This is a genomic window from Pseudarthrobacter sp. NPDC059871 (assembly GCF_042731175.1).
Lineage (GTDB): Bacteria > Actinomycetota > Actinomycetes > Actinomycetales > Micrococcaceae > Arthrobacter.
On sequence record NZ_JBHWJV010000013.1, the window covers coordinates 56,135 to 163,358 of the forward strand.

The window sequence follows — 107,224 nt, forward strand, 5'->3', positions numbered from 1 at the left end:
AAACAGTGGACCCGGATTCTGCCGACTGCCAGCTGACCCCGGCGGCCGCGGCCGGGCTCCAGCCCAACGACACCGTCACGTCCTTCGACGGAAAACAAGTCACCAGCTGGGACCAGCTGACCGAATGGATCCGCGCCTCTGCGGGCAGGGAAGTGGCCATCACGGTTGAGCGCGGCGGGTCTTCGGTGTCCACCTCTGTCACCCCCGTCCTCTCCGCCCGGCCCATCATCGGCGTCGACGGCCGGCAGGAAACCGATGCGTCGGGCACCCTGCGCTACCAGGACGTGGGCTTCCTCGGCATCGGTTCGCAGACCGAACTGGTCCCGCAGCCGGCGTCGTCCGTCCTGCCCATGGCGGGGGAGAACATCCGGCAGGTGGCAGGAGTGATCTTCAACCTCCCGGCCCGCGTGGTGGGCGTGGCGAAGGCAGCCTTCAGCGAGGAACCGCGCGATCCCAACGGACCCATCAGCGTGGTGGGCGTGGGGCGGGTAGCCGGCGAGGTAGCCGCCATGGAAGAGATTCCGCTGCAGTCCCGCGTGGCCACCCTGGTGGGGCTGCTCGCCGGACTGAACTTCGCCCTGGCCGTCTTCAACCTGGTTCCGCTGCTGCCGCTCGACGGCGGCCATGTGGCCGGTGCGCTGTACGAGGGTGCACGGCGCCAGGTGGCGAAACTCTTCGGGAAGCCGGATCCCGGCGCCTTCGACATCGCCAAGCTGCTCCCGGTGACGTACGTGGTGGCCGCCCTGCTGATGGGCATGAGTGCGCTGTTGATCTACGCCGACATCGTCAAACCCGTGAACCTCTTCGGCTGACGGACATGCCTGGAAGAATCTGTAGCTTCCAGTGGTTGACTGGCGATAATCAGCTAAATATAGCTGATATTGAATAATCAGCTTTTTATGATTGATTATTGGGTATCACCCGCATATGGTTGAGGCATGTACGTACTCACCATCGACCAGCGGGGCAGCACCTCGGACGTTGACCGCGTGCCCCACCTGATCGCGGAACTGCACAGCCTGACCGGTGCGCACTTCGAACGCTCCGTCGGCGACGAACTCCAGGGCACCGTGGGCGACGCCCGGGACGTGGTGGACATTGCACTGCACGCCTTGCGGAGCGGGCACTGGTACGTCGGTATTGGCATCGGCGACGTCCGTCTCGAGCCTGGCCGGAGCCCGCGCGAAGGCACCGGAAGCGGCTTCGTGGCGGCCCGCGCCGCAGTGGAAATCGCCAAGGGTGCGGCCGGCCACGTTCCGTTGTCGGTGGTGGCGGGCACCATGGGCAGTGTCAAAGGCGCACCCCGGAATTCCCGGGAAGAGCCCACCGGCACGAACAACGGAGCCACTGCTGGAACGAACGCCGAACCGACTGCCGCAACCGATGCAGCGAATGCAGCCATGAACGCCGCAGCGAATGCCCAGGCCGTCCTGCGCCTCATAGGACGGCTGGTCCAACAGCGGACGGAAGCGCAGTGGCGGGTGGTCGACCGGCTGCGGGCAGCGGGCGGAGGGGGCAGGCATGGCAGCCAGAAGCCCGTGGCCCGGGAACTGGGAATTACGGAGCAGTCGGTGAGCCGTGCCGTCCTTCGTTCCGGGTGGCAGGAAGAATGGGCTGCCAGGCCGGCAGCGGCAATGCTCCTGGATTACGCCCTTGCCCATACCAAAGGAGACCGGTGACCGCATTGTGGATCGCTGCCGCACTGTTGGCGGCAGGTTTTGGCGGCTGGCCCGTCACCGCCCTCGTTTTCCGGCTGGCCCGGACGATTGACGACAAAGCGGACGCGGCAGCCAAGGGACGTGACACTGCAGAGGACCCCTCGGCAGATGTCACGGTGGACGTCCCGGGCCGGGCCCCGAACGAACCCGGCCAGGCTGTCAACGGTGAGCTGACGGCGCACACTGGCCTGCCGGCGTCGGACGTTCCCGCCGCACCCGTCCAGCGGATCCTCCGCGGCGGTGCCATCATCGGCGTCCTGGAGCGGCTCGGCGTCTGCCTGGCCATCCTGGCGGGCCAGCCCGTTGCCATCGCGTACATCGTCGCCATCAAGGGGCTGGGCCGGTTCGCCGAACTCAAGGAAACCCCGGTGGCTGCGGAGCGCTTCATCATCGGCACCCTGGCGTCCATGCTGTGGGCCGCAGGGATAGCGGCCGCCGTGAAGGTGATTTTCCTGGCCTAGGCCGGCGGAGCGATAGGGTAGCGCTATGACAGTTTTTGCCGTTGAGTACGTTTACGCCGCCGATTCCACCGAAGCACGCAACGAGGCACGGCCCGCCCACCGCGAATGGACCGGCGGCCTGGCCGGGGACGGCGTGATCCTGGCCAGCGGACCCTATGGAGACGGCGCCGGAGCGCTGCTGATCTTCAAAGCGGACAACGAAGCATCCCTGAACTCGGTCCTCAAGCAGGATCCGTTCGCCGCTGCCGGGGTTATTGCCGGCATCCGCGTCACCGAATGGTCACCCGTGACCGGCATGCTCGCCGGCCTCGCAGCCTAAGCCGTTTCCCCCTTCACCTCTAGGAGTCCACGTGACCTCGGTCAGCCTGGGAATGCCCGCAGCACCGCCGCCCGTCCTTGCCCCGCGCCGCAAGACGCGCCAGATCAAAGTCGGTTCGGTGGGAGTCGGCTCGGATTCCCCCATCAGCGTGCAGTCGATGACCACCACGCCCACCACCGACATCAACGCCACACTGCAACAGATCGCGGAACTGACCGCCTCCGGCTGTGACATCGTGCGCGTTGCATGCCCGTCGGCCGATGATGCCGAAGCATTGCCCATCATTGCCCGCAAGTCCCAGATTCCGGTCATCGCGGACATCCACTTCCAGCCCAAGTACGTCTTCGCCGCCATCGAAGCCGGTTGCGCAGCGGTCCGGGTCAACCCCGGCAACATCCGCAAGTTTGATGACCAGGTCAAGGAAATTGCCGCGGCCGCCCGGGACCACGGAACCTCCATCCGCATCGGCGTCAATGCCGGCTCGCTGGAACCGGGAATTCTCAAAAAGTACGGCAAGGCCACCCCCGAGGCCCTGGTTGAATCCGCCGTCTGGGAAGCCTCCCTCTTCGAAGAGCACGGCTTCCACGACTTCAAGATCTCGGTCAAGCACAACGACCCCGTGATCATGGTGGCCGCCTACGAAATGCTCGCTGAAAAGGGTGACTGGCCCCTCCACCTCGGCGTGACCGAGGCCGGTCCGGCATTCCAGGGAACCATCAAGTCCGCCACCGCCTTCGGCGCACTGCTCTCCCGTGGCATCGGCGACACCATCCGCGTCTCCCTCTCGGCCCCGCCCGTTGAGGAAATCAAGGTGGGCAACCAAATCCTGCAGTCGCTGAACCTGCGGCCCCGCAAGCTTGAAATCGTGTCCTGCCCGTCCTGCGGACGCGCGCAGGTGGACGTCTACACACTCGCGGAACAGGTCACGGCCGGCCTGGAAGGCATGGAGATCCCGCTGCGCGTCGCCGTCATGGGCTGCGTGGTCAACGGGCCGGGCGAAGCACGCGAAGCCGACCTCGGCGTCGCTTCCGGCAACGGCAAGGGACAGATCTTTGTGAAGGGTGAAGTCATCAAGACTGTGCCGGAGAGCCAGATTGTTGAGACACTGATCGAAGAGGCCATGCGTATCGCGGAAGAGATGGGGGAGGCCGATGGCGAAGATGCTGTCAAAGGTGGCCCCGTGGTTAGCGTCTCGTAAGGACGAGCCGGACCCGCCGGGGATATCTGTCCGCACCCTGGACGGCGGTGACACCGCCGCGCTCAGGCACCTGGCTGAGCAGGACCGCGTGGCCAACGTGTTCATCCTCGCGCATTTACGCACTGCCGGTACTGCCGCTCCCACCAGCGGTGGTGCCGGCATCGTTGGAGTATTCGACGACGGCACCCTGGTAGGTGCCTGCTGGGCGGGCGCCAACCTGGTCCCCATCCAGCTCGACCCGGCCTTCGCGCCGTTGGTGGCCGAAGCCGCCAACCGGTCGGGCCGGCGTTACGCGTCCGCTTTCGGGCCCGCGGATGCGGTGCTGGCGCTTCACGGGGAACTCGCTGAACTGGGCCACCGCGCCCACGAAATCCGGCCGGACCAGCCCCTCATGGTGATCGACGGGCCGGCCGATGTTCCGCCCAACCCGGGCTTGGGACTGGGAGACCTGGCAGACTTCGAACGCATCCTGCCTGCCTGCGCCGCCATGTTCGAAGAAGAAGTGGGCTACTCCCCGTTCCTGGGCGGCCGGGAGTTCTACAGCCGCCGGGTCGAAGGGCTGATCCGGCACGGCTATTCGCTGGTCCACCTCAACGAGGCCAAGGAAGTGGTCTTCAAAGCCGAGCTCGGCGCCGTCACCGCCGAGGTCACCCAGGTCCAGGGGGTCTGGATGAATCCGCTGTACCGCGGGAAGGGCCTGAGCTCCGGCTACATGTCCGCCGTCGTGGAGCAGGCGCAGAAGGTCGCGCCGCTGACCAGCCTTTACGTCAACGGCTTCAACGTCAGGGCCAGATCCACCTATGAACGTGTCGGCTTCCGCCAGGTGGGCACGTTCGCTACAGTTCTCTTCTAGCGGCCCGACGCGGGGCCGCATCTTGACTTGGGGGAAAATTGAAGACTTCTGTGCTGGGTACGTTCGCGGCTTCTGCGGTTCTCGTCATTGGTGTTTCAGCCTGCGGGGGCACCTCGGCGCCCGGGGGAGACGCTGCGTCGTCGGGGAGCTCCGCCTCAGCCGGACCATCGGCGGAAACCACCACGCCTTCGCCCACCCCTACGCCGGACAAGGCGTACACCAGCGAGGAGCTGGCCGGAGTTGTCCGCGAGGTGCGGGACTCGGCAGACCGCCGGCTGACACCGGTTCCCGGCGACGAGTTGGCCAGTACGGTGCAGCAGTCCAAGGACATGATGTCCTCCATCGACGTTGAGCCGGCGGCATGCAAGGAACTTGCGGCCTCCAGCACGGTACCGTCCATGGATGGAGCGGCAATTGCCATGGGACTCAGCACGGACGCCTCCTCCGGCATGGTCACCGCTCTCTCCCTGATGTCGGGACTGGACCAGGCCGCGCTGGCGAAGTTTTCCGACTCCTCTGAGCACCTGGAGAAGTGCTCGAACATGGTCATGACGGTGGCGGGCGTCAAGGTGGCCGTTGCCATCACCCGCATCGACGGCGGCGTCAGCGGGGTTGAGGGAACCACCGCCTTCCGAACAGAAACGACGCTGCCCAACGGCCAGGTACAGTCGGTGACCACGGCCCAGGCTGTCCACCACGGTGTGGTGCTGACCGCCGTCGCATCCGGCGGAACAGACGGTGCGGGTGCCCAGGAGCAGGCAGGTTCGCTCCTGGATTCCGCGGCAGCCCTCATCAAGTAGGCCACCCGCATCATGCAGGCACCCCGGTCAGGACAGCGTCCCGGTCAGGTACCGCTGCACATTCGGGGCGACTGACCGGACCACGTCTTCGGGGGCAGCGGAGGCCAGCGGCTCCAGCCGGACCACGTACCGCACCATCATCAGGCCAACCATCTGCGTTGCCACCAGGCTCCCGCGCAGGGCCACCTCATCGGCTGTACCCGGGACGCCGGCCATCGCCCGGCTGATGATGGTGCGCGCCACCACGTCACGCAGCATGGCCGTCTTCGCCTTTGACCCCAGGGACCCCCGCAGGAAGGCCAGCAGGCCGGGTTGGGCAGGGCCTTCCCAGAGGCGGAGCACTGCGCGGACCAGCAATTCTCCGCGTTGCCCCGGATCGCCGTCCGCGACGCCGGCAAGCACCTTTGCGGGGTCCGCGGGGAGTTCCACGCAGAGGGCAAAGAGTTCGTCCTTTCCGCTGAAGAAGTGGTGCACCATGGCGGGGTCCACGCCCGCGGCCCGCGCAACCTGGCGGAGGCTTGTTCCCTCGAAGCCGTGCTCGGCGAACGTCCGGCGTGCAGCTTTTAGGATGTGTTCCCGGGATGCCGTGGTGCCGCCACGGCGGCCCCGCCGCAGCGGAGCCGGAGAGTCCCGTGCCGGTGAAGGCTCCACCCACTCCTGCGGAGCCGCGCCGTGTTCCGGCGGCGTCCTGCCACGCCCTGGCGGCTTCATGCCCTGACGCGGCGGGTCATGCGCTGCGCCTGCGCAAGGTGAGGGCGGCCAGCAGCAGGACGTCGAGGACTATGCCAGCCATGACTGCGGTGTCCTGCCAGAGTTGGCCCGTCGCTTCGCTGTTGGAGGCGATTTCCTGGAGTGCATCCACCGAGAAGGTCAGCGGCAGCACGTTGGAGATCGCTTCCAATGCACCGTTCATCCGGTCCCTCGCAACAAAAAGGCCGCAGAGCAGGATCTGGGGGACCACCACCACGGGCATGAACTGCACGGCCTGGAATTCGGTCTTGGCGAAGGCGGAACACAGCAGGCCCAGTGCCACGCCCAGGACGGCGTTGATCACCGCTATCAGCACCACCAGCCCTGGCGGGCCTTCGATGTCGAGGCCGAAGACCCAGTAGGCCACCGCGGTGGCCACCAGGGACTGCAGCGCGGCCATGATGGAGAAGGCCAGACCGTAGCCGAAGAGCAGGTCCGCCTTGTGGACCGGTGTGGTGAGCAGCCGCTCAAGGGTGCCGGACGTGCGTTCGCGGAGCATGGTGATGGACGTGACCAGGAACATCACCACGAAGGGAAAGATCGCGAGCATCATCAGGCCCACGCGGTCGAACGTTCGGGGTGCCCCCGGCGGGAGCGACTCGTTCTCGTAAAGGTAGTAGACCGCCGTCAGCAGCAGGGCGGGCACCACCAGGATCATGGCGATGCTCCGGTGGTCATGGCGGAGTTGGCCCAGGACCCTCCGGGTGGTGGCCAACAGCATCCAGGCATCCATTACCGCATCCTCCTGCCGTACCGCCCGGGCGAGGGCGCGCTGCGCACCGGCATCCCGCCGTCGTGGTCTTCCTGTTCCGTGATGATGGTGAGGAACGCCTGCTCCAGGTCGTTGCTGCGCCCGCGTTCTGCCAGTTCTGAGGGCGTCAGTTGTGCCAGGAGCATGCCCCCGCGCAGCAACAGCAGGCTGTGGCAGTGGCTGGCTTCCTCCATGACGTGGCTGGATACCAGGAGCGTGGTGCCGGCCTCCGCGAGGGACCGGAAACGGTTCCACAGGTCCGCCCTCAGCACGGGGTCAAGGCCCACGGTGGGCTCGTCCAGGACCAGTAATTGCGGGTGCGCCACCAGGGCGCAGGCCAGGGACACGCGGCTGAGCTGGCCGCCGGACAGGTCCGCGGCCTTCTGCCTTGCCTGGGGCCCAAGGCCGACGGCGGCAATTGCCTCCGCCACCTCGGCTTTGCCTTTGCGGTGCATGGCGCCGAAGTACCGCACGTTGGCTTCGACCGTCAGGTCCGGATAAACGCTGGGGGACTGGGTCACGTACCCCACCAGGTGGCGCAGCATCGGATGGCCCGCGGGGCGGCCCAGCACCTGCACGGAACCGGACGCCGCCTGGACGCCCACGATGGTGCGCATCAGGGTGGTTTTGCCACTCCCGGACGGGCCCAGCAGGCCGGTGATCCGGCCGGCCGGAATGGAGAAGCCAACGTCTTGGAGCGCAGGGCTCCGGCCCCGCCGTACCGTCAGTCCGGAGACGGACACTGCAGCACCCGCCGCGGGGTTGGGCCTGTCCGGGACAGGGCTGCTGCCTGCGGATCCCGGAGTGGGAAGGGTCATGGCTGCCTCCGCGCTGGAGCAGGCGTCGCGGGCTGAAGGCCCGGAATTCATCACCTGGTGAATTCAAGGTAAGTCCGGCCTTCCTCCCGGTCAATAGCCCTCCACGGAAGAAAATACTTGTCAACGTGCCCGCCATCACATAGGTTCGATCTAGCTGCGCTGAGTGGAGTGGGCGGTCTCACCAGTCCTCACCTGTAATAAGGCGATAACGGCGTTGAGCCACGCCCGGATGCAATGACCAGCCCTATTGGGGGGCCAGGGGCTTTGCAATCGGGCGTGGCTCTACTGTTTCCGGGCGAGTGGTGCTGTGCCGGTAGATTAGTATGCAGACGAATTTGTCCGGCCCTGCTGATCCAGCACTTTTCCAGAAACGGATACCCCCCGTGGTCCTTAGAATGTCCCAGCTTTTCCTGCGCACCCTGCGTGAAGATCCCGTCGACGCGGAGGTGGCCAGCCACAAACTGCTGGTCCGCGCCGGCTACATCCGCCGTGCGGCTCCCGGGATCTACACCTGGCTGCCGCTGGGCCTGAGCGTACTCCGCAAGGTGGAGCAGGTCATCCGCGAGGAAATGGCCGCCATCGGTGCCCAGGAAGTCCACTTCCCGGCCCTGCTGCCGCGTGAACCCTATGAGGCGACCAACCGCTGGACCGAATACGGCGAGGGGCTGTTCCGGCTCCAGGACCGCAAGGGCGCCGACTACCTCCTGGCCCCCACGCACGAGGAAATGTTCACCCTCCTCGTGAAGGACCTGTATTCCTCCTACAAGGACCTGCCCCTCAGCCTGTACCAGATCCAGAACAAGTACCGCGACGAGGCACGTCCCCGGGCAGGCCTCCTCCGCGGCCGCGAGTTCATCATGAAGGATTCCTACTCCTTCGACGTGGACGACGCCGGCCTGGACGCCAGCTACGCTGCCCACCGGTCCGCGTACCTGAAGATCTTCGCGCGGCTGGGCCTCGATGTTGTCCCTGTGGCAGCCACCGCCGGCGCCATGGGCGGCTCCCGGAGCGAGGAGTTCCTGTTCCCCACGGAAATCGGCGAAGACACCTTCGTCCGGTCTGCCGCAGGCTACGCAGCCAACGTCGAAGCCGTCACGACTGTGGTGCCCGGCGACATCGACTTCACGGGTGCGCCTGCCGCGCAGGTCCTGCCCACCCCGGATACACCCACCATCGAGACACTGGTCAACGCATCCAACCAGATTGCGCCCCGGGCAGAGGCCGACGGCGGCGCCTGGACCGCCGCTGACACGCTGAAGAACGTCGTCCTCGCCGTCACGCTGCCCACCGGTGAACGCCAACTGGTGGTCATCGGCCTTCCCGGCGACCGCGGCGTGGACCTGAAGCGCGTCGAGGCCAACATCGGCGCATTCCTGCCGATAGCGGGCGAGATCGGACTCGAGCAGGCCGGCGAAGAGGACCTCAAGAAGCAGCCCCTGATCGTCAAGGGTTACCTGGGCCCCGGCCTGTCGCTGGACGCCCCGCTCCTGGGTGCCGAAGGAACCACCAAGCTGCTGTACCTGGTGGATCCGCGGGTGGTCAGCGGCACCAGCTGGATCACCGGCGCCAACGAGGCCGGCAAGCATGTCTTCGGCCTCGTTGCCGGCCGCGACTTCACCTGGGACGGCGTCATCGAGTGCACCGAGGTCCGCGCCGGCGACCCCGCACCGGACGGTTCCGGCCCCCTGGAAACCGCACGGGGCATCGAAATGGGCCACATCTTCCAGCTGGGCCGCAAGTACGCCGCAGCCCTGGACCTCAAGGTGCTGGACCAGAACGGCAAGCAGGTCACGGTCACCATGGGTTCCTACGGCGTTGGCGTCACCCGTGCGGTGGCTGCCCTGGCCGAGGCCAACCACGATTCCAAGGGCCTCACCTGGCCCCGCGCTGTGGCACCTGCCGACGTCCACGTCGTGGCGGTGGGCAAGGGCGAGGACATTTTCGCCGCCGCTGAGCAGCTGTCCGAGGGCCTTGAGGCCGCCGGGCTCGACGTCATTTACGACGACCGCTTCAAGGTGTCCCCGGGCGTAAAGTTCGGTGACGCCGAACTGTTGGGCGTGCCCACTATCCTGGCGGTGGGCCGCGGGCTGGTGGACGGCGTCGTGGAGATCAAGGACCGCCGCACCGGGGAAGCCGAGAACGTCGCGGTGGACAAGGCCGTTGACTACGTGGTCAACGCCGTCCGCAACAGCTGATCCCGGGCGTGGACTTCGGTCTTGAGCACCTCCAGCTGACCACCCTCATCCTCATCGTCCTGGCCGGTTTCGGTGCCGGCTGGGTCGATGCGGTGGTGGGCGGAGGTGGGCTGATCCAGTTGCCCGCGCTGCTGCTGGTCCCGGGCATCACTCCGGTGCAGGCGCTGGCCACCAATAAACTGGGTTCGATCTTCGGAACAACCACCAGCGCGGTCACCTACTACCGCCGGGTGGGGCCGGACCTGAAGACGGCGCTGCCCATGGCGGTGATTGCCCTCGCGGGGAGCTTTGGCGGCGCGATCCTGGCGGCTAACCTGCCCGCCAGCGTTTTCAAGCCGATCATCGTGGCCGCGCTGGTCGCCGTCGCCCTTTTCACGGCCCTCAAGCCCAACGTCGGGGACATCACGGCGCTGCGGCACGACGGCCACAAGCACTACGTGGTGGCCTGCCTGATCGGTGCGGTCATCGGGTTCTATGATGGCCTGATCGGTCCGGGCACCGGCTCATTCCTGGTCATCGCGTTGGTATCGGCCATGGGCTACGCGTTCCTGGAGGCCAGTGCCAAGGCCAAGATCGTGAATATGGCAACCAATGCCGGTGCCCTCATGTTCTTCCTGCCGCACGGCTCGATCCTGTGGGGCCTCGGCCTCCTGCTGGGCGTTGCCAACATGGCCGGCGGCTACCTTGGGGCGCGGACCGCGGTCAAGCAGGGAAGCCGGTTCGTCAGGGTGGTTTTCCTGGTGGTGGTGGCCGCCCTGATCGTCAAACTCGGATTTGACGTGTGGCAGGAAAACTTCGCCTGACCGGCCCTGCCCCGGCATGGTCCCGACCCCGCGGCGGCACCCCTCGTCGCCGCCCGGGACAGCGCGTAGCATGCAGGTATGTCACACGGCGACGACGCCTACGGGCCAGCCCTGGAAGCGGCCGCCAGGCACGCCACGGCCTGGCTGGACAGCCTTCCCGGCCGGCGAGTGGGCCCGGCCGTCGAGGCGCATGACCTCACGGACGTGTTTGGCGGCAGCCTCCCGGACCAGGGCCTTCCTGCGGATGACGTGGTGGATTTCCTGGCGCGGGCTGCCGAACCCGGTCTTATGGCGATGCCCTCTGGCCGCTTCTTTGGCTGGGTCATCGGCGGAACCCTGCCCGCGGCGCTGGCCACGGACTGGCTGGTCAGCGCCTGGGACCAGAATGCCGGGCTTCGCTACGCCACCCCCGCCATGGCTGCCATCGAGGAAGCCGCCGGGACGTGGCTTTTGGACCTGCTGGGATTGCCGGCGGCCTCCGACGTCGGGTTCGTCACCGGCGCCACGATGGCAAACTTCACCGGCATGGCTGCGGGGCGGTGGCGGCTCCTTGCCGACGCCGGCTGGGACCTGGACGGCGATGGCCTGGCGGGGGCGCCCCGGATCCGCTGCTTCGTGGGCCGTGAGCGGCACGACACAGTGGACCTGGGACTGCGGTACCTGGGGCTGGGCCGACCGGCAGTGGTCGAGGCGGACAGCCAGGGGCGGATGGTTCCTGCCGCCCTGGACGCGGCACTGGGAGCCGGCAGCGGCCCGGCGCTCGTCTGCCTGCAGGCCGGGAACCTTCATTCCGGTGCATTTGACCCCTTCACCGAGGCCATCACGGTGGCCAGGAAACACGGCGCCTGGGTGCACGTCGACGGTGCCTTCGGGCTGTGGGCAGCGGCGTCGCCCGAACTCCGCCACCTGACGGACGGATACGACGGCGCCGATTCGTGGGGGACTGATGCCCACAAGACCCTGAACGTCCCCTACGACTGCGGCATCGCCATAGTCCGTGACGCGCCGGCGCTGCGTGCAGCCATGGGGCTGCACGCGAGCTATCTGGTGCATGACGCCGAGGGGCCGGGCGACCCGTTCGAGAAAGTGCCGGAACTGTCCCGGCGGGCCCGGGGCGTCCCGGTGTGGGCGGCGCTCAGGAGCCTGGGCAGGGACGGTGTTGCGGCACAGGTCAACGGGCTGGCCAGTGCAGCCGCACGGATCGCTGCCGGGCTGCGCGATATCGACGGGGTGGAAGTACTCAACGATGTGCAGTACACCCAGGTCAGCCTGGCTTTCGGCGACAACGACACCACCCGGGCCGTGACCGCCCGCATCATTGCGGACGGCAGGGTGTGGATGTCCGGCTCCCGGTGGCGGGACAGGGACATCCTTCGAGTGTCCGTCAGCAACTGGCGGACCGGTGCCTACGACGTTGAAACTGCGGTGGACGCTGTCAGGTCCGCCCTGGCGGCCGTGCGGGCGCGCTAGCGCGCTGCCTGCACCCCGGCAAACTAACCGGCCACTCAGCGGAGCGTTCCGGACCCACGGTCCTGTCCCGGTTCAGGCAGCGACCAGGCCGGCGGCAGCCCGGGAAGCGTCCGTCCCGCCAGCGTACTGGCCACCCAGAGCGACCGGGCAAGGTCGCCCTGATGGTGGGGTTCGGCCGCGTACCAGAGAGCATTCGCCACCTCCCGGGCGACTGCCCACTGCCGGGCTGCCTCCGGGTCCAGTCCTGCCGCGGTACTGAAGTCCGCGCAACGGCGCCGCAGCGCCGCCTCCGGACCGTCCGCCGGCAGGTCGTACAGCCGGTTCCACAGGAGGGGAGCCACGGCGAACTCGGCCTCGCCGATCAGCGGCTGCGGGTCGATCGCAACGTACCGCCCGCAGGGCTGTGAGTTTCCGGACCTCCCGGTGCCAGGACGGGCCAGGATGTTCAGGAAGTGCAGGTCCGCATGGACCAGGACATCACGGGCGGAGCGGCGGCCCACGGCGCCGCGGGTCTGGCAGACCTCAAGGGCAGCCTCGAGCAGCCACCGCGGAAAAGGCCGGCCCAGCTGGTCCCAGTCCGCGGGAAATTCATCGCTCCACTGCTCGGCGCGGGCCGCGATGTGTTCGAAGGCGCTCCACTCCGGCCGTGCGTCGGGCACCAGGCTGAGCTGCCGGACCAGGCCGCCCCAAACGGCTGCCGCCTCATCCAGCGGCACGCCGTTGAGGGAGGCGCCCGCCTCCAGCCGTTCCAAGAGCATGGAGCACGTTTGACCATCCCGCTCCAGCAGGCCCACGGCGCCGCGACCGGCCCACAGCGCCAGGGCGTGGGGCTCGCCGAGGGCTTCGTCATGGGGGTAGGCGACCTTGAGGGCGGCCGGCGTGCCGTCCTCCCTCAGCACGGGCACCACCACAGCGCCATGGCCGCTCCATGGCACGGCGCCCGGAAGCAGGCCGGACGCCAGGTTCCATTGCTCCATCCGGCCGGCAATCAGTCCCGGCAGCGAGGCAAGCCAGGCCCGCCCGGAACTGCTGCGCCGGTACCTGGCGTCGAGTTCGGACGGGATGGGCACGCTCGTTGCTGGAGTCATCGGCATCAGCCTAGTGTCTGCAGGGCGGGCTAACCGCCGGCCGGCAGCTCGGGCAACATGGCGCTATCCAGGACGATGCCGGGCACCGGGCCTGGGTCGGCGCCCCAATGGGCGGTCCGGGTAACAGCGGATTCAAGCATCGAGAGGGCCCATGTCCTGTCCGTGCCCTCGGTCATGGCAACCAGGTCGCCGTAAACGGGCAAAGCGGCTGCCTCGAGCGTGCCCAGCCGGGTGGCCGGCGCGCTGAGGAAATCTGCGTCCAGGGCGTATCCCGCCGCTTGCGGCCGGGGTGCCTGGCACACCAGCCGGAGACGGTTTTCAGTTTCCTCCGCGGCCGCCCGCTGCTGCAGGAGGAATTCCGACGCCGGCCGGGCATCCCCCGGGGCCAGGCGCGGCATGGCTGCCTGGTAGCCGTAGGCCGCCTTCTGCTGAGCCTGCAGGACGGCCGCCAGCGCGGCGCCGGCGGTTCCCGCCCCGGGAGTTTTTCCGGCGGCGCTCTCCGCGGAAAGGCTGCCGCCTCCGGGCGACGCTCCTCCTTGTGTAGGGCCCAGGGGCGCGGCGGTGGTGTCAGGTGCCGGGAACGGGCAATCCGGCGGAGATGTGGTGGGGGCGGAGCCACCCTGCGGGCCGGGACTTGCGGTCCCGTCCGCGGCAGCCCCTGTGACTGCGCCGGGCTCGCCGGCGGCTGCGGCCAATTGCCGGGCAGCCAGCAGCTGTGCTGTCCCCGCGCCCGCGAGCAGGCGCGCCATGCCGCCGTCGGCCTCCTGGGCGTCCTTGAGCCGGCGGGAACCGCTGGCGGCAATGGCCTTGGCCAAATCCACTTCACTGGGAGCGGCAGCAGGCGCCGGGGACGCTGACGCCGTTGGGTCGGATGTCGCGGCCGGGCCGGGCGGCGTGGACGGGCTGGCCGCCGGTGAGGCGGGCGAACCCGCGGGCAGGAAGGCGCGGGCCTGGAGAGTCAGCAACGTCACAACCGCCTGCGCGGGATGTCCAGCAGCGCTGTCAGCTGCCGCCGTGGCGGCAAGGTCCAGCCCTGCGGCCCGCAGTGCGAGGGCGTCCTCCAGGGCAGCGGAACGGGCCTGATCTGTGAACGTCGGCGGGGCCGGAGCTGGCTGCTCGCCCGGAATGACGGCAAATCCGAGGCTGAGGACCAACAGGGCTGCCAGCGAAATGACGGCGTACCGGGCGTAGCGCATCCGCGGTTTTCTTTCCTGCCTGTCGTCTTCCACAACAGACCATGGTGTCACGGCGGAGGGGGATCCCGGTGCACCACTGGACCGGTAAAATGGCTACGCTAGTACACACCACATCATCTATAAGGGAGGCGGCCGGCATCGTGAGCAAAGCAGAAGCCCAGGCTTCATCAGACCACACCGCACCGGGGAAGGCTGATTCCGCGCCGGCCCTCAACCCGGAAGCCGACCGGCTCCGGGCCCTCCTTGAACCGTCCGTCCTGGCCAACCGGCTGTACCTCGAGGACGTCGCCATCAACGTTGCCGGCTCCCACCGGGTGCTCCACGTCGTGGTGGACCTGCCGCAGGAAGAAACCGGCGGCGTCAGCCTCGATGTCATCGCTGACATCTCGAAGGTACTCTCGGATGTCCTGGATAACGATCCCGGCGCCGACACCCGCCCGTACGACCTCGAAGTCTCGTCACCCGGCGTCGGACGTCCCCTGACGGAACCGCGCCATTGGCACCGCGCCAAGGGCCGGATTGCCAGCGTCAAGGTCATCCAGGGTGACAACATCACCGGACGCATCCAGTCGGTGGATGACGGGGGAGTCACCCTGGTGCCCGAAATTGCCGTCAAGAAGGGCATGAAGCCCAAGCAGGGCGATCCCGTAAAACTTCCTTTCGACAGGATCCGTAACGGAAAAGTCGAGATCGAATTCAGCCACCTTTCGGAAGATGGCCTGGAACCAGAACACAATGGACCTTCCGAGGAGGCCTGATGGATATTGACATGAGCGCACTGAGACTTTTGGAGCGTGAGCGTGAAATTCCGCTGGACCTCCTGATTCCCACCATCGAGCAGGCTCTGCTGGTGGCCTATCACAAGTCGCCCGGCGCCTTCGAAAAAGCCCGCGCTGAGCTTGACCGCAAGAGCGGCCACGTCACCATCTGGGCTGTTGAAATTGACGACGACGGCGCACCGATCGGCGAATTCGAAGACACCCCCGCGGGCTTCGGCCGCATCGCTGCCAGCACCGCCCGCCAGATCATTTTGCAGCGCCTGCGCGACGTTGAGGATGACAACGTGCTGGGCGAGTTCAAGGGCCGCGAAGGCGAGCTGGTGTCCGGCACCATCCAGCAGGGCAACAACCCGCACATGATCCAGGTGAACCTCGGTTCGCTGGAAGCGCTCCTGCCGCCGCCCGAGCAGGTGCCGGGGGAGAAGTACATCCATGGCAACAGGCTCCGCGCCCTCGTCATCGACGTCCACCGCGGCACCAAGGGTCCGTCCGTCACGCTGTCCCGCTCCCACCCGGGCCTCGTCCGCAAGCTGTTTGAACTGGAGGTCCCGGAAATCGCGGACCACTCAGTGGAAATTGTGGCACTGGCCCGCGAAGCAGGGCACCGGACCAAGATCGCCGTGAAGGCCAACGCATCCGGCATCAACGCCAAGGGCGCCTGCATCGGTGAGATGGGGTCCCGCGTCCGCGCCGTCATGACGGAGCTCAACGACGAAAAGATCGACATCGTGGACTTCAGCGAGAACCCGGCGACGTTCATCGCCAGCGCCCTCTCGCCGTCGCGCGTGAATTCCGTCACCATCACCGACGAAGCAACCCGCTCCGCGCGGGTGGTGGTCCCCGACTACCAGCTGTCCCTGGCGATCGGCAAGGAAGGCCAGAACGCCCGCCTCGCCGCCAAGCTGACCGGTTGGCGTATCGACATCGTTTCCGACGCCGCCGCGCCGAAGGAAAACTGAAGCACTTTCAGTGCCCCGTTCCAGGTGGCCTGCCACACCGTGGCAGGCCACGGGTTCGGGCAGAACGGCCCGAAGGGGCTAGAATAGATAGGTCCGCGCCTAACGGCCGGCAGTAGTGCGCCTTCGCGTGCCCGCTCCGCAACAGCGGCACGGGACCTGCGGGGGCCAGCAGATATGAACGTCAGGACGATCACCGTGGCAGCAACACCTACCAGCGGAAATCGGCCGGAACGTACCTGCATCGGCTGCCGGAAGAAAGGTCCGCAGACTGAGTTACTCCGGCTCGTCGCCGGGGACAGCGGTTCATCCGCTGTCCTGGTGGATGAACAACGCCGGATGGCTGGCCGGGGTGCATGGCTGCATCCCAGCGAATCGTGCCTGGCCCTGGCGCTCAAACGGCGGGCATTCGGGCGGGCCCTGCGGGGCGCGACCGAAACCGCCGACGTCGAACGCCGGATCAAGCCAGGCCCGACCACCGCAGGCGCCCCGGTGGCTGCAGCACCAACCGTCCAACCTGAAAGCGGGTCAGAAGTCTGATGGAAACCCGATGAGTTCCCAGCGATGAGTGCGTAACGATGACAACTTTGTTGCGCTCTGCAATGGGCCCTTCCGCACCAACCGCGGCCAGGGTCCGCATTAAGAAGTAGACGGTTCGTACCTGGCTCGGTGCGGACCGAGACAGGAGAAATGTGGCCAAGGTCCGCGTACACGAGCTCGCCAAAGAGCTCGGTATCACTTCCAAAGATGCAGTAACAAAACTGCAGGAACTGGGCGAATTCGTTCGCTCCGCCTCTTCCACCATTGAGGCCCCCGTCGTGCGGAAGCTGCGTAACGCCTTCCCCGACGCCGCCAACAAGGCTGCGGCACCTGCCGCCCCCAAGGCGCCCGCCCCCGCGGCAGAATCACGCCCGGCAGCTCCGGCTCCCGGCCCCGCCGCGCCCAAGGCTCCGGCCCCCAAGGTCGAGGCACCAGCACCCGCTGCTCCGGCAGCTCCGGCAGCTTCCGCTCCGGCGGCACCCCAGGCGTCGTCTGCGGCACCCGCAGCTCCGTCCACGGGCGCCAAGCCCGGTGCCCGTCCCGGCCCCAAGGCTGAGACCCCCGCCCCGGCACCCCGCCAGGGCGGATCCTCACAGAGTTCCTCGGCACCCCGTCCCGGCGGCCCCCGTCCGGGCAACAACCCGTTCGCCACGTCGCAGGGCATGCCCCGCGGCCGTGGCGGCGACGGCGACCGTGCACCCCGCCCGGGCAACAACCCCTTCGCAACTTCCCAGGGCATGCCCCGTCCCGGCCGCAGCGACGGAGAACGCCCCGGCGGTCCCCGTCCCGCGGCTGGCGCCGGTGGCCCCCGTCCCGGTGGTCCGCGTCCCGCTGCCGGTGCAGGTGGGCCCCGTCCCGCAGCAGGAGCCGGTGGCCCCCGTCCCGGCGCACCGCGTCCCGGTGGTCCCCGTCCCACTCCGGGCATGATGCCCAACCGCACTGAGCGTCCCGCACCCGCCGGTGCAGGACGTCCGGGCGCCGGCGGACGCGGTCCGGGACGCCCCGGCGCACCCGGCACCGGTGGCCCCGGTGGCGGCGGCGGTGCTCCCGCCGGCGGTGGGTTCGGCAAGGGCGGCCGCGGTCGCGGCGGTACCCAGGGTGCCTTCGGTAAGGGCGGCGCAGGCCGCGGCAAGCAGCGCAAGTCGAAGCGCGCAAAGCGCCAGGAACTTGAGCAGATGAGCGCACCGTCGCTGGGTGGCGTGAGCGTACCCCGCGGCGATGGCAACACTGTGATCCGCCTGCGCCGTGGCTCGTCCATCACGGACTTCGCCGACAAGATCGAGGCGAACCCCGCCGCGCTGGTGACCGTGCTGTTCCACCTCGGTGAAATGGCCACTGCCACGCAGTCGCTGGACGAAGACACCTTCGCGCTGCTCGGCGAAGAACTGGGCTACAAGCTCCAGGTCGTTTCCCCCGAGGACGAAGAGCGCGAACTGCTCTCCACGTTCGATATCGACGTCGAGGCCGAGCTTGAGGCCGAAGGCGACGAAGAACTCGAACCGCGTGCTCCCGTGGTTACCGTCATGGGCCACGTTGACCACGGTAAGACCCGGCTCCTGGACGCCATCCGCAACTCGGATGTCGTGGCCGGCGAACACGGTGGCATCACCCAGCACATCGGTGCCTACCAGATCAGCCACGAACACGAAGGCGTCGAGCGCGACATCACCTTCATCGATACCCCGGGCCACGAGGCGTTCACCGCCATGCGTGCCCGTGGTGCGAAGGTCACCGACATCGCCATCCTCGTGGTGGCAGCCGATGACGGTGTCATGCCTCAGACCGTTGAAGCACTCAACCACGCCCAGGCGGCCAACGTGCCGATCGTCGTGGCAGTGAACAAGATCGACAAGGAAGGCGCCAACCCGGACAAGGTCAAGGGCCAGCTGACCGAGTACGGCCTGGTTCCCGAAGAATACGGTGGCGACACCATGTTCGTTGAGGTCTCTGCCCGCCAGAACCTCAACATCAACGAACTGATCGACGCTGTGCTGCTGACCGCAGACGCCGCACTGGACCTCCGGGCCAACCCGGACAAGGCCGCCCGCGGTATCGCGATCGAAGCGAACCTGGACAAGGGCCGCGGTGCGGTTGCCACCGTCCTGGTGCAGTCCGGAACGCTGGCAGTCGGCGACACGATCGTGGCAGGCACGGCCCACGGCCGCGTCCGCGCCATGTTCGACGAAGACGGCGAAGCACTCGACGTGGCACTGCCGTCCCGCCCCGTCCAGGTCCTCGGCCTGTCCAACGTGCCGCGCGCCGGTGACACCTTCCTGGTGACCTCCGACGAGCGGACCGCCCGCCAGATCGCCGAAAAGCGTGAAGCAGCTGACCGCAACGCCCAGCTCGCCAAGCGCCGCAAGCGCATCAGCCTCGAAGACTTCGACCAGGCAGTGGCCGACGGCAAGATCGACACCCTCAACCTCATCCTCAAGGGTGACGTGTCCGGTGCCGTGGAAGCCCTCGAAGACGCCCTGCTCAAGATCGACGTCGGCGAAGGCGTGCAGCTGCGCGTCATCCACCGCGGTGTGGGTGCCATCACGCAGAACGACGTCAACCTGGCAACAGTGGACAGCGCCGTCATCATCGGCTTCAACGTCAAGCCCGCCGAGCGGGTTGCCGACCTGGCAGACCGCGAAGGCGTCGACATGCGCTTCTACTCCGTCATCTACGCAGCAATCGATGACATCGAAGCAGCGCTCAAGGGCATGCTCAAGCCGGAATACGAAGAATTCCAGCTTGGCACCGCCGAGGTCCGCGAAGTGTTCCGCTCCTCCAAGTTCGGAAACATCGCCGGCTCGATCGTCCGCTCCGGCATCATCCGCCGCAACACCAAGGCACGGATCAGCCGCGACGGCAAGATCATCGGCGACAACCTCACCATCGAGACGCTCAAGCGCTTCAAGGACGACGCCACCGAGGTCCGCACGGACTTCGAATGTGGTATCGGTCTTGGCTCGTACAACGACATCACCGAAGGTGACATCATCGAGACCTTCGAGATGCGCGAGAAGCCGCGCGTCTAGTCTGGCTCTGCCTCCGGGCAACTCAGCAGTGCGAAGGTGCGGGGCCGTTGGATTTTTCCGGCGGCCCCGCCTTTTTCCGCCGACAAGGGGGCCCCGCCCCTACGACGGACGGCCTGCGATCTTCGATCGATGGCCGTCCGTCTCCGGCAGGCCCGAAGCCACTCCCGGGCCCCCTCGTCGGCTCCAAAAAGGGCCGCCGGAAAAATCCAATGGCAGTCCGTCATAGACTCGCCTCAGCGAGTGGTATCAAAACCCAACGTGTGTACGTCAGCCGTTCCGGCGCCGTCGTACATCCAAAATTTTTAGGAGTGGAAATGGCTGATCCGGCACGTGCTGCCAAGTTGGCGCAGCGGATTAAGGTTGTTGTTGCTGAGGCTCTTGGCCGCAGGGTCAAGGATCCGCGGCTTGAGGGCGTCACCGTGACCGATGCCCGCGTGACGAACGACCTGCAGCACGCCACGGTGTACTACACGGTCTTCGGGGACGAGACCGCCCAGGCCGAGGCGGCCAAGGGGCTGGAGAAGGCCAAGGGCGTTCTACGCCAGGAAGTCGGCCGCAACATCACCGTCCGGCTGACGCCGACCCTGGAATTTGTCGCCGACCAGATCCCCGTGGTGGCTTCCAACCTCGAGGAACTGCTGCGGGAAGCCAAGAAGCGCGACGCCGAGGTGGCCGCCCTGGCCGCAACCGCCAAGCACGCAGGCGAAACTGATCCCTACAAGAGCGATGCACCGGAGGATGTTGACATCGACGAGGACGACTTCGACGAAGAGGACCTTGACCTCACCGGCGGCGACGACATCGATGAAGACGCCAACAAGGACGCGGACAGCACCAAGTAAGGCATGACCGCGGCAGCAGGCCCGTACTGACAACCAGCGTCAGTCCGGGCCTGCTGCGTTTTCAGGAACCCTGTTGCCTGCTTAGCGGATGCTGGCCTTGATGAGCTTGCCGGTGGGCGGCGGGGGACCGGCAGGGGGCTCAGGCCCCAGCATTGCCGGCAGCACGTCCGTGGTGGCGTACAGCGTCCGCCCCTGGATCTCAACATCGGCCGGCTGGTTGACCGTGAGGAACTCCGAACGCTCGCCCTTCCAGCCGCTGAACTTCAGGATCTTCCCGCCGAACAGCGAAGCCACATAGACGTCACCGTTGTTCGCAATGGCCAAACCAGTGGGGCTCAGGATTTCGTCCGCCCACACCTTCGTCCTGCCGTTCCAGGGGTTGATCCGGAAGATCGCACCGCGGTCCCCAAGGGCCGGGCTTTCCGGACCGCCGGGCAGCGAGGTCACGTACAGCCAGCCATCCTGGCCAATCTCCACATCGGTGGGAACCGGCTCGAAGGCGTACTCGTGTCCCGCCACGCAGGCCGGCACGCCGAGGCCGCCCTCCGCCTCCGGACGGGCAGCAGTTTCAGGAATGACCGCCGGCCGCGGGGGCAGGACGGCCAGGGTGGAAATCTCACCCGACCGCAGGTTGACGGTGAGGATGGCGTTCATCCCGGCGTCAGCCACGTAGGCGGTATTGCCCTGTACAGCCAGTGCGTAGGGATGCGAGTCGACGGTGCCCGTATAGCGGGCAGGAGCCGGGGACTCCTTGGGCCACTGCTGCAGGCACGCGTCACTGACATCGTCACCGAAGCCGTACTCCTGGTCGCCGTCGGGATTGTTCTCCCGCTCGTAGTCGGCGAAGTTGGCGATGGTCCTGACGTCCCCGTTCGGGCTGATGGCCTTCAGGTAGCCCTCAAGGTTCTCCGGCTTGCCCAGCCCGGCCCCTGTGCTTTCCAGGAAGAACGTTGTGGCCCCACGGGTGTCCACCCCCGCAACGTCCCACCCGGGCTTGGGACTGGTGTAGACATCTTCGACGGTGCCGTCCCGGTTGACCCGGCTCAGCTTTCCGGCAAAGTCCTGGCTCACGTAGATGGATTTCGCTGTCCCGAGGGCCAAGTGCAACGGCGTGGCAAGGCCGGTGGCAACTTCTTCCGGCTTGGCGCCGTCACCGCCCTTATCCGACGCTGTCGACGGGCTGGCTGGGGCAAGAACCACCACAGCCGCCACCAAACCAATAATGGTGATCTTTTTCTTCATTGTGGGTACTCCGGGTGCGTGCCCTTAGCGGGCCGGATAGGAAGCCTCCCAAGAGGCAAAAAATGCGGACCCCCGCGGGCAAGGATATGCCTGCAGCGCCAGGATGTCATCGGTACTTTCCCCCTAAAACCGACCCCATTTGCATCCCCGCAACGGCCGGGCACATGGCTAGGATCTAGCTATGACCACGGCGCCTGAGCAGAACAGCCCTTCCCGCTACCTTCAGCAGGCCGTGGGCCTGGCAACGGAGAACGTTGCCAGCGGCGGTGGCCCCTTTGGCGCAGTGGTGGTGACGGCGGACGGGCGGGTCTTCGAAGGCGTCAACCGGGTCACCCGCGACAACGACCCCACCGCCCACGCCGAAGTAGTGGCCATCCGTGCCGCAGCTGCCGGTACGGCGAACTTCAACCTGCAGGGCGCGGTCCTCTACGCGAGCTGCGAGCCTTGCCCGCTGTGCCTCGCGTCCGCCCTCTGGGCCCGGATCGGGCGCGTCTACTTCGCAGCAGACCGCCACGGCGCGGCTGCGGCCGGCTTCGACGACGCCCTGTTCTACGAGTACTTTGACGGGTCCCGCACGGACCTCATGCCTGTCACCCGTGGTGACCTCCCGGCGTCGGACGCCCCCTTCAAGGCGTGGGGCGCCAACCAGGAACGGACGGAGTACTGACGTGGAAACCTCACTCATGGCCTGTCCGGCATGCGGCAAGACCAACAGGATTCCGGCGCAGGCGGCCGGCAGGCCCCGCTGTGGCAACTGCAAGGCCGGGCTGCCCTGGATCGTGGACGCGGGAGACACCGATTTCGGCAGCGTCGCCGAAGCGTCACCGGTGCCCGTACTCGTGGACTTCTGGGCCGAATGGTGCGGCCCGTGCCGCATGGTCAGCCCTGTCCTGGACAAGCTCGCACGGGAGCGGCCAGGCGCGATCAAGCTCGTCAAGGTGGACGTGGACAAATCGCCTGTACTGTCCCGCCGGTTCGACGTGCAGGCCATCCCCACACTAATGGTCCTGGTGGACGGCAAGGTGGCCGCGCGCCAGGCCGGGGCCGCTCCCGCCGATGCTCTGCGGTCCTGGCTGGACAAGGCCCTTTCCGGTGCGGGCCGCTAGCTGGCCGCCGCACCGTCAGCAGCACGCGCCGGGAGCCTGGACAGACCTTCCAGCAGATCCTGCTGCCTGCCGCAGAGCGCTATCCGGACCCACCCTTCGCCGATGGAACCGAACGCAGTGCCGGGCGCCAGCGCAACACCGGAATCGGCCAGGAACCGGCGGACCCACTGCCGGACGTCCCCGCCGGTGACGTGGGACATGTCCGCCCACAGGTAGAACGCACCCTGCGCCCGCAGGTACGGGATGTTCTTGCCGTCGAGGACTGCGGAGGCGGCGTCCCTGTTGTTCCGGTAATGCCGGTGGGCGTGCTGCACATAGTCCTGCGGCCCGGTCAGCGCCGCCAGCGCCGCGTACTGGGAGGGCGCGGCGACGCAGGACACGATCGATTCCATGACGTTGTCCATCTGCTGCTGCAGCCCGGGCGGGCAGATCAGGGCGCCAATCCGAAGGCCTGTCAGGCCATACGTCTTGGACAGTGTCAGGGAGGTGAAGACGCGCGCCTCACCGTGCGTGCCGGCGTCGTACCGTGCCGGACTGACGTGCTGCACATCGTAGGTGAACGCCTCGTAGCATTCGTCCGAAATGACCCACAGGTCGTGGCGGCGGGCGAGATCCATCAGTTCCCGGACCGAGTCCTTACTGAGGACGGCACCGAGGGGGTTGGAGGGGGAGTTCAGGACCAGCACCCTTGTCTTGGCCGTGATGAGGGCCTCGATGTCCGCCGTGCGGGGCTGGAAGCCGTGGTCCGGGTACAGCGGATATCCCACCGGAACAGCGCTGAGGAGCCGGCTGGTCATCGCAAAGGTGGGGTATCCCGGGTTGGGTATCAGGATTTCATCGCCGGGGGACAGCAACAGGCTCATGGCAAAGTGCAGGCCCTGCTGGGCCCCCGAGACCACATAGACCCTGTCGGCGCCGACGTCGACGCCCTGCTCTTCGCGGAACCTCGCCGCGAACGCCTCCCTGAGGGCGGGAAGCCCGGCGTTCGGCGTGTAGTTCGTCTCATCCCGGTCCAGGCAGGCCATCCCGGCGTCCAGGACATGGCGGGGGAGCGCGAACCCGGGCTCGCCGATGCTGAGCACCAGCGCGCCGGGGGTGCGCCACGCGGCCTCGGTGATTTCCCGGATCTGGTTGACGGGCACGTCGCGGACATGGGCGGCAAGCTCAGGCATGCCAGCCATCCTAGCGCTGCCACCGGGCCGGGCAGGGCGTGCGCTGTGGCCCCAACCAGCGCCGATATACTGGTAGGCGTGCTTTCTGGACTGGTGATAGTGGACAAGCCGCAGGGATGGACCAGCCATGATGTGGTTGGCCGGATGCGGCGCATCGCGGGGACCCGGAAAGTGGGCCACGCCGGCACGCTTGATCCCATGGCCACGGGGGTGCTGGTGGTCGGCATCAACAAGGCCACCCGCCTGCTCACCTACATCGTGGGAACGTCCAAGACCTACACGGCCACCATCCGCCTGGGCCAGTCCACGGTGACGGACGACGCCGAAGGGGACGTGGTTGCCTCGGCCAGCACGTCCGCGGTGGCAGAGCAAGCCATCCACGACGGCGTCGCGGCGCTCACCGGCGGCATCCAGCAGGTGCCCAGCAGCGTCAGCGCCATCAAGGTCAACGGGGAACGCGCCTACGCCCGGGTCCGCTCCGGTGAGGACGTGAAGCTCGCCGCCAGGCCCGTCACCATCCACAGGTTCGAAGTCCACGGTATCCGGCGCGACACCGGTGCCGATGTCATCGACATCGATGTCACCGTCGAGTGCTCCTCGGGAACCTACATCCGCGCCCTCGCCCGGGACCTTGGCAACGGCTTGGGGGTGGGAGGTCACCTCACGGCCCTCCGCCGGACCCACGTCGGCCCGTACTCCCTGGACCAGGCGCGCACGCTGGAACAGCTCGCCGAAGAGCTGGACGTGCTGGAAATGTCGCAGGCTGCCCGGGCCCTCATGCCCAACCGCGAGCTGAGTGCCGAGGAAACCACGGAGATTTCCTACGGCCGCCGGATTGCCGCCGGGGCGGCCCCGGGAAACCCTGGCGCAGCGACCGCCGACCACCCGGCAGCCGCCTTCGCTCCCGACGGGAGCCTGGTGGCCCTGCTGGCGGACAGCGGCAACTACGCCAAGCCGGTCCTGGTGTTCGCACCGGGCAACGGCAACGCGGCCGGAGGGGAGGCCTGAGTGGACGCGTATTTCTACATCATCCTGGCCGTTGGGCTCCTCTCCACTGTCATCTGCCTGGCCGCGGGCATCATGAAGAAGGCACCCAACGACGCCACCATCCTGTCCGTCGCGGCAGTGGAGGTGGCACTGGTGGTCTACCTGGTGGGGTCGATCGTCAGGGTCATCGCCGGCGAAACGATTGCCGGCGAGGCATGGGAGTTCTGGGGCTACCTGGTGACTGCCATGCTGCTGCCACCGGCCGCCGTCTACTGGTCCATCCTGGAACGGACCCGGTGGAGCAATTTTGTCCTTGCCGCCGTCGGCGTGACCGCCCTGGTGATGGCCGCCCGAATGAACCAGATCTGGTACTGAAGTGGAAGAAGCGCACAACGTGAATGACCAGCAACCCCAGTCTGCCGACGCAACGGCGGGGGACCCCGGCAGCACGAACACGTCGCGAACCGGCGCCGGCGGCAACACCCGCAATACCGGCCCGGGCCGGCTGCTGATTGCGGTGTACGCCGTCTTTGCCATCTCGGCCACAGCCCGCGCCGGCTACCAGATCCTCACCAAGTTTTCGGACGCCCCCGTGGCCTACCTGCTGTCCGCCTTCGCAGCCCTGGTGTACGCCGTGGCCACGGTGTCGCTGGCCAAAGCGGGCAGCGTTTGGTTCAAAATCTCCGTGGCGGCGGTCCTGGTCGAGCTGGTGGGTGTTGTGGTGGTGGGTTCCCTCAGCATCTTCGATTCGGTGGCGTTCCCGCACGAAACCGTCTGGTCCCTGTTTGGCCGTGGCTACGGGTTCATCCCGCTGATACTTCCAGTCCTGGGCCTGGTATGGCTGTACCGGCGCCGGCCCTCGCTGGGAAAAGCAGGCCGCTGAATGCGGGTAACCTTGAAGAATTCCGCGGCCGGATGGCCGCGGATCATTGATGCTGCAGGCAGTTTAAGGCGAGGGTGATGGTCTACATCTGGAACGATCCGTCCGAGGTCCCGGCGGACTTTGGCCCATCCGTTGTCACCTTTGGCAACTTTGACGGCGTTCACCGCGGGCACCAGCAGGTCCTGTCCCAACTGATCCGGTCCGCCAGGCTGACGCACTCCAAAGCCGTTGCCGTCACGTTCGATCCCCACCCGGCCGTCATCCACCGCCCGGAGAGCGCCCCCCGCCTGATTATGGGACTGGAAGACAAGCTCGAAGCCCTCGGCGAGCTGGGCCTGGACGCCATCCTGGTGGTCAACTATTCACTCGACCTCGCCAGCCTCACGGCAGAGGAATTCGTGGAGCAGTACCTGGTGGACTGCCTGCACGCCAGCCACGTGGTCATCGGCCACGATGCCCGGTTCGGCCGCGGCAATTCCGGGGACCTGGAGACCATGAAGGCCCTGGGCGAAAAGTTCGGCTTCGAGGTTCAGGTCATCAGCGAATTCGGCTCCGAGGGATACCCGCTGCACGACGACGACGGCACAGACCGCCGCTGCTCGTCCACCTGGGTGCGCGAAGCACTGCAGGAAGGCGACGTTGCCACGGCAGCGGAGGTGCTCGGCAGGCCGCACCGGATGCGCGGTGAAGTGGTCCACGGTGCAGCCCGCGGCCGCGCCCTCGGCTTCCCCACGGCGAACCTTGCCAGTAACTCCACCGGCCTGATTCCGGCAGACGGCATCTACGCCGGCTGGCTGGTGGACGAGGCCGGCAAACGCTGGCCGGCAGCCATTTCCGTGGGCTCGAACCCCACGTTCGACGGCGTCAGCCGGCAGGTGGAGGCGCACGTCATCGACCGGCCCCGGGAAGCCGTGGAGGACTTCGATCTGTACGGCCAGACAGTGATCGTGGAATTCGTGGCGCGCCTGCGCGGCATGGTGGCCTACCGTGGTCCCGAAGCCCTGGTGGACCAGATGAAACTGGACGTGGTGCAGGCGCACCAGCTGCTGGCACGGAACTAGGGACCATCCACGAAGCACGCGAAAGGCTGTACGTGTCCGTCGAGAAGAACACCCGCAAGCTGGACAAGGGAATCGTCCGCGACTTCAGCTCCCGGATGAGTTACGGCTCGTACCTGCAGCTGCCCACACTGCTGAGTGCCCAACAGCCGGTCAGCGAACCCGAACACCACGATGAGCTGCTGTTCATCATCCAGCACCAGACCACTGAGCTGTGGCTGAAGCTGGTCCTGCATGAACTGCGCAGCGCCGCGGCGTGGCTGCGGGCCGATGATCTCGGCTCGGCGCTGAAGGGCATCGCCCGCGTCAAGCACATCCAGAAGACCCTCACCGAGCAGTGGTCCGTCCTCGCCACGCTCACGCCCACCGAGTACTCCCAGTTCCGTGCGTTCCTGGGGAACTCCTCGGGGTTCCAGTCGGCCCAGTACCGTGCGGTGGAGTTCGTGCTCGGCAACAAGAACCGCAAGATGCTCCCGGTCTTCGAATCCGATCCCGAAGCGCACGCCATGCTGGAGGAACTGCTCGCAGCTCCCAGCATCTACGACGAATTCCTGGCCTACCTTTCCCGCCAGGGCTTCGAGGTGCCCGGTTCCGTCCTCACCCGGGACGTCACCCGCGCCCACGAATTCACGCCCGAACTGGTTCCGCTGTTCAAGTACATCTACGAGCACGCGGGGGATAACTGGGGCGCCTACGAGGCCTGCGAGGAACTCGTGGACCTCGAAGACAACTTCCAGCTCTGGCGCTTCCGGCACCTGCGCACGGTGCAGCGCACCATCGGCATGAAGACCGGCACCGGAGGCTCCAGCGGGGTGACGTTCCTGCAGAAGGCCCTGGAGTTGACGTTCTTCCCGGAACTTTTCGCCGTCAGGACGGAGATCGGACAATGAGCATCCACCAGCAAGGGACCGGGCACGCCGCGGTCCCGGCGGACGAGGTACTCCGGCAGCGCGCCGCCGAACTCGACCGGGAAGACCCGCTGGCGCACTACCGGGAACTGTTTATCGGAACGGACACGCCGCTGTCCTACCTGGACGGCAATTCCCTGGGACGGCCACTGAAGCGCACTGCCGGGGACATCGCGGCCTTCATCAGCGACGAATGGGGCGGCCGCCTCATCCGCGGCTGGGACGAGAAGTGGCTGGCCCTGCCGCAGGCCATTGGTGACCAGCTGGGCCGTGCCGTCCTCGGTGCGGCCCCGGGCCAGACCATCATTGCCGACTCCACCACCGTGGTCCTCTACAAACTGATCCGGGCCGCCCTGGCAGCCGTGGACAACCCGGACCGGAACGAGCTCGTCCTCGACACCGGAAACTTCCCCACGGACAGGTACCTTGTCGAGGGCATCGCCCTGGAAGAGGGCCTCAGCCTGCGCTGGATCGAAACGGACCCCGCGGCGGGGGCGACCGTTGACCAGGTGCGCCAGGCCACCGGGCCGCGCACCGCCGTCGTACTCCTCAGCCAGATCGCCTACCGCTCGGGGCACCTCGCGGACCTTCCGGCGATTACCAAAGCAGTGCACGACGCCGGCGCGCTGGTGGTGTGGGACCTTTGCCATTCCGCGGGTTCGGTGGAGATCGGCCTGGACAGTGCCGGCGTGGACTTTGCCGCCGGCTGCACGTACAAATACCTCAACGGCGGTCCGGGATCGCCGGCCTTCGCCTACGTCAACGGGCGCCACCTGCCATCACTCAACCAGCCCATTTGGGGGTGGATGGGCCGCAAGGACGCCTTCGAGATGGCTGCCGGGTATGAGCCTGCACCGGGCATCCGCGGCTTCCTGAGCGGAACGCCGGCAGTCTTCGGCATGCTCGCCATGAAGGGTACCCTCGACCTCATTGAGGAAGCGTCAATGGCAGCCATCCGGGCCAAGTCGGAGAAACTCACGGCGTTCGCCGTCGAGATCTTCGAAGCCCTGCTGGCGCCGCTTGGTGCCGAGCTGGCATCACCGCGTGATCCGGCGGAACGCGGCAGCCACATCACGGTGGACCACGCCGACTTCACCAAGGCCACCGTAGAGGCACTGTGGGACGGGGACGTGATCCCGGACTTCCGGGCACCCCGCGGGCTCCGGGTGGGACTGTCCCCGCTCAGCACCAGTTTCGCGGAAGTCCTGCACGGCATGGCTGCCATCAGGGTCAGGCTCGCGACCTGACCGGTTCCGGCGCTGAGCGGACGCCAGGCCGCCGCCGGCCCTGTTTCGACAACATTGGGCCGCGGCCGGTAAACTGGACGATGGATCCGGCTGCAGTCCGTGGCGGCTGGGTCCTGCTGTGTACGGCCGCACCCGGTTTGACCGGTTGGCCGCCGCGGCAGACCCGGCAGTGAATTACTGATCCGGGCCCTCACGGCACATTTCCAAGGAGTTATTGTGGCACTTGACGCCGCTGTAAAGCAGTCCATCATCAAGGAATACGCAACCGGCGAAGGCGACACCGGTTCGCCCGAGGTCCAGGTTGCAGTCCTGACCCAGCGGATCAAGGATCTGACTGAGCACATGAAGGAGCACAAGCACGATTACCACACCCAGCGCGGTCTGCTGGGCATGGTTGGTCGTCGCAAGCGCATGCTTGGCTACCTCAAGAAGACTGACATCAACCGCTACCGTGCGCTCATCGAGCGCCTCGGCCTGCGCCGCTAGTCGGACTTCCGGGCGGCCCTGTCCCATTCGGGACCGGGCTGCCCCGCTCCACCTAAAAAACTAAACAGGAGGATCAACCGCATCACGCATTCGCGGTCCTCGGTAGTGATCCCCGGGAACGGCAGCATCGAATGGCTGCCCCGGCCCGTGGGTCTCGATCGACGACCGGGTGCAGGGCCAGTCGACATATGCTGGCCTGGGTTGATGTGGCTGGACTTCCGTAAAACAGAAACGGAGGTGACTCTCTATGGAGGGTCCCGAAATCCAGTTCTCAGAAGCCGTCATTGACAATGGCCGCTTCGGCAAGCGTGTAATCCGCTTCGAAACAGGCCGCCTCGCAAAGCAGGCAGCCGGCGCAGCCATGGTGTACATCGACGAAGACACCGCGCTGCTCTCCGCCACCACCGCAGGCAAGCACCCGCGCGAAGGCTTCGACTTCTTCCCCCTGACGGTGGATGTCGAAGAGCGCATGTACGCTGCCGGCCGCATCCCGGGCTCGTTCTTCCGCCGCGAAGGCCGCCCCTCCACCGAAGCCATCCTGGCCTGCCGCCTCATGGACCGTCCGCTGCGTCCCGCCTTCATCAAGGGCCTGCGCAACGAAGTCCAGATCGTGGTGACCGTCCTGGCCATCAACCCTGACGAGCTCTACGACGTGGTGGCCATCAACGCCTCCTCCATGTCCACGCAGCTTTCGGGCCTGCCGTTCTCCGGCCCCATCGGCGGCGTCCGCGTAGCCCTGGTCGCCGACGAGCACGGTTCGCAGTGGGTTGCTTTCCCCAAGCACTCCCAGCTGGAAAACTCCGTCTTCAACATGGTCGTAGCCGGCCGCATCGCCGGTGACGACGTCGCCATCATGATGGTGGAAGCCGAAGCGACCGACAACTCCTGGAACCTCATCAAGGAACAGGGTGCCACCGCCCCCACCGAAGAGGTTGTCTCCGAGGGCCTCGAGGCTGCCAAGCCGTTCATCAAGGCACTCTGCGACGCGCAGGCGGACCTCGCCGGCCGCGCCGCGAAGCCCACCGTCGAGTTCCCGGTCTTCCTGGACTACCAGGACGACGTGTACTCCGCTGTTGAAGCAGCTGCTGCCGACAAGCTGGCCGCTGTCTTCCAGATCGCCGACAAGCAGGAGCGCGACGTTGCTTCTGACGCCCTGAAGGACGAGACCGTTGCCTCCCTGGCCGGCCAGTTCGAAGGCCGCGAGAAGGAACTGTCCGCGGCGTTCCGCTCCGTCACCAAGCAGGTTGTGCGCCAGCGCATCCTGAAGGACCAGATCCGCATCGACGGCCGCGGCCTGACGGACATCCGCCAGCTCACCGCCGAGGTTGAGGTCCTGCCCCGCGTGCACGGCTCAGCCATCTTCGAACGTGGCGAAACCCAGATCATGGGCGTCACCACGCTGAACATGCTGAAGATGGAACAGCAGATCGACTCGCTGTCGCCCGTTACGCGCAAGCGCTACATGCACAACTACAACTTCCCGCCGTACTCCACCGGTGAAACCGGCCGCGTGGGTTCGCCCAAGCGCCGCGAAATCGGCCACGGTGCCCTGGCAGAACGCGCCCTGGTGCCCGTACTGCCGTCCCGCGAGGAATTCCCCTACGCCATCCGCCAGGTGTCTGAGGCCCTCAGCTCCAACGGTTCGACGTCGATGGGTTCCGTCTGCGCCTCTACCCTGTCCATGCTGAACGCCGGTGTGCCCCTGAAGGCAGCCGTCGCCGGCATCGCCATGGGCCTGGTGTCCGACCAGGTTGACGGCCAGACGCGCTACGCCGCGCTGACCGACATCCTCGGCGCCGAAGACGCCTTCGGTGACATGGACTTCAAGGTTGCAGGTACCTCCGAGTTCGTCACGGCCATCCAGCTGGACACCAAGCTCGACGGCATCCCCGCCTCGGTCCTGGCAGCGGCACTGAAGCAGGCCCGTGAAGCCCGCCTCCACATCCTCGAGGTCATCAACTCGGCCATCGACACCCCGGACGAACTCTCGGAGTTCGCACCGCGCGTCATCGCCGTGAAGATCCCCGTGGACAAGATCGGCGAGGTCATCGGCCCCAAGGGCAAGATGATCAACCAGATCCAGGAAGACACCGGCGCCGACATCTCCATCGAGGACGACGGCACCGTCTACATTGGCGCCACCAACGGTCCGTCTGCTGACGCAGCACGCTCCGCCATCAACGCCATCGCGAACCCGCAGGTTCCGGAAATCGGCGAGCGCTACCTGGGTACGGTCGTCAAGACCACCACCTTCGGTGCCTTCGTGTCGCTGACCCCGGGCAAGGACGGCCTCCTGCACATCTCCGAGCTCCGCAAGCTGGCCAACGGCAAGCGCGTGGACAACGTTGATGACGTCGTTTCCGTGGGCCAGAAGGTCCAGGTGGAAATCACCAAGATCGACGACCGTGGAAAGCTGTCGCTCTCCCCGGTCGTAGCCGAGGAAGAAGGCGCGGAAGGCACCGAACGCGCCCACGCCACGGAGCCTGCTGAAGGCGTCGAGATCTAGCCGTTCCCTGACAGGAACTCCAGTATGAAACGGCGGGGCCGGTGGGATGATCCACCGGCCCCGCCGCTGTTACGATGACAGCCAGATCCGGCTGCACCACCTGAAAGGCCTCAATGACTGTTGTACCCCTGCCCCTTGAGCAGAACCACCTCGGCGACACCCTGGTCCACGGCTCCGACGGCGGCTCCGAAGTCCGCCGCTCAGTGCTGCCCGGCGGTGTGCGGGTTCTGACCGAAGCGATGCCCGGCCAAAGGTCGGCCACCATCGGTTTCTGGGTAGGCGTGGGGTCCCGCGACGAGGCCCACGGACAACACGGCTCCACCCACTTCCTTGAGCACCTGCTCTTCAAGGGCACCAAACGGCGCACCGCGCTGGAGATCGCCTCGGCTTTTGACGAGGTGGGCGGCGAATCGAACGCCGCAACGGCAAAGGAAAGCACCTGCTACTTCGCCCGGGTCCTGGACACAGACCTGCCCATGGCCATCGATGTCATTGCAGACATGATCACCGGCGCCGTCCTCGACCCGGACGAGATGGAGCAGGAACGGGACGTCATCCTTGAGGAAATCGCCATGGATAGCGACGACCCCACGGATGTTGCCCACGAGCACTTCGTTGCCTCGGTTCTCGGCAGCCACCCCCTGGGGCGCCCCATCGGCGGAACCCCGGACGCCATCCGCGCCGTTGCCCGCGATTCCGTCTGGGAGCACTACCGGCGCTACTACCGTCCAGACGAACTGGTCATCACAGCTGCCGGCGGCCTGGAGCACGACGTCGTCTGCGGCCTCGTGGTGGATGCCCTTGAGTCTGCAGGCTGGTCGCTTGAGACCAACGCGGCACCGGTCGACCGCCGGTCCACCGAACGGGCGCTGATCACCGGAACCGCCGGTCTCCAGGTGGTGAAACGTGCCGTTGAGCAGGCCAACATCATCATGGGCTGCCCCACCATTGTTGCCACGGACGGGCGCCGCTACGTCATGAGTGTCCTCAACGCCGTGCTCGGCGGAGGCATGTCCTCCCGGCTGTTCCAGGAGATCCGGGAAAAGCGCGGCCTGGTGTACTCGACCTACTCCTTCGCGTCGTCCTACGCTGACGCCGGATACTTCGGCATGTATGCAGGCTGCACGCCCTCCAAGGTGCGGCAAGTCCTTGAACTGCTGGGCATCGAGCTGGACAAACTCGCCGAGCACGGCATCTCCGAAGACGAACTGCGCAAGGCCGTGGGGCAGCTGTGCGGCGGGATTGTGCTGGCCCTGGAAGATACCGGCTCCCGGATGTCACGCCTGGGCCGGGCCGAACTGGTGTCCGGCGAGTACCAGGACATCGACGAGACCCTGCGGCTGATTAAGTCCGTCACGGCCGAACAGGTGCAGGAACTGGCCGCCGAACTGGCCGCCGCGCCCCGCACCGTCACCGTGGTGGGTCCGTTCGATGAAACCGAGACCTTCGGACTCTAAAGGGCCGATCCCCTCGCGGGGCGCAGGCTGCAGGACTACGATGAGGCCATCCGACGTCGCCGTGCTGGTGAGGAGTGGATGGTGTGAACGTACTCCGGCTGGGCCATGACGGCGCCGCGGATGCGCCGCGACCGGGTGTCCCTGCCGGTATTCATCCGGCGCTGGCTGGCCTCCTCGGCGCCTGGCGGGGGAGTACAGAGCTGGCCGCCGGGCCCTGGGGGCCGCGGCGGACGGTGGACGCCGAGGTGGCATACCGCCGGGCAGCCGGGGGATTCGCGGTGGTCCAGAGCTACCGGCACGTGGAGGCCGACGGTTCTCACTTTGAGGGCCACGGAGTCTTCACCCTTGATCCTGACCACCATGATGTGTTCTGGTACTACGTCGACAGCACCGGCGGGCCTCCCGGCAGTCCGTCCCGGTGCACATGGCATGACGGCGTCCTCCGCGTGGAGCGGCGCGCAGGCACGGGTTGGACACGGCACAGCATCATCCTCACTGGCCCCGCAGACTTCGAGACGGGGAGCGCGGTGCTCGTCCACATAACCGAGCTGCGGACCGGGCTGGAACCGCATGCGGTGGACGAAACGAAAGCGAGTGCAAACGGCAAACGCCCCGCTTTCACGCCCTTCATGACCTCCACCTTCCGGCGCACCTGACGGTCCACAGGCCGGGCGGCGGAAGAACAGGGCTACCCTCCCGCGAACGGCGGCAGGACGTCCACAACGTCATCGGCGCCCACAACAGTGGAACGGTCCCGCACTGCCACCTCGTTCAACAGGAAGCTGCTTCGCGAAAGGATGCGTGCAAGCGGCGGCGTCCCGGCCGGGGGCTCCTCCCTCGGCATGGCGAGGACGGCGTCCAGCAGGTCCGCCACGGTTGCCCCGGCAGGGAGGTCGAACTTCTCCTCCTCGAACCCGGCAGCGGCGCGTGCGGCAGCGAAATAACGTACATGCATTCCTGTCAGCCTCCGATGGCGCTCATGCTGCGGTCCGGCTGGACGAAGTCCGGAGCGTCGAGTCCCACGTGGTCCATGCCGTGGGCTTTTGGCTTAATCCACATTGCGTCCTGCCACCGGCGTGCCAGGGCGTCGTCGTCGGCACCGGAGCGCAGCTGGCCCAGGAGGTCGTACTCTTCACGCGAGAAGAGGCAGCTCATGATCTTGCCCTCGGCGGTGATCCTTGTCCGGCGGCAATCCGAGCAGAATGGCTCGGTGACTGAGGCGATGACTCCCACCGTTCCCACGACGGGCCCGTGCGCGGAAGGGTCACCGGCGGCATCCAGCCCGGCCACCCGGCGTCGTACTTCAAACCTCTCGGCGGGCGCCCCGTCGCGTTCCCGCGGATCGGCGCTCAGGACGTACTCGGCGGACAGGATGTCGCGGATCTCGGCGGCGGTGATCATGTTCCGGCGCGTCCAGCCGTGGTCGGCGTCCAGCGGCATCTGTTCGATGAAGCGCAACTCATAACCCCGGTCCAAGGCCCAACCCAGCAGGGCAGGGGATTCGGCGTCGTTGATCCCGCGCATCAGGACGGCGTTCAGTTTGACCGGACCAAGTCCGGCCGCCCATGCGGCGTCCACGCCCGCCAGCACCTGGTCAAGGAAGGGGCGGCGGGTGAGCTTGGTAAACGTCTCTTCGTGCAGGGAATCGAGCGAGACATTGATCCGCGTCAGGCCCGCGGCCTTGAGTGGGGCGGCTTTCTTTGCCAGCCCCACGGCGTTGGTGGTCATCGAGATGGGGAGGTCCGGATGGTTGCTGCGCAGCGCGGAAATGATGTCCACCAGGTCATGCCGTACCAGGGGTTCTCCGCCGGTGAGCCGCAGCTCGCGGACGCCGAGCTGTTCCACGCCGATCCGGACAATCCGGACGATCTCCTCCGCCGTCATGACGGCCTGCTTCGCCAGCCATTCCAGCCCTTCGGCGGGCATGCAGTAAGTGCAGCGAAGGTTGCATTTATCGGTCAGGGACAGCCGCATGTCGCTGGCCCGGCGCCCGTACCGGTCCACCAGGCCCGCAGGCGCGTCAGCCGGACGCGCAGCCGGGACGGACGGCAGCGCCGGGCCCGCTTCTTCGCGGGGCTGGGGCATGCCTAGCTGGACACTCATGAATTCAGGCTACGCCACGATGGGCTCCACATCACACCCGTGACGGGTGCTGCCCGGGCACGGCATGAATCGGCGCCTGGCAACCACCGGAATGGGCGCGCGAACCTATGCTTGAAGGGTGAACAGCGCCCGGCACCAGGCCACGCATGACGACGGTACCCGCCACGCCGGTTCGGCCGAAGCCACCGAGCGGGAACAGCGGGAACGGCGACGCTTGGGCGGGCACGCTGCGGCCGCCGGCGTGGTGTCCGTGGGCGGCGGGGTGGTGCTCGGAGAGTTGCTGGCCGGCGTGTGGAGCCCGTCGGTGTCGCCGCTGACGGCGGTGGGCGGAGCGGTCATTGATGCCGTCCCGCCGGCAGTAAAGGACTGGGCAGTCTCGCTCTTTGGCACAGCGGACAAGGCGGCCCTCCTGGTCAGCATGGCCCTGGTTATCGTGGGCTTCGCGGCCCTGGCCGGCGTCGTGGAACGGCGGCGGCGTTTCGCGGGGCTTGCCGTGATCGCCGTGTTTGGACTCGCGGGAGTGGCCGCTGTTGCCGGCCGGGCCCAGGCCACACCGGTGGCCCTGGCACTTCCCGTGGCTGCGGCGGCCGCCGCTGCCTTGATCCTCCGGCTGCTGATGGGCAAGCTGAAGGCCTGGGAAGCGGCCCTTGACGGCGGGCAGGCAACGGCACGCCGAACGTTCCTCCGGAACCTCGCCGCGGGTGCCGTCCTGACGGCGGTGGGCGGAGTCCTGGGGGGAGCCTGGCGCGGGACCGTACTGAAGGTGAACGATGCCAGGGCCCGGGTGGCGATACCCCGGGCAGCGGTACCGGCGCCGCCCATCCCTGCCGGAGCGGAGGCAGGCGTTGAGGGCATGCACCCCCTCGTCACCCCCGTCAACGACTTCTACCGGATCGACACGGCCCTGGTGGTACCCGCCGTCGACCCCGATACCTGGGTTCTCAGGGTCACGGGCATGGTGCAGCGCGAGGTGGAACTGACCCTCGCCGAACTCCTTGCCAAGCCGCTGACCGAACGCCACATCACCATTGCCTGCGTGTCCAACCCGGTAGGCGGGGACCTCATCGGCAACGCGCGGTGGCTCGGCTGGCCGGTCCGCGAACTCCTGGCCTTGGCCGGACCGGCCAGGGGTGCGGACATGGTGCTGTCCCGGAGCGCTGACGGATGGACTGCCGGCACCCCGCTGGAAGTGCTCACGGACAGCCGGGATGCCCTCCTGGCCGTGGGGATGAACGGCGGCCCGCTGCCGCTGGAACACGGATTCCCCGTCCGGCTGGTGGTGCCGGGCCTGTACGGCTACGTTTCCGCCACGAAATGGGTTACCGAGCTGAAGGTCACCACCTACGCGGCGGACACCGCCTACTGGACCACTAGGGGCTGGTCCGACCATGGCCCCATCAAGCTGTCCTCCCGCATCGACGTCCCCCGCAGCGGCAGGCCCGTCAACGCCGGAACGGTCACCTTTGGCGGCATTGCCTGGGCCCAGCACACCGGCATCAGCGCTGTTGAGCTCAGGGTCAACCGCGGTTCGTGGCAGCCCGCTGAGCTGTCATCCGGGATTTCCACGGACACCTGGTACCAGTGGAAGCTCAGCATGGACCTGACACCCGGGCAGTACGAGGTCCAGGTCCGGGCCACGGACCTCGCGGGCACCGTCCAGGACGAGGCATCCCGGCCAGTGGTCCCGGACGGCGCCACCGGATTCCACACGGTTAGAGTGGACGTGAAATCCTGACGGCCCACACTGAAGGCGCATCCATGACCAGCCCGCACCGCCACGCCCCTGCGGGCACGCCCCACCAGGCCCGCTCCGTTGCCGACCATGTCGCCGCCGTTGCCCACCTGCTGGCCCCCTTGCGGTCAGAATCCCGCACCGAAACCGTTCCACTGCCGAAGGCCCTCGGCAGGGCACTGGTGCACGGATTCCTGGCACCCGTCAGCCTGCCGCCCTTCGCCAACTCCCAGATGGACGGGTACGCCGTCAATTCCGCGGACATGCACGACGACGGCACGGAGTTCGCCGTGGCGGCACCTGTCCCGGCAGGGATGCGTCCGCCCGTGTTGGCCCGCGGGACAGCGGCGCCCATCATGACGGGCGCCATGCTCCCGGACGGAGCTGACGCCGTCGTACCCATTGAACGTGCGGTGCCGGACAGCTTTCCCGCACCCGGCACTGACGCGCGGGTCACGCTGCCGGCAACGTCGGCGGGGACCTACGTCCGCACGGTGGGCAGCGACGTTGCCGCCGGTGAGCGCGCCCTGGCCGGCGGAACCTGCCTGGGCCCCGCCCAGCTGGGGCTGCTTGCAGCGCTGGGCATCCCGGCTGTGGAGGTCTACCGCGCCGTCCGGGTCCTGCTCGTCACCACCGGCGACGAGGTGGTGGAACCGGGTCAGGACCTGCCCGCCGGCAAGATCTACGACGCCAACGGCACCCTCCTCGAAGCCGCCATGGCGCAGGCAGGCCTGGACGTGCGGCGGGCCGGTATCTCCACCGACGATCCCGCGGAGCTGCAGAAGCTGCTCCGGAGCCAGGGCGCGGACGCCGATGTCATTGTCACCACCGGCGGCGTCAGCAAAGGCGCCTACGAGGTTGTGCGGCAGGCCATGGAAGGCCAGCCGGTGGAATTCCTGCACGTGGCCATGCAGCCGGGCGGGCCGCAGGGAATCGGCATGTTCGACGGCGTCCCCTTCCTGGGATTCCCCGGGAACCCCGTCAGCTGCCTGGTGTCCTTCGAAATGTTCCTGCGGCCGGCCCTCGCAGCAGTGCTCGGGGCTCCGGCCCTCCGCCTTCCTGTCCGCGCCAGGCTCAGCCACCCGCTGACGTCCCCGCAGCACAAACACCAGGTCCGGCGCGGCAACCTGCAGCCCGACGGCACAGTACGGCTCGAGGGCGGCGAGAGCTCCCACCTGGTCCGTGCGCTGGCCGGTTCCAACGCCCTGGTCCACGTCCCTGCCGGCGTAACGGAACTCGCGGCCGGGGACGAGGTGGAAGTATGGATGCTGTGAATGCAGAACAGACCCCCGCCGCCCTGACGCACCTGCGCCGGGACGGCAGCGCACAGATGGTGGACGTGTCCGCCAAGGCCGAAACCACCCGCGAAGCCACAGCAACAGCCACGGTCCGCACCACGGCGGAGGTGATGGGCCTGCTCGGTTCAGGCGGCCTTCCCAAGGGGGACGCGCTGGCGGTCGCCCGGGTGGCGGGCATCATGGCCGCCAAGAAAACGCCCGAGCTGATCCCGCTGTGCCACCCCCTGCCGCTGTCCAAGGTCACCGTTGACTTCGGGCTCGATGCGGAGTCCGTTGAGGTGGTGGCTACGGTAAAGACCTGCGGCGTGACCGGCGTGGAAATGGAAGCCCTTACGGCGGCATCCGTGGCAGCGCTCAGTGTTTACGACATGATCAAGGCCGTGGACAAGCATGCCGTCCTGACCGATATTAAGGTGCTGGCCAAAAGCGGCGGCAAGAGCGGGGACTGGACCTTATGAACCACGATGACAGCTTCGGCGGAGCCGGCGCAGCACCGTCCCACGCAGCACCGTCCCACGCCGCCGAGCCGCACCGGCACGGCGACGTCCAGGGCCGGAAGGCCGGCGTGGTGATCGCGTCCACGCGGGCAGCGGCAGGTATCTACGACGACGAGACCGGGCCGGTGATAACGGACTGGCTTACCGAACACGGCTTCGAGGTCTTCCCGGCGATGGTGGTCCCCGACGGCGAGCCGGTCGGCGCCGCGATCAGGGCCCTCCTGACCCAGCGTCCCGCCGTCGTGATCACCAGCGGCGGCACCGGGCTGAGCCCGGACGACCGGACACCCGACGTCACCCGGCCCCTGCTGGACCGCGAAATCCCCGGCATCATGGAGGCGATCCGGCATGCCGGCGCCGCCAAGACGCCGCTGGCGGCGCTCAGCCGCGGCTACGCGGGCGCGGCTGGGAAGTCCTTCATTGTTAATCTGCCCGGCTCACCGAAAGGCGTCATGGACGGACTCACCGTCCTGGACCCGCTGATCGGGCACCTCTGCGACCAGTTGGAAGGCAACCATGGGCAATGAAGCATTTGAGGTGGTATCCGCGGTCCTCAGCGCGGAGCCAATCTCCGTAGACCAGGCCATCGCGGCCGTTGAAGGGGACACCGCAGGTGCGGTGGTCAGCTTCAGCGGCGTGGTACGCAACCACGACGGCGGCAAGGCCGTTGACCGCCTCAGCTACAGCGCGCACCCCACGGCGCACCAGGTGATGGCCGACGTCGTCGCCCAACTGGTTGCCGAGCAAAACGCCGGCGGGGGTGCGGGGGAGGACGGCGGAAAGCCGGTCCGCATCTGGGCGGCCCACCGGATCGGCATGCTGCAGATCGGCGACCCCGCACTGGTCTGCGCCGTGTCCGCAGCACACCGGGGGCAGGCATTCGCCGTGTGCTCCGAACTGGTAGACCGGATTAAGGAGCAGGTGCCCATCTGGAAGGAACAGTTCTTCTCCGACGGCACTGTTGAATGGGTAGGCGCCGGCGGCTGACCGCCGGCCGTTCCCGGACTCTTCGGGCGGTGCCGCGGCGTCCTGCGAGGTAACGCACACCGTCCGGTTCCTTCGGCGCCCGGGGGCCGACGGTAGGGTTAACGGCATGACCGAACAACACTCCGAAGCCAAGCGCGTCGCCATCCTGGGCGCCAACGGCCGCATGGGCGCCGAAGCCGTCAAAGCCGTTGAAGCCGCACCCGACATGGAACTTGTCGCTGCGCTGGGACGGGGCGCTTCCCTGGACCAGGTCACCGCCGCCGGAGCGCAGTACCTTGTGGACCTGACAGTTCCCGAAAGCACCGAAGCCAACGTCCGCTTCGCCGTCGAAAACAACATCCACGCCGTTGTGGGGACCACCGGCTGGGATGCCGGACGCCTGTCCGCGCTCGAAGACCTGCTGGCAGCGCACCCGGAAACCGGCGTGCTGATCGCCCCCAACTTTGCCGTGGGATCGGTCCTGGCTTCGGCCTTCGCCGCCAAGGCATCCAAGTACTTTGAGTCGGTGGAGATCATTGAGCTGCACCACCCGGACAAGGTGGACGCCCCTTCCGGAACCGCCGTCCGCACCGCCCAGCTCATCGCCGCGGAACGCGAGGCCGCCCAGGTGCCTGCAAGCCCCGACGCCACGACCAGTGAACTGGCCGGCGCCCGCGGCTGCGACGTTGACGGCGTACGCGTCCACAGCGTCAGGCTCCGCGGGCTGGTGGCGCACCAGGAAGTCCTCCTCGGCAGCGCCGGTGAGCAACTGACGCTGCGCCACGACTCGTTCGACCGCGCGTCCTTCATGCCCGGCGTCCTGCTCGGCGTCCGCAACGTGGCCGCCCACCCCGGGCTTACCGTGGGGCTGGACGGCTACCTGGACCTGGGTTTCTAGGCGATGGACGGCTTCCTGGCAGGCTTCCGCAAGAACCGCACCAAGATCTGGGTGGGGCTCGTTACGCTGCTCCTGGTGTTCTACCTGGTGGTGTCCCTCCAGCGTTCCATCCTGCTCCTCACAGACAGCAACCTCACGGCGCAGGCCATCGGGGCCGCCTACCTGGTCCTGCCGATCGTGGGCGCATGGGCGCTGATCCGCGAGCTGATGTTCGGTGCCCGGACGGAGCAGATGGCCAAGGTCCTCGAAGCCGAGGGCGGCCTCCCCGTGGATGAACTGCCAAGGACACCTGCCGGGCGGATCATCCGGGAAGCGGCCGATGCAGAGTTCGAAAAGTACAAGGCTGAAGCGGAAGCCGCACCCGACGACTGGCGGTCCTGGTTCCGGCTCAGCTGCGCCTACGATGCCGCCGGCGACAGGAAGAGGGCCCGAGCGTCCATGCGCGACGCCGGCAGGCTCTTCCGCGGGAAGGTCTCCGCCTAGCTCCTACCGCGGGAGTTTAAGCTGCCCTCGGCCCAGCTGGCTGGCCGCATGGCCCACCCACTCCAGGGGCCCCCGCCACTTCAGCAGGACGAAGGCCATGCCCACCACCACAGCTGCGGCTGCCTGGGCAAAGTACATGCCGTCCTCGGTCCAGCCGGTGGGCAGCGGCTTGAGGTAGAAGCCTGACACCACCCACACATGGGCCGTGTACAGGGTGAGTGTCATGGCGCCGGCACCGCGCAGCGGAAGCAGCAGGTCCAGGTCCACCCACTCCGCCAACCGGCCCAGGAGCAGGCAGGCTCCGATGACCGCCGCTGCCACTCCGGAGGTGTGCAGCAGGTCCAGGGAGGTGCCGGAATGCGGGGCGGCGGACGCCAGCCACCACCATGACCCCTCCTGCCTGATGCCGGTCAGGTTCACCTGCAGGACGCTGTCCAGCGGATACCCCGGCGCATTGAGGACCTTCTCCAGCGCGGCACGCCCGCCCCAGTCCTCCATTGCCGTCACGCCCAGCACCTTCGCGGCGATCGCAACAACTGTCCCGCCGGCCAGCAGCGCCACCGGGACCAGGGCCTTGCTGAGCACAAGCCGCCCGATGGCGAGCCCCACGAGGAGGTATGACATCCACTGGAACACCGGGTAGTAGCCGGTGAGGAACACATCGGCGACCAGCCGGGCGGGTGTTGCCAGGTCCTCCCAGCCTGGATTGTGGCCAAGCTGCAGGGGCGGCTCCGCCGTGAGCAGCCAGGGGCGCAGGAGGTACGCCAGGACAGGGGAGCCGACGATCCATCCGGCTGCCCAGGCACAGAGCTGCTTCAGGCCCATGCCCAGGAACGGCAGGATGCACAGGAACAGGACCGCGTAGTGGACCAGGATGACGGCCAGGTTGACTTCGAGGCCGCCGAGGCCGAGTCCGATGGCGGCGATCACCAGGGCCCGGAGCGCGACGCCGCGGCGCGCGGCCGACAGTTCACCAGCCGCGAGCGGCCTGTTCTTACCGGTGGACAGGGCCAGCCCGACGCCGGCCAGTACCGCGAACAGGGCAGCAGCCCGCCCGGAAAATGCCAGTCCGATCCAGGTGGGGGTAAGGCTGGCGTTGGACTCAAAGGTGGGGAGCAGATGGGTGGCCATCATGCCCAGCAGGGCAATCCCGCGCGCAGCATCGATGCCGTAGAGCCGTCCCGGAGCCTGGCCGGTTGCCGTTTTCCGGGGTGCCCTGGCCGGGTTGCGGGAAGTCATGAACCGAATCGTCTCACACGGCCGGCGCGGCCTGCTGTCACGCAGGGGAGTCCTCCCTGGCAGCCGCGCGGACTGAGCGGCAACCCTTGTGTTCGAATATATGTTCGAATACGATGGAGCGCATGCAGACGCCAACGCCGGAGATTCCCGCCTACGGACCAGGCCGCCACGAGTCCACTGGCCGTACCGCCGGACGCGGGCCGGAAGGCCCCGAACCGGGAACGGGCCTCCTGAAGGCCATGAGCCCCGGGGTAGTCGACTTCCTCTTCCGCCAACTCGTGGCCGGAAAGCCCTCGGAGGATGTCCAGTGGGAGCGGGAGGGCGTCAGCCTCGCCGCGCAGCCCGAAGGTGCCGAGCTTGCCCGCCGCCTGGCCGAAACGGACCTGGACGCCCTGACGCCGCTGGAGCTCTTCCACTATGTCCGGGCCGCCCAGCGTCTTTCGGACTGGGCCGAGGAACTCCGCCGGGCGGCCGTGGGCCGGTACTGCGGCACCCCATGACCCCGGGAAGCCCCAATTTGACGTTCATCACGCCCGCGGCATTGTCCTAACCAGCGGGGGACAGGGTAACGTTTTTCCCATGGCTGACTCTTCCGCGCACATCCCTGCCCTCGGTACGCTCCTGACCGCTATGGTCACGCCGTTCACCAAGGACGGCGCCGTGGATTACGACCAGGCAGCGGCCCTGGCCAGCAAGCTCGTGGACGACGGCTGCGACGGCCTGGTAGTCACCGGCACCACTGGCGAGACATCCACCCTGACGGACGAAGAGAACCTTGGCATGTTCCGGGCGGTCAAAGACGCCGTGGGCGGCCGCGCCGCCATCATCGCAGGTACCGGAACCAATGACACTGCGCACTCGGTCCACCTTTCCCAGCAGGCTGCAGCCCTCGGCGTCGACGGCCTCCTGCTGGTGACGCCCTACTACAACAAGCCCAGCCAGGCAGGCGTCCAGGCCCACTTCGAGACCGTCGCCTCGGCAGTGGACGTCCCCGTCATGCTCTACGACATTCCCGGCCGGTCCTCCATCGCCATTGAACCCGAGACCATGATCCGGCTGGCGCAGCACCCCAACATCGTTGCCGTCAAGGACGCCAAGGCGGACATGGTGGCCGCCGCCCGCGTCATGGCCGAGACGGACCTCCACTTCTACTCCGGCGACGACGGACTGACCCTGCCCTGGATGGCACTGGGTGCCGTAGGCCTCGTCGGCGTCACCACCCATGTGGCCACCCGCCGGTTCCGTGAGCTCATTGACGCAGTCAACGCCAATGACCTCGGCACCGCCCGGAAGATCAACTTCGAACTCCTGCCCGTGGTGCGCGCCACCATGAGCAGGGTCCAGGGCGCGGTGGCCGCCAAGCAGATTCTTAAATGGCAGGGAGTCCTGCCCAACTCGATCGTCCGTTTGCCCCTCGTGGAGCCGGACGAAGCCGAGATCGAAACCATCCGCGGGGATTTGGCGGAAGCGGGGCTGGTCTACTCCTGAGGACGATGACCGGCACCCTTCCGCCTGGAAAGTAGTGCAATATGACCCAAACCGCCCTTACCGGCCTTGTCACACCTCCGCGCCTGCCGCAGGACACGCTCCGCATCGTCCCGCTCGGCGGGCTGGGGGAGATCGGCCGGAACATGACCGTGTTCGAAATCGGCGGCAAGCTGCTGATTGTCGACTGCGGCGTCCTCTTCCCGGAGGAAACACAGCCCGGCGTTGACCTGATCCTGCCTGATTTCTCGTACATCGAGGACCGGATGGCAGACATCGTGGCCGTTGTCCTTACCCACGGCCACGAGGACCACATCGGTGCTGTCCCGTACCTGCTGCGGCTCCGCAACGACATTCCGCTGGTGGGTTCACAGCTGACCCTCGCACTGATCGAAGCCAAGCTGCAGGAGCACCGCATCCGGCCGTACACGCTCACGGTCGAAGAGGGCCAGGTGGAGAAGTTCGGCCCGTTCGAATGCGAATTCGTCGCCGTGAACCACTCCATCCCGGACGCCCTGGCCGTGTTCCTGCGCACCGCCGGGGGAACCGTGCTGCACACGGGCGACTTCAAGATGGACCAGCTGCCCCTGGACGGACGCATCACGGACCTGCGGCACTTCGCCAAGCTCGGCGAAGAGGGCGTGGACCTGTTCATGTCCGACTCCACCAACGCTGACGTCCCCGGCTTCACCACCGCCGAAAAGGAGATCGGCCCCACGCTGGAACGCCTGTTCGGCCAGGCCACCAAGCGCATCATCGTGGCCTCCTTCTCCTCCCACGTCCACCGCGTGCAGCAGGTCCTGGACGCCGCAGCCAAGCACAACCGCAAGGTGGCGTTCGTTGGCCGCTCCATGGTCCGCAACATGGCCATCGCCGAAAAACTGGGCTACCTCGACGTGCCGGCCGGGCTCATCGTGGACATCAAGAACATCGACAACCTTCCGGATAACCGCGTGGTCCTGATGTCCACCGGTTCCCAGGGCGAACCCATGGCAGCGCTCTCGCGCATGGCCAACGGTGACCACCGCGTGGTGGTGGGTGACGGCGATACCGTCATCCTGGCCTCAAGCCTCATCCCCGGCAACGAGAACGCGGTGTTCAGGATCATCAACGGCCTGCTCAAGCTGGGTGCCGACGTGATCCACAAGGGCAACGCCAAGGTCCACGTCTCCGGCCACGCCGCCGCCGGTGAACTGCTGTACTGCTACAACATCCTCGAGCCGCTCAATGCCATGCCGGTGCACGGTGAGACCCGCCACCTGCTGGCCAACGGCAAGATCGCCATCGAGTCCGGGGTCCCCGAGGCAAGCGTGATCCTCTCGGACAACGGAACCGTCATTGACCTGCACGATCACCGCGCGGACGTGGTGGGCCAGGTGGAAGTTGGCTTCGTGTACGTGGACGGCTCCAGCGTCGGCGAGATCACCGACGCCGACCTCAAGGACCGGCGCATCCTGGGCGACGAAGGCTTCATCTCGATCATCACCGTCATCCACCGCGCCACTGGCAAGGTGGTCTCCGGACCTGAGATCCACGCCCGCGGCGTCGCCGAAGACGATTCCGTCTTCGACGACATCATCCCCAAGATCAACGCTGCGCTGGAGGAAGCGGTCCTCAACAACAAGGACCACACCAGCCACCAGCTCCAGCAGGTGGTCCGCCGGGTAGTGGGCACCTGGGTGAACCGCAAGCTGCGCCGCAAGCCGATGATCATCCCCGTGGTGCTCGAGGCCTGACCGCCGCAGCAGTTCCAACCCCACCCCGTGGGAGGCAAAGGGCCCGGTTCCACTGGAACCGGGCCCTTTGCCTATCCGGTGCCCACCTGGATTGCGGGGGCGGGCGGCCCGATATCCCCGGATTACGGTGGTAGTTCCGGTAGCGTGATCAGCATGGCCACACGTACTACTTCCGCGCCCAAAGGTACCGGCAGGGGCGGTTCCGGCAGCAAAGCCGGCAGCTCCACAGGCCGCGGAACCGGCTCATCAGCAGGCAAGACCCCCCGCGGCGGCTCGTCCAGCACCGCGCGCACCCGCCAGCTCCCCGCCGTCGAACACCACCAGCCCTGGCTGGCGAGGGTGGTAGGCGGTGCCTGGCTGGGGCTGGGGCACATGGTGGGCGGCGGGGTCCGGCGCATCGGCCATGACGTCAGCGACATCCCCGCCGAGGAACGCCGCGACGGCGCCGCACTGTTCAACCTCGCCCTGGGCGTCTTCATCGCCACCTTTGCGTGGTGGGGCCTGACCGGGTGGTTCCCGGACGCTGTCTACGCGGTGGTGAACGGCACCTTCGGCTGGATCTCCCTGCTGCTGCCCCTCATGCTCTTCGTGTGTGCCTTCCGGCTTTTCCGGGTGCCATCGGACGGCCGGGGCAACAACCGGGTAGGCATCGGGTTCCTGGTGATGACGTTCGCAGGCTCCGGCCTGGCGCATATTTTGGGCGGCCAGCCCACTGTCGCCGACGGTTTCGACGGCCTCCGCCAGGCAGGCGGCATGCTGGGCTTCCTTGTTGCAACCCCCCTGGCAGCCATCCACCCCGCCGTGCCGACGGTCCTCTACGGAGTCCTGGCGTTCATCTCCTTGCTCATCATCACCGCCACGCCGTTCACGGCCATCCCGCGCCGCCTGCGCGGAGCCTACGAACACCTCATGGGCATCGACCTGATGGAGCAGGATCAGGCTGACGTCCACGACCGCAGCTACCTGGACCGGCCGGAGCCGGCCGCGCCCAAGAAGAAAAAGCGGCGCCTCTTCGGCAAGGACGAAGAACCCGACGCCGGCCTCGAGGGCTACGTGGGCGACGAAGCCTTTGAACACGCGGTCATCGACGACGACGAGCCACAGCCGCCGCGGCCCGCGCCCGGCGTCCGGCGGCCCACCCAGGCGGAGATCGCCGTCGAAAAGATCAAGGCGGCACAAGGCCTGGGCACGGGTCAGCAGGCGGCGCCGCCGGAGAACGCCACCGTGGCCATTCCGCTGGTCATCCCCGGCGCAGCCGCTCCCGGGAAACCGGCTGCCGCACCTACGGTGCCCGCCAACCCGGTTGCGCCTGCACCGCCGCCCGTGCCCATCCCGCAGCGGACCGAGCAGCTCTCCCTCGCCGGGGACGTGACCTACACGCTCCCTGCCTCGGACTTCCTCACCCCGGGATCCATCCCGAAGGAGCGTACCGAGGCCAACGACGCCGTCGTCGCCGCCCTCACGGATACCCTGACGCAGTTCAACGTCGACGCCACCGTGACGGGATTCAGCCGGGGCCCCACTGTGACCCGCTACGAGATCGAACTTTCGCCGGGCACCAAGGTGGAACGCGTTACGGCACTGTCGAAGAACATCTCCTACGCCGTGGCCTCCAGCGACGTCCGCATCCTCAGCCCCATCCCGGGCAAATCGGCCATCGGCATCGAGATCCCCAACACTGACCGTGAAACTGTCTCCCTGGGTGACGTGCTGCGCAGCCAGAACGCCCGCAGGACGGACCACCCGATGGTCATGGGCGTGGGCAAGGACGTCGAGGGCGGCTACGTGGTGGCCAACCTCGCCAAGATGCCCCACCTCCTGGTGGCTGGTGCCACCGGTGCCGGTAAGTCGTCGTTCGTGAACTCGATGATCACCTCCATCCTGATGCGCTCCACCCCGGACGAGGTGCGCATGGTGATGGTTGACCCCAAGCGCGTGGAACTGACCGCCTACGAAGGCGTTCCGCACCTCATCACGCCCATCATCACCAACCCGAAGAAGGCCGCCGAGGCCCTCCAGTGGGTGGTCCGCGAAATGGACGCCCGCTACGACGACCTCGCCAACTACGGCTTCAAGCACATCGACGACTTCAACAAGGCCGTCCGTGCCGGCAAGGTCCAGCCGCCGGTGGACTCCAAGCGCGTCATCCGTCCCTACCCGTACCTGCTGGTGATCGTGGACGAACTCGCCGACCTCATGATGGTGGCCCCGCGCGACGTCGAAGACTCGATCGTCCGCATCACCCAGTTGGCCCGTGCGGCCGGCATCCACCTGGTGCTGGCCACCCAGCGGCCCTCCGTGGACGTGGTCACCGGCCTGATCAAAGCCAACGTGCCCTCGCGCATGGCCTTTGCCACGTCTTCCGTCACGGACTCCCGCGTTGTCCTGGACCAGCCCGGCGCCGAGAAGCTGATCGGCCAGGGCGACGCGCTCTTCCTGCCCATGGGCGCCTCGAAAGCCATGCGCGTCCAGGGCGCCTGGGTCACCGAGTCCGAAATCCACAAGGTGGTGGAACACGTCAAGGGACAACTGCAGGCCGTCTACCGCGACGACGTCGCCCCCGAAGCGGAAAAGAAACAGATCGACGACGACATCGGGGACGACCTCGAGGTGCTGCTGCAGGCCACCGAACTGGTGGTCACCACCCAGTTCGGCTCCACGTCCATGCTGCAGCGCAAGCTGCGGGTGGGCTTCGCCAAGGCCGGCCGCCTGATGGACCTCCTCGAGTCCAGGGGCGTGGTGGGACCGTCCGAAGGCTCAAAGGCCCGTGACGTCCTGGTCAAGCCGGACGACCTTGCGCCCGTCCTGGCAGCCATGAAGGGCCAGGAAGCACCCGCGGCACCGGATGCGCAGACTGCTGCCCTGAGCGATAACGCCAACGCCAACATCGCCCAGGGGGGATACGCCGAGGACCTGGTGGCGGCCGACCTGGACCAGCGGAAGCAGAACGTCGAATATTACGACGGCTCCGATTCCGCGCCAGGCGGCTACGGGGACGACGACGAGGGGTCCGAGGACGCCTGGTCACTGACCGGTCGATAGCCCGGGGACTGTAGCCTAGAAACGTGACTAGCACTGATGCAACCGCCGCCGGCAAGGGCCGTGCCGGGGTCTGGAACCTACCCAACGTCCTGACCATGATCCGCATCGCGCTGGTGCCCTTCTTCGTCTGGTTCCTGATCGCCGACGCCCCGGGGCTGCACAGCGAATCCGGGATCTGGCGCTGGGCCGCAGTGGTGGCCTTCGCCGTCGCGATCTATACGGACAAGCTCGACGGCGACATCGCCAGGAGCCGGAACCTCGTCACGGACTTCGGCAAGATCGCCGATCCCATTGCCGACAAGCTGCTCATCGGCTCCGCACTGGTGATGTTGTCCGTGCTGGGCGAACTGCCCTGGTGGATGACGCTGGTGATCCTGGTCCGTGAATGGGGAATAACCGGCCTGAGGTTCTTCGTGATCCGCTACGGCGTAATCCCGGCCTCCCGGGGCGGCAAGCTCAAGACCGTGGTCCAGACCGCCGCGATCTTCCTCTACCTCCTGCCGCTGGGGGCAGTGGCGCCCTGGCTCACGTGGGTGGCGTTTGCGGTGATGCTCGCCGCGGTGCTGATCACGGTCTGGACCGGCGTCGAATACGTCATCGAGGCTCTAAGGCTCCGGGCCAGGGGCAAGCTGCAGGCACGCGACAGCCAGGGCCAGGAACAGTCATGACCAACCTTCACCACCTGGCCGGCGAGGCAGTCCGGCAGGCGCTGGAGGCCGGGCAGACGGTGGCCACCGCAGAGTCGCTGACCGCGGGGATGGTTTCAGCCGTCCTGGCTGACACCCCGGGAGCCTCGGGCATGCTTCAGGGCGGGGTGGTGGCCTACCAGAATTCGGTCAAGGAAGCCGTGTTGAAGGTCGCCGGCGACCTCCTCGCCAAGGTGGGGTCCGTGGACAGCGGTGTGGCAAGTGCCATGGCCGCCGGCGCCCGGACTGCCCTGGGCGCCGACATCGGCGTCAGCACCACCGGCGTCGCCGGCCCCGAGGCGCATGACGGCAAACCCGTTGGCACTGTCTATATCGGCGTTGCCACCGCCGCAGGAGCGGCAGCCTACGAGTACCACTTCGTGGGGACGCGCCCCGAAATCCGGGGGCAGGCCTGCGGAGCGGCCCTGGACCGGCTCATCGAAGCCCTTTCGCCTGATCAGGCCCGGCAGGAGCCGAGCTGGCGGCGCCCCTTGTTACCGGGAGTAAAGTTGCCGGGAACAAAAGCCGGTACCGATTAGTTATTACATTGTGTCGCTTCCGAAGAGCGGAGGCGCCTAGGATGAAATGACCACGACGGTCCGCTTGGCGGCGGACCTGACTTATGAGGGAGCAAGGCGATACAGATGGTAAAGCAGCCCGTATCCGTAAACGGCGTTGTCCGCTGGAAGGATGTGGGCCTCGCCGATCAGGCTAAGAGCGAACAAAAGGAGCGCAAGATGGTTGTACTTCGTCACGAAATTGGTGATGTCCTGCGCGATGTCCGCCAGCGTCAGGGGCGCACGCTCCGTGAAGTCTCGCACAGCGCCCGGGTCTCCCTTGGTTACCTCAGCGAAGTTGAGCGTGGACAGAAGGAAGCATCGTCTGAGCTGCTGTCCTCGATTTGCTCGGCCCTGGATGTTCCGTTGTCCAGCATGCTCCGCGAGGTCAGCGACCGGGTGGCAGTCGCCGAAGGCGTCGCCGTACCGGACACCGTTCCGCAGGAATTCTCCCAGCGCTACGGCCGCGACCTGAACACGGAACTCAACGACGAACTGTCTACCGGCCTCCTCTCCGGCGCCCGCTAAGGGTTGCCCGCCCGGTAACGGGTCCTTTGAGCACACGAAACCCCCGGCCACCGGCCGGGGGTTTCGTCGTTTTTTGGTTCCGAACCGGTTCCTTAGGCCCGAGGGTCTTCGGAATCGCTGTCCTGGGGAAAACCGTCGCGTTCGTACGTGGCATTGAGCTTCGCCATATACCGTGCCAGCTCCTGGAGGTCGCCAAGCGGCCATTCGCCGAGCCGTTCCCGGAATACCTGCCGGCGGGCGTCCTGCACTTCGTGCATCTTCTCCTCGCCCTTCGGCGTCAGCCTGATGGACTGCGCCCGGCCGTCCAGGGGATCGGCTTGCTTCGACACCAGGCCGAGGCCTTCCAGGAAGGCGATCTGGCGGCTGACCGACGGCTTGCCCACGCCGATGTTGATGGCGAGATCCGTGAGCCGGATGGTGCCCTCTTTCCGGATGACGGAAAGCAGCCCGTAGGCGGCCGGTTCCATGTCCGGGTGGACCTCACGGGACAATTGGTTGGAGATTGCCCGGGCCCGCCGCCAGAACAGGCTGATCTGGTGTTCCACGTTCTGCAGCGCGGAGTCCACGGTGTTTTCGGTCGGAGTGCTGCCCGGCAGGGCGTCGGGGGAGTTGCTCATGGCAACAATTCTAGGGTCCGGCGCATGAGAGAATCTTCCGATGCGATTGAGCGACTACTGGCGGCTGATGGATGACGAGTTCGGTGCGGGCTATTCCCGCGTCCTGAGCAGCACGCTGGTCCTGTCCGGCGTGGGCGGCAGGACCGCAGACCAGGCCCTGGCCGCCGGCGTGGAGCCCCGCAGGGTGTGGCTCGCCCTGTGCGACGTCCAGGACGTGCCCGCGGAGCGGCGGCTCGGCAGGGACGTTAAACCGCGCCGCGACTAGCAGCCGTGCCCGGTTTTTCGGCTGACACGCCGGGAAGCTGTTCGAATACCTGTTCGGATATGGCTATGATTTTTACAGCGGGTTATCCACATAGCCGTTGTCATCCGGCCGGAATGTCAGTGGGTCCCCTTAGCGTCAGAGATGACCAATAAACGGCCGCGAAGGCCACCATCGAGAAAGCATTAGAGGTGTCAACCATGGCGGCAGCCCCGGATCGTGCAAAAGCGCTGGAAGCAGCACTGGCCCAGATTGACAAGCAGTTCGGCAAGGGCTCTGTCATGCGCCTGGGCGACGAAGTCCGTGCCCCTATCGAAGTCATTCCCACAGGCTCCATCGCCCTGGACGTCGCCCTGGGAATTGGCGGACTTCCCCGCGGCCGTGTCATCGAAATCTACGGTCCGGAATCGTCCGGTAAGACCACCGTCGCCCTGCACGCCGTGGCCAGCGCCCAGCGTGCCGGCGGCATCGCTGCCTTCATCGACGCTGAGCACGCCCTGGACCCGGACTACGCGGCCAAGCTTGGCGTGGACACGGACGCCCTCCTCGTATCGCAGCCGGATACCGGCGAGCAGGCGCTGGAGATCATGGACATGCTGGTCGGCTCAGGCTCGCTGGACATCGTGGTTATCGACTCCGTGGCAGCCCTGGTGCCCCGGGCCGAAATCGAAGGCGACATGGGAGACAGCCACGTCGGCCTGCAGGCCCGCCTGATGAGCCAGGCGCTGCGTAAGATCACCGGCCGCCTGAGCCAGACCAAAACCACCGCCATCTTCATTAACCAGCTGCGTGAAAAGATCGGTGTCTTCTTCGGTTCTCCCGAAACCACCACCGGTGGTAAGGCCTTGAAGTTCTACGCGTCGGTCCGCATCGACGTCCGCCGGATCCAGACCCTCAAAGAGGGTGCCGATTCCGTGGGTAACCGGACCAAGGCGAAGATCGTCAAGAACAAGATGGCTCCGCCCTTCAAGATTGCCGAGTTCGACATCATCTACGGCCAGGGCATCTCCCGCGAAGGCGGAATCATCGACATGGGCGTGGAGCACGGCATCATCAAGAAGTCCGGCTCCTGGTTCACCTATGACGGTGACCAGCTGGGCCAGGGCATGGAAAACTCCCGCCGTTTCCTGCGCGACAACCCCGAACTTGCGGCTGAGCTGGAACGGCTGATCAAGGAAAAGCTGGGCGTTGGAGTCAAGCCCGCTGACGCGGAATCCAAAGAGGATTCCCCGAAACTGAAGGCCGTCGACGGGTTCTAGCAGTTGATTGGCTTTGAAAAACGCCGGGGCGGGTCCGCAGGGGCCCGCCGCCGGCGAACCGGTGCCTCCTCGGCCGGCCCGCAGGAAACGGAACGCTCCGCCGATCCCGATTCACCGGGATTCGGCGATCGGGAGCCTGACCCGGTTACCGTGGCGCAGACCATCGTCTACCGGCAGCTCACAGTGTCGGCCAAGAGCAGGCTCCAGCTGGCCCGGAAGCTCGCCGAACGGAATATCCCGGAGGACGTCGCCGAATCGGTGTTGGACAAATTCGAGGATGCCCGGCTGATCGATGACGCTGAGTTCGCCAACATGTGGGTCCGCAGCCGCTCGCAATCACGCAAGCTGGCGAAGGGTGCCCTGCGCCGGGAACTGGCAGAGAAGGGTATCGACGAGGAATCCGCGGCCGCGGCACTGGAACAGCTCTCTGACCAGGATGAGGAGGAGGCCGCCCGGGCCCTCGTCGAACGCAAGCTTCGCCCCGGTACTGACCTCGAAGACCGTGCAGAGCGGGACAAGACCACCAGGCGGCTGGCGTCGATGCTGGCCCGCAAGGGCTACCAGCCGTCCCAGGCTTTCCGCATCGTCGGTGAGGTCCTGGACTCCCGGTCCGGCCAGCCCGGCGAAGACTGACGGGCCGCACCACAAACCAGCTGCCATGGCCCTGATAGCGGGCCCCCGCAAGACCCGGGACTCCTGGAGCCAGCCCCAACCTTGCACAGCCGGTACCCTTAACAGGTGAGTTTGACCATTCCTTCCCCCTTTTCCGGCGCCCCCACCGAAGAACCGGTGTCAGGCCTGCCACGCGAAGCCACGCCCCGTACCTACCAGGTGCGGACCTTCGGCTGCCAGATGAACGTCCACGACTCCGAGCGGATGGCCGGGATGCTCGAGGACGCCGGTTATGTCCCCGCGGACGGTGACCGGGCCGACGTCGTGGTCTTCAACACGTGCGCCGTGCGCGAGAACGCGGACAACAAACTCTACGGAAACCTTGGAATCCTGGCGCCCGTCAAGGCCGCGAACCCGGGGATGCAGATCGCAGTGGGCGGCTGCCTGGCGCAGAAGGACCGCGAAACCATCCTGAAAAAGGCCCCGTGGGTGGATGCCGTTTTTGGTACCCACAACGTCGGTGCACTCCCTGCGCTGCTGGAACGGGCCCGGCACAACAACGAAGCCCAGCTGGAAATCCTGGAATCCCTGGATGTGTTCCCCTCCACACTCCCCACCAAGCGTGACTCCGTCTACGCCGGCTGGGTCTCCATCTCCGTCGGCTGCAACAACACCTGCACGTTCTGCATCGTGCCGGCGCTGCGTGGCAAGGAAAAGGACCGCAGGCCGGGGGACATCCTCGCTGAAATCCAGGCACTTGTGGACGACGGCGCCATTGAGGTCACGCTCCTGGGCCAGAACGTGAACTCGTACGGCGTGGAATTCGGGGACCGCCAGGCGTTCTCAAAGCTCTTGAGGGCCTGTGGCGACATCGGGGGCCTGGAGCGTGTCCGCTTCACCAGCCCGCATCCCGCAGCCTTCACGGACGACGTCATCGACGCCATGGCAGAGACTCCCAACGTCATGCCGCAGCTGCACATGCCCCTGCAGTCCGGATCCGACAGCATCCTGAAGGCCATGAAGCGGTCCTACCGGTCCACGAAGTTCCTGGGCATCCTGGACAAGGTCCGGGAGAAGATCCCGCACGCAGCCATCTCCACCGACATCATCGTCGGGTTCCCCGGCGAAACCGAAGAGGACTTCCAGGCCACGCTGGATGTCGTGGAAAAGTCCCGTTTCGCCACCGCCTTCACCTTCCAGTACTCCAAGCGTCCCGGCACCCCGGCCGCGGACCTGCCGGACCAGCTGCCCAAGGCAGTGGTGCAGGAACGTTTCGAACGCCTGACGGCCCTGCAGGACAGGATCGCCGCGGAAGAGAACAGAAAGCAGCTGGGCCGCCGCGTTGAGGTCATGGTCACCGCGCAGTCAGGGCGGAAGGCAGAAGAAACCCACCGCCTGTCCGGACGTTCACGGGACCAGCGGCTGGTGCACTTCTCCGTCCCGGCCGGCGCTCCGGCACCCCGGCCCGGCGACCTTGTCACCGTCACCATTACGGAGGCCGGCGCCTTCCACCTCATCGCGGATCCCGCGCTGGGGGAGTACAGCCTTCGCCGCTCCCGCGCGGGTGACGCCTGGGACAGGTCCCAGGCGGAATCCTGCGGTGTCCCCGCACCGGGCACCGCAGACGGGCGCAAGGGCGTTTCGCTCGGCATGCCCTCACTGCCCGTGCGCACTTCCTGATCCGTGGGCACCCTGCCCGTCATCGCCGTCGTCGGTCCCACCGGGTCCGGAAAATCCGATCTTGCCGTCAACCTGGCACTCGAGCTGGACGGCGAGGTCATTAACGCCGATGCCATGCAGTTCTATCGCGGCATGGACATCGGAACCGCCAAGATCACCCCGGCCGAGCGCCGGGGCATACCGCACCATCTCCTGGACATCCTCGACGTCACGCAGGAGGCCAGCGTCTCGGACTTCCAGCAGCAGGCACGGCAGCTTGTCGGGGACATCCACGCCCGCGGGAAACGGGCCATCCTGGTGGGCGGCTCCGGCCTTTACGTCCGCGCCGCCCTCGACGTCCTCGAATTTCCCGGGACCGATCCGGAACTGCGCCGCACCCTGGAAGCAGACCTGGCCGCGCACGGTACAGCAGCCCTGCGGGCCCGCCTCCAGGACGTGGACCCGGCTTCGGCCGAACGTTTGAACGATGACCGGCGCATCATCCGCGCCCTGGAAGTCCATCAGCTCACCGGCCGGCCCTTCAGTTCCTTCATGCCCCGGCGGGACTACTTCCAGCCTGCCGTCCAGATCGGCTTGTCCGTTGACCGCGCGGCGCTGCATGATCGGCTGGCCGCCAGGGTGCATGCCATGGTGGACACCGGCTTGCTGGCTGAAGTCCGCCGGCTTGATGGACTGGGACTGCGCACCGGGAAGACCGCCCGCCGTGCCTTGGGCTACTCGCAGTTCCTGCAGGTCCTCGACGGCTCCGCCACGGTAGCCGAGGCTGTTGAAAGCACCGTCGTCGCCACCAGGCAGTTCGCACGCCGCCAGCTGACCTGGTTCCGCGCCGACCCCAGGATCACGTGGATCGACTGGCAGGACCCGGATTTGCAGGCCCGGGCCGCAGGCCTTTGCAGCCGGTAGCCTGACCCCGGCCGGTGCACTCACCCCTTCCGGTTTCCGGGGCCGTTGGGCCTGCCGGTAGGCTTGACGGCATGGATGCAACCCTGACAGAGACCACCGGAACCGCCTTTCAAACGCTGGCAGGGCTGCGCTTCTCCAAGGGGCACGGAACCGGTAACGACTTCGTCCTGGTGGCCGATCCGGAGGGTGCACACACCATCGACGCCGGCCACGTGGCTGCCCTGTGCAACCGGCACCTCGGCATCGGCGGCGATGGCCTGATCCGGGCCGTGCCGTCACGGTTCCTTCCGGAGGGCCGCGAGATCCTCGCGGCCAACCCCGACGCCGAGTGGTTCATGGACTACCGGAACGGCGACGGCTCGCTGTCTGAAATGTGCGGCAACGGCGTCCGTGTATTCGTCCACTTCCTCCGTGCTGAAGGGCTGATCGATCTCCCGGTGGGCGGCGCCCTTGCCATTGGCACCCGCGGCGGCCTGAAGACTGTGGTGCGCACCGCCGACGGCTATGCAGTCGACATGGGACCCTGGGAGTTCATTTTCCCCGGTGAGGCCACGGCCAAAGCCATGGACTCGCTGGTGACCGCCGAAGGCCTGGAGGTCCCGCGCCCGGCCCTGTCAGTCAGCATGGGCAACCCGCATACCGTGGTTGCCCTCGCCGAACTGGCCGAGCTGGAATCAACCCGCCTCTACACCGCCCCTGCCGTGGAACCGGTCCCGGCAAATGGAACCAACGTGGAATTCGTGGTGCCGTCCGAGCCGCTGGTCCTCGATGGCATCGGCTCCGTCACCATGCGGGTCCACGAACGGGGCGTGGGGGAGACACAGTCCTGCGGCACTGGAGCCTGTGCCGCCGCCGTCGCAATCCGCCACTGGGCCGGGGCCGGGGCCCCGGACGCCTGGCGCGTGAACGTTCCGGGCGGAGTGGTGGGCGTCAAGTTCTTCGCAGGCCCCGGCGGCCACGAGCATGTGGAGCTCAGCGGCCCGGCCGTCATTGTGGCGTCGGGGACGCTTTCCTGACTTTCAGTACGCGGAACGATTTCGACGTTGACTCCCGCGTCACTGTGAAAGACGCATCGAGTTCTGCCGCCAGCCAGCGCTGCAGCGAATCCGACCCCAGGTTCTTCTGGACCACCAGGTAGGCCGTTCCTCCCGGTGCCAGCCGCGGCAGCCACAGTTTCAGCAGTGAGTGCAGCTCATCCTTGCCGACCCGGATGGGCGGGTTCGACCAGATGGTGTCGAACCGCACACCGGGATCAACGGCCTCCGGCGTGCTCGCTGCAACATTCGACAGGCCCAGCGCCGCGGCGTTCCCGTTGGTCAGGGCAATGCAACGTTCATTCACGTCCACGGCGTAGACCCGGGCATGGGGTGCCTTCAGCGCCATCGTCAGGGCGATGGGGCCCCAGCCACAGCCGATATCCAGGAGGTTGCCGGTAGCTGAAGGTGCGGGTACCTCCGCCAGCAGCACGGCGGTTCCCTTATCGATTCCGTCCGGGCTGAAGATGCCGTTCGAGGTCTGCAGCGTCCGCGTTTCCCCGGCGAGTTCCACCGTCAGCGGTTTCCGGGTGAAGGGGCCGGCGGGCGATGCGCTGAAATAGTGTGCGGACTCCATAACTGGCCAGAGTAGTTCCCCCCGCAGCGTAATGGGAAACCGCGCCATGGCGCCTCTGTTAGTCTTGAGGGCATGTTCTTGATCTTCGAGTAGCCGGCACGGGCAGTTGCCCGTCCCGCTCCCTTGTCCGCGGTGTCCACTCCCGCCAGCGATTCTGCCCACAGCGACGCAGGCTCTCCGCCTTCCGCTTGTGCACCGGACCAAACTCCACCGTTTGCTCCGGACGCCGGACAACACTCGAAGCCAGATCCGATCCTTGCTTCCTGCCGTTATGCCGGTCCCAACCCGTTCCGCCGCCCTTCCTTCGCGGCGCCCACGCTGCCGTGGCATTGCTGCCCGGCTGTCAGTACAGGAGACTCTGCATGACCGCAGCCCCTCAGCCCAGCGCGAATACTTCACCAGATTCCACCGAACGGCACTATTCTGGAAATGCCGAAACTTCAAAGGAGACCATGACCAGCCAGCCCAACACCGGATCCGATCCAGCGTCCCAGGATATGAGCCCTGCGGAGATCCAAGCTGTTATCGACAGGATCCTCGCCAAGGACGTACCGGCCAGCTCCAGGACGTCCGGCGGTGCCGGCGACGCGAAGGCGGTCCTCGGCAAGGCCCAGGCCATCTCCCACCTGGACGACGAGCACTCCGAATACGACGGCGACCAGCAGGACCTCGAAGAGCGGCGCGCCCTGCGCCGCACAGCGGGCCTTTCCACCGAGCTCGAAGACGTTACCGAGGTCGAATACCGCCAGCTGCGGCTGGAGCGCGTGGTCCTTGCCGGACTGTGGTCCGAAGGCACCCTGGCCGACGCCGAGAACTCCCTGCGGGAACTCGCGGCCCTGGCCGAGACCGCCGGCTCGGAAGTGCTGGACGGCCTCGTGCAGCGCCGTGCCAAGCCGGACCCCGGCACGTTCCTGGGCTCGGGCAAGGCGCAGGAGCTCAAGGACATTGTCATGTCCACGGGAGCGGACACGGTGGTGGTCGATGCTGAACTGGCCCCGTCCCAGCGGCGTGGGCTGGAAGACATCGTCAAGGTCAAGGTCATCGACCGCACCGGGCTCATCCTCGATATCTTCGCGCAGCATGCCAAGAGCCGCGAAGGCAAGGCCCAGGTTGAGCTGGCGCAGCTCGAGTACCTGCTCCCGCGCCTGCGCGGCTGGGGCGACTCGATGTCCCGCCAGGCAGGCGGCCAGGTGGGCGGCGCCGCCGCAGGTATGGGTTCGCGCGGTCCCGGTGAGACGAAGATCGAACTGGACCGCCGCCGCATCCGTACGCGGATGGCCAAGCTGCGGCGCGAAATCGCCGCGATGAAGCCTGCCCGGGAAACCAAGCGCGCCAACCGCCGTCGTAATGAAGTGCCGTCCGTAGCAATTGCGGGCTACACGAACGCCGGAAAGTCGTCCCTGCTGAACCGGCTGACCGATGCCGGGGTGCTGGTGGAGAACGCCCTGTTCGCCACATTGGACCCCACCATCCGCAAAGCCGAGACCTCTGACGGCCTGGGTTACACGCTGGCCGACACCGTGGGCTTCGTCCGGTCCCTCCCCACCCAGCTGGTGGAGGCCTTCCGGTCCACGTTGGAGGAAGTGGCCGACTCCGACCTCATCCTGCATGTGGTGGATGCGTCCCACCCGGATCCTGAAGGCCAGATCGCCGCTGTGCGGAAAGTCTTCGGCGAGGTTGACGCCCGCAAGATCCCGGAGATCATCGTCCTGAACAAGGCCGACGCCGCAGATCCCTTCGTGGTGGAACGGCTGAAGCAGCGTGAACCGCGCCACGTGGTGGTTTCGGCGCGCACCGGTGAGGGAATCGCAGAACTGCTGAAGACCATCAGCGATTCGATTCCGCGTCCGGGCGTCCAACTGGAGCTCCTTATCCCGTACAACCGCGGCGACCTGATCAGCAAGCTGCACGACTCCGACGCGGAGATCATCAGCATGGACCATGTCGAGGCCGGAACCCGGGCGGTGGTGAAGGTCCGTGAGGGCCTGGCGGCCGAACTGGAATCCTTCGCCGTCAATGCCTGAGGCTGTGGCAACTGAATCCAAGGAAACGGCCGGCGGGCAGCTCGTCATCGAGCTGCTCGACCGGGCCGTTTCCGCCATGGGCGGCCAAAGCCGCTCCGGGCAGCATGAGATGGCGCGGCAGGTGGCCCAGGCCATCGAAACCGGAAACCACCTGCTGGTGCAGGCCGGGACCGGTACCGGAAAGTCGCTGGCATACCTGATCCCGCTGATCGCCCATGCTCTTGAGAGCAACAAGCCGGCGCTGGTGTCCACGGCCACCCTCGCCCTGCAGACGCAGATTGTTGGCAGGGACCTGCCGCGGCTCCTCAAGGCCATCACCCCGGCCCTCGACCGGCCCGTCAAGGTGGCGCTGGTCAAGGGCCGGTCCAATTACGTGTGCCGGCACAAGCTGGAAGGCGGGTTCCCCTCAGAGGAACCCTCGGAGGGGCAGCTCTTCTCCCTCGGTGAGGACACCAGCGTGCCGCACTTCGCCGCAGCTGCCGGCGGGCCGCAGTCCCAGCTTGGAAAGGAAGTGGTCCGGCTCCGGGAATGGGCGGAAAAGACGTCCACCGGAGACCGGGACGAGCTCCTGCCCGGCGTGACGGACCGTGCCTGGAAGCAGGTTTCGGTGACGTCCATGGAGTGCCTGGGCTCCCAGAAGTGCCCCCTGGCCGAGGAATGCTTCAGCGAGCTGGCCCGCCAGGACGCTGCCGAGGCCGACGTCGTGGTGACCAACCATGCCATGCTCGCAGTCAGCGCGTTCGAGGGACTCGCGGTGCTGCCGGAGTACGACGTTGTGGTGGTGGATGAGGCCCACGAGCTGCAGGACCGGGTTACCGGTGCAGTGTCCGGCCAGCTCTCCGTCGCCATGGTCCACGCCGCTGCCTCAGGCGCCCGCAAGCACACAGCGATCACCGTGGACGCGCTCAACGCTGCCGCGGCGAACCTGGAGTTGGCCCTTGCCGGCGTGCCAAGCGGGCTGCTTCCCAACGGACTGAACGATGAGCAGCTCGACTGCGTGGACCAGCTGCGCGAGGCCTGCAGGGCGGCGCTGTCCGACTCCAAGGGAGACAGCAGCAACACGGCCGACGGCGGCAGGCAGCTTGCGCGTTCACGCCTGATGCTCATCCTCGAACTGTCCGAACGGCTTTTGGCGGCAAGGGAGAACCGCGAGGTCGTATGGATTTCGCGCGCCGGAACCTTCGACCCCGGCCAGGGCTACTCACAACCTGACGACAACGCCCCTGCGCTGGTCAACATCGCGCCGCTGTCCGTGGCCGGGAGGCTTCGTGAGGGGCTCTTCGCCGGGCATACAGTGGTCCTGACGTCCGCAACCCTGGCCATCGGTTCTGCCTTCGAGCCCGCAGCCGGGGGATTGGGCCTGGTGGGCGAAGGGGCGCCGGCCTGGACCGGGATCGACGTCGGCTCGCCGTTCGACTATCCCAAGCAGGGCATCCTGTACGTGGCCGGGCACCTGCCCAAGCCGGGCCGGGGTGCGTCGCCGGAATCACTTGCAGAGCTGGAGGCACTGATCCGCGCCTCGAACGGCGGGGCGCTGTGCCTGTTCTCCTCACGGCGGGCGGCCGAAGAGGCAGCCGAAGCCCTCCGGCCCAAGCTGGGCATGACGGTCCTGTGCCAGGGCGACTCCACCATGACGGCCCTCGTCAAGCAGTTCGCCGACGAACCGGATACGTGCCTGTTCGGCACCATGTCGCTCTGGCAGGGCGTCGACGTCCCAGGGGTTTCCTGCCGCCTGGTGGTCATCGACCGGATCCCCTTCCCCCGCCCGGACGACCCCCTCATGACCGCCCGCTCCCGGGCCGTGGCACAGGCCGGCGGCAACGGCTTCATGTCCGTCTCAGCCACGCATGCCGCCATCCGGCTGGCCCAGGGCGCCGGCAGGCTGATCCGCTCCACCGGCGACAAAGGCGTAGTGGCGGTCCTCGATTCCCGGCTGGCCACGGAACGCTACGCCGGGTTCCTGCGCGGCGCCCTGCCGCCCTTCTGGGCCACCACGGACCGCACGACGGCGATCGCGGCCTTGGAGAGGCTGGCCGGGGAAACGCTTTAGGCACCCCCTGGAATGCCGATAAGGAAGGCGCCGTTCCCCGGAACGGCGCCTTCCTTATCGGCTGGACTCCTGCGGCCAGCTGTTGACCGGCGGCCCCGCTACAGCGAGCGGAGGACCGAAACCACCTTGCCCATGATGGTGGCATGGTCGCCAAGGATCGGTTCGTACTGCGTGTTCTGGGGCAGCAGCCACGTGTGGCCGTCCCGCTGGCGGAACGTCTTGACCGTGGCTTCGTCGTCCAGGAGCGCTGCAACAATGTCGCCGTTCGCGGCATCGGCCTGGCGCCGGACCACCACCCAGTCACCGTCGCAGATAGCGGCGTCCACCATGGAATCACCGGCCACCTTCAGCATGAACAGTTCGCCCTGGCCGACCAGCTGGCGCGGGAGCGGCATAACGTCTTCCACCACCTGGTCCGCGAGGATGGGGCCGCCGGCGGCGATGCGGCCGACGAGGGGCACCATGGCCGTGTCCAGCGCGGTGGGCAACTCCGTGACGGACGCCGTGATGCCCGTGGAGGCTGCAGCCGCGGGTTCCGCTGCCTGCCTGCCTCCCTTGCCGGCCGTCCCGCCGTCGAGGGTCAGCGGCATCAGGACTTCCATGGCCCGGGGCCGCTTCGGATCACGCCGCAGGTAGCCCAGCTTTTCCAGCTGCGAGAGCTGGTGGGTGACGCTCGAGAGGCTGGCCAGCCCTACGGTGTCACCGATCTCGCGCATGGACGGCGGGTAGCCGTTGACGTTGACCGAACGCTGGATGGTTTCGAGGATTTTCTTCTGCCGCGGCGTCAAGCCCTTGGCTGTCCTTTTCGGCTGCGAGGTCGCCCTGCCCCCCGTGGCTGCTGCTGCCATGTTCGCCGTTGCCTTTCGGTTGCCACCGGGCGTTCAACTGCACCGGACTTAGTGTTCCCGCCGTCAATGTCAGACCCTGCTGATCAACTTCAGGAGTGGATGTTCCTGCCTCCAAACGTAGGTCAGCCACATAGCTTTTTCAAACATTTGTTCTAGCGAGTCTCGACATTGTTCGTCCATAGGTGCTAAAACTGAATCAAGCAGTATTCGAATATGTGTTCTAACCGCGCCAGTAGCCGTTCGAACACGGAGCCGGTCAGGCAGCACCATGGGGCGGCACCAGCAGGCAACACCAACAGACGCAGTACGGTCCAGGAGGGCTAAGGTCATGTCAGCTACATCCGCTTTCAGGTCACACGGTTTCGACGTTCACGGCAACGGTGCCCGGGCTCAGCAGGCGGCGCGGGAAGGCCAGGTGCCGGTCCAGCGGAACTCTGCCAGTGGACGCCGCGGCCAGGCGCCGCTGCCACCACTGCGCCTCACGCGGCGGGGCAAGGTGGTCCTGATCGGGATTCCCCTGGTGCTGCTGGCGGCGCTCCTGCTGTCACTTGCCGGCTTCTTCAACTCCCCGGCCAAGGCCTCCGACTCCGCAGCGGACCTCACCGTGACCCCCACCGTCACGGTCACCGTGCAGCCGGGTGAGTCCCTGTGGGGGATCGCCTCCCACCTCGCGCCGGAGCGGGACGCCAGGGACGTCGTGGCAGATATCGTGCAGCTCAACAACCTGTCCGCCGGGAAGATTCTCCCAGGACAGCAGCTGTACATCCCCACGCGCTAAGCATTGTGCGCGGCACGTCTCCCCGGCTGAATCGAAGCACCGGAACAGCGGGTGTGCCGCCCGGAGCAGACCCTGCATGGGCGGGCGCGGGCCGTCACATTTTCGAGCGACCGCACCTCCCACTAAACTGTTCAGGTGAATGACCAGCTTGAACGCCTGAACCGGCTTCCCCTCCGCAGCAACCTCCGGGGCCTCACGCCCTACGGTGCCCCGCAGCTGGATGTCCCCATCCTCCTCAACGTCAACGAGAACACCCATGGTGTCCCGGCCGACGTCACAGCCGCCATCACGGCGGCCGTCGCGGCGGCAGCCGCCGGCCTAAACCGCTACCCGGACCGGGAATTCACTGAGCTCCGCAAGGCCCTCGCCGAGTACCTGGGCCACGGCCTGGACGAGGCCAACGTGTGGGCAGCAAACGGCTCCAACGAAGTGCTCCAGCAGATCCTTCAGGCATTCGGCGGTCCGGGCCGCACGGCGCTGGGCTTCCCGCCCACGTACTCCATGTACCCCCTGTTGGCCAGCGGCACGGACACCGGATACATCAAGGGCGAGCGTGAGGACGGGTACGGCCTCAGCGCCGAATCGGCCGCCCGCCAGGTCCGCGAACTGAAGCCCAACATCGTCTTCCTGTGCTCACCGAACAACCCCACCGGCACCGGCCTCGGCCTGGACGTGGTGGAAGCGGTCTACGAAGCCGGCGCCGAAAGCCAGGCCATCGTGATCGTGGATGAGGCCTACCACGAGTTTGCCCACGACGGCACGCCCAGCGCCCTGACGCTGCTGCCCGGGCGGGAGCGGCTGATCGTTTCCCGCACCATGAGCAAGGCATTCGCGCTTGCCGGCGCCCGGCTCGGATACATGGCAGCCGCCCCGGAAGTAACCGATGCCCTGCGCCTGGTCCGGCTCCCGTACCACCTGTCGGCCATCACCCAGGCAACCGCCCTGGCGGCCCTCCAGCACCGCGAAGCCCTCATGGCTGACGTCGAGGACATCAAGAAGCAGCGCGACCGCATCGTGTCCGAGCTGACCCGCATGGGCCTCAAGCCGGCTGCGTCCGACTCCAACTACGTTTTCTTCGGCGGACTGGAGAATCCGCACCAGGTCTGGCAGGAGCTGCTGGACGCGGGTGTGCTGATCCGCGACGTCGGCATCCCGGGGCACCTGCGGGTCACTGCGGGCACTGAGACGGAAACCACAGCCTTCCTCACCGCCCTGGAAAGCATCCTTGCCAGCCAGCCGGCCCTTCCCGCCTAGACTTGAAGAACCGGCGCTGGACGCCCTGACCACCCCTTCCTGCCACAAAGGACACCTGACCATGACTTCCACCGGACCGAACGCGGCCGCAGCCCGGACCGCACGCATGGAGCGTGCCACCAGCGAGTCGTCCGTGCTCGTGGAAATCAATCTGGACGGTACCGGCGTCTCGGACATCGACACTTCCGTGCCGTTCTACGACCATATGCTCACGGCACTGTGCAAGCACTCGCTGATCGACATGACGGTCAAAGCCACCGGCGACACCCACATCGATGTCCACCACACCGTGGAGGACGTTGCCATCACCTTCGGCGAGGTGCTGCGGACAGCCCTGGGCAACAAGGCCGGCATCCGCCGGTTCGGGGAAGCCACCGTACCGCTGGACGAGGCCCTGGCCAACGCCGTCGTTGACGTCTCCGGCCGCCCCTACCTGGTGCACGGCGGAGAGCCCGCAGGCCAGGAATACCACCTGATCGGCGGCCACTTCACCGGCTCCCTCACCCGCCACGTCTTTGAGGCCATCACCCTGCACGCCGGGATCTGCCTGCACATGAACGTCATCGCCGGACGGGACCCCCACCACATTGTGGAAGCCCAGTTCAAGGCATTCGCCCGTGCCCTGCGTGCAGCCGTCGAACCCGATCCCCGGGTTGAGGGCATTCCGTCCACCAAGGGTGCCCTGTGAGCGGCCAGATCCTGAAGGACGGTGCCATCATCGACCCGTCCGCATCACGCAAGCTTTCATCCCCGGAGGGCAAGCCCACCGTGACGGTGCTGGACTACGGATCCGGCAACGTCCGCTCCGCCGTGCGCGCCCTCGAGCGGGCCGGCGCAGAGGTCATCCTCAGCGCCAAGCCCGAGGATGTGCTGAACGCTGACGGCCTGGTGGTTCCCGGCGTCGGCGCCTTCGAGACGGTCATGCGAGAGCTCAAAGCCGTGGATGGCATCCGGCTCATCGGCCGCCGGGTGGCCGGCGGACGCCCCGTCCTGGGGATCTGCGTGGGGCTCCAGGTACTTTTCGAGGCCGGCGTCGAGCATGGCACCGAGGCTGAGGGCATCGGCGAATGGCCCGGAAAAGTCGAGCTGCTGCCCGCCGACGTCGTACCGCACATGGGCTGGAACACCGTCAAGGTGCCGGATGGTTCAAAGCTCTTCGCCGGGGTAGAAGGCGAGCGGTTCTACTTCGTCCACTCCTACGGCGTGCAGGAATGGAACTTCGACGTCATCCAGCCGCTGATGGCCCCTCCACTGGTGACGTGGTCCGAACACGGCGCACCCTTTATCGCCGCCGTCGAAAACGGGCCGCTCTGCGCCACGCAGTTCCACCCTGAGAAGTCAGGCGATGCCGGTGCCCGGCTGCTGCGCAACTGGGTGGACGCGCTGCGCCGGCCCACGGAAACGGACAGCGGCGACCCTACTGGCGGCGCCTGAATGTGGTCCATCGTCCTGATGGGACTGGCCGGCCTCCTGGTAGGCGGTGCCCTGTCCTTCCGGCAGCAACACAAGCCCCTGTGGACCCAGGTTTCGTTCTACGTCCTGGCAGCCATGTCCCTGCTCGCCGCTTACCTGCTGACCCTCAGCTGACCGGCAGCCTGGCCACCGGGGCCCGCCACTGACGCTCCCCGGCTCTGTGCCGGCAGCCAGACACCCCACCCACAACACCAAGGATGAAGATGACCACCGCAAACGATCTGCCGGTACTTGAACTGCTGCCCGCCGTCGACGTCGTCAACGGCCAGGCCGTGCGGCTGGTCCAGGGTGAAGCCGGCAGCGAAACCAGCTACGGAACCCCGCTGGAGGCTGCGCTGAACTGGCAGCAGCAGGGCGCCGAATGGGTGCACCTCGTGGACCTGGACGCCGCCTTCGGCCGCGGCTCCAACGCCGAACTCCTCCGCGAGGTGGTAGGGCAGCTGGACATCAAGGTGGAACTCTCCGGCGGACTCCGGGACGACGAAACCCTCGAAGCTGCCCTTGGCCTCGGCGTCGCACGCGTTAACCTCGGCACCGCGGCGCTGGAAAACCCCGAATGGACGCGCCGCGCCATCGAGCGCTTCGGCGACAGGATCGCCGTCGGACTCGACGTCCGCGGGACCACCCTGGCCGGCCGGGGCTGGACCAAGGAAGGCGGGGACCTCTGGGACGTCCTGGCCCGCCTCGAGGATGCGGGCTGCTCGCGCTACGTGGTCACGGACGTGACCAAGGACGGCACCCTGCAGGGGCCCAACGTTGAACTGCTGCGCCAGATGGTGGAAAAGACCGGCAAGCCCGTCATCGCCTCCGGCGGCATCTCCAGCCTCGATGACCTCAAGGTCCTGCGTTCCCTGGTGCCGCTGGGCGTTGAAGGTGCCATCGTGGGCAAGGCCCTCTACGCCGGCGCCTTCACCCTGCCCGAAGCGCTCGACGTGGCCGGCCGCCGCTAGGCCGCCGGAAGCCGACGCGATGGCCAGCAACGACTCAGGCACTCCCGCACCCCGCCACCTTCCCGGGCACATCGCCTCGGCGCTGGCAGGAGCCGGCGGCGCGACCGACTCAGCAGGCCAGCCCTGGGCGGGCCGCAGCCTCGCCGGCGATGACGCGAAGATCCACAATTTCGAGGACGACGACGGTACGGCCAACGCTGGCTACCGCGCCGCCGTCGCGGGGTTGCGTGGGGGAACCGGCGACGAAGCTGCCGTCGTGGCGTCCCTGGCGACAGCACGGGTGTTCATCCCCATCGTGGCCCAGCTGGCAGAAGAGGTGGAGTCTGAACACGGCCTGCATGCCGACAAACAGGCAGACATGGCGCTGGTCACGCTCAAGGCCGCTGACGGCAGGACCGCGCTGCCGGCCTTCACATCAACGGAGGCACTAAGCGCCTGGCACCCCGGTGCCCGCCCGGTAGCCGTCTACGCTGCACGCGCTGCGCTGTCCGCCGTCGCGGAGGGTGCGGAACTCATGGTCCTGGACCCGGGCGCAGATGTCACGTTCGTGGTCCGCCGGCCGGCCGTGTGGGCACTGGCGCAGCAGAAGCCCTGGCTGCCTTCCTACTCCGACGAAGAACTTGCAGCCGAGATGGGTGCCGCCGCCGCTGCGTTCCCCGCTGTCCGCCGGATCGAGCTCCTGCCCGGCAGGGGAGTGGCAGCCCGCGCCGCCGACGGGACCGTACTGCCGGGCGGCGGCGCCGGACCCGAACTTCAAGTGGTGCTCTACCTCGAGGACGGGCTGGACGCCGCAGCCGTACAGCGCCTGGTGGCCGCGCTGCAGGCCGAGTGGTCCCGGAATGTATTGTTTGGGGAGCGGGTCGATTCGCTCGAGGTCAAACTTCGGCGCGCCACAGGCTAGTTGTCAGGAGCGGGGCTGCCCCGGGTTCCTGAGGCATACGTAAGGAACCGTTTTCGTGAACTTCGCGCTGTACCGGGAGCTGCTGGCCGTCCGGCCTATCCGGAGGCTCTTGCTGGTGGGCATGGTTGCCCGCATCCCACACTCCGCGGCGGGCGTGCTGCTGACCCTCCACATCGTCCTCACCCTGGGGCAGGGATACGCCGCTGCCGGTGCCGCTGCCGCCGTGATGACGATCGGCATTGCCGTTGGTGCCCCCTGGCGCGGGCGCCGGGTGGACACCGTCGGCCTCCGCCGTGCACTGGTCCCATCCGTGATTTCCGAAGCGGTCATCTGGTCCATCGTCCCGCATGTGTCCTACCAGTGGCTCCTGCCGCTGGTGTTCGTTGGCGGCCTGCTGACCCTGCCCATCTTCAGTGTGGTGCGCCAGTCCCTGGGTGTCCTGGCCGACGGCAAGCAGAGGCGCACCGCTTTTGCCCTAGATGCCATCAGCACCGAGATGGTGTTCATGATCGGTCCCGCTGCCGGCGCCGTGGTGGCAACGAGCGGGCATACGACGGCGGGTCTCACCGTGGTGGGCCTGTCCACTTCCCTGGCGGGGCTGTTCCTGATCTGGTTCAACCCTCCCACCCGCAGCCCGGACCAAACCGGGGAGTGCATCGAGGACGAGCAGCACGCGGCTGAAGTCGCCGTGGTCTCGGCTGCACCCGCCCACCTGCAGGAAGCGGCGGCGGACCTGCTGCCCGCCGGGGCGGAGCGTGCCCCGGGTGTCAGGGGCAGGGTGGCGCACAGCTTCGCCTGGTTCACACCTGCGGTGGGTGCGGTCTTCGCCGTTGCGGCGGGTGCCGGCATGGTTCTGAGCGGCAGTGACGTTGGCATCGTGGCGGCCCTGGAGATCGGCGGGCACCAGGGCGAGATCGGGATTGTGTTCCTCTTCTGGTGTGCGGCATCCGTGGTGGGCGGCCTGGTCTACGGCGCCATGCACCGGCCTGTGCCGCCCATCCTGCTGCTGTTGGGCATGGCCGCGTTCACCATTCCGATGGGTTTCGCATCCGGGACCTGGACGCTCGCCCTGTTGTCCATCCTGCCCGGGCTCCTGTGCGCACCGGTGCTGTCCGCTGCCTCGGAGAAGGTGGCCGACCTTGTGTCCGAAGAGCGCCGCGGCGAAGCGATGGGTTGGTATGGCTCGGCGCTGACCGCAGGGGTGGCCCTGGGTTCACCATTGGCGGGTGTCTTCATTGACGGCACTGGCCCCTCCGGCGGTTTTGTGTCCGTTGGGGTGGCCGGTGTCATCCTGTGCCTCGCGGGACTGCTCCTGCAGCAGCGCCGGCGGCGCCAGGTGAAGGCCTGACCGGACAACCCGGCTGGCGCGTTGGGGCCGGCAGGCAATGGCCACATGATTTCGAAGGCCCGCCCACCTGCCCAACGTCCTGCGGCGCAGGTTCTTAAAGCGCGACGGCGGGGCGACCCCTCAAAGGTCGCCCCGCCGTCGCGCGCTGCGTGGGGAAGTTCTGGGCTAGTTGACTGCGCCTGTGAACTTTTCGCCCGGCCCCTTGCCCGGAGCATCCGGGATCAGTGACTCTTCGCGGAACGCCAGCTGCAGGGAGCGGAGGCCGTCGCGCAACGGTCCTGCGTGCTGCGATCCGATTTCCGGGGCGGCGGCAGTGACCAGTCCGGCAAGGGCGGTGATGAGTTTGCGGGCCTCGTCCAGGTCCTTCAGGTCGGCGGCGTTCTCTTCTGCGGCCAAGCCGAGCTTGACGGCGGCGGCGGACATCAGGTGGACGGCAGCGGTGGTGATGACCTCGATGGCCGGAACTTCGGAGATGTCCCGGACCTGCTGGGAGACGTCGGCGGAGTTGCCGGCGCTGTCCTGGGCAGGCTCGAAAACGTATGAATTACTGTCTTGGGTGCTCATACTGGTAAGCTTGACACAGACCGACTGAATGTCGTTATTTCAGAGATTGCCCTCACAGGCCAGGTTCCCAGCAGTGCTATTCGGCGCTGACGGGAATTTTCTCTGTAGAATGGCATGCAGTTTGCAAGCGGAGTTCTCTCCCACCCGCGTCAGCCGTTGTTCCGAGGTTCCGCCAGGATCCTGTGGGACGCAAGGTTGCCGGGTACACGGTTGGGCATTGATCCGGCAGTTCGCCGAATCAGTGCATGCAGGCCCATCACGGGCCCGGCAGTACCAACCTGACATGAGGCCTTCGATTGCTCCGGCAATTGGGGGCCTTCTCTATTTGCCGGGATACAACGACAAAAACAGGAGCTTTAACATTAGCGAGCCAAGAATCAATGAGCGTATCCGCGTCCCCGAGGTGCGGCTGGTCGGCCCTGCAGGTGAACAGGTAGGAATCGTCCGTATTGAGGATGCCCTCCGTCTGGCTGCCGAGTCTGACCTTGATCTCGTTGAAGTTGCACCTCAGGCGAAGCCTCCGGTGTGCAAGCTGATGGACTTCGGCAAGTACAAGTACGAAGCCGCGGTCAAGGCACGTGAAGCCCGGAAGAACCAGACGAACACCGTTCTGAAGGAAATCCGCTTCCGCCTGAAGATCGACACCCACGACTACGAGACCAAGCGCGGGCACGCGCTGCGCTTCCTCGGCGCCGGGGACAAGGTCAAGGCCATGATCCAGTTCCGCGGCCGTGAGCAGCAGCGTCCGGAGATGGGCATCCGCCTGCTCCAGCGCTTCGCCGATGATGTCGCTGAAGTCGGCGTGGTTGAGTCCAGCCCCCGCATCGACGGCCGCAACATGGTCATGGTGGTTGGTCCGCTGAAGAACAAGGCAGAAGCGAAGGCGGAGGCCCGCCGTGCCACCCAGCGCGCCGAAGCCAAGGCCGAGAACGAAGCCAAGGCTGCGGGCCGGGTGGACACGTCCGGCAAGGACGACGCTCCCATGACCCAGTCGCTGGCGGATCTGCTGCCTGAAGGTTTCACTCTGTCCACCGAGGCGGAAGCTCCGGCCGAAGCTCAGGAGGCAACTGCGGAAGCACCCGAAGAGGCCGTTGCCGAGGCTCCGGCCAAGGCTGGCGAAGCGGCGCCGAAGCAGGAGGCTCCCAAGCAGGAAGCTCCCAAGCAGGAGGCCCCGAAGGCTGCGGCCCCGGCGCCCAAGCAGGAGGCTCCCAAGCAGGAAGCTCCCAAGGCTGCGGCCCCGGCGCCCAAGCAGGAGGCTCCCAAGCAGGAGGCCCCGAAAGCTGCGGCCCCGGCGCCCAAGCCGGTGGCGGCTCCCAAGCCTGCAGCTGTCCCGGCTCCGCCGAAGCCGGTGGCCAGGCCCGCTGCACCGAAGCCGGCTGCACGTCCTGCCCCGAAGGCAGCACCTAAGCCGTCGGGCAAGAAGACCACTTAGTCCACAGCTGCCGACGGCTCCGGCCATCGGCAGACAGCAACCAGCAGGCCGCCCCCGGGCGGCTGCGCGATAGAGCTGCAGGCATAGCCTGCGGATACGTAAGGAGATCGGTTCCCATGCCGAAGATGAAGACCCACAGCGGTGCTAAGAAGCGCTTCAAGCTGACCGGCAGCGGCAAGCTGCGCCGCCAGCAGGCCAACCGCCGCCACTACCTCGAGCACAAGTCCTCCAGGCTGACCCGCCGCCTCGCCGGCGACAAGATCGTCTTCAAGGGCGACGCCAAGGTCATCCGGAAGATGCTCGGCATCTAATTTCCAAGTTTCCTGGCTGACTGCCGTCCGGTAGTTGGTCAATTGCCAAAAAGCCTTCTCAGGCCACCGGAACATCCGGTGACAGATGCTTGGGATCAGATTTTCGAAGGAGTACGCACGTGGCACGTGTGAAGAGGGCGGTCAACGCCCACAAGAAGCGCCGGGTTATCCTTGAACGCGCAAAGGGCTACCGTGGACAGCGTTCACGCCTGTACCGCAAGGCCAAAGAGCAGCTGCTGCACTCGTTTGTGTACAGCTACGGCGACCGCAAGAAGAAGAAGGGCGACTTCCGCCGCCTGTGGATCCAGCGCATCAACGCGGCTTCCCGCGCCAACGGCCTGACCTACAACCGTCTGATCCAGGGCCTGAAGGCCGCTGAGGTCGAGGTTGACCGCCGCATGCTGGCTGAACTGGCCGTCTCCGACGCCAACGCCTTCGCTGCGCTGGTCAAGGTTGCCAAGGACTCCCTGCCTGCTGACACCTCCGCTCCCGCTGTCCAGGCCGAGGCTGCACCGGCCAAGAAGCCTGCTGCCAAGAAGGCCGCGGCCAAGAAGCCTGCTGCCAAGAAGGCCGCAGCTGACGAGGCTGCCGAGTAGTACCCCGAACCACGCGTTCAAGAACCGGCAGCGAGAGCTACTAAGGTTCTTATATGAACGAAACCGGGCGCCCGCAAGACTTTCCACTTTCCAATCCTCGAGCTGATCGGGTGAGGAAGGTGGCACAGCTTGCCGGGCGCCCGGCCCGTTCAAAGCGCCGGGAGTTCCTGGCGGAGGGGCCGCAGGCCGTCCGCGAAGCCCTGGTGCTCCACCAAAAGAGGCTTGCCGCGGGGGAGCCCGGCATTGTCTATGAGGTTTACGCGAGCGAGTCCTGCCTGGACCGGCACCCCGATTTGGAAGCTCTCGCTGAGGGCACCACCGCCTACCTGGCCACTGATGAGGTTCTCGCCGCGATGGCGGACACGGTGACCCCGCAGGGCATCCTCGCGGTCTGCGGATTCCTCGACGTGACCCTCGACCAGGTGCTCGACGCCGGCCCGCAGCTCGTTGCAGTGCTCTGCCAGGTCCGCGACCCCGGCAACGCCGGCACCGTGCTCCGGGCTGCCGACGCGGCCGGCGCCGACGCCGTCATCCTGACGGCATCCAGCGTCGATATCTACAACCCCAAGGCCGTCCGCTCGACTGTGGGATCCCTCTTCCACCTGCCCGTGGTGCTGGGCGCAGAGATCGAGGAACTGGTGGCGCGGTGCAAGGAACGTGGCCTTGGGGTCCTTGCCGCGGACGGCCAGGGCCAGCTGAACCTCGATCGGCTGCAGGACCAGAGCGCTGCCCGCCGTCTTGGGGCTGCCTCGACGGGTTCGGAGTACCCTCTTGAGAGTCCCACCGCCTGGCTGTTCGGCAACGAGGCGCAGGGGCTGTCCGCGGCAGAGCTTGAACTGGCTGACCACCGCGTGGCCGTGCCCGTTTATGGAGCCGCCGAAAGCCTGAACCTGGGAACGGCTGCCACCGTCTGCCTGTATGCGAGTGCCAGGTCCCAGCGCAACTGACGCCTGTTGCCTCGGAACAAGGTCATAATGCCTCCGGACAAAAGCAAAGGCCCCGGAAGATCCGGGGCCCTGGATAGCGGCAGATTCCGCTAACGGTGCCTTCTAGGGCGCGCGGGTTGCCTTGCCGCGGCCCGTGATGGCTCCGTAGATGCCGGCGACCACCAAGCCGCCAACAATAGCGAGAATCCAGGTTCCGAGGTCGAAGAAACCAAGATCGCCCCGGTTGAACAGGAGGCTGCCAATCCAGCCGCCTACGATGGCGCCCACCACACCCAGAACCAGGCTGGTGACCCAACCGCCGCCGACCCTGCCGGGCATGACGGATTTAACAATGGCCCCAACGATCAGGCCGAGAATAATCCAAGCAAGAAAACCCATGTTTCCTCCTCATATATTCACGGGAACGTGATGGTCCCGATGAGGCTCAAGCTAACATAACGGGCCCGCAAAGTCAGCAGGTCCGGCCCTTGCCTGCTGCATGCGGGGGCGCACCGTGGGTACGGTATGCATGGCCGGAAAACGAAGCCGGACCGGTGATGCGACTATCCCGAACCCTGGAGGGGGCCACCGTGGCTGGACATGGCGGAAACAAAGCGATCATTGCGGCGCTGGCCGCCAACCTGTCTATCGCGGCACTGAAGTTCGTTGCCTACTTCCTGACAAGGTCGTCGTCGATGCTCGCCGAAGCGATCCACTCCGTGGCCGATTCAGGAAACCAACTCCTGCTGCTGGTGGGCGGCAAGAAGTCGCAGCGGGCGGCCAGCCCCCAGCACCCCTTCGGGTACGGACGTGAGCGGTACATCTACGCGTTCATCGTCTCCATTGTGCTGTTCAGTGTCGGTGGCCTCTTTGCACTGTTCGAAGCCTGGGAAAAGTTCCGCGATCCGCACGCAATCGAAGGGGATTTCTGGTGGGTTCCGCTGGCTGTCCTGGTGGGTGCCATCCTCGCCGAGGGCTTCTCCTTCCGGACGGCGATCCGCGAATCGAACCGCTCCCGCGGTTCGCAGTCCTGGGTGAAGTTCGTACGCAGCGCCAAGGAACCGGAGCTGCCGGTGATCCTGCTCGAGGATTTCGGCGCCCTGCTGGGCCTGGCGTTCGCCCTGATCGGCGTGGGAATGACGCTTCTGACCGGCAACGGACTGTGGGACGCTGCGGGAACGGCCATGATCGGCCTGCTGCTGGTTTCCATCGCTGTTGTGCTTGCGCTGGAAACGAAGTCGCTGCTCGTGGGGGAGTCCGCCACACGGCAGGACGTCGAAAAGATCACGGCCGCCATCGAGTCCGACGGCGGCCGGCTAATCCACCTCAAGACGCTGCACCTGGGACCGGAAGAACTCCTGGTGGCGGCCAAGATAGCCGTCAGCAGGTCCTCCACGGGGGAGCAGATCGCCACGGAGATCGACGCCACGGAGGGAAGGATCCGCACCGCTGTCCCCATAGCCCGCGTGATCTACCTGGAGCCGGACCTGCAGCGGACTTCCGCGCTGGAAGACCGCTAACTCCGCGGACGTGCCGGCTGCCGCGGCTGCCGGTACGGGGATTCAGGCCGTCAGCGGCTTCCGTCGTTCCAGCATGCCACTGAGGACGGCGACGCCGAAGCCCAGGACCGCCAGGACGGCACCTACCAGCGCCGGAGCCACGTAGCCCCACCCGAGGGCGATGACGAGGCCGCCGAGGAAGGCGCCCAGGGCATTGGCGACATTCAGTGCCGCGTGGTTTAGTGAGGATGCCAGGGACGGGGCATCGGGGGAGGCGTCCAGCAGCCGGGTCTGCAGTGCCGGGATCAGCATGGACCCGGAGGCGCCCACCACGAACACCATGACCAGTGCCGACCACGGCCAGTGCACGGCTACGGCATAGACCACCAGGGCAACCGCGATGGCGGGCAGAACCTTGTACAGAGTTCCCATGACCGACTTGTCGGCGAGCCTTCCGCCCACGAAGTTGCCTGCCACCATGCCCAGGCCGTACAGGGCCACCACCAGGGGAATCAGCGACGACGGGATCCCGGCCACCGTGGTCATGGTGTGGGCGATGTAGGTGTAGGTGGCAAAGAAGCCGCCAAAACCCACCACGCCGATGAGGATGGCCAGCCACACCTGCAGCCGCTTCAGGGCGCCTAGCTCACGCCTGATGCTCGCATCGGGATGGGCAGCCTGGAAGGGCACAAAACGCCAGACCATCGCAAGGGTCAGCAGCCCGATGAAACCGACCAGGACGAACAGCAGTCGCCAGCCGTACGTCTGTCCGAGCCAGGTGGCGAACGGTACGCCCACTACGTTGGAGATGCTCAGTCCGGCCATCACCATCGAAATTGCCCAGCCGCGGCGGGTGGGCGGAACGAGGGACGCGGCGATGACCGCCGCAACACCGAAGAACGCGCCGTGCGGAAGGCCGGCGGCGAAGCGCGATACCAGCATGGTGCCGTAGTCGGGAGCCACGAACGATGTCAGGTTTGCCACGGTAAAGAACAGCAGCAGGCCCAGGGCGAGCTGTTTGCGCGGCAGCCGCGCACCAACAGCAGCCAGCAGGGGTGCGCCCACCACCACGCCCAGGGCGTAGGCGGAAATCAGATGGCCGGCCTCCGGCGTGCTGATGCCCAGCCCCTGTTCCACCTCTTTCAGCAGCCCCATCATGGTGAACTCGGTAACACCGATGCCGACGCCGCCCATGGCCAGCGAAAGAATCGCCAGCGCCAGGTTGCGGGAGGTTAAGGGGCCTGCCGTGGACGTTTGGGTGGCGCTGCTCATAAGCCTGCTTTCCGACGTGGATTGCTGATGGAAGAAACACATGCCACGACGGTGGGGCTGCACGGCCCGGATGACCACGGGCCCGGATGTGGTCAACTGCCTCCGGGGGACGGATATTCCCCGGGAAGCCCGGCCGGTGTTCCCATTGTCCCCCATAGACTGGAGCGGTGACTGAACTGATACAGGTGGTGGGCGGTGCGGTGGTGGACCGGCTGGACCAGCCGTCCATGCTGCTGGTGGCGCGGCGCAATGCCCCGGAAAAGTTGGCGGGCCTGTGGGAGTTCCCCGGTGGCAAGGTAGAGCCCGGAGAGGAACCCGAGGCCGCTCTCCGGCGGGAGTTGCTGGAGGAGCTCGGCGTCGTTGTCCGCCTCGGGGCGGAGCTACCTGCTGACGGACCCGGCGGGTGGCCGCTGAACCACCGTGCCGCCATGCGCGTTTGGACTGCGGAAATTACTTCCGGGGAGCCCTGTCCGCTGGAGGACCATGACCAGTTGCGCTGGCTGCCCCTGGACGGCCCGGATGCCGTTCTGGCGTTGCCGTGGATACCGGCGGACTTTCCGATTGTCCGCGCATTGCTCGCATCCCTGGCCGTTCCGGCCGAAGGGCGCTGAACTAGAAGAGGGCCTGCTGCCCGCCGGCAGCTCCACCGGGTGCGGCGGAATTGCCTGCACCGTGCCCCTGCCGTGCTTCGGGGATGATGCCTGTGGGGTACTCGGCTTCCTCATCACGGGGATCAAGATCCCGGTGGCTGAACCCGGACGAGAAGGCAAAGCCGTGCCTCGCCTTGAAGTAGCGCACTTTGCCCGCCAGCCAGGTTCTGTACTCCTTGGACGCGTAGGAACCTGACCCGTAGAGGCGGCGGTAGCGGCCGGCCAGCCCGGGATGGTTTGCGGCGATCCACTTCATGAACCATTCCCGGGTGCCGGGTTTGAGGTACAGGGCGCCCGCGCTGACGCCGGTGGCGCCTGCTGTGGCCAGCGACGCGAACAGTGCGTCCAGTGCTTCGTCGCTGTCCGAGAGCCACGGCAGGATGGGCATCGCCATGACGCCGCACGGAAGACCCGCTTCCCGGAGCCTGGACACGAGCTTGAGCCGAGCCCGCGGACCCGGCGTTCCCGGTTCTATGGCCTCGGAAAGGGCCTCGTCCGTCATGGCCAGTGAAATGCCCAGGCCCACAGGGACCTGTGCTGCCGCGCTCTTCAGCAACGGTATGTCCCGCGCCAGCAGCGTTCCCTTGGTCAGGATGGACAGGGGAGTGCCGTAGTCAGCCAACGCGGCAATGATGCCGGGCATCAGCCGGTACCTGCCTTCCGCACGCTGGTAGGGGTCGGTGTTGGTTCCCAGTGCCACCTGCGGCCGCGTCCAGGAAGGCTTGGCCAACTCCTTGCGCAGGACTTCGGCCGCGTTGACCTTGACCACCACCTGGCTGTCGAAGTCCAGGCCGGCGTCAAAATCAAGGTAGGTGTGGCTCTTGCGGGCAAAGCAATAGACACAGGCATGGCTGCAGCCGCGGTAGGGATTCACGGTCCACTCAAACGGCATCTTTGAACCGGCCGGCACCCTGTTCAGCACAGATTTGGCGGTGACCTCGTGAAAGGTGATGCCCGCAAACTCCGGTGTGGTGACGGAACGGACCAGGCCGGCAAGCGGAAGTAGTGCGGTGGCGGCAGCGGACCCGTCCCCGGGTGCCTGCAGCAGTGCCTGCGCGTCCCATCTCATGCATTCATTCGAAAACATGTTCGAATGAATGTCAAGGCGGACCGGCCCGCTACTGCCCGGCTATGAGCTCCCACACCACGGTGACGGCTGCATCCACCCGGCTTTCCCCCGGCTCCACGGACACGCTTTCCGCCGCGGCCATGCGCTGGATCCCGGCTACGGGGACGGGGCCCTGCCCCGCAGGGAGCTCGGACACGGACAGGACTCTGCCCAGCGTGGCGGAGGCAAGGGCGGCGTACTGCGCGGCAGCGGCCCTGGCGTCCTCCCATGCGGCCGCGCGGGCACGCTCTTTCACCGCGGACGGATCCGAAATTGAGAAGGTCAGGCCGTTGAGCCGGACGTCATTGCCTCCGGCTGCAGTGGCATCGGAAATCATCCGCGAAGCCGCCGCTACATCCCGCAGTTGCACAGCAAGGGTGCTGGCAGCGACATACCCTGCGACCCGCTGGCCTTCGCCCTCCCGCCACACCAGGTCTGCCCTGACGTTCAGCCCGGCCGTCCGCAGGTCCGCAGAGGCAACGCCATGCCCGCGGAGGGCTGCTGTGACGGCAGCCAGGGCGTTCCCCGCCGCAGAGTAGGCAGCATCGACGGATTCGCGGCGGCATTCCACGCCGATGGAAACAACTGCCACATCCGGAGCGGCATCCGCCCACCCGGAGCCGGTGACGGTCACGCTGCCATCACACATGGGTGAGGGGGTGTCTGCGGGCGTCATGACCAAGCCTTCTTTCCGTGTACCGGATAGCCGCCGGCCAGCAGGCCCGCCCGCCGCTCGAAGACGTTGCCCGTCCCCGGATTGCCGGTCCGCAGCATCGACCACCCCGCGGCCAGCAGGTAAAGGGGGATGAAGGGAAGGCCCAGGCACCAGGCGTATTGGGAGCAGTGCTTCTCCTCGTGCCCCAGCAGCTCCGGCCGGTCCAGCAGGGCCTCCGTGGAACAGCGGCACAGCACCACGTTGCCCAGGGTGAAAGCTCCGGCAACCGGTAAGGGCCACCCATAACCGGCGGCAAGGACCAGGCCGCGCGGACCACGCTGCAGGCGGGTACGGGCAGCGCCGGCCACAGCCAGGCCCAGCAGCGTGCTGCCGTTGGCCAGGTTGGCCGCCTGCCTGGCCCGCTGGCCGGCTGTCAGGGAGTGCCGGCGCAGTTGGCGGGCGTCCAGAAGCCGGCGCCGTAAGTGTTGCAGGCGCAGGTACTGCACGCGTCCGGGGCGCTGCCGTAATGTCATGAGGCCATGGTAGCCGGAGCGTTCTACTAGACTGGAGAGCAGTGGCTGCCGGTTTTCCGGCTGGCCCTGCCCTGGTCATTGAATGCACTGGATTACTGAACGGAATCCACGGGCATTCATCCATGACCTGCCAGTGACGGACGCGCCGCCGGGAAACCGTGCAGGCTGCCCTGTTCGCCGGCAGCCAACGAACTCGTAGCTAAGAACAGTAGATGACTGAAACTTTGCCGGGCGATGCCATCCCGAACCCCACGGATGAAGCCGCCATCAACGCCGCTGTAGACCAGGCCGTCACCGCCATCGCCGGTGCAGCCACCCTTGACGAGCTGAAGGCGGTGAGGCTTGCACATACGGGGGAGAAGTCCCCGCTCAGCCTGGCCAACCGTGAAATCGGCAGGCTCCCCAAGGACCAGAAGGCGCTCGCCGGGAAGCTGATGGGTGCCTCCCGCGGCCGGGTCAACAAGGCGCTCGCCGACCGTACCGAGGTGCTGGAAGCCGAGAACGACGCACGGATCCTCCTCGAAGAGACTGTGGACGTCACTGCCGCGCCCCGCCGTCGTCGTGCCGGTGCCCGGCACCCGCTGTCCACCCTGCAGGACCGCGTTTCGGACATTTTCGTGGGCATGGGCTGGGAAATCGCCGAAGGCCCGGAGGTGGAATCGGAGTGGTTCAACTTCGACGCCCTGAACTTCAAGCCGGACCACCCGGCACGGGAAATGCAGGACACGTTCTTCGTGGAGCCGCCCGAGGCTCACCTCCTCATGCGCACGCACACGTCCCCGGTCCAGGTCCGCTCCATGCTGGAACGCGATCTGCCCATCTACGTCCTGTGCCCGGGCAAGGTGTTCCGCACCGATGAACTCGACGCCACGCACACCCCTGTTTTCCACCAGTTCGAGGGCCTGGCCATCGACAAGGGACTGTCCATGGCAGACCTGCTCGGCACCCTGGAGCACTTCACCCGGCAGATGTTCGGCGACGAAGCGAAGGTCAGGCTGCGGCCCAACTACTTCCCGTTCACCGAGCCGTCCGCGGAGCTGGATATCTTCCACCCGGGCGCCAAGGGCGGTCCGCGCTGGATCGAGTGGGGCGGCTGCGGCATGGTCAACCCCAACGTCCTCCGCGCTGCCGGCATCGACCCCGATGTCTATTCAGGTTTTGCCTTCGGCATGGGCATCGAGCGTGCCCTCATGTTCCGCAATGAGGTCAGCGACATGCGCGACATGATCGAAGGCGATGTACGTTTCAGCGAGCACTTCGGGATGGAGATCTAACAGTGCGTATCCCACTTTCCTGGCTGCGTGAATTCGCAGAGGTACCGGCCGGCGCCACGGCCGAAGACGTCATGGAAGAACTGGTCAAGGTCGGCTTCGAGGAAGAAGACGTCCACCGCCCCACCGATGCCCTGCAGGGGCCGGTGGTGGTGGGCCAGGTCCTGAGCCTGGTCAAGGAACCGCAGACCAACGGCAAGACCATCAACTGGTGCCAGGTCCGCGTCGTTCCCGAAGGCGCGAAGCAGACCCTGACCGGAGAGGGCATCGACCCTTCCGGAGTCCAGGGCATCATCTGCGGCGCCCACAACTTCGTGGAAGGCGACAAGGTAGTGGTCACGCTCCCGGGCGCCGTCCTGCCGGGTGACTTCCGCATCTCCGCCCGCAAGACGTACGGACACCTCTCCGCCGGCATGATCGCCTCCGTCCGTGAGCTGGGCATCGGCGATGACCACGACGGCATCCTGGTCCTCTCCCGCATCGGCCTTGATCCGGAAATCGGCACGGACGCGATGGAACTGCTGGGCCTCTACGACCAGGCAGCCGAAATCAACGTCACCCCGGACCGCGGTTACGCCTTCTCCATCCGCGGCGCGGCACGCGAGTACGCGCACGCCACGGGAACCACCTTCACGGACCCCGCCAGCAAGGTACAGGCGCCTGACGTGCTGTCCGGCGGCTACGGCGTCAAGCTCAACGACGACGCCCCCATCTACGGCAAGCCCGGCTGCGACCGCTTCGTGGCGCGCACCGTCCGCGGCGTGGACCCCAGCCGGCCCACCCCGCCATGGATGGTGTCACGCCTGCGCCTCGCCGGGATCCGCTCCATCTCGCTGCCGGTGGACATCTCCAACTACGTCATGCTCGAACTGGGCCAGCCCACGCACTGCTACGACCTGGACAAGCTGTCCGGGGACATCGTGGTGCGCCGCGCAACCGCCGGCGAGAAGATCACCACTCTCGATGACAAGGAACGCACCCTCGATCCTGAGGACCTGCTCATCACCGACGACTCCGGTGCCATCGGCATCGCCGGCGTCATGGGCGGCGCGGCAACCGAGGTGGGCGATACGACGTCGAACATCCTGGTTGAGGCGGCCCACTTCGATGAGGTGTCCATCAGCCGTTCCCGCCGCCGGCACAAGCTGCCGTCCGAAGCGTCCAAGCGCTTCGAGCGCGGCGTCGACTGGCACGTGGCCGGCATCGCCGCCCAGCGCGTCGTGGACCTCCTGGTGGAACTGGCCGGTGGCACGGCGGACGAAGCCGGAACCGACGTCGGGACAGCACCGGAAACGGTCACCATCGAGCTTCCCGCAGCGTTCGCGGCCGCCCGGATCGGCATCGACTTCACGGAAGAGCAGATCGTTACCGCCCTTGAGGACCTCGGCGCCGCCGTGGAAAAGCACGACGCCGGCTGGACCGTCACAGCGCCGAGCTGGCGGCATGACCTCGAGACCAAGGAAGACCTGTCCGAGGAAATCGCGCGGCTGGTGGGCTACGACAAGATCCCCGCCACGCTGCCGGTCGCTCCTCCGGGGCGTGGCTTGACGCGCCTGCAGCAGCAGCGCCGTCGGCTCATCCAGGCCCTGGCGGACGCCGGGCTCACCGAGGTGCTGTCCTACCCGTTCGTCTCCAAGGCCGCCAACGACACGTTCGGCGTTGCGGAACAGGGTGCCGCCCGGCCCGCGCTCAAGCTGGCCAACCCCATCAGCGAAGAGCAGGGCTTCCTGCGCACCTCCGTCCTGCCGGGCCTGATCGAGGTGGCCAAGCGGAACCACTCCCGCGGCTTCCGCGACCTCGCCATATTCGAATCCGGGCAGGTGTTCCTGCCCGGCGATACCGCGGGAACCGAATCGATTCCGCCGCTGGGCGCCAAGCCCGCCGACGAGGTGCTGGATGCGCTGTACGACGGCGTCCCGGACCAGCCGTTCCACGTCGCCGCCGTCCTGACCGGGCATGATTCCCCGGCAGCCGCAGCGCACTCTCCCCGGCTGTGGGACTGGGCGGACGCCCTGGACATTGCCCGCCTCGCCGGAGACGTCCTTGGCGTGGACCTGGTGGCTAGCCAGGGCAGCCACCAGGCCTTCCACCCCGGCCGCGCCGCACGCTTGTCGCTGCGGACGGGCGAGACCGTGGGATACGCCGGCGAGCTGCACCCCAAGCTGCTGGCAGCCTCCGACATGCCCGCCCGCTCGGTGGCGCTGGAGATCAACGCCGACGCCTTGTTCGAGGCGGCCCCGGACGTGATCGTGGCACGCCACATTTCCACGTTCCCGCTGGCCACCCAGGACGTGGCGCTGGTGGTCCCCGCCGATGTGCCCGCGGACGACGTCCTCGACGTACTCCGGGAAGGCGCCGGCGAACTGCTGGAGGACGTCGCCCTGTTCGACGTGTACGCCGGCAAGGGCATCGAAGACGGCAAGAAGTCGCTGGCGTTCGGCCTGCGGTTCCGAGCCGCGGACCGCACCCTGACGGCTGACGAAGCGTCCGCCGCCCGCGAGGGTGCCGTGGCACTGGCCGCGGAGCGATTCGGGGCAGTCCAGCGCTAGGCGCTGGTCCGGCTGGCAAAACAAAAGGGCGGGACGGCATGACTCCACAGTTTGTGGTTCATGCCGTCCCGCCCTTTTCGCTTGCCGGCGACGCCGCCGGGCTGGTGCAGGACTCGGAACGGCTCCTGGACGGCACCGAGCTGCGCCGGGCCCGCGCCATGGAGCCTGCGGCCGGCCACCGGTTCCTGGCCTCCCGACTGGCCCAGCGCCGGTTCGCCGCTGACCTGTTGGGCCTGGCCGCAACCAGCCTGGATGCCTGCTACAGCTGCCCGCAATGCGGCTCAGGCGCGGACCTCAGCCACGGCAGGCCCGGGTACTCCTACCGGGGCAGCCGGCTGCCGCTGGCCCTGAGCCTCTCCCGGGCCGCCGGCTGGACCCTGCTGGCCGCCATCCCGGACGCGGGGCCGGACGTCCGCCTCGGCGTAGACATCGAGGATCCGGCCCGTACCGATTTCAGTGGATTTGCCGGGCTGGCGCTGACTGCCGCCGAACACCGGGACATTCGGAGCCTCCCGCCGGAACAGCGGTCGGCCGCCCAGGCGAGACTATGGGCCCGGAAGGAAGCGTGGCTGAAAATGACCGGCGAGGGGCTCCGTGCAGCACCCTCGTCCCTGGACGTGCGCGAATTGCCGGGCCTGGGGGACCTCGCCTCCGCGGAAACCGGGTTACCCTCGCAGCTGGCGGCCGCCGTCGCGCTTTCCTTTACACCCGGACGCACTTAGGCAGCACAGGCACGGGGCGTCAGCCTGCCGGCAGCGGCGGCAGCAGTTCCTCATACAGCCACGGGTGCAGCAACGCTTCGGTGTCGATGGCGGTGGCACGGTCCACGGCCATGATGAAGTCATGGGTGCTGACAGAGCCGTGCCGGTGGGTGGCGGTCCACTCCTGCAGCAGCGCAAAGAACGCCAGGTCACCCACGGCCATCCGGACGGCGTGCACAGCCAGGGCGCCCCGCTTGTAAACCCGGTCATCGAACATGTGCTGCGGCCCCGGATCGCCCACCAGAAGGTCCTGCGCCTCGGCCTTCAGCCCCCGCCACGCGGCGCCCGCCCGGGCAGCGACAGTCATCACGCCGGCTTCCTCGGACCAGATCCATTCGGCATAGCAGGCGAAGCCCTCGTGGAGCCAGATGTCCTGCCAGCTGGCGGCGGTCAGGGAGTTTCCGAACCACTGGTGCGAGAGCTCGTGGGCGATCAGCCGCTGCGACTCCCAGTCCGCGGCCAGGTGGTTGGGGCCCAGGATGGACAGCCCCTGCGCTTCAAGCGGGATCTCGAGCTCGTCCTCGGTGACCACCACCGTGTGGCCGGCGAACGGATAGGGCCCAAAGCAGCTGCTGAACGTCCGCATCATGGCCGGCTGCAGCGCCAGGCCGGCGCGTGCCTGATCGGCGAGGGCGGGGGAGACGGCCACGGACTGCGGCACCTGCGGTGCCGAACGCCCGGCATCCAGTTCCAGCAGGCCGTACCGGCCGATCTGCACGGTGGCAAGGTACGTGGGCATCGGCTCAGCCTGCTCGTAAACCCAGGTTTCACGGCTGGACCGGGTGGTGCGGGCCTGCAGCACCCCGTTGCAGACGGCGCGGTAGTTCACGTCGGTGGTCACCGTGAACCTGTAGCTGGCCTTGTCGCGGGGATGGTCGTTGCACGGAAACCAGGATGGTGCCCCGTTGGGCTGCCCGGCCACCAGCACGCCGTCGGTCAGTTCTTCCCAGCCCACTTCGCCCCACAGACCGCGCCGGGGCGACGGGCTGCCCGCGTACCGGACGTCGAGGGTAAAAGGCTCGTCAGCCTGGAGGGGAGCCGGGGTTGAGACCACCAGCTGCTCGGCGCGCTGGTTGAACCGCACTGCCCTGCCATTGAGCTGGACCTTGGAGGCGCGGAGCCCCACCAGGTCAAGGACAATGGCCGACGTCGGCACGCAGGCGACGCCGTGCAGCACCGCCCTGCCGCTCAGGCGGTTGCTAGCCACGCGGTAGTCCAGGTCCAGTTCGTAGCGTTCCACCCGGTAGGCGTTGGTGCCGGCGCCCGGCATGTAGGGATCGGGGGCAGCACCGCTGGACGCGGCCACGCTGCCGCGGGCGGCTGATGCTGGAGAACTCATGGCGACCTTCGGTTGCTAGGCAGACGGTGTTGCAGGGCCGTTCCACGGACTGACAGGGTTGCCCATCCAATACGTGGCGGCCGGGACGGACTCGCCGCGCATCACCAGGGACGCAGGGCCCACCGTTCCGCCGGCACCCACGCTGGCCTGGGGCAGGATGACCCCGTGCGGGCCCATGGTGGCCCCGTCTTCGAGGGTAACAGCGTCAATGCTCATCACCCTGTCGTGGAACAGGTGCGTCTGCACCACGCAGCCCCGGTTGACGGTGGCGTTCCGGCCCAGGGTCACCAGGTCCGCTTCGGGCAGCCAGTAGCTTTCGCACCAGGTGCCTGTCCCGATCTTCGCCCCGAGGGCACGAAGCCACCAGACCAGCGCCGGGGTGCCGGACGCGGCCCGGGCGAACCACGGTGCGCTGACCAGCTCGATGAAGCTGTCTACCACTTCGTTGCGCCAGATGAATGAGCTCCAGAGGGGGTGCTCGCCTGCCCGGATCCGTCCCACCAGGATCCACTTGGCGGCGACGGCGGAGAACGCCGCCACGAAACCGGCCAGCAGCATGACCACGCCGCTGAGCAGGGCTGCCACCCCGTAGTTGAAAGTGGCGGCCAACCAGTCGAAGACCAGCATGGCGCCGCCGGCAATTGCCACTGTGAGCATGACGGGCAGGAACCTGCAGAGCTCCCACAGCGTCCGGGCTACCTTGAGCTTCAGCGGGGGCTGGAAGGTGCGGGTGTCGTCGGAGGCGATGGCTGTGCGGCGGAGGCGGACCGGCGGACTGCCCAGCCAGGACGTGCCGGACTTGGCCTTGGCCGGCGTTGCGGAGAGGACAGCGACGAGAGAGTTCTTGGGAACGTTCCGGCCCGCGGCGGTCATGCCGGAGTTGCCCAGGAAGGACCGTTTGCCGATCTTGGCCGGAGCCACGCGCAGCCACCCGCCGTCCAGCTCGTAGGAGGCCACCATGGTGTCGTCCGCCAGGAAGGCACCTTCCCCCACGGTGGTCATCTTGGGGATCAGCAGCACCGTGGAGGCTTCCACGTTCTTGCCGATTTTTGCTCCCAGGAGGCGCAGCCACACCGGCGTGAAGAGGCTGGCGTAGATGGGAAACAGCAGGTCCCGGGCAAGGTCGAGGACGCGTTCGGTGGCCCAGATCTGCCAGCCCACCCTGCTGCGTACCCGGTGGTAGCCCTCGGTGATGCCAACGCTGAGGAGCCGGGTTGCGGCCAGGATGAGGAGGGCGTTGGCGGCGAACCAGGTGAGCGCAGCGGGCGCGAGGGCCAGCAGGAGCCGGGGCAGGGTGCCGCTGAGGGAGGTGCCGCCCTGGATGAACAGGTAGGCCACACAGGCGGCGGCCGCTGCGGACATGAAGGGGATCAGGGACAGTACTGCCGAGGCCAGTGCGAATCCGCCGAACCAGGCTTTGGCAGCCACGGGGCCCAGGACGGGTGCTTCAGGGGCGGAATGCTTGGCTTTGCCCTGCCGGCGGGCAGGTGACCCGGCCACCAGCTGCCCGGCCTTGACCTTCCCGGAGACCGCCGAGCCCGCGTCAACCTGCGCCCCTGCGCCGAGAGACGTTCCAGGCATCAGCGTGCTGCGGGCGCCCACCGAGGCGCCGGCGCCGATGCGGATGGCACCAATATGGACGTGGTCGCCGTCGATCCACCACCCGGACAAATCCACCTCCGGCTCCACGTTGGCGCCCCGGCCCAGCGTCAGCAGCCCGGTCACCGGCGGCAGCGAGTGCAGCTGGACGTCCCGGCCGATCTTCGCGCCCAAGGCCCGGGCGTAATAGGGCACCCACGGTGCGCTGGCCAGGCTGATGGCGCCGGCCAGGTCCTGGATCTGCTCAGCCAGCCAGAGCCGGAGGTGCACCCGGCCGGAGCGCGGATAGGTGCCGGGCCGCACGCCGCGCAGCAGGATCCGTGCGGCGGCCACCGCCAGCAGCAGCCGGCCTGCCGGGCTGACGAATACCAGCCACGAAGCGGCCACCCACCACCAGGACACGGTGGGGGCTGCGGCGAACCCGGCAGCCCCGGCCAGCAGGTTGTTGGCTGCCATCAGGTAGGTCAGCCAGCGCATGCCCACCAGGATGTGCAGGGGAACGCCCATCAGCGTCTGGAACACCTGGGATTTGAGGGCGGTAGGCTGCACGGTGCGGTTCCGTGCCGGGCCGAAGGACCCATCGGGTTGTGACTGCCGTGCCAGCTCCACCAGCGCTCCCACGCGGGGCGTGGCGTAGATGTCGGCGACGGTGATGGTGGGGTAGCGGGCGCGGAGGGCGGAGACCAGCTGCGCCGCGGACAGGGATCCGCCGCCGTACGCGAAGAAGTCCGCGTCGAGCGATGTCACCGGGCTGCCCAGGATGCTGCTCCATTGCTCCACGATCCAGGCGGCGTCCTCGGGGAGGTTCAAGGGGGCGGCGTCCGCCTCCGCAGCGCCTGCACCGGCGAGCGGCCAGGGCAGCGCGTGCCTGTCCACCTTCCCGCTGGTCTTGGTGGGCAGTGAATCCACGAGCGTCAGGAGGGGTACCAACGCGGCCGGCAGGCTCCCTGCCAGGTGCCGGCGTGCCTCAGCCAGGTCCAGGTCTTCCCCGGCAACAGGTGCCAGGTAGCCCACCAGGATCTGGTTGCCTGCCGCGGTCGTCTGCACCGCGGCGGCCGCGCCGGCAACCCCGGGCAGCGCCTGCATGGCGGAGTCTATTTCGCCCAGTTCGATCCGGCGGCCGCCCAGTTTGACCTGTTCGTCGGCGCGGCCCTGGAATATGAGGCCCGCCTGCTCGAAGCGGACAAGGTCGCCAGAGCGGTAGGCGCGCTCCCAGCCCAGGCTGGGCATGGGAGCGTACTTTTCAGCGTCCTTGGCGGGGTCAAGGTACCGGGCCAGCCCGACGCCGCCGATGATCAGCTCACCCGTCCCGCCTTCGGCCACCGGAATGCCGTGGGCGTCCACGACGGCGAGGTCCCAGCCATCCAGGGGCAGGCCAATCCGCACGGGGCCGGAACCGCTGAGGGGGGCCGCGCAGGCCACCACTGTCGCTTCGGTGGGACCATAGGTATTCCAGACCTCTCGGCCTTCCACGGCAAGGCGCTCCGCCAGTTCGGGCGGGCAGGCCTCACCGCCGAAGATGAGCAGGCGGACGTTTTCCAGGGATTCAGCGGGCCAGAGTGCCGCGAGGGTGGGCACGGTGGAAACGGCGGTGATGCCGTGATTGATCAGCCAGGGGCCAAGGTCCATGCCCGTACGGACCAAGGCACGTGGTGCGGGGACCAGGCAGGCACCGTGCCGCCAGGCCAGCCACATCTCTTCGCACGAAGCGTCGAAGGCCACGGAGAGCCCGGCCAACACCCGGTCCTGGGGTCCCAGGGGATCGCCGTGCAGGAAAATCCTTGCCTCCGCGTCCACAAACGCGGCAGCCGAGCGGTGCTGGACCGCCACGCCTTTGGGTGTTCCTGTGGAGCCGGAGGTGAAGATGATCCAGGCATCGTCATCCGGCACAGGTGGGCGGGCGCCTTTAAAGGGCCCTGGGCTGCGGCCTCCCGCCGTGCCGGGCCTGATCACCCGCCCGCCTTCCAGGACGGCGGCAACCTTGGCCTCGTCAAAAACCAGCCGGGCCCGTTCGTCGGGATCGTCCGCGTCAACGGGGACGTAGGCCGCGCCCACCAGCAGGACGGCGAGGATCGACACATACAACTCGTTGGTGCCCGAAGGAATCCGCACGCCGATCCGGTCGCCGGCACCCAGGCCCGCCTGGTGGAGGCGGCGGCCGGCAGACCGTACTTCGTCCATGAGCTGGGCGTAACTGAGGGACACACGGCCGTCGTCGAGCGCCGATGCGTCGGGGAACCGGGCGGCGGAGTCCTGGAGGATATCTATCAGCGTCCGGACGGGCGGGGCGGCCGGAGACCCCGGGAACTGCGGCGCGTGCACGCCCGCAGGTTGCGCCGAACCCGGAGTTGAAGCCCCAGCCGTCAGCGATCCGGGGGAGCCATCGGCCTGCAAACCGCCGGATGCATGGGGAGCGGCCGGCGTGGCGCCGGAATGGATATCCCCAAGGGGGACCTGCTGCTGAGTCACCCGGGCATTTTGCCTTGGCAAGGTGAACAACAGGTGTCCGGCGCGCCGGGTTTCCGCCAGCCAGGGGGACCGACAGTTCACCGCACGTTCAGCCGGGGTGGCCCGGCCTCAGGGAACCAGCACCACCTTGCCAGTGGTGCGGCGGCCTTCGAGGTCCCGGTGCGCCTGCTCTGCCTGGGACAGCGGGTAGCGCCCGCCGACGCGGACGTTAAGGGTGCCATCAGCCGCGGCTGCGAAAATTTCGCCTGAGCGCCACCGCCGCTCAGCGGCATCCTGGAGGTAGTGCCCCATGGTGGGCCGGGTCAGGAACAGTGAGCCGCCGGCATTGAGGCGCTGCGGATCCACCGGCGGGACAGGGCCGGACGCGGCGCCGAAGAGCACCAGGGTTCCGCGGATCCGCAGGGCCTCCAGTGAGCCGTCGAACGTATCCTTGCCAACGCCGTCGTACACCACGTCCGCGCCGGTGCCGCCGGTAATCTCCCGGACCCGCGCCGCAAAGCCCTCGTACCGCAGCACGTGGTCGGCGCCTGCCTCACGGGCAAGCTGTTCCTTTTCGTCCGTGGACACGGTGGTGATGACCTGGGCGCCGCGGGCCTTCAGCAGTTGGATGAGGAGCAGCCCCACGCCGCCGGCCCCGGCATGCAGCAGTACGGTATGGCCGGGTTCCACCTTGAAGGTGGAGTTCATCAGGTAATGCGCTGTCATGCCCTGCAGGGGGAGGGCTGCTGCGGTGAAGTCATCCAGCCCGGCCGGAACCGGGAGCGCGGCGTCCTCATCCACCAGCGCATACTCCGCATAGCAGTTGACGCCCTCGGCCGTGGCCACGCGGTCCCCGGCGGTGAACGCAGTCACTCCGTCACCCACGGCCTCCACTGCGCCGGCGGCTTCGGAGCCGGGGATGAAGGGGTACTGGACCTTGTAGACACCGCCGCGCTTGTAGGTATCAATGAAGTTGACCCCGGCCGCTCCGACCTTGACCAGCAGCTGTCCGGGGCCGGGGACCGGCCGGTCAACCTCCGCGTACTCCAGTACTTCCGGTCCGCCTGCCTGGCGTGCGACGATTGCGTGCGTCATTGCTTCCCCTTCCCGGGCCGGCGTCTCCGGCCTCCGGCTGCTCCAACCATCCTAGGGATTCCCTTAGTTCCCAGGCCTTCGAATACCCCTGCCTTATGAATGCATAAGTATCGGCATCTATGCATAACTATTGCTGTATAGTCGGATCATGACTATTTCTGTTGCAGTGTCGGGCGCCAGCGGCTACGCGGGTGGGGAAGTGCTCCGCATCCTTGCCGGTCACCCGGACGTCACGATCGGTGCCATCACCGCCCACAGCAACGCCGGGTCGCGGCTTGGCGAGCTGCAGCCGCACCTGCACGGGCTGGCCAGCCGCATCCTCGAGGACACCACGGTGGAGAACCTCTCCGGCCACGACGTCGTCTTCCTTGCCCTGCCGCACGGCGCATCCGCCGAGATCGCCGCGCAGTTGCCGGAGGGCACCGTGGTGATCGACGCCGGCGCAGACCACCGCCTTGAAGACCCCGCAGCCTGGGAGAAGTTCTACGGCTCGGCCCACGCAGGTACCTGGCCCTACGGCCTGCCGGAGCTGCCCGGCCAGCGCGAGGCCCTCAAAGGCGCCACCCGCATCGCTGTGCCGGGCTGCTACCCCACGTCCGCGCTGCTCGCCCTGACACCGGGGTTCTCCGCAAACCTCCTGGAGCCCGACGACGTCGTCATCGTTTCCGCGTCCGGCACCTCCGGCGCGGGCAAGGCCGCCAAGGTAAACCTGATCGGCGCTGAAGTCATGGGTTCCATGAGCCCCTACGGCGTGGGCGGCGCCCACCGGCACACACCGGAGATCGAGCAAGGCCTGTCCAACGCGGCGGGGGAACAGGTCACCGTTTCCTTCACACCCACCCTGGCTCCGATGAGCCGCGGCATCCTGACCACCGCCACCGCCAAGGTAAAGCCGGAGGCAGTGGGCAGCACCACGGCCGCGCAGTTGCGGCAGGCCTGGGCTGACGCCTACGACGACGAACCGTTCGTCCATCTCCTGCCCGAAGGCCAGTGGCCCGGCACGAAGTCCGTCCAGGGCTCCAACCATGCAGCCATGCAGCTGGCCTTCGACCCCCACACCAACCGGGTCATTGTCACTTGCGTCATCGACAACCTCACCAAGGGCACTGCCGGCGGCGCCGTGCAGTCCATGAACATCGCACTCGGCCTGCCGGAAACCGCCGGCCTCAACCTGCAGGGAGTAGCCCCGTGACCATTACCGCACCCCAGGGATTCCGCGCCGCCGGCGTCACCGCCGGGCTGAAGGCCTCCGGAAACCCGGACCTCGCCCTGGTGGTCAACGACGGGCCATCCAAGGCCGCAGCCGCAGTCTTCACCAGCAACCGCGTGGCAGCAGCGCCGGTGCACTGGTCCCGCCAGGTCGTATCCGACGGCCGGGTGGACGCCGTCATCCTCAACTCCGGCGGTGCCAACGCCTGCACCGGACCCACCGGGTTCCAGAACACCCACAGCACCGCCGAGAAAGTGGCTGATGTGCTGGGCATCTCGGCCACCGACGTCTTCGTCTGCTCCACCGGCCTGATCGGCGAGCAGCTCCCCATGGACAAGATCCTTCCCGGCGTCGAGTCCGCGGCGGCTGCCCTCAGCGCCGACGGCGGCCCGGACGCCGGCACCGCCATCATGACCACGGACAGCGTCCCCAAGTCCGCGCTGTTCATCGGCACTGATGCGGACGGCCAGGAATTCACCATCGGCGGGATCGCCAAGGGCGCCGGCATGCTGGCCCCGGGGCTGGCCACCATGCTGGTGGTCCTCACCACGGATGCCGCCGTCGAGCCCGAAATGCTCGAGGTCGTCCTCCGCGACGCCACCCGCGTCACCTTTGACCGCGCCGACTCCGACGGCTGCATGTCCACGAACGACACCGTGGTCCTGCTCGCTTCCGGGGCTTCCGGTGCGGTGCCGGCAGCGGAAGCCTTTGGTGCCGGCCTGACCCAGGTCTGCGCCGAGCTCGCCCGGAAGTTGATCGGCGACGCCGAAGGCGCCAGCCACGACATCGCCATCCGGACGTTCAACGCCGCCAGCGAAGCAGACGCTGAAACCGTCAGCCGCTCGGTGGCCAGGTCCAACCTGTTCAAAGCTGCCATTTTCGGCAAGGACCCGAACTGGGGCCGCGTGCTGTCCGCCGTGGGCACCACCGACGCCGTCTTTGAGGCAGACAACCTCAACGTGGCCATGAACGGCATCCAGATCTGCCGCAACGGCAGCATCGGTGACGACCGGGCCCTGGTGGACCTGGAACCGCGCGAAGTCCTGGTGGAAATCGACCTGCAGGCCGGCGACGCCGAGGCAACCATCTGGACCAACGACCTCACCCACGACTACGTGCACGAAAACAGCGCCTACTCGAGCTAGCCGCTGCACGTTGCCAGCACGTATGCCTACTTTTGCGGAAGAGACAGCATGAACACCCAGACGCGTGAGACCACCAGCATGTCCGACGCCCAGGACAAGGCTGCAACCCTGATCGAGGCCCTGCCCTGGATCCAGCGGTTCGCCGGCACCACCATGGTGATCAAATACGGTGGCAATGCCATGGTCAATGATGAACTCCGCCGGGCCTTCGCCGAGGACATCGTGTTCCTGCACCATGTGGGCATCCACCCCGTGGTGGTCCATGGCGGCGGCCCCCAGATTAACGCCATGCTGGGCCGGCTGGGTATCGAATCCGAATTCAAGGGTGGCCTCCGCGTCACCACCCCGGAGGCCATGGACGTGGTCCGCATGGTCCTCACCGGCCAGGTGGGCAGGGAACTCGTGGGCCTCATCAACTCCCACGGCCCCTACGCCGTGGGCATGTCCGGCGAAGACGGCGGCCTGCTGCGCGCCGTCCGCACCGGGACCGTGGTGGACGGCGAAGACGTGGACCTCGGGCTGGTAGGCGAGGTGGTCGGCGTCGACCCCGCAGGCATCGTGGACATCCTCGACGCCGGACGCATCCCGGTCATCTCCACCGTTGCCCCGGAAATCGTCGACGGCGGTGACGGCGTTCCCGGCGCCGCACGCTTCCAGCCCACCGGCCAGGTCCTGAACGTCAACGCGGACACCGCAGCCGCGGCGGTGGCGTCCGCCCTGGGCGCCTCGAAGCTGGTAATCCTGACCGACGTCGAAGGCCTCTACGCCAACTGGCCGGACAAGTCCTCACTGATCTCCTCGCTCACAGCGACCGAACTGCGGGACATGCTGCCCAGCCTCGAGTCGGGCATGATTCCCAAGATGGCCGCCTGCCTCAAGGCCATCGACGAGGGCGTGGAGCGGGCACACATCGTGGATGGGCGGCTGCCCCACTCAATGCTTCTGGAAACTTTCACCACCGCGGGCATCGGCACCCAGGTAGTCCCGGACGAGGAGACAAACGCATGAATACCGTTGAGAAGCCCTCAGTAACTGAGCTGGTCGAAACCCAGGGCCACGCCGGCTCGGAATGGCTGTCCCGCTACTCCACATCGCTGATGGGTGTGTTCGGCGCCCCGCAACGCGTCCTGGTCCGTGGTTCCGGCTGCCTCGTATGGGACGCCGACGGCAAGGAATACCTGGACCTGCTCGGCGGCATCGCCGTCAACGCCCTCGGCCATGCCCACCCGTTCGTCACCTCCGTGATTTCCAGCCAGCTGGCCACCCTGGGTCACGTGTCCAACTTCTTCACCAGCCCCACGCAGGTTGCGCTGGCCGAAAAGCTGCTGGACCTGGCCGCAGCACCTGCCGGGTCCAAGGTGTTCTTCAGCAACTCCGGCACCGAAGCCAACGAGGCAGCCTTCAAGCTGGCCCGCCGCAACACCGGCAGCGGCGACGCCAAGCGCACCAAAATCATCGCCCTCGAGGGGGCCTTCCACGGCCGGACCATGGGCGCCCTCGCCCTGACGGCCAAGGAGGCCTACCGGGCACCCTTCGAGCCGCTGCCCGGCGGCGTGGTGCACATCCCCTTCGGGGACATCGCTGCCCTCGAAGCCGCCGTGGACGGGACCGTCGCCGCCGTGTTCCTGGAACCCATCCAGGGCGAGGCCGGCGTGCGGCCACTGCCGCCCGGCTACCTGAAGGCCGCGCGTGAAGCCACCACCAAGGCCGGGGCGCTGCTGATCCTCGACGAGGTCCAGACCGGCATCGGCCGCACGGGCAAGTGGTTCGCCAGCTCGGACGCCGGCATCGTCCCCGATGCCATCACCCTGGCCAAGGGACTGGGCGGTGGATTCCCCATCGGCGCCCTGCTCACGTTCGGTGAGCAGACGTCGTCGCTGTTGTCCGCCGGCCAGCATGGCACCACCTTCGGCGGCAATCCGGTGGCGACGGCGGCGGCCCTCGCCACGCTGCACGCCCTGGAAAGCCAACACGTGCTGGCGAACGTTGCCGCGGTGGGGGAGCACCTGCGCTCCGCGCTGGCAGCCATTCCCGGCGTCACCGAGGTCCGGGGCGAAGGCCTGCTGATCGGCTTCGACCTCGACGCCGACGTCGCGCCCGCCGTCGTGCAGGCAGGACTTGACGCCGGATTCATCGTCAACAGCCCCGGCCCGCGCACCATCCGCCTGGCGCCGCCGCTGATCCTCACCACGGCCCAGGCCGACACCTTCCTCGCCGCCTTCCCGGCAATCCTCCAAGCAGCTAAGGACGCCCAGTGACCTTTGCAACCACCCGGCACTTCCTCAAGGACACCGACCTCAGCCCCGCCGAACAGGCGGAAGTGCTGGACCTCGCTGTCCGCATGAAGGCCGCGCCCTACAGTGTCCAGCCGTTCGCCGCCGAGGGCAGCGGACGCAAGACCGTTGCTGTCATCTTCGACAAGACCTCCACCCGCACCCGGGTTTCCTTCGCCACCGGCATCGCCGACTTGGGCGGGAACGCCCTGATCATCAACCCGGGCGAGGCGCAGATCGGCCACAAGGAATCCGTGGAGGACACCGCCAAGGTCCTCGAGCGCATGGTCTCCACCATCGTCTGGCGCACCGGGGCCCACTCCGGCCTGGTGGCGATGGCCGAAAACTCCAAGGTTCCGGTCATCAACGCCCTGTGCGACGACTACCACCCCTGCCAGCTCCTGGCAGACCTGCTGGCCGTCAAGGAACACAAGGGCGACCTGAAGGGGCTCACCATGAGCTACCTGGGGGACGCCGCCAACAACATGGCCAACTCCTACCTGCTGGCCGGCGTCACCGCAGGCATGCACGTCCGGATCGCCGGCCCCGAAGGGTACCTGCCGGCCGCGGAGATCGTGGCCGCCGCTGAAGTACGCGCGGCCGAAACAGGAGGCTCGGTGCTCATCACTACCGACGCAAAGGAAGCCCTGCAGGGAGCCGACGTCGTGGCCACCGACACCTGGGTCTCGATGGGCCAGGAAGCGGAAAAGGAAGCCAGGCTCCAGCTGTTCCGCGACTACTCCGTGGACGGGGACGCCATGGCACTCGCCGCGGAAGACGCCGTCGTACTCCACTGCCTGCCCGCCTACCGCGGCTACGAAATTTCCGCCGATGTCATTGACGGCCCGCAGTCGATCGTCTGGGACGAAGCCGAGAACCGGCTCCACGCCCAGAAGGCCCTCATGGCGTGGCTGATGCACCGGTCCGGCCTGGCCTTCGTGGACGGACTGGCCCCCGTTGAAGGTACCGGGGAGAGCACGTTCTAGTGTCCACCAACCCGTCGGCACCGGGGTCCAGCCCGGCCACCAAAACTGCCCGGCTGGCGCGCATCACTGCCATCCTCACGGGCCAGTCGGTGCGGTCACAGGCCGAGCTTGCGGCCCTGCTGGCGGACGACGGCGTGCAGGTCACCCAGGCAACGCTGTCCCGGGACCTCGTGGAACTCGGCGCCGTCCGCGTCCGCGGCAAGGAAGGCGCGCTGGTCTACGCCGTGCCGGCCGAGGGCGGGGAACGGTCGGCGCGCAGCGGCGTGAGCCAGGAGATCCTGGACGCCAGGCTCGCCCGGCTGTGCAGCGAACTGCTGGTCACGGCCGAAGCGTCCGCCAACCTGGTGGTCCTGCGGACCCCGCCCGGGGCCGCGAACTTCCTGGCCCTGGCGATTGACCACTCGGTGATGCCGTCCATCCTGGGCACCATCGCCGGTGACGATACCGTCCTGCTGGTCTCCCGCGACCCGCTGGGCGGACCGGACCTCGCAGCCCGCTTCCTGCAGCTGGCCGAGGACGCCGGGCAATAAGCTTGAAGACAATCAACCAACCAACCCCAACAAGGAGCATCTGAAGTGACTGAACGCATTGTGCTTGCCTACTCCGGCGGCCTGGACACGTCCGTAGCCATCGGCTGGATCGGTGAAGCCACCGGTGCAGAGGTCATCGCCGTGGCCGTCGACGTCGGACAGGGCGGCGAGTCCCTCGAGACCATCCGCCAGCGTGCCCTCGGCTGCGGCGCCGTGGAGGCCTACGTCGCCGACGCCCGTGACGAATTCGCCAACGAATACGCCATGCCCACGCTGAAGGCCAACGCCCTCTACCAGGGCCACTACCCGCTGGTCTCCGCCATCTCCCGCCCGGTCATCGTCAAGCACCTGGTTAAGGCTGCCCGCGAATTCGGCGCCACCACCGTGGCCCACGGCTGCACCGGCAAGGGCAACGACCAGGTCCGCTTCGAAGTGGGCATCCAGACCCTCGGACCGGACCTGAAGTGCATCGCCCCCGTCCGCGACCTCGCGCTGACCCGCGACAAGGCCATTGCCTTCGCCGAGGAAAAGGGCCTGCCGATCGAGACCACCAAGAAGAACCCGTACTCGATCGACCAGAACGTCTGGGGACGCGCCGTCGAAACCGGCTACCTCGAAGACATCTGGAACGCCCCCACCAAGGACATCTACGACTACACGGCCACCCCGGAATTCCCGCCGGCACCGGACGAGGTCACCATCTCCTTCCAGGCCGGTGTCCCGGTAGCGATCGACGGCGTCAAGGTCACCCCGCTGCAGGCCATCCAGGAACTGAACCGCCGTGCAGGCGCCCAGGGCGTTGGCCGGATCGACGTCGTGGAAGACCGCCTCGTCGGCATCAAGTCCCGCGAAATCTATGAGGCACCCGGTGCCATGGCCCTGATCACCGCGCACAAGCACCTCGAAGACATCACCGTTGAGCGTGAGCAGGCCCGCTTCAAGGCAACCGTTGGCCAGCGCTGGGCCGAGCTGGTGTACGACGGACAGTGGTTCTCCCCGCTCAAGCGCTCCCTCGACGCGTTCATCGAAGACACCCAGAAGTACGTCTCCGGCGACATCCGCATGACCCTGCACGGCGGCCAGGCAGTGGTCAACGGCCGCCGCTCCGACACCTCGCTGTACGACTTCGACCTCGCCACGTACGACACCGGCGACACGTTCGACCAGTCCATGGCGCGCGGCTTCATCGAACTGTTCGGCATGTCCTCCAAGGTCGCCTCGGGCCGCGACCTGCGGGTCGCAGGCGAGTAGCTTCTATGGCTGAGCCAAAAGCAGAAGCAACCAACACCGGTGCACTGTGGGGCGGCCGGTTCGCCGGCGGCCCCGCGGATGCACTCGCCGCGCTGAGCAAGTCCACGCACTTTGACTGGCGGCTGGCCCGCTACGACATCGCCGGGTCCAAGGCGCACGCCCGCGTGCTGCACAAGGCCGGGCTGCTGGACGCTGCCGAGCTCGAAGGCATGCTGGCAGCGCTCACGCAGCTGGACGAGGACGTTGCCTCGGGCGCCTACCTGCCCGCGGAATCCGACGAGGATGTGCACGGCTCGCTGGAACGCGGACTGATCGAACGCGCCGGTGCCCAGCTGGGCGGCAAGCTCCGCGCCGGCCGGTCACGCAACGACCAGGTGGCAACCCTGGGCCGGATGTTCCTGCGCGACCACGCACGCATCATTGCCCGGGGCGTCCTGGCCACCATCGACGCGCTGGTGGAACAGGCCAAGGCCCACCAGGGCGTGGCCATGCCCGGCCGCACCCACCTGCAGCACGCCCAGCCGGTCCTGCTCAGCCACCACCTGCTGGCGCACGCCTGGCCGCTGCTGCGCGATGTGCAGCGGCTCCAGGACTGGGACAAGCGTGCCGGCGTCTCGCCGTACGGTTCCGGTGCTCTGGCCGGTTCTTCCCTGGGCCTGGACCCGGAAGCCGTTGCAGCGGACCTGGGCTTCTTCTCCGCAACCCACAACTCGATTGACGGCACCGCCGCCCGCGATGTCTTCGCCGAGTTTGCCTGGGTCTGCTCGATGATCGGTGTGGACCTGTCCCGGATCTCCGAGGAAGTCATCTTCTGGGCCACCAAGGAGTTCTCCTTCGTCACGCTGCATGATTCCTACTCCACGGGGTCCTCGATCATGCCGCAGAAGAAGAACCCGGACGTGGCCGAGCTTGCCCGCGGCAAGGCAGGGCGCCTGATCGGCAACCTGACCGGCCTGCTGGCAACGCTGAAGGGCCTGCCGCTCGCGTACAACCGCGACTTGCAGGAAGACAAGGAGCCGGTGTTCGACGCTGCGGACACCCTGGAGCTGCTGCTCCCGGCAGTGTCCGGCATGATCGCCACCCTCACGTTCAACCGGGAGCGGATGGAGTCGCTGGCCCCGCAGGGGTTCGCACTGGCCACGGACATTGCCGAATGGCTGGTCCGCCAGGGCGTGCCGTTCCGCGAGGCGCACGAGCTGTCCGGTGCCGCCGTCAAACAGGCCGAGTTCCGCGGCGTTGAGCTGTGGGACCTGACCGACGACGAGTACGCTGCCATCTCGGAGCACCTCACCCCTGAGGTCCGCACCGTCCTGTCCACTGAGGGGTCGCTCAACAGCCGCAACTCCCAGGGCGGAACGGCACCGGCCGCCGTCGAACGCCAGCTTGCCGCCCTCGAAAGCGAGCTTGCCGGCGTGCGCGGGTACGCCGGATAGGGCTTCAACGCCCGCTCACTTCTGGTGGCTCTCACGCCGACGCCCGCTCACTTTCTTCGCGAGAGTGAGCGGGCGTTGACGTTTAAGCGCCAACAAGTGAGCGGGCGTTGGACCACCAATGGGACCGCCCCGCTAGCATGGCGCCATGAGCGAATCCTTCCGCACTTTCCTCCGCGCCCTCCCGGACTTCCCGGCCAGCCTTCCGGAGTTCGACCCCGCCACAGCGCCGCAGGACCCCGCCGAACTCTTCAAACAGTGGCTGGACGAGGCCCTGGCAGCGGGCGAACCGCAGCCACACGCCTTCAGCCTCGCAACGGTCGGTGAGGATTCCGGCGGCAGGCAGCAGCCGTCGTCGCGCATGCTGATCCTGAAGAACATCGACGACGACGGCTGGCACTTCGCCACGTCCCGCACCTCCCGCAAAGGCAAGGAATTGGCCGCTGCGCCGCAGGCGGCGATGAACTTCTACTGGCCGTCCCAGGGCCGGCAGGTCCGGGTGGCAGGTCCGGTGGCCGAACTGTCGGCTGAGGCGTCCGCCCTTGACTGGGCGGACCGCCCGCGCAGCGATGGCAGCAGCAACCCGGGCTGGCAGTTGTACGCCGTCCAGCCGACGGAGTACGAGTTCTGGCAGGCCAGCAACGACCGCCGGCACGTGCGGCACAGGCTGGGCCGGAACGGCACACCCGCGGACTAGGATGAGCCCCATGACAGCTCCCGCACCGGATATCCTGCTTCCCGCACTCCACAAGGCCGCCGGCGACGTCACCACCGACGTCGCCAAACTCACGGACGCGGACGTGAAGGCGCCGTCCGCGCTTCCCGGGTGGAGCCGCGGCCACGTGCTGGCGCACCTCACCGGAATCTCCAACGCGATGGCCCGGCAGCTGGAGTACGCGGCCCGCGGAGAGACGGTGGAGCTGTACGACGGCGGCATGGTCGGCCGGAACCGGGCCATCGACATGGCGGCCGGGCACGGCGCCGCCATCCACCAGGCCGACCTGTCCACCGCCATTGACCGGGCGCTGCGGGCATTCGATGCCCTCCCCGGTGTCAAGGATTCGGCCGCCAACCGCACCGGATGGTGGGCTCCGATCGCCTACCGAGGGGGAGTGGTGCTCGACGGCGGGCTGGCCCTGTGGCGCGAACTCACCATCCACAACGCCGACCTGCTCACCGGCAGGGGACCCGAAACCTGGGGCAGGGATTTCTGCGGCCACCTCTTCGAATTCCTCGAACCCAGGGTGCAGCCCGGAGACAAACTCCTCCTGCAGCCCCTCGGACTGCCGCCGGTGTCCCTGGGCAGCGGCAACCGGTCCACGGTGGTCAACGGCATGCTCACCGACCTCGCCGCCTGGCTGGCCGGCCGGGAACCCACCCTCGGCAGCCTCCGTGCATCGGCCAACGCCGACGGGACGGACCTTCCGGAGCTGCTTCCCTGGCCCTCCGCCACCCAGGCCGCCAAGTAGAACCCCCCGAGCGTCATGGGCGCCGGCCGCCGGGATCAGGCAGCTTCGCGCGCCAGCAGGCTCTCCTTGACCTGCAGGCCCCAGCGGAACCCGCCCAGGCTGCCGTCGGTGCGGATCACCCGGTGGCACGGAACGAACAGGGCTGCGGCGTTGAAGGCACAGGCACTGGCCGCGGCCCGGACGGCTTTCGGGTTGCCCGCCAGCGCAGCGTACTCGGTGTACGTCACCGGGAAGCCGGGTTTGACCTCCCGGAGGACATCCCAGGCATGGGAGCGGAAAGGCCCGGAACGCTGGAGGACCGGTACGGCCATGGCCGGTGCGGGGTCACCGCTGTAGAAGGCGTCGACGGCGGCCGAAATCCCACCCAGGCCGGTCACCTCTTCGATCGATGCGGGGAGCAGCGCAGGGTGGATCTGCCCGGTCAGGCCGGCGGGTCCGGCGGTCCAGCCCGATGCCAGCACCACGCCGTCGCTGGCGATGATGGTGAACGGGCCGTCCGGGGTGGACATTTCCAGCAGTTGGGCTTTCATGGCATCACTTTCACGGGTGGGGGGGGTTTCGCGTTTATCGATGGGTTGTCGGGGTCTGGCCGCGGCGCGCCACAGGTGCATCGTCGCGTAGGAGCGCCACGGGCTGACCTCGCGGAAGTCCGGGGCGGCGGCGTCTCCACCGGCACCTCCGCCGGGGTCAAGGGCGCGTATGCCGTTGCGGACGGCTGCGTCGTTGGCCAGGAAGATGTCGGGAGCGCCCAGGACGCGCATGGCCACATAGCCTACCGTCCAGGGTCCGACGCCGGGCAGCGGCAGCAGTGCCGCGGTGAGGCTTGCGAGGTCATCGCCGTAGCCGAACTGGAGCCGGCCGTCAGCCATGGCTGAGGCAGCGTTCAGGAGGGACTCGGTCCGCCGGCGGGGCCCGCGCAGCAGGTACCCCGCTGCGGCGGTTTCCGCTGGTGTGGGGAAGAGCCGGTCCAGTCCCTCTGCGGGAGAACTGCTGGGACTTCCTGCGGCGGACAGTTGGGTCAGCGCCGTGCGGGCCGCGGCCACCGTGATCTGCTGGCCCACCATCGCGCGGACCAGAAGTTCCTGCGGATCGAGGGCGCCGGGCATCCGGATTCCCGGCGTCTCGGCCACCGCCGCCGCGAGCCTCCGGTCCACGCCGAGGGTTCCGTCGATCGCCTCCGGGTCTGCGTCCAGGTCGAACAGCCGCCGGACCCGGCTCAGCAGTGCGGGGAGGTCGCGCAGGTCCACCGCGCCGACGGTGAGAGTCAGCGGCCGCCCCCGGGCGCCGCCGTCGTACGCCACCGTAAACCGGGCATCGCCGTGGGGGAGGCGCAACGTCCGGGCGTAGGAGGTGGGCGTTCCCACCTCGATGCCGGGAATGGCGCGCACGGCCAGGAAGCTGAAGATGCCCGGATCGAAGGGCCGCCGGTACGGAAGGCTGAGGCTCAGGGCCGTGGTACCGCCGGCAGCGGTGCCTGGCCGTGCGGTGGCCCGGAGGGCGGTTGGCGTCATGGCGAAGACCTCCGCCACCGTTTCGTTGAACTGCCGGACGCTGCTGAAACCTGCGGCAAACGCAATGTCGGCCAGCTTCATGCCCGTCGAGACCAGAAGCGTCCGGGCGGTCTGTGCGCGTCCAGCCCGGGCCAGGGACAGGGGACCGGCGCCCAGTTCCTGGGTCAGGATCCGGTTCAGCTGCCGCGAGGAATACCCCAACCGGGCGGCGAGGCCCTCCACCCCGTCCCGGTTGATCACGCCGTCGTTGATCAGGCGCATGGCCCGGCCGGCGACGTCTTGGCGGATATTCCACGCCGGAGTTCCGGGCACAGCTTCCGGGAGGCAGCGCTTGCAAGCCCGGTAGCCGGCGTCGTGCGCGGCAGCGGACGTTTCGTAGAACGTCACGTTCGAGGCTTTGGGCGTCCGCGCAGGGCAGGAAGGGCGGCAGTAGATGCCGGTGGACCGGACAGCCGTGAAGAACTGCCCGTCGAAGCGGGTGTCCCGCGCATCGATGGCGCGGTAGCGCTGCCAAAAGTCCATTCCTCCATCGTGCCAGCCGCAGGCGGCGTACACTAGCGGAAATCGGACACCTCCGTGCAACCCGGGCCGCCGCGGTGCTCCGGTAAGTTTCGCGGGATTTGGGTAGGGTCTGGCCATGAATGAATATCCGTCGACGGCGGGACGGCCGCTGCGGGAAATCCTCACCGGAGACGCGCGGGAGCTGGCCCCGCTCCTGCTGGGGGCCGTGCTCACCCACGAATCCCGCGAGGGGCCGGTATCCGTCCGGCTCACCGAGGTGGAGGCCTACCTGGGGCCGGAGGACTCGCTGCACCCGGATCCGGGATCGCACACCTTCCGCGGCCAAACGTCCAGGAACGCCCCCATGTTCGGGCCGGCCGGGCACCTGTACGTCTACTTCACCTACGGAATGCACCATTGCACCAACATCGTCTGTGGGCCCGAAGGCGTTGCCTCTGCCCTGTTGCTGCGGGCAGGCGAAATCGTGGAGGGCGTTGGCCTTGCACAGCTCAGGCGGCCCACGTCGAGGACACCAGCGGACCTTGCCAGGGGGCCGGCCCGGCTCGCCAAGGCGCTGGGACTGACGACGGCGGACAGTGGCCGGGATGCCCTGGCCGCGCCGTTCCGGCTGGTGCTTCCGTCCAGGCCGGCAGCGGACATCAGTTCCGGTCCCCGGGTGGGCGTATCCGGCGCCGGCGGTTCCGACGAGTACGCCTGGCGCTTCTGGCTCACGGGCGACCCCACGGTCTCCGCGTACAAGGCGGCCCAGCCGCGGTCCAGGGCGCGAAAGCCTCCCGTGTCCGGGAGCGCCGGGTTTCACAAGCGTTAACGGAAATGGTTGTAGAATGGACGGTCTGTCTTGCGCGATAGGGGAACGTTAAATGCTCGACGCCGATTTGGCCCACGAACGTGAGTATGTAGCCGGCCTGTATGCCCGGCTGGAGGAGCTCCGTGAGGAGAAGCGCCGGCAGCTGGCACAGGTGCGCCGGTCCGGTGCCGTGGGCACCATGCAGAACGTCTCGGAGCGCGACGCGTTCGCGGCACTGTACGAAGACCGCCTGGCCCAGCTGGACGCCGTCGACGACCGCCTGGTCTTTGGCCGCCTGGACCTGGACTCCGGCGAAGAGCAGTACATCGGCCGGATCGGCCTCACCACCGAGGACCTGCAGCGGCTCATGGTGGACTGGCGCGCCCCCGAAGCCGGGCATTTCTACCAGGCCACCGCCTTCGACCGGCAGGGCGTCCGACGGCGCCGCCACCTGATCCTGCAGGGCCGCGAAGTCAAAGCCATTGAAGACGACGTGCTGGATGCCTCGATGCTCTCGGACGACGAATCCCTGCAGGGGGAGGGTGCCCTGCTGGCCGCGCTGAACTCCAAGCGGACCGGCCGGATGTCTGACATCGTCAGCACCATCCAGTCCGAACAGGACCGGATCATCCGTTCGTCCATTTCGGGCGCCCTGGTGGTGCAGGGTGGCCCCGGTACGGGCAAGACCGCCGTGGCGCTGCACCGTGCCGCGTACTTGCTCTACACCCACCGGGACCGGCTCAAGAGCGCAGGCGTGCTGCTGGTGGGCCCGTCGTCGTCGTTCATGAAGTACATCGAACGCGTGCTTCCCTCGCTGGGCGAGACCGGCGTCGTGATGGCCAGCGTGGGCCGCCTGATGCCCGGAATCCACGCAGTCCCCGAAGCCGACCCGGACGTCGCCGCCATCAAGGGCCGCCTGGACATGGCGAAGATCGTGGCCAACGCCGTCTCCAACCGCCAGCGGACTCCCGAAGCCAACCGCATCCTTGAAGTGGACGGCCGCAAGCTGACCCTGACGCCGCGGCAGGTCCGCCGTGCACGCGAGCGGGCGCGTTCCACCGGGAAGCCGCACAACGAGGCCCGCGTGACGTTTGTCAAGATCCTGCTGCGCGAACTCACGGAACAGCTCACTGACATGATCGAGGCGGACAACATCGGCAACAATGCCGATCGCTCCTACCTCGCCGAAGATGTCCGCACCGCCCGGGATGTGCGGATCGCCCTGAACCTGTGCTGGATGCCCATGACGCCGGAGAAGCTGATCTCCGAGCTGTTCAGCAAGCCCGCCATCCTGGAGTTCTGCACCCCGCTCCTCACGCCGGCGGAGCGGGAACTGCTGCGGCGGCCGGCGGACGCACCGTGGACCGAAGCGGACGTGCCGCTGCTGGACGAGGCAGCCGAACTGCTCGGCGAGCTCGACCCCGCCGCCGGGCGTGGCCTTGCCCAGCAGGAACACGACCGTGCCCGGGACCTCGCCAACGCCAAGCAGACCCTCGAAAACATGCAATTGGCGGGCGTGGACCCGCTGATGTCGGCTGAGGAACTGGCCGAGCAGAACCGTGAACAGGAAACCCGGCAGACGGCCGCGGAGCGTGCCACCAGCGACCGCACCTGGGCGTTTGGACACATCGTGGTGGACGAAGCCCAGGAACTGTCGCCCATGCAGTGGCGGCTCCTCGTCCGGCGCTGCCCGCTGAAGTCCTTCACCATTGTGGGGGACATTGCCCAGACCAGTTCCGTGGCCGGCGCCAACTCCTGGCAGGGCGCCCTGGCCCCGATGTTCGGTGAACGCTGGCAGCTCGAGGAGCTGACCGTCAACTACCGCACGCCGTCCCAGATCGCCGAGGCCGCGGTCCGGATGGCCAACGCCGCCGGCCTCGTGGTGTCCGCGCCCAAGGCCGTCCGCGAGGGCCGCTGGTCACCCATCGTTGACGAAGTGGAGGCGGGAGAGGTGGTCAGGCGCCTCGTCGAGGTCCTCCCGGAGGAGCTGGAAGCGCTCGACGGCGGCCTGCTCGCCGTGATTGCCGACGGTGAGCTGCTGCCTGCCGCCACGTCCGCGTTGCGTTCGGCGTACGGGCGCCGCGTCGGTACCGGTGCCGGCAGCTACGAGCAGGACATCGTGGTCATCAGCCCCCGCGAAGCGAAGGGCCTGGAGTTCGACGGCGTGGTGGTCCTGGAGCCGTCCACCATGCTGAACCACGAGCACGGCAAGGTGGGCGACCTGTACGTGGCCATGACCCGCGCCACGCAGCGCCTGCGGCTGATCGCGGGGCAGCCCGTCCCGGCCGGCATCGTCCGCTGATCCGGGCGCTGCGATACTGCTAACTTAGAAGGCGTGCCAGACATCAACAGCCTCGAAACGCAACAGAACGACCCCACCTTCGCCAACGTTTGGCAGGAGCTGAAGTGGCGTGGACTCGTCCACGTCTCCACCGACGAAGCCGAGCTTGAGAAGCTCCTCGCCGGCGGACCGGTCACGTACTATTGCGGCTTCGACCCCACCGCACCCAGCCTGCACCTGGGCAACCTGGTCCAGTTGCTGGTCATGCGGCGGCTGCAGCTCGCCGGGCACAAGCCCCTGGGCCTCGTGGGAGGCTCCACGGGCATGATCGGCGATCCCCGTCCGACGGCGGAGCGGACGCTGAACACCAAGGACACCGTGGCGGAATGGGTCGGGTACCTCCAGGCCCAGGTCCGGCGTTTCCTCAGCTTCGAGGGAGACAACGCCGCCCGGATGGTGAACAACCTGGATTGGACTGCACCGCTGAGCGCCATCGACTTCCTGCGCGAAGTGGGCAAGCACTTCCGCGTGGGCACCATGCTGCGTAAGGACGCCGTTGCGTCCCGCCTCAGCTCGGATGAGGGCATCAGCTACACGGAGTTCAGCTACCAGATCCTCCAGGGCATGGACTACCTGCAGCTCTACCGCGATTACGCCTGCATGCTGCAGACCGGCGGTTCGGACCAGTGGGGGAACCTGACGAGCGGCACTGAACTGATCCGCAAGGTGGAGGGCAAGAGCGTCCACGCGCTGGGAACGCCGCTGATCACCAACTCCGACGGAACCAAATTTGGCAAGAGCGAAGGGAACGCCATCTGGCTTGATGCCGGCATGTGCAGCCCCTACGCCTTCTACCAGTTCTGGCTCAACACGGCAGACGCCGACGTTGTAGACCGGCTCAAGGTGTTCACCTTCCTCACGCGTGCGGAGATAGAGGACATCGCCACGTCCGTTGCGGAGCGTCCCTTCGCCCGTGAAGGCCAGCGGAAGCTCGCCTTCGAAGTGACCTCGCTGGTGCATGGCGTTGAGGCCACTGAGAAGGTCATTGCCGCATCCGCCGCCCTTTTTGGCAACGGTGACCTTGCCGCCCTGGACAAGCAGACCCTGCAGGCGGCCACATCTGAGCTCCCCACCGCCACGGTGCAGGTGGACGCGCTCGGAATTGTGGACCTGCTGGTGGCGTCCGGCCTTTCGGAAAGCAAGTCGGCAGCCAGGCGCACTGTTGGTGAAGGCGGCGCCTACGTCAACAACGAAAAGGTGCTGGACCCGGAGACGGTCATTGCTGAATCAGAACTCCTCCATGGGCAGTACCTGCTGCTGCGCCGGGGAAAGAAGAACCTGGCAACGGTGGAAGTACTGGTCCCGTAACGGGGGAGCGCAACCTACCACCTGCACGCCTCTCTGCGGCCGATTTGCGCGGCCACGGAGGGGCGTGTATTGTTTTCTGAGTCGCCGCCGCTGAGCGGTGACAAACCCCCAACCGATATTGAGAAGCGATTCTTGGCCATGCGGTGCATGGAACGAAGAAATGCTTCACTTTTCGCTGGGCGGATTCAGTTCTGCAGAGTGAATTCCGGGAAAACAACCGGATTTGCAAAAGTGAAACTGAATGAAATAAGATTGAAACATCGCAGCGAAGAAATACGGAATATATATTCATTGCTAAATGAATTGTTTCGGGAATATTCGAATGTGTCTGTTGTTTGAGAACTCAATAGTGTGCCAAGTTTGTTGATACCAATTTTTTTATGGATTGGTTGAATTGACTGGATTGTCCACCCCGTGG

102 protein-coding genes and 1 pseudogene (1 of these 103 only partly in view) are annotated in these 107,224 nt (G+C 67.2%); 79 read left to right on the plus strand and 24 right to left on the minus strand.

Going from position 1 to position 107,224, the window contains the following annotated elements; all coding sequences use genetic code 11:
* The 7 genes from ACFV4R_RS17155 to ACFV4R_RS17185 all read left to right on the plus strand — a co-directional run.
* Positions 1 to 812, plus strand: the 3' portion of a protein-coding gene (locus ACFV4R_RS17155; protein ID WP_377203683.1) for a M50 family metallopeptidase. It extends 520 nt beyond the left edge of the window; only the last 812 of its 1,332 coding nucleotides appear in the window; its start codon lies beyond the left edge, outside the window; its stop codon occupies positions 810 to 812.
* Between the two features lie 126 nt (positions 813 to 938).
* A complete protein-coding gene (locus tag ACFV4R_RS17160; RefSeq protein ID WP_377203684.1) occupies positions 939 to 1,679 on the plus strand; it encodes a MarR family transcriptional regulator in 741 nt (246 codons plus the stop codon).
* Positions 1,676 to 2,179: a hypothetical protein gene (locus tag ACFV4R_RS17165; protein ID WP_377203685.1), complete on the plus strand. Its 504-nt coding sequence runs from the start codon at positions 1,676 to 1,678 to the stop codon at positions 2,177 to 2,179. Before ACFV4R_RS17160 ends, ACFV4R_RS17165 begins: the two co-directional genes overlap by 4 nt.
* A 25-nt stretch (positions 2,180 to 2,204) precedes the next feature.
* A complete protein-coding gene (locus ACFV4R_RS17170) occupies positions 2,205 to 2,498 on the plus strand; it encodes a YciI family protein (RefSeq protein WP_377203686.1) in 294 nt (97 codons plus the stop codon).
* Between the two features lie 31 nt (positions 2,499 to 2,529).
* Entirely contained in the window at positions 2,530 to 3,696 is a 1,167-nt protein-coding gene (gene ispG, locus ACFV4R_RS17175; RefSeq protein WP_015936629.1) for a flavodoxin-dependent (E)-4-hydroxy-3-methylbut-2-enyl-diphosphate synthase, read from the plus strand.
* Entirely contained in the window at positions 3,659 to 4,549 is an 891-nt protein-coding gene (locus ACFV4R_RS17180) for a GNAT family N-acetyltransferase (protein WP_377203767.1), read from the plus strand. Before ispG ends, ACFV4R_RS17180 begins: the two co-directional genes overlap by 38 nt.
* Positions 4,550 to 4,587: 38 nt before the next feature.
* Positions 4,588 to 5,349, plus strand: a complete 762-nt coding sequence (locus tag ACFV4R_RS17185; protein WP_377203687.1) for a hypothetical protein — start codon at positions 4,588 to 4,590, stop codon at positions 5,347 to 5,349.
* Between the two features lie 27 nt (positions 5,350 to 5,376).
* On the opposite strand, the gene ACFV4R_RS17190 is transcribed toward ACFV4R_RS17185, so the two are convergent.
* From ACFV4R_RS17190 to ACFV4R_RS17200, 3 genes are read right to left on the minus strand one after another with little or no spacing between them, the layout of a single operon-like run.
* Positions 5,377 to 6,060, minus strand: coding sequence for a TetR family transcriptional regulator (locus tag ACFV4R_RS17190; RefSeq protein ID WP_377203688.1), 684 nt, complete (start codon positions 6,058 to 6,060; stop codon positions 5,377 to 5,379).
* A 16-nt stretch (positions 6,061 to 6,076) separates the two neighbouring features.
* Positions 6,077 to 6,832, minus strand: coding sequence for an ABC transporter permease (locus ACFV4R_RS17195; RefSeq protein WP_377203689.1), 756 nt, complete (start codon positions 6,830 to 6,832; stop codon positions 6,077 to 6,079).
* A complete protein-coding gene (locus ACFV4R_RS17200; protein WP_377203690.1) occupies positions 6,832 to 7,668 on the minus strand; it encodes an ABC transporter ATP-binding protein in 837 nt (278 codons plus the stop codon). Before ACFV4R_RS17200 ends, ACFV4R_RS17195 begins: the two co-directional genes overlap by 1 nt.
* A gap of 383 nt (positions 7,669 to 8,051) precedes the next feature.
* Here ACFV4R_RS17200 and ACFV4R_RS17205 point away from each other — a divergent pair, with 383 nt between their 5' ends.
* The 3 genes from ACFV4R_RS17205 (at position 8,052) to ACFV4R_RS17215 (ending at position 12,136) form a co-directional block, all read left to right on the plus strand.
* Entirely contained in the window at positions 8,052 to 9,863 is a 1,812-nt protein-coding gene (locus tag ACFV4R_RS17205; protein ID WP_377203691.1) for a proline--tRNA ligase, read from the plus strand.
* 8 nt (positions 9,864 to 9,871) lie between these two features.
* The gene (locus tag ACFV4R_RS17210; protein WP_091719263.1) at positions 9,872 to 10,666 is read left to right on the plus strand and encodes a TSUP family transporter; all 795 of its coding nucleotides are present in this window, start codon (positions 9,872 to 9,874) and stop codon (positions 10,664 to 10,666) included.
* A 78-nt stretch (positions 10,667 to 10,744) separates the two neighbouring features.
* On the plus strand, positions 10,745 to 12,136 hold the full coding sequence (locus ACFV4R_RS17215; protein ID WP_377203692.1) for a pyridoxal phosphate-dependent decarboxylase family protein: 1,392 nt from the start codon (positions 10,745 to 10,747) through the stop codon (positions 12,134 to 12,136).
* 35 nt (positions 12,137 to 12,171) lie between these two features.
* On the opposite strand, the gene ACFV4R_RS17220 is transcribed toward ACFV4R_RS17215, so the two are convergent.
* Both ACFV4R_RS17220 and ACFV4R_RS17225 read right to left on the minus strand, forming a co-directional pair.
* The gene (locus tag ACFV4R_RS17220; protein ID WP_377203693.1) at positions 12,172 to 13,224 is read right to left on the minus strand and encodes an aminoglycoside phosphotransferase family protein; all 1,053 of its coding nucleotides are present in this window, start codon (positions 13,222 to 13,224) and stop codon (positions 12,172 to 12,174) included.
* Between the two features lie 29 nt (positions 13,225 to 13,253).
* Positions 13,254 to 14,420, minus strand: a complete 1,167-nt coding sequence (locus ACFV4R_RS17225) for a DUF4439 domain-containing protein (RefSeq protein WP_377203694.1) — start codon at positions 14,418 to 14,420, stop codon at positions 13,254 to 13,256.
* 140 nt (positions 14,421 to 14,560) lie between these two features.
* Here ACFV4R_RS17225 and rimP point away from each other — a divergent pair, with 140 nt between their 5' ends.
* The 5 genes from rimP (at position 14,561) to rbfA (ending at position 20,563) form a co-directional block, all read left to right on the plus strand.
* Positions 14,561 to 15,178: a ribosome maturation factor RimP gene (gene rimP, locus ACFV4R_RS17230; protein ID WP_377203695.1), complete on the plus strand. Its 618-nt coding sequence runs from the start codon at positions 14,561 to 14,563 to the stop codon at positions 15,176 to 15,178.
* Positions 15,178 to 16,158, plus strand: coding sequence for a transcription termination factor NusA (nusA, locus tag ACFV4R_RS17235; protein ID WP_015936638.1), 981 nt, complete (start codon positions 15,178 to 15,180; stop codon positions 16,156 to 16,158). The genes rimP and nusA overlap by 1 nt, the downstream gene beginning before the upstream one ends.
* A 174-nt stretch (positions 16,159 to 16,332) precedes the next feature.
* A complete protein-coding gene (locus ACFV4R_RS17240; protein ID WP_377203696.1) occupies positions 16,333 to 16,695 on the plus strand; it encodes a YlxR family protein in 363 nt (120 codons plus the stop codon).
* Positions 16,696 to 16,847: 152 nt separating this feature from the next.
* The gene (gene infB / locus ACFV4R_RS17245; RefSeq protein ID WP_377203697.1) at positions 16,848 to 19,721 is read left to right on the plus strand and encodes a translation initiation factor IF-2; all 2,874 of its coding nucleotides are present in this window, start codon (positions 16,848 to 16,850) and stop codon (positions 19,719 to 19,721) included.
* A 314-nt stretch (positions 19,722 to 20,035) separates the two neighbouring features.
* Complete coding sequence (gene rbfA, locus ACFV4R_RS17250; RefSeq protein ID WP_377203698.1) at positions 20,036 to 20,563, plus strand: 30S ribosome-binding factor RbfA; 528 nt, start codon at positions 20,036 to 20,038, stop codon at positions 20,561 to 20,563.
* A gap of 81 nt (positions 20,564 to 20,644) precedes the next feature.
* On the opposite strand, the gene ACFV4R_RS17255 is transcribed toward rbfA, so the two are convergent.
* The gene (locus tag ACFV4R_RS17255) at positions 20,645 to 21,805 is read right to left on the minus strand and encodes a ScyD/ScyE family protein (protein ID WP_377203699.1); all 1,161 of its coding nucleotides are present in this window, start codon (positions 21,803 to 21,805) and stop codon (positions 20,645 to 20,647) included.
* A 181-nt stretch (positions 21,806 to 21,986) separates the two neighbouring features.
* On the opposite strand from ACFV4R_RS17255, the gene ACFV4R_RS17260 reads away from it, so the two are divergent.
* Entirely contained in the window at positions 21,987 to 22,472 is a 486-nt protein-coding gene (locus tag ACFV4R_RS17260) for a nucleoside deaminase (RefSeq protein WP_377203700.1), read from the plus strand.
* Positions 22,473 to 22,488: 16 nt separating this feature from the next.
* A complete protein-coding gene (gene trxA / locus ACFV4R_RS17265; RefSeq protein ID WP_377203768.1) occupies positions 22,489 to 22,911 on the plus strand; it encodes a thioredoxin in 423 nt (140 codons plus the stop codon).
* Here trxA and ACFV4R_RS17270 read toward each other — a convergent pair.
* Positions 22,908 to 24,083 (minus strand): pyridoxal phosphate-dependent aminotransferase, encoded by a 1,176-nt coding sequence (locus ACFV4R_RS17270; protein ID WP_377203701.1) that lies wholly within the window; start codon positions 24,081 to 24,083, stop codon positions 22,908 to 22,910. The genes trxA and ACFV4R_RS17270 overlap by 4 nt on opposite strands.
* A gap of 78 nt (positions 24,084 to 24,161) precedes the next feature.
* On the opposite strand from ACFV4R_RS17270, the gene truB reads away from it, so the two are divergent.
* From truB to ACFV4R_RS17320, 10 genes are all read left to right on the plus strand, one after another.
* A complete protein-coding gene (truB, locus tag ACFV4R_RS17275) occupies positions 24,162 to 25,091 on the plus strand; it encodes a tRNA pseudouridine(55) synthase TruB (RefSeq protein ID WP_377203702.1) in 930 nt (309 codons plus the stop codon).
* Entirely contained in the window at positions 25,092 to 25,445 is a 354-nt protein-coding gene (locus ACFV4R_RS17280) for a hypothetical protein (protein ID WP_377203703.1), read from the plus strand.
* A gap of 19 nt (positions 25,446 to 25,464) precedes the next feature.
* On the plus strand, positions 25,465 to 25,953 hold the full coding sequence (locus tag ACFV4R_RS17285) for a hypothetical protein (RefSeq protein ID WP_377203704.1): 489 nt from the start codon (positions 25,465 to 25,467) through the stop codon (positions 25,951 to 25,953).
* 77 nt (positions 25,954 to 26,030) lie between these two features.
* Positions 26,031 to 27,014, plus strand: coding sequence for a bifunctional riboflavin kinase/FAD synthetase (locus tag ACFV4R_RS17290; RefSeq protein ID WP_377203705.1), 984 nt, complete (start codon positions 26,031 to 26,033; stop codon positions 27,012 to 27,014).
* Between the two features lie 32 nt (positions 27,015 to 27,046).
* The gene (gene kynA / locus ACFV4R_RS17295) at positions 27,047 to 27,901 is read left to right on the plus strand and encodes a tryptophan 2,3-dioxygenase (RefSeq protein ID WP_377203706.1); all 855 of its coding nucleotides are present in this window, start codon (positions 27,047 to 27,049) and stop codon (positions 27,899 to 27,901) included.
* The gene (locus ACFV4R_RS17300; protein WP_377203707.1) at positions 27,898 to 29,166 is read left to right on the plus strand and encodes a kynureninase; all 1,269 of its coding nucleotides are present in this window, start codon (positions 27,898 to 27,900) and stop codon (positions 29,164 to 29,166) included. Before kynA ends, ACFV4R_RS17300 begins: the two co-directional genes overlap by 4 nt.
* A 216-nt stretch (positions 29,167 to 29,382) precedes the next feature.
* Entirely contained in the window at positions 29,383 to 29,652 is a 270-nt protein-coding gene (gene rpsO / locus ACFV4R_RS17305; protein WP_056083357.1) for a 30S ribosomal protein S15, read from the plus strand.
* Between the two features lie 247 nt (positions 29,653 to 29,899).
* Positions 29,900 to 32,158: a polyribonucleotide nucleotidyltransferase gene (locus ACFV4R_RS17310; RefSeq protein ID WP_377203708.1), complete on the plus strand. Its 2,259-nt coding sequence runs from the start codon at positions 29,900 to 29,902 to the stop codon at positions 32,156 to 32,158.
* A 113-nt stretch (positions 32,159 to 32,271) separates the two neighbouring features.
* The gene (locus ACFV4R_RS17315) at positions 32,272 to 33,615 is read left to right on the plus strand and encodes a M16 family metallopeptidase (protein ID WP_377203709.1); all 1,344 of its coding nucleotides are present in this window, start codon (positions 32,272 to 32,274) and stop codon (positions 33,613 to 33,615) included.
* Positions 33,616 to 33,698: 83 nt separating this feature from the next.
* Positions 33,699 to 34,271, plus strand: a complete 573-nt coding sequence (locus tag ACFV4R_RS17320) for a DUF1579 family protein (RefSeq protein WP_377203710.1) — start codon at positions 33,699 to 33,701, stop codon at positions 34,269 to 34,271.
* 32 nt (positions 34,272 to 34,303) lie between these two features.
* Here ACFV4R_RS17320 and ACFV4R_RS17325 read toward each other — a convergent pair whose 3' ends face one another.
* The gene (locus ACFV4R_RS17325; RefSeq protein WP_377203711.1) at positions 34,304 to 34,570 is read right to left on the minus strand and encodes a MoaD/ThiS family protein; all 267 of its coding nucleotides are present in this window, start codon (positions 34,568 to 34,570) and stop codon (positions 34,304 to 34,306) included.
* Positions 34,571 to 34,575: 5 nt separating this feature from the next.
* Positions 34,576 to 35,718 carry a GTP 3',8-cyclase MoaA gene (gene moaA / locus ACFV4R_RS17330; RefSeq protein WP_377203712.1) on the minus strand — a complete coding sequence of 381 codons (1,143 nt, stop codon included), beginning with the start codon at positions 35,716 to 35,718 and terminating at the stop codon, positions 34,576 to 34,578.
* Between the two features lie 118 nt (positions 35,719 to 35,836).
* On the opposite strand from moaA, the gene ACFV4R_RS17335 reads away from it, so the two are divergent.
* The 7 genes from ACFV4R_RS17335 (at position 35,837) to ACFV4R_RS17365 (ending at position 41,592) form a co-directional block, all read left to right on the plus strand.
* On the plus strand, positions 35,837 to 37,453 hold the full coding sequence (locus tag ACFV4R_RS17335) for a molybdopterin-dependent oxidoreductase (RefSeq protein ID WP_377203713.1): 1,617 nt from the start codon (positions 35,837 to 35,839) through the stop codon (positions 37,451 to 37,453).
* A gap of 23 nt (positions 37,454 to 37,476) precedes the next feature.
* Entirely contained in the window at positions 37,477 to 38,724 is a 1,248-nt protein-coding gene (gene glp / locus ACFV4R_RS17340; protein WP_377203714.1) for a gephyrin-like molybdotransferase Glp, read from the plus strand.
* Complete coding sequence (moaC, locus tag ACFV4R_RS17345) at positions 38,712 to 39,206, plus strand: cyclic pyranopterin monophosphate synthase MoaC (protein WP_377203715.1); 495 nt, start codon at positions 38,712 to 38,714, stop codon at positions 39,204 to 39,206. The genes glp and moaC overlap by 13 nt, the downstream gene beginning before the upstream one ends.
* Positions 39,203 to 39,772 (plus strand): MogA/MoaB family molybdenum cofactor biosynthesis protein, encoded by a 570-nt coding sequence (locus ACFV4R_RS17350; RefSeq protein WP_377203716.1) that lies wholly within the window; start codon positions 39,203 to 39,205, stop codon positions 39,770 to 39,772. Before moaC ends, ACFV4R_RS17350 begins: the two co-directional genes overlap by 4 nt.
* Entirely contained in the window at positions 39,762 to 40,232 is a 471-nt protein-coding gene (locus tag ACFV4R_RS17355) for a molybdenum cofactor biosynthesis protein MoaE (protein ID WP_377203717.1), read from the plus strand. Before ACFV4R_RS17350 ends, ACFV4R_RS17355 begins: the two co-directional genes overlap by 11 nt.
* Positions 40,233 to 40,338: 106 nt before the next feature.
* Complete coding sequence (gene dapB, locus ACFV4R_RS17360; protein WP_377203718.1) at positions 40,339 to 41,109, plus strand: 4-hydroxy-tetrahydrodipicolinate reductase; 771 nt, start codon at positions 40,339 to 40,341, stop codon at positions 41,107 to 41,109.
* Between the two features lie 3 nt (positions 41,110 to 41,112).
* Positions 41,113 to 41,592, plus strand: a complete 480-nt coding sequence (locus ACFV4R_RS17365) for a hypothetical protein (protein ID WP_091719319.1) — start codon at positions 41,113 to 41,115, stop codon at positions 41,590 to 41,592.
* Between the two features lie 3 nt (positions 41,593 to 41,595).
* Here ACFV4R_RS17365 and ACFV4R_RS17370 read toward each other — a convergent pair whose 3' ends face one another.
* The gene (locus tag ACFV4R_RS17370) at positions 41,596 to 42,831 is read right to left on the minus strand and encodes a heparan-alpha-glucosaminide N-acetyltransferase domain-containing protein (RefSeq protein WP_377203719.1); all 1,236 of its coding nucleotides are present in this window, start codon (positions 42,829 to 42,831) and stop codon (positions 41,596 to 41,598) included.
* 122 nt (positions 42,832 to 42,953) lie between these two features.
* On the opposite strand from ACFV4R_RS17370, the gene ACFV4R_RS17375 reads away from it, so the two are divergent.
* The 7 genes from ACFV4R_RS17375 (at position 42,954) to ACFV4R_RS17405 (ending at position 50,865) form a co-directional block, all read left to right on the plus strand.
* Positions 42,954 to 43,331, plus strand: coding sequence for a hypothetical protein (locus ACFV4R_RS17375; protein ID WP_377203720.1), 378 nt, complete (start codon positions 42,954 to 42,956; stop codon positions 43,329 to 43,331).
* Between the two features lie 79 nt (positions 43,332 to 43,410).
* Positions 43,411 to 44,319, plus strand: a complete 909-nt coding sequence (gene dapA / locus ACFV4R_RS17380) for a 4-hydroxy-tetrahydrodipicolinate synthase (RefSeq protein ID WP_377203721.1) — start codon at positions 43,411 to 43,413, stop codon at positions 44,317 to 44,319.
* A gap of 41 nt (positions 44,320 to 44,360) precedes the next feature.
* Complete coding sequence (locus ACFV4R_RS17385; protein ID WP_377203722.1) at positions 44,361 to 46,052, plus strand: ribonuclease J; 1,692 nt, start codon at positions 44,361 to 44,363, stop codon at positions 46,050 to 46,052.
* A 153-nt stretch (positions 46,053 to 46,205) separates the two neighbouring features.
* Positions 46,206 to 49,094, plus strand: coding sequence for a DNA translocase FtsK (locus tag ACFV4R_RS17390; protein ID WP_377203723.1), 2,889 nt, complete (start codon positions 46,206 to 46,208; stop codon positions 49,092 to 49,094).
* Between the two features lie 23 nt (positions 49,095 to 49,117).
* Entirely contained in the window at positions 49,118 to 49,762 is a 645-nt protein-coding gene (gene pgsA / locus ACFV4R_RS17395) for a CDP-diacylglycerol--glycerol-3-phosphate 3-phosphatidyltransferase (protein WP_377203724.1), read from the plus strand.
* On the plus strand, positions 49,759 to 50,319 hold the full coding sequence (locus ACFV4R_RS17400) for a CinA family protein (RefSeq protein ID WP_377203725.1): 561 nt from the start codon (positions 49,759 to 49,761) through the stop codon (positions 50,317 to 50,319). Before pgsA ends, ACFV4R_RS17400 begins: the two co-directional genes overlap by 4 nt.
* 105 nt (positions 50,320 to 50,424) lie before the next feature.
* A complete protein-coding gene (locus ACFV4R_RS17405; protein WP_045730345.1) occupies positions 50,425 to 50,865 on the plus strand; it encodes a helix-turn-helix domain-containing protein in 441 nt (146 codons plus the stop codon).
* 92 nt (positions 50,866 to 50,957) lie between these two features.
* Here ACFV4R_RS17405 and ACFV4R_RS17410 read toward each other — a convergent pair whose 3' ends face one another.
* Complete coding sequence (locus ACFV4R_RS17410; protein ID WP_377203726.1) at positions 50,958 to 51,482, minus strand: MarR family winged helix-turn-helix transcriptional regulator; 525 nt, start codon at positions 51,480 to 51,482, stop codon at positions 50,958 to 50,960.
* A gap of 40 nt (positions 51,483 to 51,522) precedes the next feature.
* On the opposite strand from ACFV4R_RS17410, the gene ACFV4R_RS17415 reads away from it, so the two are divergent.
* From ACFV4R_RS17415 to dapF, 6 genes are all read left to right on the plus strand, one after another.
* Positions 51,523 to 51,747, plus strand: coding sequence for a DUF3046 domain-containing protein (locus ACFV4R_RS17415; RefSeq protein ID WP_091719332.1), 225 nt, complete (start codon positions 51,523 to 51,525; stop codon positions 51,745 to 51,747).
* A gap of 197 nt (positions 51,748 to 51,944) precedes the next feature.
* Entirely contained in the window at positions 51,945 to 53,003 is a 1,059-nt protein-coding gene (gene recA / locus ACFV4R_RS17420; protein ID WP_056083303.1) for a recombinase RecA, read from the plus strand.
* 150 nt (positions 53,004 to 53,153) lie between these two features.
* Positions 53,154 to 53,636, plus strand: coding sequence for a regulatory protein RecX (locus ACFV4R_RS17425; RefSeq protein WP_377203727.1), 483 nt, complete (start codon positions 53,154 to 53,156; stop codon positions 53,634 to 53,636).
* Positions 53,637 to 53,741: 105 nt separating this feature from the next.
* A complete protein-coding gene (miaB, locus tag ACFV4R_RS17430) occupies positions 53,742 to 55,295 on the plus strand; it encodes a tRNA (N6-isopentenyl adenosine(37)-C2)-methylthiotransferase MiaB (protein WP_377203728.1) in 1,554 nt (517 codons plus the stop codon).
* A gap of 3 nt (positions 55,296 to 55,298) precedes the next feature.
* Entirely contained in the window at positions 55,299 to 56,198 is a 900-nt protein-coding gene (gene miaA, locus ACFV4R_RS17435; RefSeq protein WP_377203729.1) for a tRNA (adenosine(37)-N6)-dimethylallyltransferase MiaA, read from the plus strand.
* A gap of 71 nt (positions 56,199 to 56,269) precedes the next feature.
* The gene (gene dapF, locus ACFV4R_RS17440) at positions 56,270 to 57,214 is read left to right on the plus strand and encodes a diaminopimelate epimerase (protein ID WP_377203730.1); all 945 of its coding nucleotides are present in this window, start codon (positions 56,270 to 56,272) and stop codon (positions 57,212 to 57,214) included.
* Here dapF and ACFV4R_RS17445 read toward each other — a convergent pair.
* Positions 57,186 to 57,809, minus strand: coding sequence for a class I SAM-dependent methyltransferase (locus ACFV4R_RS17445; protein ID WP_377203731.1), 624 nt, complete (start codon positions 57,807 to 57,809; stop codon positions 57,186 to 57,188). The two genes, dapF and ACFV4R_RS17445, sit on opposite strands and share 29 nt — an antisense overlap.
* A 452-nt stretch (positions 57,810 to 58,261) precedes the next feature.
* Between ACFV4R_RS17445 and hflX the strand changes: the two genes are divergently transcribed.
* Both hflX and ACFV4R_RS17455 read left to right on the plus strand, forming a co-directional pair.
* Positions 58,262 to 59,833, plus strand: coding sequence for a GTPase HflX (gene hflX / locus ACFV4R_RS17450; protein ID WP_377203732.1), 1,572 nt, complete (start codon positions 58,262 to 58,264; stop codon positions 59,831 to 59,833).
* Positions 59,826 to 61,883 (plus strand): ATP-dependent DNA helicase, encoded by a 2,058-nt coding sequence (locus tag ACFV4R_RS17455; RefSeq protein ID WP_377203733.1) that lies wholly within the window; start codon positions 59,826 to 59,828, stop codon positions 61,881 to 61,883. Before hflX ends, ACFV4R_RS17455 begins: the two co-directional genes overlap by 8 nt.
* Positions 61,884 to 61,981: 98 nt before the next feature.
* Here the strand turns inward: ACFV4R_RS17455 and lexA are convergent, their stop codons facing one another.
* Positions 61,982 to 62,731 carry a transcriptional repressor LexA gene (gene lexA / locus ACFV4R_RS17460; RefSeq protein ID WP_377203734.1) on the minus strand — a complete coding sequence of 250 codons (750 nt, stop codon included), beginning with the start codon at positions 62,729 to 62,731 and terminating at the stop codon, positions 61,982 to 61,984.
* 328 nt (positions 62,732 to 63,059) lie between these two features.
* Here lexA and ACFV4R_RS17465 point away from each other — a divergent pair, with 328 nt between their 5' ends.
* The 8 genes from ACFV4R_RS17465 to ACFV4R_RS17500 all read left to right on the plus strand — a co-directional run bounded on the left by ACFV4R_RS17465 (position 63,060) and on the right by ACFV4R_RS17500 (position 69,435).
* The gene (locus ACFV4R_RS17465) at positions 63,060 to 63,509 is read left to right on the plus strand and encodes a LysM peptidoglycan-binding domain-containing protein (RefSeq protein WP_377203735.1); all 450 of its coding nucleotides are present in this window, start codon (positions 63,060 to 63,062) and stop codon (positions 63,507 to 63,509) included.
* A gap of 135 nt (positions 63,510 to 63,644) precedes the next feature.
* A complete protein-coding gene (locus ACFV4R_RS17470; RefSeq protein WP_377203736.1) occupies positions 63,645 to 64,763 on the plus strand; it encodes a histidinol-phosphate transaminase in 1,119 nt (372 codons plus the stop codon).
* Positions 64,764 to 64,824: 61 nt separating this feature from the next.
* Positions 64,825 to 65,451, plus strand: a complete 627-nt coding sequence (gene hisB / locus ACFV4R_RS17475; protein WP_314215895.1) for an imidazoleglycerol-phosphate dehydratase HisB — start codon at positions 64,825 to 64,827, stop codon at positions 65,449 to 65,451.
* Positions 65,448 to 66,197 carry an imidazole glycerol phosphate synthase subunit HisH gene (gene hisH / locus ACFV4R_RS17480; RefSeq protein WP_377203737.1) on the plus strand — a complete coding sequence of 250 codons (750 nt, stop codon included), beginning with the start codon at positions 65,448 to 65,450 and terminating at the stop codon, positions 66,195 to 66,197. Before hisB ends, hisH begins: the two co-directional genes overlap by 4 nt.
* Positions 66,198 to 66,350 (plus strand): hypothetical protein, encoded by a 153-nt coding sequence (locus ACFV4R_RS17485; protein ID WP_015936686.1) that lies wholly within the window; start codon positions 66,198 to 66,200, stop codon positions 66,348 to 66,350.
* Between the two features lie 89 nt (positions 66,351 to 66,439).
* Positions 66,440 to 67,186 carry a bifunctional 1-(5-phosphoribosyl)-5-((5-phosphoribosylamino)methylideneamino)imidazole-4-carboxamide isomerase/phosphoribosylanthranilate isomerase PriA gene (priA, locus tag ACFV4R_RS17490; RefSeq protein WP_091719349.1) on the plus strand — a complete coding sequence of 249 codons (747 nt, stop codon included), beginning with the start codon at positions 66,440 to 66,442 and terminating at the stop codon, positions 67,184 to 67,186.
* 19 nt (positions 67,187 to 67,205) lie between these two features.
* Positions 67,206 to 68,087 carry an SseB family protein gene (locus ACFV4R_RS17495; protein WP_377203738.1) on the plus strand — a complete coding sequence of 294 codons (882 nt, stop codon included), beginning with the start codon at positions 67,206 to 67,208 and terminating at the stop codon, positions 68,085 to 68,087.
* A gap of 55 nt (positions 68,088 to 68,142) precedes the next feature.
* Entirely contained in the window at positions 68,143 to 69,435 is a 1,293-nt protein-coding gene (locus ACFV4R_RS17500; RefSeq protein ID WP_377203739.1) for an MFS transporter, read from the plus strand.
* Between the two features lie 165 nt (positions 69,436 to 69,600).
* On the opposite strand, the gene ACFV4R_RS17505 is transcribed toward ACFV4R_RS17500, so the two are convergent.
* Positions 69,601 to 69,999, minus strand: a complete 399-nt coding sequence (locus tag ACFV4R_RS17505) for a DUF1844 domain-containing protein (protein ID WP_377203740.1) — start codon at positions 69,997 to 69,999, stop codon at positions 69,601 to 69,603.
* A 283-nt stretch (positions 70,000 to 70,282) separates the two neighbouring features.
* Between ACFV4R_RS17505 and infC the strand changes: the two genes are divergently transcribed.
* The 4 genes from infC (at position 70,283) to ACFV4R_RS17525 (ending at position 73,285) form a co-directional block, all read left to right on the plus strand.
* Positions 70,283 to 71,431: a translation initiation factor IF-3 gene (infC, locus tag ACFV4R_RS17510; RefSeq protein ID WP_377203741.1), complete on the plus strand. Its 1,149-nt coding sequence runs from the start codon at positions 70,283 to 70,285 to the stop codon at positions 71,429 to 71,431.
* A gap of 116 nt (positions 71,432 to 71,547) precedes the next feature.
* Complete coding sequence (rpmI, locus tag ACFV4R_RS17515) at positions 71,548 to 71,742, plus strand: 50S ribosomal protein L35 (RefSeq protein ID WP_009358635.1); 195 nt, start codon at positions 71,548 to 71,550, stop codon at positions 71,740 to 71,742.
* 119 nt (positions 71,743 to 71,861) lie between these two features.
* Positions 71,862 to 72,338 (plus strand): 50S ribosomal protein L20, encoded by a 477-nt coding sequence (gene rplT / locus ACFV4R_RS17520; RefSeq protein ID WP_056083259.1) that lies wholly within the window; start codon positions 71,862 to 71,864, stop codon positions 72,336 to 72,338.
* Positions 72,339 to 72,391: 53 nt separating this feature from the next.
* On the plus strand, positions 72,392 to 73,285 hold the full coding sequence (locus ACFV4R_RS17525) for a TrmH family RNA methyltransferase (protein ID WP_377203742.1): 894 nt from the start codon (positions 72,392 to 72,394) through the stop codon (positions 73,283 to 73,285).
* Positions 73,286 to 73,387: 102 nt separating this feature from the next.
* Here the strand turns inward: ACFV4R_RS17525 and ACFV4R_RS17530 are convergent, their stop codons facing one another.
* Positions 73,388 to 73,663 carry a GlsB/YeaQ/YmgE family stress response membrane protein gene (locus tag ACFV4R_RS17530; protein ID WP_377203743.1) on the minus strand — a complete coding sequence of 92 codons (276 nt, stop codon included), beginning with the start codon at positions 73,661 to 73,663 and terminating at the stop codon, positions 73,388 to 73,390.
* Positions 73,664 to 73,854: 191 nt separating this feature from the next.
* Here ACFV4R_RS17530 and ACFV4R_RS17535 point away from each other — a divergent pair, with 191 nt between their 5' ends.
* On the plus strand, positions 73,855 to 74,784 hold the full coding sequence (locus ACFV4R_RS17535) for a cation diffusion facilitator family transporter (RefSeq protein WP_377203744.1): 930 nt from the start codon (positions 73,855 to 73,857) through the stop codon (positions 74,782 to 74,784).
* A 42-nt stretch (positions 74,785 to 74,826) separates the two neighbouring features.
* Here the strand turns inward: ACFV4R_RS17535 and ACFV4R_RS17540 are convergent, their stop codons facing one another.
* A complete protein-coding gene (locus ACFV4R_RS17540; protein ID WP_377203745.1) occupies positions 74,827 to 76,035 on the minus strand; it encodes an MFS transporter in 1,209 nt (402 codons plus the stop codon).
* Positions 76,036 to 76,202: 167 nt separating this feature from the next.
* On the opposite strand from ACFV4R_RS17540, the gene ACFV4R_RS17545 reads away from it, so the two are divergent.
* Complete coding sequence (locus ACFV4R_RS17545; RefSeq protein WP_377203746.1) at positions 76,203 to 76,646, plus strand: (deoxy)nucleoside triphosphate pyrophosphohydrolase; 444 nt, start codon at positions 76,203 to 76,205, stop codon at positions 76,644 to 76,646.
* Between the two features lies 1 nt (position 76,647).
* Here the strand turns inward: ACFV4R_RS17545 and ACFV4R_RS17550 are convergent, their stop codons facing one another.
* From ACFV4R_RS17550 to ACFV4R_RS17560, 3 genes are read right to left on the minus strand one after another with little or no spacing between them, the layout of a single operon-like run.
* On the minus strand, positions 76,648 to 77,754 hold the full coding sequence (locus ACFV4R_RS17550) for an Rv2578c family radical SAM protein (protein WP_377203747.1): 1,107 nt from the start codon (positions 77,752 to 77,754) through the stop codon (positions 76,648 to 76,650).
* Positions 77,755 to 77,803: 49 nt separating this feature from the next.
* On the minus strand, positions 77,804 to 78,469 hold the full coding sequence (locus ACFV4R_RS17555) for an SIMPL domain-containing protein (protein ID WP_377203748.1): 666 nt from the start codon (positions 78,467 to 78,469) through the stop codon (positions 77,804 to 77,806).
* Positions 78,466 to 78,981 (minus strand): hypothetical protein, encoded by a 516-nt coding sequence (locus tag ACFV4R_RS17560; protein WP_377203749.1) that lies wholly within the window; start codon positions 78,979 to 78,981, stop codon positions 78,466 to 78,468. The genes ACFV4R_RS17555 and ACFV4R_RS17560 overlap by 4 nt, the downstream gene beginning before the upstream one ends.
* Before the next feature lie 212 nt (positions 78,982 to 79,193).
* Between ACFV4R_RS17560 and pheS the strand changes: the two genes are divergently transcribed.
* Genes pheS through ACFV4R_RS17575 form a run of 3 tightly spaced genes read left to right on the plus strand, consistent with a single transcriptional unit; the run spans position 79,194 to position 83,523 of the window.
* Positions 79,194 to 80,255 (plus strand): phenylalanine--tRNA ligase subunit alpha, encoded by a 1,062-nt coding sequence (gene pheS, locus ACFV4R_RS17565; RefSeq protein ID WP_377203750.1) that lies wholly within the window; start codon positions 79,194 to 79,196, stop codon positions 80,253 to 80,255.
* Positions 80,256 to 80,257: 2 nt separating this feature from the next.
* Positions 80,258 to 82,801, plus strand: coding sequence for a phenylalanine--tRNA ligase subunit beta (gene pheT, locus ACFV4R_RS17570; protein WP_377203751.1), 2,544 nt, complete (start codon positions 80,258 to 80,260; stop codon positions 82,799 to 82,801).
* A 38-nt stretch (positions 82,802 to 82,839) separates the two neighbouring features.
* A complete protein-coding gene (locus ACFV4R_RS17575; RefSeq protein WP_377203752.1) occupies positions 82,840 to 83,523 on the plus strand; it encodes a 4'-phosphopantetheinyl transferase family protein in 684 nt (227 codons plus the stop codon).
* 19 nt (positions 83,524 to 83,542) lie between these two features.
* Here ACFV4R_RS17575 and ACFV4R_RS17580 read toward each other — a convergent pair whose 3' ends face one another.
* From ACFV4R_RS17580 to ACFV4R_RS17590, 3 genes are all read right to left on the minus strand, one after another.
* Positions 83,543 to 84,901, minus strand: a complete 1,359-nt coding sequence (locus ACFV4R_RS17580) for a M1 family metallopeptidase (protein ID WP_377203753.1) — start codon at positions 84,899 to 84,901, stop codon at positions 83,543 to 83,545.
* 15 nt (positions 84,902 to 84,916) lie between these two features.
* A complete protein-coding gene (locus tag ACFV4R_RS17585) occupies positions 84,917 to 88,867 on the minus strand; it encodes a Pls/PosA family non-ribosomal peptide synthetase (RefSeq protein WP_377203769.1) in 3,951 nt (1,316 codons plus the stop codon).
* A gap of 210 nt (positions 88,868 to 89,077) precedes the next feature.
* Entirely contained in the window at positions 89,078 to 90,043 is a 966-nt protein-coding gene (locus tag ACFV4R_RS17590; protein ID WP_377203754.1) for a quinone oxidoreductase family protein, read from the minus strand.
* Between the two features lie 148 nt (positions 90,044 to 90,191).
* Between ACFV4R_RS17590 and argC the strand changes: the two genes are divergently transcribed.
* The 10 genes from argC (at position 90,192) to ACFV4R_RS17640 (ending at position 100,337) form a co-directional block, all read left to right on the plus strand.
* Positions 90,192 to 91,235: an N-acetyl-gamma-glutamyl-phosphate reductase gene (gene argC / locus ACFV4R_RS17595; RefSeq protein WP_377203755.1), complete on the plus strand. Its 1,044-nt coding sequence runs from the start codon at positions 90,192 to 90,194 to the stop codon at positions 91,233 to 91,235.
* Positions 91,232 to 92,398 (plus strand): bifunctional glutamate N-acetyltransferase/amino-acid acetyltransferase ArgJ, encoded by a 1,167-nt coding sequence (gene argJ / locus ACFV4R_RS17600; RefSeq protein ID WP_377203756.1) that lies wholly within the window; start codon positions 91,232 to 91,234, stop codon positions 92,396 to 92,398. Before argC ends, argJ begins: the two co-directional genes overlap by 4 nt.
* Before the next feature lie 48 nt (positions 92,399 to 92,446).
* Positions 92,447 to 93,406: an acetylglutamate kinase gene (gene argB, locus ACFV4R_RS17605; RefSeq protein WP_314215878.1), complete on the plus strand. Its 960-nt coding sequence runs from the start codon at positions 92,447 to 92,449 to the stop codon at positions 93,404 to 93,406.
* Positions 93,403 to 94,656 carry an acetylornithine transaminase gene (locus tag ACFV4R_RS17610; RefSeq protein ID WP_377203757.1) on the plus strand — a complete coding sequence of 418 codons (1,254 nt, stop codon included), beginning with the start codon at positions 93,403 to 93,405 and terminating at the stop codon, positions 94,654 to 94,656. Before argB ends, ACFV4R_RS17610 begins: the two co-directional genes overlap by 4 nt.
* The gene (gene argF, locus ACFV4R_RS17615) at positions 94,653 to 95,657 is read left to right on the plus strand and encodes an ornithine carbamoyltransferase (RefSeq protein WP_377203758.1); all 1,005 of its coding nucleotides are present in this window, start codon (positions 94,653 to 94,655) and stop codon (positions 95,655 to 95,657) included. Before ACFV4R_RS17610 ends, argF begins: the two co-directional genes overlap by 4 nt.
* Entirely contained in the window at positions 95,657 to 96,187 is a 531-nt protein-coding gene (locus ACFV4R_RS17620) for an arginine repressor (RefSeq protein WP_015936711.1), read from the plus strand. The genes argF and ACFV4R_RS17620 overlap by 1 nt, the downstream gene beginning before the upstream one ends.
* Positions 96,188 to 96,232: 45 nt before the next feature.
* Positions 96,233 to 97,438 (plus strand): argininosuccinate synthase, encoded by a 1,206-nt coding sequence (locus ACFV4R_RS17625; protein WP_377203759.1) that lies wholly within the window; start codon positions 96,233 to 96,235, stop codon positions 97,436 to 97,438.
* 5 nt (positions 97,439 to 97,443) lie between these two features.
* Entirely contained in the window at positions 97,444 to 98,871 is a 1,428-nt protein-coding gene (argH, locus tag ACFV4R_RS17630; RefSeq protein ID WP_377203760.1) for an argininosuccinate lyase, read from the plus strand.
* A 145-nt stretch (positions 98,872 to 99,016) separates the two neighbouring features.
* Positions 99,017 to 99,565 carry a pyridoxal 5'-phosphate synthase gene (locus ACFV4R_RS17635; protein ID WP_377203761.1) on the plus strand — a complete coding sequence of 183 codons (549 nt, stop codon included), beginning with the start codon at positions 99,017 to 99,019 and terminating at the stop codon, positions 99,563 to 99,565.
* A 10-nt stretch (positions 99,566 to 99,575) separates the two neighbouring features.
* Positions 99,576 to 100,337 (plus strand): maleylpyruvate isomerase family mycothiol-dependent enzyme, encoded by a 762-nt coding sequence (locus ACFV4R_RS17640; RefSeq protein WP_377203762.1) that lies wholly within the window; start codon positions 99,576 to 99,578, stop codon positions 100,335 to 100,337.
* A 35-nt stretch (positions 100,338 to 100,372) separates the two neighbouring features.
* Here the strand turns inward: ACFV4R_RS17640 and ACFV4R_RS17645 are convergent, their stop codons facing one another.
* Complete coding sequence (locus ACFV4R_RS17645; protein ID WP_377203770.1) at positions 100,373 to 100,867, minus strand: methylated-DNA--[protein]-cysteine S-methyltransferase; 495 nt, start codon at positions 100,865 to 100,867, stop codon at positions 100,373 to 100,375.
* 618 nt (positions 100,868 to 101,485) lie between these two features.
* A pseudogene (locus ACFV4R_RS17650) lies at positions 101,486 to 102,487 on the minus strand (bifunctional transcriptional activator/DNA repair enzyme AdaA); the annotation flags it as partial.
* On the opposite strand from ACFV4R_RS17650, the gene ACFV4R_RS17655 reads away from it, so the two are divergent.
* The 3 genes from ACFV4R_RS17655 to tyrS are packed head-to-tail and all read left to right on the plus strand — an operon-like array spanning position 102,486 to position 106,806.
* A complete protein-coding gene (locus tag ACFV4R_RS17655; protein ID WP_377203763.1) occupies positions 102,486 to 103,178 on the plus strand; it encodes a DNA-3-methyladenine glycosylase in 693 nt (230 codons plus the stop codon). The pseudogene ACFV4R_RS17650 and the gene ACFV4R_RS17655 overlap by 2 nt on opposite strands.
* Positions 103,179 to 103,230: 52 nt before the next feature.
* Positions 103,231 to 105,459: a HelD family protein gene (locus tag ACFV4R_RS17660; protein ID WP_377203764.1), complete on the plus strand. Its 2,229-nt coding sequence runs from the start codon at positions 103,231 to 103,233 to the stop codon at positions 105,457 to 105,459.
* 33 nt (positions 105,460 to 105,492) lie between these two features.
* Positions 105,493 to 106,806: a tyrosine--tRNA ligase gene (gene tyrS, locus ACFV4R_RS17665; protein WP_377203765.1), complete on the plus strand. Its 1,314-nt coding sequence runs from the start codon at positions 105,493 to 105,495 to the stop codon at positions 106,804 to 106,806.
* Positions 106,807 to 107,224: the final 418 nt, after the last annotated feature.

Coding starts and splice junctions, on each gene's coding strand:
- ACFV4R_RS17160 (WP_377203684.1), top strand. CDS start 939: ATGTACGTACTCACCATCGACCAGCGGGGCAGCACCTCGGACGTTGAC.
- ACFV4R_RS17170 (WP_377203686.1), top strand. CDS start 2,205: ATGACAGTTTTTGCCGTTGAGTACGTTTACGCCGCCGATTCCACCGAA.
- ACFV4R_RS17180 (WP_377203767.1), top strand. CDS start 3,659: ATGCTGTCAAAGGTGGCCCCGTGGTTAGCGTCTCGTAAGGACGAGCCG.
- ACFV4R_RS17190 (WP_377203688.1), bottom strand. CDS start 6,060: ATGAAGCCGCCAGGGCGTGGCAGGACGCCGCCGGAACACGGCGCGGCT.
- ACFV4R_RS17195 (WP_377203689.1), bottom strand. CDS start 6,832: ATGGATGCCTGGATGCTGTTGGCCACCACCCGGAGGGTCCTGGGCCAA.
- ACFV4R_RS17200 (WP_377203690.1), bottom strand. CDS start 7,668: ATGACCCTTCCCACTCCGGGATCCGCAGGCAGCAGCCCTGTCCCGGAC.
- ACFV4R_RS17215 (WP_377203692.1), top strand. CDS start 10,745: ATGTCACACGGCGACGACGCCTACGGGCCAGCCCTGGAAGCGGCCGCC.
- ACFV4R_RS17220 (WP_377203693.1), bottom strand. CDS start 13,224: ATGACTCCAGCAACGAGCGTGCCCATCCCGTCCGAACTCGACGCCAGG.
- ACFV4R_RS17225 (WP_377203694.1), bottom strand. CDS start 14,420: ATGCGCTACGCCCGGTACGCCGTCATTTCGCTGGCAGCCCTGTTGGTC.
- nusA (WP_015936638.1), top strand. CDS start 15,178: ATGGATATTGACATGAGCGCACTGAGACTTTTGGAGCGTGAGCGTGAA.
- ACFV4R_RS17240 (WP_377203696.1), top strand. CDS start 16,333: ATGAACGTCAGGACGATCACCGTGGCAGCAACACCTACCAGCGGAAAT.
- rbfA (WP_377203698.1), top strand. CDS start 20,036: ATGGCTGATCCGGCACGTGCTGCCAAGTTGGCGCAGCGGATTAAGGTT.
- ACFV4R_RS17255 (WP_377203699.1), bottom strand. CDS start 21,805: ATGAAGAAAAAGATCACCATTATTGGTTTGGTGGCGGCTGTGGTGGTT.
- ACFV4R_RS17260 (WP_377203700.1), top strand. CDS start 21,987: ATGACCACGGCGCCTGAGCAGAACAGCCCTTCCCGCTACCTTCAGCAG.
- trxA (WP_377203768.1), top strand. CDS start 22,489: ATGGCCTGTCCGGCATGCGGCAAGACCAACAGGATTCCGGCGCAGGCG.
- ACFV4R_RS17270 (WP_377203701.1), bottom strand. CDS start 24,083: ATGCCTGAGCTTGCCGCCCATGTCCGCGACGTGCCCGTCAACCAGATC.
- ACFV4R_RS17290 (WP_377203705.1), top strand. CDS start 26,031: ATGGTCTACATCTGGAACGATCCGTCCGAGGTCCCGGCGGACTTTGGC.
- ACFV4R_RS17300 (WP_377203707.1), top strand. CDS start 27,898: ATGAGCATCCACCAGCAAGGGACCGGGCACGCCGCGGTCCCGGCGGAC.
- ACFV4R_RS17310 (WP_377203708.1), top strand. CDS start 29,900: ATGGAGGGTCCCGAAATCCAGTTCTCAGAAGCCGTCATTGACAATGGC.
- ACFV4R_RS17315 (WP_377203709.1), top strand. CDS start 32,272: ATGACTGTTGTACCCCTGCCCCTTGAGCAGAACCACCTCGGCGACACC.
- ACFV4R_RS17325 (WP_377203711.1), bottom strand. CDS start 34,570: ATGCATGTACGTTATTTCGCTGCCGCACGCGCCGCTGCCGGGTTCGAG.
- moaA (WP_377203712.1), bottom strand. CDS start 35,718: ATGAGTGTCCAGCTAGGCATGCCCCAGCCCCGCGAAGAAGCGGGCCCG.
- glp (WP_377203714.1), top strand. CDS start 37,477: ATGACCAGCCCGCACCGCCACGCCCCTGCGGGCACGCCCCACCAGGCC.
- moaC (WP_377203715.1), top strand. CDS start 38,712: ATGGATGCTGTGAATGCAGAACAGACCCCCGCCGCCCTGACGCACCTG.
- ACFV4R_RS17350 (WP_377203716.1), top strand. CDS start 39,203: ATGAACCACGATGACAGCTTCGGCGGAGCCGGCGCAGCACCGTCCCAC.
- ACFV4R_RS17355 (WP_377203717.1), top strand. CDS start 39,762: ATGGGCAATGAAGCATTTGAGGTGGTATCCGCGGTCCTCAGCGCGGAG.
- dapB (WP_377203718.1), top strand. CDS start 40,339: ATGACCGAACAACACTCCGAAGCCAAGCGCGTCGCCATCCTGGGCGCC.
- ACFV4R_RS17365 (WP_091719319.1), top strand. CDS start 41,113: ATGGACGGCTTCCTGGCAGGCTTCCGCAAGAACCGCACCAAGATCTGG.
- ACFV4R_RS17370 (WP_377203719.1), bottom strand. CDS start 42,831: ATGACTTCCCGCAACCCGGCCAGGGCACCCCGGAAAACGGCAACCGGC.
- ACFV4R_RS17375 (WP_377203720.1), top strand. CDS start 42,954: ATGCAGACGCCAACGCCGGAGATTCCCGCCTACGGACCAGGCCGCCAC.
- dapA (WP_377203721.1), top strand. CDS start 43,411: ATGGCTGACTCTTCCGCGCACATCCCTGCCCTCGGTACGCTCCTGACC.
- ACFV4R_RS17385 (WP_377203722.1), top strand. CDS start 44,361: ATGACCCAAACCGCCCTTACCGGCCTTGTCACACCTCCGCGCCTGCCG.
- ACFV4R_RS17390 (WP_377203723.1), top strand. CDS start 46,206: ATGGCCACACGTACTACTTCCGCGCCCAAAGGTACCGGCAGGGGCGGT.
- ACFV4R_RS17400 (WP_377203725.1), top strand. CDS start 49,759: ATGACCAACCTTCACCACCTGGCCGGCGAGGCAGTCCGGCAGGCGCTG.
- ACFV4R_RS17405 (WP_045730345.1), top strand. CDS start 50,425: ATGGTAAAGCAGCCCGTATCCGTAAACGGCGTTGTCCGCTGGAAGGAT.
- ACFV4R_RS17410 (WP_377203726.1), bottom strand. CDS start 51,482: ATGAGCAACTCCCCCGACGCCCTGCCGGGCAGCACTCCGACCGAAAAC.
- ACFV4R_RS17415 (WP_091719332.1), top strand. CDS start 51,523: ATGCGATTGAGCGACTACTGGCGGCTGATGGATGACGAGTTCGGTGCG.
- recA (WP_056083303.1), top strand. CDS start 51,945: ATGGCGGCAGCCCCGGATCGTGCAAAAGCGCTGGAAGCAGCACTGGCC.
- dapF (WP_377203730.1), top strand. CDS start 56,270: ATGGATGCAACCCTGACAGAGACCACCGGAACCGCCTTTCAAACGCTG.
- ACFV4R_RS17445 (WP_377203731.1), bottom strand. CDS start 57,809: ATGGAGTCCGCACACTATTTCAGCGCATCGCCCGCCGGCCCCTTCACC.
- hflX (WP_377203732.1), top strand. CDS start 58,262: ATGACCAGCCAGCCCAACACCGGATCCGATCCAGCGTCCCAGGATATG.
- ACFV4R_RS17455 (WP_377203733.1), top strand. CDS start 59,826: ATGCCTGAGGCTGTGGCAACTGAATCCAAGGAAACGGCCGGCGGGCAG.
- lexA (WP_377203734.1), bottom strand. CDS start 62,731: ATGGCAGCAGCAGCCACGGGGGGCAGGGCGACCTCGCAGCCGAAAAGG.
- ACFV4R_RS17465 (WP_377203735.1), top strand. CDS start 63,060: ATGTCAGCTACATCCGCTTTCAGGTCACACGGTTTCGACGTTCACGGC.
- hisB (WP_314215895.1), top strand. CDS start 64,825: ATGACTTCCACCGGACCGAACGCGGCCGCAGCCCGGACCGCACGCATG.
- ACFV4R_RS17485 (WP_015936686.1), top strand. CDS start 66,198: ATGTGGTCCATCGTCCTGATGGGACTGGCCGGCCTCCTGGTAGGCGGT.
- priA (WP_091719349.1), top strand. CDS start 66,440: ATGACCACCGCAAACGATCTGCCGGTACTTGAACTGCTGCCCGCCGTC.
- ACFV4R_RS17495 (WP_377203738.1), top strand. CDS start 67,206: ATGGCCAGCAACGACTCAGGCACTCCCGCACCCCGCCACCTTCCCGGG.
- ACFV4R_RS17505 (WP_377203740.1), bottom strand. CDS start 69,999: ATGAGCACCCAAGACAGTAATTCATACGTTTTCGAGCCTGCCCAGGAC.
- infC (WP_377203741.1), top strand. CDS start 70,283: ATGAGGCCTTCGATTGCTCCGGCAATTGGGGGCCTTCTCTATTTGCCG.
- rpmI (WP_009358635.1), top strand. CDS start 71,548: ATGCCGAAGATGAAGACCCACAGCGGTGCTAAGAAGCGCTTCAAGCTG.
- ACFV4R_RS17525 (WP_377203742.1), top strand. CDS start 72,392: ATGAACGAAACCGGGCGCCCGCAAGACTTTCCACTTTCCAATCCTCGA.
- ACFV4R_RS17530 (WP_377203743.1), bottom strand. CDS start 73,663: ATGGGTTTTCTTGCTTGGATTATTCTCGGCCTGATCGTTGGGGCCATT.
- ACFV4R_RS17540 (WP_377203745.1), bottom strand. CDS start 76,035: ATGAGCAGCGCCACCCAAACGTCCACGGCAGGCCCCTTAACCTCCCGC.
- ACFV4R_RS17550 (WP_377203747.1), bottom strand. CDS start 77,754: ATGAGATGGGACGCGCAGGCACTGCTGCAGGCACCCGGGGACGGGTCC.
- ACFV4R_RS17555 (WP_377203748.1), bottom strand. CDS start 78,469: ATGACGCCCGCAGACACCCCCTCACCCATGTGTGATGGCAGCGTGACC.
- ACFV4R_RS17560 (WP_377203749.1), bottom strand. CDS start 78,981: ATGACATTACGGCAGCGCCCCGGACGCGTGCAGTACCTGCGCCTGCAA.
- pheS (WP_377203750.1), top strand. CDS start 79,194: ATGACTGAAACTTTGCCGGGCGATGCCATCCCGAACCCCACGGATGAA.
- ACFV4R_RS17575 (WP_377203752.1), top strand. CDS start 82,840: ATGACTCCACAGTTTGTGGTTCATGCCGTCCCGCCCTTTTCGCTTGCC.
- ACFV4R_RS17580 (WP_377203753.1), bottom strand. CDS start 84,901: ATGAGTTCTCCAGCATCAGCCGCCCGCGGCAGCGTGGCCGCGTCCAGC.
- ACFV4R_RS17590 (WP_377203754.1), bottom strand. CDS start 90,043: ATGACGCACGCAATCGTCGCACGCCAGGCAGGCGGACCGGAAGTACTG.
- argC (WP_377203755.1), top strand. CDS start 90,192: ATGACTATTTCTGTTGCAGTGTCGGGCGCCAGCGGCTACGCGGGTGGG.
- argB (WP_314215878.1), top strand. CDS start 92,447: ATGAACACCCAGACGCGTGAGACCACCAGCATGTCCGACGCCCAGGAC.
- ACFV4R_RS17610 (WP_377203757.1), top strand. CDS start 93,403: ATGAATACCGTTGAGAAGCCCTCAGTAACTGAGCTGGTCGAAACCCAG.
- argH (WP_377203760.1), top strand. CDS start 97,444: ATGGCTGAGCCAAAAGCAGAAGCAACCAACACCGGTGCACTGTGGGGC.
- ACFV4R_RS17635 (WP_377203761.1), top strand. CDS start 99,017: ATGAGCGAATCCTTCCGCACTTTCCTCCGCGCCCTCCCGGACTTCCCG.
- ACFV4R_RS17640 (WP_377203762.1), top strand. CDS start 99,576: ATGACAGCTCCCGCACCGGATATCCTGCTTCCCGCACTCCACAAGGCC.
- ACFV4R_RS17645 (WP_377203770.1), bottom strand. CDS start 100,867: ATGAAAGCCCAACTGCTGGAAATGTCCACCCCGGACGGCCCGTTCACC.
- ACFV4R_RS17655 (WP_377203763.1), top strand. CDS start 102,486: ATGAATGAATATCCGTCGACGGCGGGACGGCCGCTGCGGGAAATCCTC.
- ACFV4R_RS17660 (WP_377203764.1), top strand. CDS start 103,231: ATGCTCGACGCCGATTTGGCCCACGAACGTGAGTATGTAGCCGGCCTG.